This window comes from Acinetobacter sp. GXMZU3951, from assembly GCF_054457875.1.
Genome location: NZ_JBTLFO010000003.1, coordinates 228,989 through 344,331 on the forward strand (window position 1 = coordinate 228,989; position 115,343 = coordinate 344,331).

The window sequence follows — 115,343 nt, forward strand, 5'->3', positions numbered from 1 at the left end:
TAATTGTCCTCTTATCTCAACTTAACCGTGACCTAGAAAAGCGTCCAAATAAACGTCCTATGCTCTCTGATCTACGAGAATCAGGAGCAATTGAACAGGATGCAGATCAAATTGTCTTTCTTTATCGAGACGAGATCTATCACAAAGACTCGCCATATCGCGGCATTGCTGAAGCAATTGTCGGAAAGAACCGACACGGCGAACCTGGCACTGCCTATATGCATGCTCAGCTCAAATACTGCCAGTTCTCCAATTTAGACCCAGACGCATTACATCAAATTCAACAAGGAGCATCTTTATAATGTTTGTTGATAACCTTGCAATGGAAGAAATTAAAACGAATAAAGCTGTTCAGGCTAGATTCATTAATTTAAGAACGCAGAAAAAAGTCAAAGAATTCATTGTGAAACAGCGTGGTTATAAACGCCCTGATTTCAATCGTATCATCTTAGATCTATGTAATCGCTGTGGCTGGACACATGAAAAAATTGCCTTTGTTTTACCAGTTGCAGGAGCAAGTACAGTTTCAGAATGGGCACGCGGCGGTATTCCTAATTTTGAAAATGGCGAAGCCTTGATCGAGCTTTGGAAAAATGAAACTGGAGTTGAGCGCGTACCACGTGAGGGCGAATGGCAGACTTATAAATATGAAATTGGGCAATTAAACTTATTGTAAAAGCTATATTTTTATAAAAAATTTGTGGGATAACGTTAATTTTATTTGATGTTTGATCAAAGTTAAATTTTTGAGGCCATTGTAAAAGTAAGGTCTTTTGTTAAAATCTAGTCCAATTTTGGCATGGATGCTGAAATTAAGGAGACATATATATGCTTAATTTCGACAATTCTCTTGGTCCTATTGAAATCAGAGAGCAACTAAGTTCTTGGATTAAGAATAAACTTGAGCTCAAGCAGAATGATGTCTTGATAAATGAATTAGGTTTCTATAATAAAAATCCAAACTCCTCCGTAGAATCCACGTTTCGTGCAGACTTAGTTCTTGCTAACGGTAGATTAGTAGGATTTGAAATTAAGTCTAAGGCAGATAATCTCAAGAGATGGGATCGTCAGATGCATGCTTATAGTAATGTGTTTAATGAAATCTGGTTATGTTGCCATAGCTCTCACTTGAAAAAAGCTATAGAAACCACTGCACCACATATTGGTATTCTAATGATTGATGATCTGGGATCTATTGCAATATATAAGCCTGCATCTCCTAATAAATATATCGATGCCTTTGATCTAACTAGCTTTCTATGGAAAGATGAACTTCAAAAGTTTGCAAGAAATCATAATGTAACTATTCGCTCATCTGATAACAAAAAGGCAATTAGAGAACGAATAGCCACATTAATCGATATAAGCTTAATCAACAGTTACGTTTTACAATGCTTAAAAACTAGAGATCGTGCTTATTCTATTTCTAGTTAATCCTCTTCCTCTTTTGGCTTCAAAATATTTTCATATAATCCATTGTTTAAAAGTTGGTGCAGCAATGTAATATGCTGATTGATCCTAATCTTATTCCAAACAGAGTTAGTTTTCGGCTCTTCTGTTTGTCGGCTAATTGCATCAATTCTACGATTTCCCCAACAGAACTCTGCACCATGTGACTGGAATTCAGAGCTTTCTACAATTCTATTAGCTATTCCCACAAACTTTTCCCATTCGCCACTGTTTCCATATCTGTATTGATACCATCCTAGATCGTAGGCATATCCAGCAAATGGGATTGGTAAGCTCATAACAGCAGGATCATAATCATCAGAAATATCCTTCATAGGATTTGTAGAAGCATAATCCCCATATATACATTTAATATTTGGATCAATCTTATGAATTAACTGGCAAAAATAAGCCTGCCAAATTGGATCAATATTAGATACTGTTAATTCTTCATTTTTACCTGGACGATCGTTAGGCCAAGAAGTACTTAATGTTAAAATATGCTTGATATTGTAGTTGATAGCGGCTTTAGCACATCTCATTATTGTGCCATCTGGACCAAGATTTGGTATATTTTCAATTGAGCATATATCTATTATGACCAAGACTTTATTAATAGACTCATCAGGAATAGCATTCATAAGAGAAGAAAAAATAGCTAATTTTTTATCCAAATTAGAACTATCGATAGAGTCAATTTCTAGTCTTATTCCCAAATATCCAAAATCATTTAGAATCTTCAAACCAAATTGAGTCACAGATCGTGCATCATCTAATGCACCAAAACCAACTACTGGTTTTACTCGATTATTTATATTGAATAATCTGTGAAAAAACTCATATTTAAAGCTGTAATGATTTTCAGGATTATCCAATAATGGAGCAATACCAGAAACAGCATCTAATGTATATCGAGAATTATCAACCCATAAAGCTCCACCGTCCCACTCATTTAGGAACCGCTCAATATCCTTAATTGCTTCGGAATTACTTCTTAATAATAAAAATGGAGATATTTGATCTTTTACATTCTTATCAAGCTCAGTTAAAGCTGCTAACTCAAATCGACTTGTTCTAATAGCAGGTAAATATTTAATATCATTCAACAAGTTATTCATTTTTTCTCCATCCGATCTATATTTAGCCACTGTGTCGGATTCACAGTATTTTTAAAAATATTAAAAATTTTTTATTTATTTTATTTAATTATTATTTACTTTAAATTTCATTGGCTGAAAGTCATCAATATGGACTTTCTTAGCTTTCAATAAATCTTCTCGTTTGCCATCCACGACCAGAACGGCGCGCTTAACCTGAACTGTCCAGGTGCGATCTGCTCCGCACATTGTTTCAGATTCAAGAAAAACATTTCCAAATGCTTTACCTTGAAGGTTTTGTATATCGCCGTAGGTTATTACATTCTCAGAAGTCCCCTGCACTCTGCCGGATTTATCTTTTGCCACCAGGTCTAAATACAGTTTGTCATAGGTTCCAAGAAAATCATGGATCGTCACATCCACTACGGCGGAACAGATCCCAGAGTTCACATAGCTGGTCTTGGAATGCTGAAGTGTAATTGGGGTAGCCAAAGCCACTGAGCTTATAAGACTCATTAGAGAGAACGCTATTATCTTCTTCATGATGTGAAATTCCTTTTTCTACTAAAATTATGTATGCGGTGTTATCAGAGGCTGTATTTCAAGTGATTCAAGCAATCCACTGTTTCTTTCCCAGGCATCAACAGCTTTGATTCCGTAACGACTACTTGAACGTCCATGAGCCTTAATCACTGGCTCAGGGAAGTTCTTTTTATTACGCCAGCTGATCAGTGTTCCTTTAGTAATTCCATAACGTTTTAATAGCTCAGGTGTTGAGATATATAAGTTCATCAATTATTCCTCAAAGTGTAGTCATACTAATCAAGCTATTCAGCAATAACTGCAACTTTGAATTGTATTTCACATTCATTCTTCACATGTTCTTAGTGGGAATGTATAGCTGTAAAGTTCCATAAAATCACTATTAATCACTTTAAAAGAAAAATGAGTGCCATTTACCCTATAAACTTGAGAAGTGCCAATAGCTGAGGAACAAGCGTAATTTCTAATTAATTGACTAAACTTTTCCAAGTCTATTTTTTCCGATAAATCCTTTTTAGTTTCAATATCTCTTAGAGCATAAGTCTGAGAAATTAAAGGTCTGCTTAACACCATGGTTAATAGCTCTGTATCAGCATCAACCTTTCTAGGTAACGTCGAAACTACTTCATTGGTGATTTGACGAGTAAGATCGTTAAAGCTATCAATATCAATAATTTCATATTTCTCATTGATTATCTTGGCATTGATTAACGAGCGATCAAATCCTGTCTCTGCTAAAGCTACTGTTGAATACCCTAAAAGTAATATGGGTAAAACCCTACCAATCATATTCCCCCCCCTTAATTGTCTCATCACATCATTTGATGTTGAATTTTGGCTATTTATAAATATCAATACAACATAGTAATCTAAAAATTAAAAAAGGAGCCAAAGCTCCTAATTTTATTCTGATAAATCCCACCAGTAGCTATTGCCCAGGTTCTCTAATCGCTGTTGGGTGCGAGGTAAGTAGTCTGGATCAATCATATTCTGTAGCTTTGAATAGAGCATACGGTCCACAACGAGCTTGCTGTACCAAAGGTTTTGCAAAGGAATATTGCCTTTCAAAGTATTGGCCACCTCCATCATTCGCGTAGATTCCTTGCCTTCAATAAAGTTATTCCCCATACCGGTAAGCAGCATGCCTAGTTTCATACTCTGCCCTAACAATGGACCACTGATAAAATCAGAAGCACTACGACCCGTTGGATCTGAAAGAGCTGACATAAGATCACCCAAGAATGAAAGGCCACCGCCCTTAAGAATCGATTTACCAAAAAAGTCGATAGTGAAAACAGGTTCAGGATTCTTACCATTGGCCAAGTTCTGGGTCTGAACGATCAATGCACCTGCTAAAGTTTGATAAGCCAGTAGCGAAGCTAGGAACGTCACCCGGCTCTTAATATCTCCCTGGGCAAAGGCACGATGACCAATACGGAACATATAAGCCAATGGGAAGCCTTTGAACTGAAATAAGGTTCGGCCTAATTCCCCTTGGATGGTACCAGCTTCGCCCAAGTTAATGATGCTACGTTCACGGACACCTGCTTCAATAATAGCTACAGATTCCTCATTGAAGATATGAGTCTGATACTTCATTGCAGCCTTATAGCGGAAGTCAGCCAGTGCATTAGCATTGTCCTGTTTGTCCAGTGGCAAGAACTGCTTAATCACATCATCTGGTGCATTAAAGAAGTCATTCTGCGAAAGTACCGCCGTCCCATCTTCACGTTTACTTGGCTCCAGCTGCTGCCATAACTGCCAGTCACGTTCGGTAATACCGTTCCCCTGCAGAATCTTAAGATCATCTGCACCAAGATCCTTCCAATCCATTTTACGGGTCATTTCAGCCAGCTTATTCATATGCACCAGATTAAGCGCTCGTTTAGCACTGGCTGTCACGGCGTTTAATCCTGACACTTTCATAGTCATTGCAGCAAAGGCCTGCATACGCGCATTAAAGCGGCCTGATTTAGTGGCACTACTCACCACATCAGCATCTCCAAAGCGAGACATACCGCCTACCATCTCAGTGATACCAAGCCCAAAACGTAGGGCTTCATCACGTGTGGCACCCTGTTTCAGTTGCTTCATATATTCAGGGAGGATGGATTTGGTATAAGACAGACCCAGCATATTAGCGACCTTCTTCATACTGGCATGGTCGCCAAAGGTCGTCAGCGTGGTACTACCTAATTTAGATGCAACCATTAAGGCACGTAGGCCACCCATAACGTTACCTAAAGTTGAATCAATCGCCCGGGTATTGGCATCCAGAGTGTTATACATGGACATGGCCCGATGAGCCTGCTTATCAATTTCGCCATGTTTCAACCCATTCTGTGGATCGGCTTTCAGTTTGATCTTGGCCTCATCCAATAATGACTCAAATGTATTGCGAGGATTGGACCCAAGGTTCTGCATCATGGCCACTTCTGTACTCATGCGGTGAGTATGGTTTTTCAGGATCTCATGGAAGCCCGCCTCGTTATAGGTCCCGTACTTCTTCTGATATGCCAGCCATGCATCGCCATCTTTAAAGTGTAATGCTCGGGCTTCCTGGTGCCGATTCGCCATTTTTGAGCGACCACCTACAGGTGATGCACTTGCCTTTGCTTGTTTGGCCAATACTTGTAAATCCTTATTGGCACCATTTGTAGCAACAGTTTTATAGACTTCCTCAAGCATGGAGTTGATCTCTACATCATCCATCAACTCACCGGTGTCTTTAATATACTGGTTCCGATCCAAGCCTGATAAAGTATCCTTTATCCATTCAGCCTGATCAGTTAAAGCAACCTTCTTCTGATCATGCGAAGTCATAAAACCGTAGTTATCCAGCTTCTTAATATTGCCCCCCGCTCGGTTGAACGCCAAACGCATTTCTTCCAAAGTGGTACTTACTTCCTTCGCCATTGCGTTAATTTCAGGATTATCTGACTTACCACCAAACATAACTCTTATGATGTCATCGGTCATTTCCTTGTTTACAGACATTCCGAATCGCTCTTGTGATTTTGTAAACACATCGGCAAGTAAGGACATCCAGCGGCTATGCAGAGACTGGGCTTGCTTCTCGATAGATTGAATGCCGCTCTGATCAGAGAAATAAGCAATCTTACGCATTAAAGCTTGAACAGGATTCAATTTAGAATGATTGAAAATTTCATTCTGCAATTGGGCTTTGATTACTGCATCTCGCGCAATGTTTTGATTGTTTTTGGCAATTTGAATTGCAAGATCAGATGCCGTTTTCTGTGCAATCGCTTCCGCTCTTTCCGCAGGACTTTTAAATATCCAATCAGGATCAATTCTGGCTAAAGTGTTTTGTGCACGAATATAAAGTGATGAAATGCGATTGCTATCTGCTGCGCTTAATTTGCGTTTGCCTAGTGCTTTTGCTACTTGTTCTCGACATTCAGCTCTCATGCTGCTTCACTCCCAAATTTTAATGCGCAGCTTGCTAATGCTTTCACTGCTTGAATTTCGTCTTTTGCTATTTCTTCTTGCTCTTTGACATAGTCCAGTAAATCACTTGAGGACATCGTGACAGTCTCTTCATTGCCATTTTCATCTATCCGAGTAAAAGTCACTTCCATCTCAGGATTGGCTTCCATGGCAGTAATTGCTTCACGACCATCGGGAGTATCTGTAAACGACCCATACTCACCTTTACTGGATTTTGTCAGATCTGGAGCACCATTAACTTTTGATGTACTTGGTTTCCAAAATTCTCGTTCCAGTGCTTGAGCTGCTTTATTCTGCACGGCGCTGAGTTCAGGCTTATCTGCTCGGGCATGATTAGGTTTTGCAAATAGGTCTTCTCCATTACGCATAGCTTTAACAGACGCAATAGTTCCATCCTGATTCACTTGACGCTGGAATGTTGTATTCGATGTTTTGTGATGTAATTCTTGAAACACAGTACCATCGTCAGCAATATTTTCTCGCTTCAGATAATTCGGTGACCGGGTAGAAACCCAATTGTCTTGCCCCTCTGTAAAGGGTTGTTGATGAGGGTTTTTATTATCTACAGCATTAATTGGAATATCACCACCGGCTTGGATATTTTGATCGATCTCAGGCTGTAATTCATTTGGGAATTGATCAACATCCTGCTCCAAGGTATCTAGTGTTCTGATTGCACTGTTGCTTGGACCAGTTAAATCTACCTGCTGCTCAACATATGGCGTGCGATTTAAACTACCATCATATGGCTGATAATGTGCTGTAGCCTTTAAGTAATCTAAATCTTCCTTGGTTAACGGCGAAGACAACGAGTCAAATTCTTCTTTTAGCGATTTGACGTCACTTTCATCAGCGCTAAGAACAAATGGCATTGCTTCAACTTCAGCATCAGATTGAGATCGATAGCTGGGTGGCCTAGAAATGTCTGATTCAAACTCTGGAAACTCTGAATCACTCCCCCGTATTGCAGATGACCCTAAAGAGTTAGATCCAGTTCCTACCCCCTCATACTGCTTGGCTATTTCATTCCACTTTTTCTCATATTTAGCTTTAACCTGACCAATGGTCATGCCGTTAAACTGGTGTGATGCAGTTATACCTTCTGCAATTTGACGAGCTGTTTTCTTCTTGGAGTCCTTACTCCAGCGTGTTGCTACATCAACAAAAAGTTCATCGTCTTTGGCCTTCATAAAAACAGGACCACCGCCCTCACCAAAGAAATGCATATAGTAGAGTTCTAGACCACTCGGATCTCGGTTGAACTGGCGTTGAAAGACCTGAGCATTGTGCTCGTAGTAATTCAATCCTGCTTTAATCTGATCGTTGCCATCAAACTTATTTTTACCTCCCATACGCGCAAACGTGTCATCCAAAGTTTGGAAAAGTCCTGTAGCAGATGAAAGCACTTCACCTTTGGCATTCTTCGGCTGTATTGATGTACTGAACGATCCGCCAGTTTCAAGATGTGATATGACCAAAGCATCCAGAGGATTAATACCGCGTTTAGAAGCTTCTTGAGCGATTGTTTTAGCCCATGGCTTTTTATCAAATATTGGTAAAGACAAATTATCCGTATTAACAGACTTTTGATGTTCTTCAGTCTTCACAGTGGCTGGCTTAACAATCGATTTAGGTGTGCCTGTAACTGGCAGCTTTAAACTAACCAATTCATCATTCAATGCACTTTCTAGCGCGCTATCCAGAGCATCAAAATGTGAGTTAGCATCTTTTGGGGTACTCGGTGTAAATGGATTCATCCCTTCTGCATGTTCAACATTCGCTTGGATATGTGCAGCATCATTCATCCCATCAACAGTACTATGCTCTTTGACTTGATCAGGTCGTAACTTCCCCTTATTCGCCCAAAGGTTTAGTAACAAAGCCATACCGCCGTTTGCTGCCAAAGTGGATGGACTTAAGGCATTTTCTTTCAGCGATTCCCCATATTGAGCAACTGCCTTGTTTTGATGATCATCAATATATTTCCCTTCCAGATAATCACCTGCCGATCCTGCACCAGTGGCAATAGCGGTAGTAGCGACCGCATCTGCCAATGCTGACTTTGCAACGCCGTGAGTCGGAACTGCAAAACCTATCGCATCGGTTACCCCTTTTATAGCACCTGCCGCTTTAGCAGTCTGAACATCGGCGCCTTTGTTGATTAAGTCTGCCTTTTCAGCCTCATAAGTTTGGAATCCAAAGAGTCCTGAATTTAAAGCTAAACCAGGTACACCACCTGCTCCCAATGTTGCTACGGCGTTCCAACCTATACGGGTAAAGTCCTTGGTCAAACCATATGTGAACTCACCTGCACTCCCCAAATCATCAGGCTTAAAAATCTCAAGGTTTTGGGCTCTTAACGAAGCTGCTTTCTTATCCCCACGAATTAAAGCATCTGGTGCTGTGGCAGCCTCAATTGTGCCCATTGCTACGCCGGAGAGTGTTCCTAATGCACCATCAGCTATAGCACCACGTTGACTTCTAGGCTTAAATCTTGGGTCATCCTGATTTAATGTGAGTTCATCATCTGCTAAAAAATCCATAGATCACCTCATCGAACCGTAAAAGTTAATCGTGTTTTGCGTTGTTTGTCGTTCACATCCATGACGTACTTTGTCCCATTCTTAAAATAGTACTTGTACGGATTATTTGGATCCTGCTCTAAAGGTAAATCTAGAAAGAAGTCTTTGTCAGAACCACCGTAGGTACGAGAGTTTCTAGAGTTAAATGCTTGAAGCTGATCATCAAATGATTTTTCACCGACTGTATGTGGTCGCAGTACAACTGATTTGCTTCCGAAGAATCCCCCTGACGTATATTTCCCCCCTGTCACATTGAGGATTGCCTTATTGAACAAATCAGTATCAATGGTTTTATTGGCAATACTTCCCTTCGTATCTGAGACTTGACCAGACTTTTGCAACAAGTACGCATAATTGGCTTTGACTGACTCTAAATAAATCTCAAAATCAGGTTTTCCTGGGGTCGTAACGCCGTACAGATAATTAGCTGTTTGAAGCCTTAAGGCATTGTCATCTACTTTAACGAGATGCTTATCCAGTAGATCTTGCCCTGTGACAATTTGCCCTGCGATGTCATTTAGCCCTCTACGACCTAAGGATGCCGATAAGCGATAAGCACCACTATCTCCCGCAACGCTTTTGATCATGTCTCGCGCTGCATTGGCATTGCCTGCACTGGCATTGAACAAATTTGTGAGTAGAGACAATTTGTCACCCGGTTTAGCTTTATCCCAATAAGCTTTTAATTCTGATTGCTGTTGAGTCGTCAAAGGATTCAATGAGCCATTTACACCAGTACCAGAGTTATTCGTTTGTAGCATTTTGATATTTTGAGTCAGGCCGCTAATTGCTTGCTGATCCCCAGCAAGGATTGCATTTGTAGGAATGGCGGTAAGGTCTTGCCCTGTCTTAATTGAATACGCCAAAGCCGAATTATTCTTCTCATAATTCAACATATTCTCATGCGCACTGGTTAATAGCTTCAGATTCCAACTCGCATCTTGAGGATTATCTTGCGCCGTATTTTGGGCTGTAGAACGCTTCTTCGATAAATAGGCTTCACGTTGATCTGGGCCCAAGCGCATAAACTTTTGAACTTCCACCAAGGAATTACTGTATTGATAGAATTCAGGCTCATAGCTTGTGCCTTTGATTTTAGACAAACGTTCCTGCAGGACTGATTCGCTCGGAATGAAACCCGTTTCTATATCAGATCGCATCGCGCCGATTGCATCCTTGGCATCAGACTCAATTTTGCGTTGTTGTTGCTCCACCGCGCTTTGATTCTTGTCTATTTGGGTGGCAATCCGATTCCCCCAATAAACAGCTTGTTCCTGCGTCAGATTAGGATACTGCTTGATAATAGCTTCTGGATCGACCATCTGCTCAAGCTTAGAATTATCTGACTTATTCCCTAAGTAGAAGGTTGTGACATCATTAGAAGCACGTTGATTCTTGTACTCATTGAATTCACTCTGAACATGTGCAGCTGGTAAGCCTTTTGATTGGGCATATAGTGTTAGACCGTTAAACACATCCTTTTCTGTCGCATTACGATCTTTCAGATAATTACTGGTCATGCTCTTCATTTCAACCAGACCTTGTTGCTGGTCTGCTTTCTGAGCTATGGGTAAATACTTAGAAGCACTTTGATATGAATGCTGTTCAAAATAGTTATTAAAGCTTTGTTCGAATTGCTTTGGCACAACAGTTTTATACTGCCCCTTGATTGCTTCAAGACCTTCTTGTCTTTGCTTAACAGCAGCATCATAGGTAAGTTCGTTACTCTGCATTTTGATGAGCAGATCATTATCCAGCACACTAATGTCTGCACCAATCTTAGAAGACTGTAATGCAAATTCTGCCTTGTCTTTTTTGTCCTGCTCCTCTTTTAGCTTGTCATCCCGAGCTTGAATTGCTCCACCAATCGCATTTCCAATTGAAGAGAGACCAGTCATTGGCGTATGTTGTTGTAAAGTCGGCTGTGAGATAGTCCGACCCTGTGAACGAGGAATAATCATTCTTGTTGTCCTATAAATCTATTGAATAGATTTAATGTAAGACATACCAAATACTCAAAAAATGGGTGTGTATGCCCATAAAAAAAGAGTGATTAAGTCACTCTTTTTTTTATGCAATCACCCTTCTAAAAAATATGGGCAATACTTTTAACACCAGACTTCTTCCCCTTGTTGATAGATTGCAAAACGGGTTTTATAAATTGAATTTTCTTAAAAATTTGACGCATTTCAAAATCAAATGTGTTCCTATTTAGTAGCCGCTTAAACTCATGATTTGGATCTAGATAATACGCCGTGACAATTAATACATTTGGCGTAGAATTTAAACTTTTGATGATTGAAAACAAATGTTGGAAATAGAATGCCTTATTATTTTTGTCTGCTAAATATGTAAGTCGATGAATTAGCTCTTCCAAATTGTCTGCAATTTTTATCAAGTCTGATTGGTATTCTGACTGATATAGTTGATTCGGCTCCTTTGTATTTATTGCCCTACGGAAATCATCGATTAGATATTCTATTCCATTACACAACTGAATAGAGCGCTCCATGTCATCACAATCTACAGGTTGATAGGCTGGTGCAGTCGTCATTAATTAAACCCTCCAATAATTCACTCTCGGAATCTCCGAATCTTGTTTACCTGTTAAAGACTTCCACAATTCAATAAATGACTCACCCGCCTCAAAATTGGGTCTACCACCAAGAGTCCATTCACTCACCGTACTTGCACCTGATATAGGTAAAAGATAAGCAATTTTTTCATGAGTCAATTCATGATGATCTCTTAGCTCATCTATCATTTCTTTATAATTTGGTCCGCCGTAATGAATAGTGGTTTTTATATGAATGAGTCTTTGTGAAATTTCAAAATTATTAAGTTCGACAAAAGTTCCCATGCCTACTCCCAATTAAGTTTCAGCTTATTAAGGCGTAACGTAAGTAATTAAAAAATGGGTATATAGAATGCAATTTTCACCTTAGAAGTTTGGTAAACGCGTCGTAGTTGTTCAAATCAAGTAGCATCGATACAGCTATCATTTCCCAACAAAACGCGCGCGCGCGCGAGGGAGACTGTAAAACACTATTATTTCCACTATATCCAGCCATCAAAATTCATGTCTTGGCTGAAGTCTTCTACTCTATTTTCCCATCAAGGATTTCACTTGCACGGCGATTGCAGCTAAGGCTTATCAAATTAAAGTTGCCACATACTTATTAATCGTCCTGAATGCTCCTACAAGCTCGCTATTTTTTTTCATATACATTGATTCATTTATTCCGCTAAAGTCGCTCTGAGATTAAATGAGTTGAAATTAAGGTTATATTTCATTGTGCTTAATTCTTATTTTTTGAAATGGAGGATATAATCTTATTGTATATCCCCCTCCTACACAGCTTCACACCAGTCTATTCATCAAAAACCATCTTCAAATTTCTTTAAGAGAGATGATCGGTTCAATGGTCGGTTCATTGATAGATTCTGCATCCCGTTTTTGGGATCGTTCAAAATCCCGTTTTTGGGTACATTCAAAACCCCAGAATTGGGAATATTCCCGTTTGTGGAATCATTCCAATTTTGGGTACATTAGAATTCAATCTGAAAATTAACTCAGATGGGGATCAGAAGATCATATGCAGTAAAAAAAAAGCTCAAGTGCAGCAACAGAAAATCTTACATTCATAAGAATAGACTTTTTGATCATGTAACATCCACGTACCCCCTCATGTAACAGTACATAAAAATGCATCACTTTGATGTTGTAACATTACAAAACTCGCTTAAAATTAACAAAGTTAATCCTTTTTATATTTGTGATTGTTTTTTTGATTGATCCCCTCTAAAAAGTCGGTGAGAAATTATGTTTAAACAAAAATATATCATTACTGTAGAAAGCGAATCTCCACCTAGAATATGTCTTGGGGATACTATATACGGCGCTAAAGTCGTCTCGCTTGAAGTAGAACAATATCCGGATCTAGTTGATCTGGCATGGCTTACTAAACGCTTTCCTATGTCCAGACAAACTCTAGCAGCCAAACTTGAAATTCTTAATTTAGGTAGCCCGCGCAAGAAACTCTATGACCCCAATGTTGTTATCCCTTTTCTAAAAATGGATATGAAAAAGAAAACAGGACGACCAAGGAAGAATTAATTTCTGAATAAGTTAAAACTTTGAATACATGATATTTAATGTGTTGTAAGCAATTGAAAATCCTTTTAGCGGAATAATTTCCTCATAATCATCTGACCACTCATAAAAACGTGTGTATGCAGTATGCCCCTTTTTCATTTGTTCAATGATATTCAAAGTTGGCTGCCCTTTAAAAAAGGTCTTGGATTTTAAAGCTGGTAATTTGTCTATACGTATATATTGATATGCTCTGAGATCTAATTTTTTTGTTTCCTTACTAACAGAAAATATCCAGCCTGTTTTAGATGATCGGATAAATGCCATTTCATATTTACCCAAAATACAGACTTTTTCATCTGTAATACGATCTTTTGTACAATTGATATACCAGTGATCATTATCTGAAGCTGACTCATCATTTGCATCTTCCAGTAATGCAAACTTCTGATTCAAAAATTTAAAGAACCTAATGTTATTAGGGAAATATTTCTGTTCAACATATTCGTTAGATTCAGGTAAATACCAAATATCAGAGTCTATATAAATTTTATCAAGATTATTAATACCAAGATCTTTATAATCTTGAGGATTGATTAGAATTGGTTTTTTTTTAGAAGCTTCAGTCGAGTCAGTTATATCAATATCAGCTGCTTCTACAAACGAACCCTGAGCTAGTGTTTCTGTCAATTGACTAATTCTATCTGTAGAAGACTCATGACTTAACTCCACCAAATCAGCCTTAGCCAACTGATAGGATAAAGTCACTATGAATAGAAGCAAGAACTGATAAATACCTTTCATGATGAACCAATATTTTCGTACAAAAAAAGGTCTGTTCTAGGGTTAGAAACAGACCAAACTCTGGAACTACCAGCGCGAGAAATAAGTTGCAATTTTGCCAAAATATTAAAAAGCCATCAAGTTAAAATTCATTAAATATCAATACATAGCCAACAATAAATAAATTCTCAATTTGCACTTCTAATCCTGCTTTTATAATATCCAACCATACATTCTAAAACCTAAATCTAATGTCAGAACCTCAGTTATCCCTCAGCCAATACCTCTCTGCCGTTCAGGAAGTAATTCAGATTACTTTTAACGAGCCCGTATGGGTAAAAGCTGAGATTCGAAACTTAAGTATCAAAGGTGGACATTACTATTTAGAGCTTGCTGAAAAAGACGAACATACGGATAAGGTAATCGCCAGCTGTAGAGCAACCATTTGGAAGTTCTCTGCGGCTAAAATTGTTCTTAAGTTTGAGCGTGAAAGCAAAGTTGAGCTTTCTAAGGATCTCAACGTACTAATAAAGGTTAAAGCTCGCTTTGATCCTCAGTACGGATTTTCAGTCAATGTCGAAGATATTGATTCAAGTTACACATTAGGTGACATTGCACGGCGCTATCAGCAAATTCTTGAAAAGTTAACTACTGAAAGATTGGTCAATAAGAACAAGGGGCTTCCAACGCCCTTCGACATTCAAAATGTCCTGGTCATTGCCCCTGAGAATGCTGCAGGTCTAGGAGACTTCCGAAAGGATGCCGATGTGCTAGATCGCGCTGGTGTGTGTCACTTTGTCTATCACTCAGCAACATTCCAAGGTAATACAGCCCCTACAAGTATCATTGAGTCTTTAAGTACAGGTTTAAGGCAATGGGCAACTGATTTCGATTCCCCTCCTGATCTGATCGTTATTATCCGTGGTGGTGGTGCGGTCAATGATCTAGCCTATTTAAATGACTATGATTTGGCTGCCCTACTCTGTAAACGTTCAGTACCGATCTGGGTAGGTATTGGCCACGAAAAAGACCGTACAATTTTAGATGAAGTGGCTAACCGCTCTTTTGACACCCCGAGTAAAGTGATTGGCGGGATTCGAAATCTGATCCAGGAGCGAGTTCAGAATGTGCTTGAATCTCTACAGAAGATAAAGCTGCTCTCTCAACATCAAATCACGGCGTATCAAGGTCAGAATGATCAATACATCAAAGTAATTAAGATGCTTGCTCAAAACCAAATCAATGAAGCAAACAGAACGCTCGAGTTAATGAAGAGTGATACCCAATACTTTGCTCAATCTCAATTGAAGCTTGCCTCTACTCAAATTGAAGGCTTACTCCGCGAGACTCTTTTACAAAACCCTAGAAATGTAATGGCCAAAGGCTATGGGATTGTCCGTAGTGAAGGTAAGGCTATTCGTTCTATCCAACAAATATCAGATGAAGCCATTCAAGTAGAACTACAGGATGGTCTAATCGAAGCCAATGTGAGACAGGTGATTCAAAATGACTAAGAAAGAATTAACGTTCAAAGATGGATACGAAATCCTTAAGAAGAATGCTGAACTGCTTGAATCTCAGGAGCAGCCTGATATCGATAATTTAATGAAAATTGTTGAAGAGTCGATGAATGCTTACAAAGCCTGCAAGTCACGTATAGATGCTGTGCAACAGGCTTTGAATGAGACATTTGAGCAATAATTCTACAACTCGCTTTACTTCATCACACAGTTACTGTCTTTGCCATTTGGCGTTCCATTACTAACTCCGCAAAACAATACATTAAGTGCAGCAGCACTTCTTAAATATCCAGAATGAGCAATACCTGGATTCTTTAAACCAGAATAAAAACTCACTAGATTTGGCGCAAAATTCAAACGGACATCCACAGCATCAAAACCAAGCTCGTTCGAAAGATTTTTACGAATTGGATCAGACTTTGAATATGTTAGATTACATTTAATTGCATCATTTTCTCTCATGTAACACATTTGTTCAAAATAAGGCACGAGCTCATATGTTAATAAATCATTGATTTCAGAATATGCTACAAATTTAAGATTTTTCCCTTGAATCTTATACTTGGAGCGATTCGCTCCCATTCGACCAAGGCCAACTAAAGGTAATTGATTTGCAAGCATATGTAATTCGATAGTATTGTTGCTTGTACCAGCTTCAATTTGTTCTGAAAGTTCTTTAGATAGGTCTGTAGTTAGAGTATCAAATGCTAAACGACTTCCTAAACTATGAGACATTAACAATAATGGGGATTTAGAAGTAGGCTTTACAGAACACAATTCATTTGCTCTATGCTGTTTTACTTCTTTATTTGCCTTAGCGATATCAAATGAATTTGTTATCGCTACGCAAATTGCTCCTTGAACGCCTTCACGCAATGCAACTCCTACAGACCCCATATATAGTGAAGCATCAGAAAAACCATAAGTCACTATTGCATTTTTTAATTTAGCATTATATTTCGCTCTAAGTTTATCTAAATTATCGTTACCACTAAATGCTGTATTAGGAGGTAATTCATCATCATACCCCATTTGCCTCGACTCAAATCTATCCCACATCGCATTATCCCATAGGAATCGGTATACCGTTATTGTTTTTCCTTGATCTAATTTAATTAAAACTTTATCTAGACAGCCTAGCTTTCCTGATTTCGGTGAAAGTTTTGGGTCATCAGTTGAAAAATGCATTTCATTTGAGCTGTAAATTTCTAATCCATGCTTATTTTCTGGTGAAGCAGCGTCTAGTTTCGAACTTGGGCATCCTTCATTAACACTGGCCCTATTTGATTTTGGATATTTATGGAGGATAGCATTGATTAAATCTTCTCCAAATTCTTTCTCATCTGATGAGTCTTGAGTCCACCCCATTCCATGAATTAAAACAATATTTGTGTTAACGGCATTATTAGTTAATGCTTTCAATCCAATAACAGTCCCATCTTGCTCTGTTTCTATCGATGGATTAGTTAATGTTTCTACTGATCGTATTCTCAACACTTCATCTGAGGTTGAACATCCGCATAATAAAGTGCATAGTAATATATGTATTATTTTCATTACTTAACCTCTATTTAAAATCTTAATTTAAAAAATATCATCATTCTCCAAAATCAAGATTTACGTTTTTTTGTTATTAGAATTACTTTATAAATCATTCATATTCTTGAAGATCACTACTAAAGTACACCTTCCTCTTATAATTATAACCGTTAAATTAAATTTAAAAATCACTTAAAACAAGGATATACTTCACAACAACTAATTAATTTAAAATAATAAATGTGCTCAAATTACCTATTTCCAAGTAAAAGAAATTTGACACTCTTAGGTGTCGATTCAAGCCAGTCCGATCTTGAGCTTAAGGATCATGTGTTCCCTTCCTATCATGCTCCAATCATCTTAAATGGTTCTGATCACTTAGAGCTTGATATTGCAAAGTTTGGATTACTACCGAGCTGGGCGAAAGAATTGAAGTTCAGCAGTCATACTTATAACGCCAGAACTGAGTCTGTAGCAGATAAGCCTAGCTTTCGACATGCTTGGAAGTACAGCAAGTTCTGCCTAGTCCCAGTACAAGAATTTTATGAGCCGAAATACATCAATGGCAAGCCACACTGGTACACCATCAAGCGTAAAGATGATCAGCCTTTCACGGTTGCAGGGATCTATGATGATGCAGTGATTAATGGCAATAAGGTACGTTCCTTTTCAATGTTGACCATCAATTCGGACCATCACCCTTTTATGAAACAATTCCATGCACCGAAGGATGAGAAGCGATCCATCATCGTTATTCCAGAACAGTACAGAAAAGACTGGCTAACAGCCGATCATGAACATGCGCATGAATATTTCTTTCAAATGCCCGATGAATTCGTCACATTTCCACGCGATGAGCAGAAACAAAACGTCTTATTCTGACGCATCCTTGTTTATCCACAACTTTTTAAATTTGAATTTTAAACGCTGTTAGTAATATCCTATTTAAACAAATTCTACTTCCAAACACGCCACCGTAGCGTAGGAGTATCACATGTCTAAGAAGTTGCCTATCTACTTCTCTGACGACGCATGGTCATCTTTACAAGAGCTCATGGGTCCAGAGGGTAAGCCAAGCCCTACCATCAACACCGTGCTTGAACAAATCGCTGTTCAAAATGAACTGGTTGCGCAGTTAGGGCTTACTGCAGTCCTACCCAAATCCAAAGTCTCTATTCCTGTCTCTTTAGAGCGTATTCCTGCAGGTCCAGCCTTCAGCACCAAGGATGAGCAAGACAAAGCGCTCGATCTGAATGAGTTCCTGATCCACAACCCTATTTCTACGTTCATTGCTTATGTAGACAGTGAATCCATGCTTGATGCTGGCCTAGAGATTAATGATCCAATCATTATTGATCGCAGTATTGAAGCCAAGCATTACGATATCGTGGTTGCCCTGATTGATAACAATGCCTCGACAATTAAGCGGCTGATGATCACCAATAAGATGTCCAAGTCTGAAATTAAAGAGATATTTGGCGATGAGGATTATCCGCTTCCAGAACTTTGGTTGAAGGCTGAAAATCCTAATTATAATCACATCATTCCTGATGACAGTCAGACCATCTCAATCTGGGGTGTGGTGACTTTTAATTTAAAGCGTATTTATCACCGCTCATAAAAAGAAGAATAACCATGCAAAGTGAAAATGAAATATTCGCGTTAGTCGACGTGAATAATTGCTACGTCTCGTGTGAGCGTGTGTTTAATCCCGCCTTGAATGATCGCCCTACTATTGTGCTCAGTAACAATGACGGCTGTGCCGTGGCCAGAAGTCAGGAAGCGAAAGATCTCGGCATCAAGATGGGTGTTCCTGTATTCCAAATTAAAGAGCTAATCAAACAACATAACATTCAGGTGCTATCCAGTAATTTCTCCTTATATGGCGAAATGTCTAAGCGCTTTATGGAGCTGCTTGGGGACTATGTTGCACCAGGAGACCAAGAGGTCTATTCCATTGATGAATGCTTTCTGAAGCTCACAGCTTATGAGCATCTGTTTGACCTGACTGAATATGCGCAGGATATGAGGGCTAAAGCTTGGCGTTGGTTAGGACTACCCTGCTGCATTGGAATCGGTCGCTCTAAAACTGAAGCCAAGATTGCCAATCATCTCGCCAAGAAGAATAAGTTCTTCAATGGGGTGTGTAATTTGGTCCATATGGACCCATGCTCTACAGAAACGCTACTCGCACAAGTAGATGTATCCGAAGTTTGGGGCGTTGGCAGACAGAACTGTAAGAAGCTCAATGCCATGGGTGTTCAATCCGTTCTAGATTTGATCAATGCCAATCCTAAAGAAATCAAAAAACAGTTTAGCATCGTGATGGAAAAGACGGTGCTTGAGCTACAGGGCATCTCTTGTATTGACCTGAGTGATGATGCCGTAGCGAAGAAACAAATCATCAGCAGTCGTTCATATGGCAACCCGGTCTACGAAATGGATGACATCAAAGCTTCAGTCCGGCTTTATGTGGCCAGAGCCGTGAAGCGTATGCGGGAAGATGGCTCAATCTGCAAGATGATCGGTGTTTATATCCAAACCAGTCGCTTTGATAAGACTGAGCGCTACTCACCTTACATCGTGGTTCAGATGCATGAGCATACTGATGATTTATTGCTTATCACCAAGGCTGCGATGAAGGGTATCGATCAGATATTTAAAAAGGGTTTTAAGTATAAAAAGGCGGGAATCGTGCTGCTCGAAATTACAGATAAATCCAAGTTTGTGCCCGATCTATTTACGGACTATTCACATAAGCAAGAGCGAGAAAGGCTTTCAGATGCCATTGAAGCCATCAGTGAGCGGTTTGGGAAGAATCTTGTCACGTTGGGGATAGCCAACAATCGAGAAGCCTCATGGCACATGAATCAAAACCTTAGATCACCATCGTATTTAACAAAATGGTCTGACTTACCAAGAGTAGGATAAAACATGCACTTATTTAAACTAACTGACGAACAAATTACTCAACTCCTAATCCCGAAACGATTTGTACCACCTACTCCACCTGAATTTGAAGGCAAGAATATGGTTTATGTTTTTGATAGCGAAGATAAGTTTGAACTGACTTATGATGAGTTGGTGGAGATTATTAGTAAAGCAAGGATGGCTGGTCCGAAGTTGATACCAGTCTTAGGCACTGTGAATTAAATTGTGCAGTGTCCGTACGTTACTTGAAACATTACTTGATTGGAAGCGAATTTGGGCTGAGAAAAATTCAGCTCAAATTTAACCTGACGGGCACACTTAAAAATGGGTAACTCTCAGATCGGATACAAGCTAGTACACATGAGACTAAGATCATATATCCCGATTTTCCTTACCTAAAACTTTAAAATGCACAAATAGAATTTTTCAGTAAATATGGTTCCGAATAATCCTTGGAAAATACAAATGCTTCTCATGATCGATAAATAGCATTTACGGATTAGAATCCATGTTCATAAGGTACATCTAGAAATAGCTGCCCAATCATACTCCTTAATCTTTAATTCTAGCTCCACCCTGTTTATTCAAATAAATCTTCTGAGCATTTCGACAAGCTAATTCAAACTCTTTCATGTTTTGAGCCTTTTTAGCCGTGAACCGTACATAGTGGAGATTTTGAGGGAAATACATTTGATTTAGTTTCTTATGATTTGGATCCCTACTATTTAATTTTGATCTGGTCTTGGCCTGTAACTTTCCAATTTGGTGCCGGGTACCATGGAAATTACCATGTGCACTTAATCGATATGTAGCTTCTTTTAATCGATCTGCCTTACCTGTAGAGATTAAATCAATCTTCTTATCTAACTCCCTTTCAGCCGACTGCATAAAATCTTTTGATAGATACCAGGTGTAGCGGACTTTCTTCTGAGAATGACGCTGGAAAAACTCCAAGTGCTTTTTACGAACTCCACGTAATACCCTAGTCAGTTCTTTTAATCGATCGTTATAACTCACATTAGTATTAAACTTAATCCCAAACCGATTTAATAAAAACTGACTTACAGAGGTTTGATTCCAGCGAGTATGTTTATTTTCAAGGAAGGCAAAATCAAAATTTCTATTAATACCTGCAAGACGTTTTAATTCAAAATTGTCGAACGGTTTAAAAATTCGGTAAATTGAATTCTTATTACTATCAATTGTCTTTGTTCGGATTGTCTTGGTATTAAATATCACTCCAAATTGCTCCGGGTGATAATAAGTCTTAGCAAATTGAGGTTTAAGATCGCTGAACTCTATGTACTGTCCAAGTACATAATCTCCATAGCGAAGCAGCTTCTCTTTTTTGACAGTCAAAATACTGTTGAGCTTTTGCTTTTGCACCATGCTGGAATTCTTAGCGAGTATTTCTTTTAGCGTCAGCTTACTTCTTCGTGCCTCCCTGTAGCCTGTGGTAAACAACCAGAATTGGAATACATCATTCTTGGCCGGGTCATAATTGATAACTAAACTCCAGACTGGTTCCCCATAGTCTGATTTTCGCTTGCGTAAAGATTCATCCAGATTGAGACCATACTCCAGAATCAACTTTGGAATGACCGTATGGAACTTTGAAAAGCTCACAGAATCAGAGAACCAAAACTTTGCACTGCCGTTAGAAATGCACTGCATGAGGCTTAAAAGGCAGTCTGTTTTCGTTGTAGTGTAGTAGATCATTATTCATTCAAAAGTGTCTTTTTATGCGGAAAGCATAAAAGTTTATCTTTGATTCAAAAAGCATAAAAAACGCCATATTCATGAAGGTGGCTTTTTTTTATGCACTAATGGTCTTTCTATAAATAAGAGTTCCTGTGTATAACTAAAATACAGGTACACCAGCAATAGCCAAGGATCAGAGATCTACATCAAAACCACCTCTATTCTGTCCAGGAAGAGCCTCATTAAATTATTAATCTTGCAAGTCAGTGTTAATTTTGAAATTCGAATTATGTAGACTAAACTCAAGTTTATTTTTTCATTTAATAGGAACAACTAAATGCCCACAGAGCAGTCATTAACTCAATTGCAAAGTCTCTTACGTGAGTTATGCAGACTTCCTGCTGAAACTGACTGGGTTGAATTTAAAAATAGTAATAAAGATCCTGAAATGATAGGAGAATATATATCTGCTTTATCAAATTCAGCCGCTCTGATTGGTAAACAAACGGGATATCTAGTTTGGGGGGTAAAAGATGATGATCATCAGATCATTGGCACAACTTTTAAGCCAAGTGAGGTGCTGCATAAACAACAAGAATTGGAAAGCTGGCTTTTACAAAAGTGCAATCCAAAAATTTTTTTCCAATTTCATGAATTTTTATCCAGCGAGAATCTTCCGGTTGTTATCCTTGAAATTCAAGCAGCAACTAATACTCCAGTTCAATTCGATGGAACTGAATTTATTAGAATAGGCTCATATAAGAAAAAATTACGAGATTTTCCTGAACGTGAACGAGCATTGTGGAGAGTTTTTGATAAAACTCCATTTGAAAAACAAGCAGCAGCTGAGAACTGTCGTGATGAAGATGTGCTCCACAATTTAGACTATCCTCAATATTTTGAATTAACTAATCAACCCTTTCCCGAGGGAAGAGATGCAATTTTAAAAGCTTTGGAAGCAGATAAGCTTATTGTTAAATCGGCAAATGGTTTATGGAATATTACTAATCTTGGAGCAATACTTTTTGCTAAAAAATTAAAAAATTTTCAGCATTTGGGAAGAAAAGCAGTTCGTTTAATTCTTTATAAAGGTAATAGTAGGGTTATTACTATTAGAGAATTAGAGGGAAGTAAAGGATATGCCGTTGGCTTCGAAAATCTAATTGAATACATAAAAACTCTATTGCCTGAAAATGAAGAAATAGGCAAAGCATTTAGAAAACAAGTTCCAATGTTTCCTGACTTATCAATTCGAGAATTAGTAGCGAATGCTTTAATACATCAAGATTTTTCTATAACTGGAACAGGTCCAATGATAGAAATTTTTGATTCTAGGATGGAAATTACTAATCCTGGTGTACCTTTAGTTGCAACAGAAAGATTCTTAGATGCTCCACCTCAAAGTAGAAATGAAGCGTTAGCTTCATTTATGCGGAGAATTAATATATGTGAGGAGCGTGGTACTGGCATCGATAAAGTAATAACTGAATCAGAGCTATACCAATTGCCTGCACCAAGTTTTGAATTAAGTGACCAACATACGCGGGTAGTACTCTTTGGTTATCGATCATTCACAGAAATGGATAAAGAAGATCGGATAAGAGCCTGTTATCAGCACTGCTGTTTGAGGTATGTAAACCGAGAGCATATGAATAATACGTCATTACGAGATAGGCTGGGAATTGATTTAAAAAATAGCGCCATGGTTAGTAGGGTGATTAGGGATACTTTAACTGCTAATCTAATAAAACCGTATGATTCAGAGGCGGGTACGAGAGCAATGAGATATATACCTCATTGGGCCTAATTAAAATTGCTTGACCGTTGCTTGATTAAGAGTTGGCTTTTATTAAGATGTTAATCGCAACTTCATGATTTATAATGCTTAATAACCATTTATTTGCTTGATCGTTGCTTGATCAAGTACCATATTGAGTCTTAAATTGATTGTAATCAATCATAAAATTTCTCCTAATGCCATCTTATTCAAATACATTAGTCTTTAGTGATGCTGCTCTCTTCGATATCTAAAATTCATATCAAGAGAAGCAGCAAGCTACTTATATCTTTTTCTTCTATAAACCTTATTTGATATATCAAATTTCACGTATCGATTGTTAAGGAATCAAATTCACGATACGCGATCTGATATTTTTCCTTTTTTCACTTGTCGGTATATTTGTCGGTATATTTAATTTTATAAATTTTTATGATTATTTTTTTCAATAACTTATAACCATATTCAGACTTCCTCTCTCACCGCCAAGATTCATAATCATGTAGCCACATGATGAACAAAAAGGTTTAAATCCAAAGGGTTTAAGCCTTTTTTTTGTCTAAAATAGGACATGCCCTAATAAAAAATCCCCCAGAGACTGGGGGATTCAATCACTAGCTTGCTAAATAATAATGCACTGATTAAACCGACACGCTGATCTGCTTTTGCTGCCGAGAAGCCGGTAATAACTTTTCAAACATGTGCATCAGTTCAGGATTTTCAGTTTGCCATTTGGGCTGTTTGTCCTTATCAATCAGCAAGGCACGTACACCTTCTATCATGTCACCTTGTTCAAACCAAATATTCTGTAAATCCCGTTCAAGCTGCATACATTGCTCTAAAGATAAACCTCGCCCCACATGCTGTAGCTTCAAACTGATCTGCTTTGCCAGCAAGGAACGCTGCTGTAAAATAGCTAAGATCTTCTCGGCCCAAGCCATATTTTCACTATCAGTTGTATTCGCCAGACTATCTTCAATCTGCGCTAATTCGCTATGAGAAAAGTGCTGTCGAATGGCGTCTTCATACTGCCTGAGTTCACTCGGTGCAGGATCTACTAAATAGCGTGCAATATACTGCTCAATGAGCTGCTGATTTAACACAGGGGCCTGAGCCAATTCGGTTTGCAATTGTGCCAACTGCTCACTTGCCACCAAGTAATCAATTAAGTCCAAATGTAAGGCATCACTACTGCTGATCTGCTCACCGGTCACCGCCATGTACACCCCAATATCATCTAAGCGGGATAAGAAATGGGTTGCCCCAACATCGGGGAAAAAGCCGATGGCCGTTTCAGGCATGGCAAAACGTGATTTTTCACTGCTGACAATAATATGGCAGGCTTGTGCCAAACCGAATCCCCCACCCAAGACATAGCCATCCAAAAACACCAATACAGGTTTAGGATACTGGCGCAGACTGTTGAGCATGTGATATTCATCGGCAAAATAGTCTTGATAGTTGTGATTGCCATTGTGATAGCTGTCATACAAATAACGAATATCACCGCCTGCACAGAAGGCTTTCGGGCTATTGGAATTAATCAGAACCGCTTGAACCTGAGGATCCTCACGCCACAGTTCCAGTTGCTGAGTCATGCCGTGAATCATGGCCAAGGACAATGCATTGAGATGTGACGCTCGGTCGAGGGTAATCACCCCTAAATGTCCTTGGATGCTAATCTGTAAATTATTTTCCATACTCAGAATCCATGCTTATTGTTGGTTAAATTGTGCAGGGCGTTTTTCAATAAAGGCATGCATGCCTTCTTTCTGGTCAGCTGTTGCAAAGATGGAATGGAAAGTACGACGTTCAAAGCGTAATCCCTCACTCAAACTCACTTCAAAGGCACGATTAATGGTTTCTTTAATCATCATGGTGGCAGTGAGTGAGCGTTCAGCAATTTTTTCTGCCGCCTGCAAGGTATAGTCCAGCAGTTGTTCTTTTGGTAACACGCGTGCCACCAAACCACTTTGCTCTGCCTCCACGGCATCCATTTGACGTGCGGTTAAACACATTTCCATGGCTTTGGCTTTACCGATAGCCAGAGTTAAACGCTGGGTTCCACCAATGCCGGGGATCACGCCTAACGTCACCTCAGGCAAACCAAATTTGGCATTGTCGGCGCAGTAGATAAAATCGCACATCAAGGCCAACTCACAGCCTCCCCCGAGAGCATAACCACTGACTGCGGCAATCAAAGGTTTACGGCGCTGGGCAATCCGATCTGCCAAATGGAAAAAATCATCGAAATAAATGTTGGGGAAATTCAAATCTGCCATTTCTTTAATATCGGCACCCGCGGCAAAGGCTTTTTCCGAACCGGCCAACACCATACAACCCACTTCACGATCACGCTCAAACTGATCCAGAGCGTGGTTAATTTCAGCAATCAATTGGCTATTTAAGGCATTTAAGGCTTTCGGGCGATTTAAAGTAATCAGCCCCACCCCGTTACGCTTCTCTACCAAAATGGTTTCCCATGGTTGTTCTTCAATAAAGGTTTTTTCCCACTGCATGATTTTATCCTTTTATTCTGTCGATGCTCGGCACAGGCCAGCTACTGATTTCATATCCATCTGTTGAGCGTTGCCTGTGCAGCAGTCGATTTATCTTTATAAACTACGTGCGATGACTAAACGCTGAATGTCACTGGTACCTTCATAAATCTGGCAAATTCGGGCATCGCGATAAATGCGCTCGATTGGGAAATCTTTGAGATAGCCATAACCGCCAAAGATTTGTAAGGCGTTGGAACAGACCCGTTCCGTCATTTCCGAGGCAAACAATTTCGCCATCGAAGCTTCAGTTAAACAGGGCTGTCCTGCTTCTTTTAATCGTGCAGCGTGATGCACCAACTGGCGCGCCGCGGCAATTTCAGTGGCCATGCTGGCTAAGCGGAATGACACTGCCTGTTGTTCAAAAATCGGTTTGCCAAACGCCACGCGCTCCTTGGCGTAACGGGTTGCTTCTTCTAAAGCCGCTCTGGCTAAACCGACGGCTTGTGCGGCAATCCCGATGCGTCCGCCCTCTAAATTGGATAAGGCAATTTTTAAACCCTCTCCTTCCTTACCCAACAGCATACTTTTGTGTAAACGCACATCGGTCAGGGCAATTTGACAGGTGTCGGAGGCATGTAAACCCAGCTTTTCCTCGACTCGAATCACCTCATAACCCGGGGTATTGCGCGGCACCAAAAATGCACTCATGCCTTTTTTACCCGCAGCAGGGTCAGTCACAGCAAATACGATAATGACGCCCGCATTATGTCCCGAGGTAATAAACTGTTTGGCGCCATTAAGAATGTAATCGTCCCCATCTTTCACCGCGCGGGTTTTAATCGCTGCGGCATCGGAACCGGTATGCGGTTCGGTTAAGGCAAATGCACCGATCATTTCACCCTTGGCTAAAGGCACCAGAAATTGTTGCTTTTGCTCCTCGGTGCCAAATTTCAGAATCGGCACACAGCCGACAGAATTGTGTACACTCATAATGGCCGAGGTGGCACCGTCCGCGGCAGCAATTTCTTCCAGTGCAAGCACATAAGCCAAATTACCGGTGGCTGAACCACCCCACTCTTCTGGCACCAACATGCCCATAAAGCCTAACTGTCCCATTTGCTGTAAGGCATCTGCGGGAAAGATGCCATGTCGATCCCACTCAGCAGCATTCGGTTTAATCTGTTCTTGCGCAAAGCTTTTGGCCATATCCTGAATCAGGACTTGTTCTTCAAAAAACATCCCTTGTCGATCCCACTCACTGGCCTTTGCGGTCATCTGTTCTTGCTCAAAATTTTTCGCCATGTCCTGCATGCGGACTTGTTCTTCAGTAAATTGCATAATCCTTTCCTTACAATGTCTTAACTTGCGACTGCTGCGGTTTGCTGTTTGGCAATTTCCTGATTACGCAGTAAAAAACGTTGAATTTTTCCACTAGGGGTTTTTGGCAGTTCGTTCACGAACTCGATTAAACGGGGATAGGCATGCGCCGATAACCGCTTTTTCACAAACTGGCTCAGTTCATTTTCCAGTTCAGCACTGGCAGTACTTTCACCCGATAAAATCACAAAGGCTTTAATCACTTCAGTCCGCTCTGGATCAGGCACACCAATCACCGCAGCTTCAATCACTGCATCATGTTCTAGCAAGGCACTTTCCACATCGAATGGGCCGACGCGATAGCCTGAGGTGGTAATCACATCATCACTGCGTCCAACAAAGCTCATACTGCCATCCGCATGAATTTCCGCGGTATCGCCAGTTAAATAGTAATGCCCCAAAAACGGTGACTTGCGACTTTCTTCATAGCCAGCAAACCACATCATCGGCGACTGACTGATGTCAACGGCTAAAATTCCCGGGGTGTCAGCACCGAGTTCATTGCCTTGTTCATCCACCGCCACCACACGGTAGCCCGGGCTGGCAAAGCCTGCCGAACCTGCGCGCACAGGGTGCTCTAGTGCATGATGATTACACACCACCATCCCCACTTCGGTCTGACCATAATGGTCATAAATTGGAGCATCCAATACTTGCTTGAACCAGCGGAACACTTCTGGGTTCAATGGTTCACCCGCACTGCTGACTACGCGCAGCTTGCCCCGCAATTTCGCCATTTGCTTTTGATCGGCAGCCATCATCATGCGATAAGCGGTTGGTGCGCCTGCCAGATTATTCACCCCATAGTCCTGTACAATTTGGCATAGGCTGTCTGGAGTAAAGGCACCTTCGTAAAAAATGGTTGGGTGACCCAGCAATAAAGGCCCCGTAATGCCGTAATACAAGCCATACGCCCAACCCGGATCGGCAATATTCCAGAAAGAATCTTCCGCACGTAGACCAATCGCATCTTGCATATAGCCCCCAAAAGCAATCAAGGCTTTTAAGGCAACTTGTAGCGGTTTGGCAGGGCCTGTCGTGCCTGAAGTAAACATCAACAAGAACGGATCTTGGATGTTCATCATCACCAATTCACATTGATCCGACTGACGGTTGACTTCCGCCCAGAAACTATAATCGCCCTGATATAACCCTGTACCTTTTGCACCAGTCACGGTCACAATCGCGGGACAGTCTTCAACCTCATGCAATTTGTCGCGGTTGCCCACATCCGTCACCACCAATTTGCTTTGAGCCAGTTTTAATCGGTGCTCAATGGCTTTGGGACCAAATGCGGTAAATAACGGTTGATAGACCGCACCAATACGCCATGTGGCTAAAATGGTGATGATGAGTTCAGGGGTGCGTGGCAACAAACCCGAAACACGATCCCCTTTGCCCACCCCTTGAGCTTTCAAGAAATTGGCGAATTGGCTGGCACGTTGTTGTAACTCGCGAAAGGTGTATTGCTCCTTACGACCATCTTTACCCTGCCAAAACAAGGCAATTCGTCCAGGCAAGGCATGACGATCACAACATTCATAGCACGCATTTAGCGCTTCAGTTGAACCAGATAAAAACCGTTGCGCAGCCTGTTGTAAATCAAAGCCTTGCTGCGCTTGTTGATAATTTGAAGTCATCCTTTCACCTCAGTCTCAATTCTTCTTATTCACGACGAGTTTTTTATCGGTCGCAATCATTGCGACCCGTACTTACGTTTAATTTGCTTCGCGGGGTAAGTACTGCTGGATAATGCTGGAAAAGTCCAAATGTGCATTACCTTGCAAGCACAACTGTTGATACAGCTGTTGTGCCAACCCCCCGAGCAATACAGGTTGCTTGACTTGGCTCGCGGCTTCAATGGCCAAACCTAAATCTTTTAGCATCAGTTGCGAGGCAAAACCGTCGGTATACCCCCGGCTGGCGGGTGCATTCGGACTAATATCTGGCCACGGATTACAAATTTCTGAACTCCAGCAACGGCCGCTGGAGCTATTGATCACCCCGGCCAAGGCATGTGAGTCAATGCCTAGGCGGCTACCGAGTGCCATACCTTCGGCCACGGCGGCCATAGAAATACCCAGAATCATGTTGTTGCAGATTTTGGCAATTTGCCCAGCCCCAACAGCACCACAATGTACGGTGTTTTTACCCATAAAACTAAGAATAGGCTTCACTTGTTCATAGGTGGCCTCATCCGCACCCACCATAAAGGTCAGCGTGCCCGCTTTGGCCCCAATGGTTCCACCAGAAACTGGCGCATCACAGACCTGAACCTGATGCTTCAATCCCTCTGCCGCCACATCTTTAATGGTTTGCGGGTCAATGGTACTGGAGTCTATACACAAACTGCCTGCGCGCATGACCGCCAAAATACCGGTTTCCCCCAAATACACCTCACGCACATGTTTGGCGGCGGGCAGCATGCTGATCACCACATCGGCCTGCGCAGCGGCGGCTTGCGGGCTGTCGCACACCACGCCGCCACTTTCTGCAAACTGGTGTAAGACTTTTTCACTCAGGTCATAACCGAGAACCGTTTGTCCCGCTTTGAGCAGGTTCTGTGCCATCGAACCGCCCATGTTGCCTAAACCAATAAACGCTATCTTCATCTCGCTACTCCTTTAGCGCAAACTGATGGTGGTATTCACTTCCCCAGCCTCTTGGCTGTCTTCAAACCAGCGGCTGGTAATGGTCTTGGTTTGCGTATAGAACTGCACCGCCTGTTTGCCATACGGACCCAAGTCTCCTAACTTCGAGCCACGTGAACCGGTAAAGCTAAAGAACGGCACGGGTACAGGAATTGGAATATTGATCCCGACTTGACCGATATCGATACGGTTCTGGAAGGTACGCGCCACGGCACCACTTTGGGTAAATAAGCCCACGCCATTGCCAAATGGGTTGGCATTGACCAGTTCAATGGCTTCATCCAAAGTATCCACGCAAAGAATGACCAGTACGGGACCAAAGATTTCTTCTTTATAAATGCGCATATCAGTGCGGACTTGGCTAAAAATGGTCGCCCCGACAAAATTACCCTGCTCATAACCTTTGACTTGAATATCACGACCATCCAGCAGCAATTCAGCGCCTTGTTCTACCCCGCTGTTGATCAGCTCAATTACGCGTGCTTTGGCTCGCGGTGAAATCACAGGCCCAATATCGGTATTCGGTTCATGCCCGGCATTCACGCTCAAGGTTTTGGCTTTAGCCACCAAGTCCTTGATCCAATGTTGGCTGTCCCCCACCATCACCGCGACTGAAAGTGCCATACAACGCTGCCCTGCTGCACCGAATGCTGCACCGACCATGGCATTTAAAGTCTGTTCTTTATTGGCATCTGGCATCACCACCACATGGTTTTTCGCACCCATCATCGATTGCACGCGTTTGCCATGCTGACCCGCCAAGTTGTAGACATGCGTACCCACCGCAGTCGAACCAACAAAGGAAATGGCTTTGATGTCTTGATGAGTACATAGCGCATCGACCACGTCTTTGCCCCCATGCACCACGTTCAGTACGCCTGCTGGAATGCCAGCTTCAATCGCCAACTCCACCAGCATCATAGTGGATAGCGGATCCTGTTCTGACGGTTTCAATACAAAGGTGTTGCCGCAGACAATTGCCATCGGGAACATCCACAAAGGAATCATGGCTGGGAAATTAAATGGGGTAATTCCCGCACAAACGCCCAAAGGCTGCTGTAAGGTATAGGTATCGACGCCACGTGCCACCCCTTCGGTATACTCACCCATTTGCAAAGTGCCGATTGAGCACGCATGCTCCACCACTTCCAAACCACGCTGAATATCACCTTCGGCATCGGCGAGGGTTTTGCCTTGTTCAGCCGTCAACACCTGTGCAATTTTCTTGGCATTGTCGCGAATCAATTGCTGTAATTTCAGCATAATGCGCATACGTGCCTGAATCGGGGTTTCTCTCCAGCTGGCAAATGCTGCTTTAGCCGAAGCAATGGCAGCCTGTACTTCTTCAGGGGTAGCCAAAGGCACTAAACCAATGACTTCTTGGGTTGCAGGATTGACAATATCCAGCCACTGCTGAGTTTTAGACTCAACAAATTCACCGTTAATCAATAATTTAGCTGTAGATAACTGGATTTTTGGAACCGTATTCATAACCTCTCCATAGGCTTTCATTTTTATTGTGTTGCAACTGAACCCTACGACTTAAACCGTATGTTCAAATTCTGATTTTCAAATCAGACTAGCAAAGAAAACTTTGACCACCAATCGAGATTGGTGCACGATAGTTGTGCAATTTTGCACAGGATGTGGAAAATAAAAAATGAAAGTGGATTGGGATCATCTACAGTTTTTTTTGGTTTTGGCACGCGCCAAAACACTGACCAATGCTGCGCGGATTATTGGAGTCGAACACAGTACTGTGGCGCGGCGAATTCAGGCGCTAGAACTGGCTTTGGGCACACCGCTATTTAAGCGCGAAGCCACGGGCTATGAACTGACGCTTGAGGGCTTGGCTTTGGTGCCTCGGGTCGAGCAAATGGAACAAGCCTTTTTGCAAATTGAAAAACCGCAGCAACCGCTCGAAGGGCGGGTGCGGATTGGCGCACCCGAAGGCTTTGGTACTGCCTTTTTGACCCAGCTTTTAGCTGAACTGTCGCAACAGTTTCCCCTGCTGACCATCGACCTGATTCCTGTGCCGAAGATGATTAAACTGTCACATCGTGAAGCGGATATTGTAATTTCGATTGATCGTCCCAAATCGGGTCCCTACATCATTACCCGACTCACGGATTACTGTCTGAAAATTTACGGCAGTCAAAAATATCTGGCGCAGCATGCCCCGATACAACACATGCAAGACCTCGCCCAGCATCGTTTTGTCAATTATATTGATGACCTGATTTATAGCGCGGAGCTGTATTGCTTGGAACGCTTGCCCATTCCACTCACCGCCAATTTCCGTAGCAGCAGTATTTTGGCACAACAGATTGCAGTCAATGCAGGCGCAGGCTTGGCGATTCTGCCACAGTTTTTGGCTTATGATCAGCCCGAATTAGCGCAAGTGTTGGCTGAAGAGGTACGCTTCACCCATACTTTTTGGATGCTGACCTTTGTGGATTTACAGCACGAACCCCGAATCAAACTGGTCTGGGATTATTTACGTAAACAGGCCGATTTAAAACAAAGTATCTTGATGGATTAGCAGAAACTTGCAGGCCACTTTGAGCCTAATAATGACCCATGGCAATGCGACGGGTCAATTGCTCCAATCGATCCGCTTTTTGACTTTGCGGTAACACCCGACACACCATTTCCGCAGTAAAATCGACCGCTGTATTCGGGATAATGGGGCGTAACTGGGTGTTGGCATAATTCTGGCTGCTCATCAGCGAGCCTGTTTTCTTAAAATTTGCCGATGAACGGATACTGTATAAGTCACTGTCACAGCCGACCCGATACAAAGCCAGAGAATAATCCCCCTGCTCTAAACCATCTTTTTCTTTATCATTTTTAATCAGATATTTGACCCAATATTCCACTTCATTGGTGGTGACATCGGTAACTTTGACCCGATTAAAATCGACATAAATATATTGTGAACGGTCATAATTGGCATTCACAAAACTCCACTCTGCACAGGCAGAAGCTGCCACCAACAGACTGCATAAACCGAAAACAAGACGATACACCAGCACGACTATCCCCCCAGATAGAGAAGGCAATTATAGCAATTTTCGTTTGTAAAACACAGAAAAAATGCAACTAAGATACTGAAATAATTAAATTAATTTAAATAATTATTTATCACCTAGCACACAATTTCGAACAGAATAATTGACTGGTCGGCACTCTTGCGCTGACTCTGCGGCTTAGGTAGCAGCTTGGTGACAGACCATTTGCAGCGTGCTGGCAAAATTAATCGCCAACTGGGTCGCCAGACGCTGCTTATAAATCACTGCCAGTCCAACTGTCGGCACAGGCTCGGCAAAAGTGCGATATTTCACCCCCTGAATTTGCAGTTGCTGCGAGGATTCGGGCACTAAAGACACCCCCAGATTGGCTGCCACCAAAGACAAGATCGACACAATTTGTGGCGCACTCTGACCCATCTTGGGTTCAAAACCCGCTTTCTGGCAGGCATCGCTAATCGCATCATATAAACCGGCACTAACATTGCGCGGTGACATAATCATTTCATGCTCGCGCAGGCAGGCCACATTAAATGGCTGCATCTCATGGGCGAAATCTCGACGTAACGGTAGTGCCGCAATCAAAGCCTCATCCAGCAAATGCTGCATGGCCAAACTGCTGTGAATCTGGCGTGGGGGGCGAATAATGGCGATATCTAGGCGATCTTCCAGCACATAGTCAATCAACTTGAGCGAGTTGGCTTCTTCCAGTTTTAGGCCCACTTTGGGGTACTGCTGCTGATAGCGACGAATACTTTCAGGGATTAAAGGATTGAGCATGGACGTGCCGGTAAATCCCAAACGTAACTGCCCCACTTCACCATTGGCGACATGACGCGCCAATTGAATTGCATCATCCAACTGATGCTGTAAAGGGCTGACGGCGGTGAGAAATGCCTGCCCGACTTCGGTCAATGTGACCCCTTGAGCAGTGCGTAGAAATAATTCTGCGCCAATACTGTCTTCCAAATCGCGGATTTGCATACTGAGTGGCGGCTGGCTCATGCACAAGCGTTGTGCCGCTCGGGTAAAGTTTTTTTCTTCGGCCACAGTCAGAAAATAACGGATATGACGCAGTTCAATGTTCATATATAAAACATATATTGCTATAGAGTTAAATATATTAGAAAGATACCAACACCCTTGCTAGGCTTATTCTGTAATTTAATCATCAGGCCAACAGGTTTGGCTGTCGAGAATCCACATGCAGAGCTCTTCTTCATCTAGCGATCCATTCCATTCGGTTGCAACGTCTGATCAAACATGGATTCAATCCGGTACTGCAACCTATTATCGAGCAGGTTTGGCACTTTTTTTAGTCGGCTTTGCCAGTTTCTCCTTAATCTATTGTGTACAACCTTTACTGCCTGCGTTTACCCAAAGTTTTGCCATTAGTCCAGCCAATAGTGCCTTGGCCTTGTCTTTAACCACGGTGTTTTTAGCCATTTCGATTGTCTTATCCAGTGCCTTTTCACAAGCCCTAGGGCGGCGCAATGTGATTTTCACCTCCATGGCGTGTGCTGCGATCCTCAACATTTTGGCCATATTTATCCCGCACTGGCAGACTTTCTTAATCACCCGTGCGCTTGAAGGTTTGGTTCTCGGTGGCGTACCCGCGGTCACTATGGCGTGGATTGCCGAAGAGATGGACCCGAAAGCCTTGGCGCAAACCATGGGGCTGTATATTGCGGGTACGGCTTTTGGCGGCATGATGGGACGGGTCGGCATGGGGATGCTGATTGAATGGGTCAACTGGCAAACGGCCATGGGCATCTTAGGTGTGCTGTGCTTGCTCTGTGCATTCGGCTTTTTATCCTTGCTGCCTCCATCTCGGCATTTTGTGCAAAAAAAAGGCATCAATCTCGGGTTTCATTTACAGGCTTGGCGCGCACATCTTGAAAATCGGCAATTATTAAGGCTGTATGCGATGGGTTTTTTGCTCACCAGTATTTTTGTGACCCTGTTTAATTACATTACCTTCCGCCTAGATGCTGCCCCGTATTTACTGAGTCAAACCCAAATCAGTCTGATTTTTCTCTCCTATAGTTTGGGCATGCTGTCCTCATCGCTGGCAGGTGGTTTGGCTCAGCGTTTTGGTCGGCAAAGCATGCTCATCCTCGGCTTGATCTGTATGGGTATTGGCATCGTCTGCACCTTGGCACCCAGTTTATGGAGCATTATTTTCGGGATCGCCCTGATCACCACAGGGTTCTTTATTGCACATGCTTTATGTAGTGGTCTGGTGGGTGCCGCAGCCCAAGAGCATAAAGGACATGCCACCTCTTTATATTTACTGTTTTACTACCTCGGTTCGAGCATTATCGGTTCGGCTGGAGGATGGTTCTGGTTACACGCTGGATGGGGCGGCATCGTACTACTGGCACTGACTTTGCTACTGGCAGCGATTGGACTCTGCCTGATTCCAGTTCGCCCACAACCTTCCACTTAAGTTGGTTTCACTCATCGCGAAAGGTAGAACTAATTATTATGTTAAGTTTATTTGTTTATGGCACACTCGGGCCGAATCGTCCCAATGCGCATATTTTAGAAAATATGGGCGGTACATGGGCAGAAGCTTATGTACATGGTGAATTACTTGCCCAAGGCTGGGGTGCAGAACTCGGCTATCCAGGCATTGTCCTGAAAGAAGATGCCCCTGCCGTACAAGGCTTTGTGTTTTTCTCAGACAATTTAGCCCCGCACTGGTCTGTGCTGGATGAATTTGAAGGAGAAGGCTATGTCCGTAGCCCTGTACAAGCCACTTTAACGGTGACGGGTGAACAGATTCAGACTTGGGTGTACTGCCTAAAATAGCTTGATTTCGATTCGAATAAGCATGATGCATCATGGCTTGAATTCAATTCATGATCTGGCACATTCGATCGTTCATTTTTTGGCTTGCATTCAAAATCACTTAATGTAAAATGCACAGCACAAGATGCCGGCATAGCTCAGTTGGTAGAGCAACTGACTTGTAATCAGTAGGTCCACAGTTCGAATCCGTGTGCCGGCACCATCTACTTAAGCTCACTATTTATAGTGGGCTTTTGTCGTTTTTCAGCCTGCATTTTTATTTCTTCTGTGCGCTTACCTGCACATACTGCACCACCCCCTGCGCCGCTAATTTTTGGCACAATTTTGCAGTCAATCGAATTTTCATGACATCAAAAGCCGTAGCCTGCTCGACTGGCTGTTGGGCTGTAGTCTGCTGCTGGATATAGTGGGCAAAACCACCCAATACCGCTTCAGAGATATCCTGAATCTGAATGTGTTCAAATCCTGCTTGTGCTAATTGTTGTTGTAGTTCAGCTTGATTAGGCAACATTTTTAAATTCACATCAGCCGCTTTGAGCAACAGCGCCAGTTGTATTTTTTCCACGGCATTTAAATTCAAAAATTTCGGACTTAAAATTAAGTAATGAAAAGCCAAACGCCCTTTTGAATTCAAAACTGGAGACACGGCGCTTAGAAATGAATTCAAAACACTGTGATAGGCCGCATCAATGCAAAACACCACATCAAAGCTGTTAGCAAACGGAATGAGTTTTAAATTTAAAAAAGATTGGCAATGAATCTGCTGTGGTTCGGGGAATCTGGCTTGCATGCGCTGTATACATTCGGCTTGCAGTTCGACGGCTTGTATATGTTTAACCTGATAGTGCTGCTGCCAATGCAGCACGCTTGCCCCCTGCCCGCAACCCAAATCCAGCACACGATCTGATGTGCTTAATTGCACGCTGTGTGCCAGATGATCGGCCAAGGCACGGCAAGCTTCGGGATAGGTCTGCGCTGTAGCAGACCAATACCCTAAATTGCTCCAAGCCAGTTCGCTGCTGTCCCCTAATAATTTTGCATTGATGGCATATTTATGCTGGGAAACTTCTGCGCGAAGCTGTTGGAGCCATTTCATAAGTGCTTAGTAGCCGAGTTGCGGAGCAACCTCTACTTTAGGCTTTAAGCCCACAAACGGCAATGGCGCGCCAAAAATCTCAGCAATATTCATGGCTGACGTCACTGCTGATTCTAAAATTGGTAAACCATCACACGACCAAGAACCGCAATAGAAGACTTTACGGTCCGCTTGCTTATGACGTTCTTGTAACTGTTTATTCAAGGCCACAGTTTCAGAGTTCACCACCGCACGGGTTAAGGTCACACTAGAAATGATCTTTTTCGGATCAATTTCAGTCACAGGACGCCAAGTCTGGAACACTGGATTTTTACCGACCAAGCTAGGCTCTACTGCGTTTAACCACACAGTAAATTGCTGACGGGTAAATTTACGGTCCATCATATAGCTCAACACCGCCCAGTCTTTGCGCTTTGGTGGCATCACGCTGGTGTCGGTATGAATGACCAATTGACCTTGTTCAAATTTGAATTGCTTCAACAAATCAATATCATCTTTAAATTGATTTTGATCGAGGAACTCATCAATTTTGTTGGTTGGGGTCGCAATCACCGCACGGTCAAACTGGTAGGTTTCACCCGCCGCATTTTCGACCTGGACTTTATCACCTTGCTGTTTCACATGGGTGATAGCAGAACCACTACGAATTTCAATGCCTTGAATCAACTTGTCTACCAAGGCTGGCGTACCGCCCTGCATCCGTAACAGCGCATCGCCATCGGTCAATTGACGCAAGAAGGTCAATAACGGTTTTGCCGGCCAGTCACCAATGGTTTTCGGGTTACAGGTACAGATGGTATACAGCACTGGCATCACTGCACCGTGCCAAAACACTTCTTCAATATCATTCTGGTTAATGAATTCAGACAAGGTAATGTCTTGATTGTCTGATTTAAAGAATTGTGAAATGGCCGTTTTCAATTGCAACATGCCTTTGACCAAACGCCAACCGTATTGCTTAATGCCTTTACGGTTATTGATGATTGGGAAGTTGCCAATACGGGTACGGGTTGTGGTCAGCCAAGTTTCCGTTTTATCTTCAAACAACCAGCTACATGCCATATAGGTACGTACAGGGAAAGTCTGAATGCCTAAATAGGTCGCCAAACTTAAAGTGTTTTTCCACAAATGCGGATTCATGACACGTAAAGGCGCATCAATGAGTCCACCCTCGAACTCGGTACTGTGACTATCCATTCCACGGCCTGATAAGGCTTCAAAAATTGTAATGTTATGTCCAGCATCTTTAAGTATTCTCGCGGTAGCCAGCCCAGCCATGCCACTACCAATAACTGCAATATCCAAAGTTATTATCCGTCAGTTACACATTAAGGAAATTATGTACCAAGGGGCAACAAAACAGACTATTAAAAAGTGCCAGATTCCGTGCTTTTAAAATTCGCTAACAAAATAATTTTACCGACTTATTTTTATTTTATTTTTATGAATATTTTTTAAACAAATTCACTTTTTAAATTATTAATATTTTATTTTTTGTTTAAAATTAGTTAATTAAATTAACCAATATTTTACCAGTTATTTTACAAGCAATAAAAAAGCAGGTATCATACGCCCCATAAAAACGATAACCTCATCACACTATATAAAGTTGGGCACTGTGCAAATCTAATTCACAACATGGGTGTCACCCAGAACAAAACTTAGAGCGCAAAAAGCCCCGATCTTGATCAGGGCTTCTTCTTTTTCGCGAGGGCAATCCCTATTTAGCTTGGCTGAATTGCTTATGAATGCTGCTCGGTAACCGCAATCTCGCCAAACTTGCCTTGATTGAAATCTTCAAAAGCTTGAATAATTTCCTGTTTGGTGTTCATCACAAACGGCCCATAGCCCTGAATCGGCTCATTTAAAGGCTTACCGGTTAAAATCAGGAACTTGGCATCGCTAATGGCTTCTAACTGAATTTGCGCTTCGGCATCCTGTGCAAAAAGTACAATTGAATGATCCAGAACCTTTTGCTGACCGTTCAATTGCATTTCACCTTGCAAAACCACCACCAAAGTATTGTGATCGACAGGCACAAACACATGCTGCTGATGCCCTGCTTTTAACTCGCCGTCCCAGACATTGACTGGACTAAAGGTCGATGCTGCACCCACCTGTCCTGCGTATTCACCCGCAATCACCCGCAAATGCCCGGCATCTTGCTCAAATTGAATCACTGGGATTTGTTCGGCTTGAATCGCCTGATATTTAGGTGCTGTCATTTTATCGGCTGCAGGTAAATTCACCCACAACTGCACCATTTCAAACAACCCGCCTTGGGCAGCAAATTCAGTCGAATGAAACTCTTCATGCACCAAGCCCGACCCTGCCGTCATCCACTGCACATCACCCGTTTGGATGGTACCGCCACCGCCACTGGAGTCTTTATGCGTCACTGCCCCATGGTAGGCCAGCGTCACGGTTTCAAAGCCACGGTGTGGATGCGAACCCACGCCAAGCTGCGCTGTGGTGGCTTTGAATGCATACGGTGCAGCATAATCCAACAATAAGAATGGGCTAATCGCCTGACCAAGCCGATCATATGAAAATAGGTTGCGCACAGGGAAACCATCTCCGACCCAATGCATATTTTGGTTACGGTACACACCTGTAATTTTTTTCATTTCAAACCTCCTATTACTAGGATTTAACATACAGTCATGTTAAGGGTTTTAAAGTGCGACACCTAGCCAGCCCATGCGATACACCATTCTATTTTTAATACAATCTAATAGGGCTGCCGTGGTTGTCTTAAAATTGCTGAATATAACAAAACTTGCTCAAGAACAAGACAATCCTTAACATCTTTACAGCTTAAGCTCAAAGGGCTGTTCTCACCAAAACAACAACGATGTAGCAATAATGCTGGCTTAGACCACACATAATACCGACAAGGAATCAAGGACATGGGCACTCCCTATATTCGTTTAGAAAAAGACAATGCAGCCGTACTCCTCGTAGATCATCAGACTGGGTTACTCTCACTGGTTCGAGACATAGACCCAGACAAATTTAATAACAATGTTATGGCGCTGGCTGATGCTGCCAAATATTTTAATTTACCCACAATTCTCACAACCAGTTTTGAAAATGGTCCTAACGGTCCGCTGCTTCCAGAATTAAAAGCCATGTTCCCTGATGCGCCTTATATTGCCCGACCAGGACAAATCAATGCTTGGGACAATGCAGATTTTGTTCAAGCAGTTAAAGCGACGGGTAAAAAGCAACTGATTATTGCTGGTGTGGTGACCGAGGTCTGTGTGGCTTTTCCAGCCCTGTCAGCACTTGAAGAGGATTTTGAAGTTTTTGTCATTACCGATGCATCTGGTACTTTTAATGCCCTTACACGTGATGCTGCTTGGGATCGTATGTCTCAAGCCGGCGCACAACTCATGACCTGGTTCGGTATGGCTTGCGAACTGCATCGTGACTGGCGTAATGATATTGAAGGTTTAGGTACCTTATTCTCGAATCATATTCCTGATTATCGTAATTTAATGATCAGTTATGCTCAAAATAACGCACAAAAATAATGCTCAGGATCAGCAAATTCACCCTATGAAAGTTTCACTCAAAAAAATCCAGAACCGAGGTTCTGGATTTTTTGAATTCAAACGGCTTTTGACTTAGATTTTACCAATCAGGTCAATCGACGGTGCTAAGGTCGCATCGCCTTCTTTCCATTTTGCTGGGCACACTTCACCTGGGTGGGCATGCACATACTGAGCCGCTTTGACCTTACGCAATAACTCTTGCGCATCACGTCCTACACCGCCGGCATTAATTTCGATAATCTGGATTTTACCTTCAGGATCAATCACAAATGTACCACGATCTGCCAAACCTTCAGACTCAATCAGGACTTCAAAGTTTTTCGCTAAAATCCAAGTCGGGTCGCCAATCATGCTGTACTGAATTTTCTTGATTTCTTCAGAGCTGTCATGCCAAGCCTTATGGGTGAAATGGGTGTCAGTCGAAACTGAGTAAATCTCTACACCCATGTTTTGGAATTCAGCATAATGATCAGCTAAATCGCCTAATTCGGTTGGACACACAAAGGTAAAATCGGCAGGATAGAAAAATACAACCGACCATTGACCATAAAAATTCTGTTCAGACACTTGAACAAATTCACCATTTTGATAAGCCGTTGCGTTGAAGGGTTTGATTTCAGTATTGATTAAACTCATGTGTGATTCCTCAGGTTCAGTGACTGTATTTGCTTAACTTGAAACCAAGGATAAGAAATTTTATTAAATAGGTAAAACCGTAGTTTTTTATCATTTCAATCGGATTTATAGATTTATATTTCAGATTAACTTTAATTTTTAAATTGCTTTATTCGATGCCAATAAAAATGCTGGTGACAACCTAAGCCATCACCAGCATTTTGAATCATCAGCAAAAATTATGCTGTAGTGTCGGTCACATCGATACACATGTACTTCATTTCTAAGTACTCTTCGATGCCCCATTGTGAACCTTCACGGCCAAGGCCTGACTGTTTCACCCCACCAAATGGTGCAACTTCATTGGAAATGGCACCCGTGTTGACACCCACCATGCCGTATTCCAAGGCTTCACCCACACGCCATTGACGTGCTGCGTTTTGGGTAAAGATATAGCTGGCCAAGCCAAACTCCGTGTCATTTGCCATCGCAATAGCTTCAGCTTCTGTTTCAAAGCGGAACAAGGCGGCCAATGGACCAAAAGTTTCTTCCTTCGCCACACGCATTTGTTGTGTTACATCACGCAATACTGTCGGTTCAAAGAAAGTTTTGCCTAAAGCGTGTAACTGACCACCAATCAACACGGTCGCACCGTTGGCTTGCGCATCATCAATATGCGATTGCACTTTAGCCACAGCATCGGCATCAATTAATGGACCTTGGGTCGAACCTTCGGTACGACCATCACCCACTTGCAATTTTGCCACTTCAGCCACTAAACGCTCGCACAGTGCATCATAAATGCCAGCTTGCACATAGATACGGTTAGCACAGACGCAAGTTTGACCGCTGTTACGGAATTTGCTCATCATGATGCCTTGTACGGCTTGATCAAGATTCGCATCATCAAATACCAATACTGGTGCATTGCCACCCAACTCTAAAGAGAGCTTTTTAATGGTTGGCGCGCATTGCTGCATCAGAATACGACCCACTTGGGTGGAACCCGTGAAGCTGAGTTTACGTACCACATCGCTATTGCACAGGGTTTGTCCAACTTCAATCGCATCACCGCTAATGTTCAACAACACATCTTGTGGTAAGCCCGCTTGCAACGCTAAAACTTCTAAAGCATAGGCTGTTAACGGTGTCTGTTCTGCTGGTTTCACCAACATTGAACAACCCGCTGCAATCGCAGGTGCTGCTTTACGGGTAATCATTGCAGCAGGGAAGTTCCACGGCGTAATCGCTGCAGTGACTCCAATTGCTTGCTTGATCACCACCAAACGCTGATGCGCTTGGGTTGGAGAAAGCACTGCACCATCAATACGACGAGCCTGCTCTGCAAACCAACGGATAAATGATGCGGCATAGGCAATTTCACCACGCGCTTCAAGCAAGGGTTTGCCCTGTTCAGCGGTGAGTAGCTGGGCCAAGTTTTCCTTATGTTCAAGCATCAACTCATACCACGCCCACAACACATCGGCACGCTGTAAAGCCGTTTGCTTTTTCCATTGTGCTTGTGCTTGTTCAGAACGAGTGATGGCAGCTTCGACACCAGCACGGTCATAGGTTTTCACCCATGCCAGGCTTTCGCCCGTCGCTGCATCTTGAACTTCAATAAAGTCACTTGAAGCAGGCGCTTCAAGTGCAATATCAGGATGTGCTAATAAATATTGCAATCCTTGTTGAATCATGCTGATTGCTCCGCAGTTTGCGCCCCAACAGTTTCTGGTAGTGCTAGTGAATCAAAGCCTTGTTTTAAGATGTCTAAAGCTTGACGGAATTGTTCTGTTGGAATCGTTAATGGATATAAGAAACGAATCACGTTACCATTTTTACCACAAGTCAATAACAACAAACCTTTCTGCATTGCAAATGTTTGTACAGCTTTTGCGATGTCTGCATTTTCCACTTCAACAGCCACCATTGAACCTAAAGCACGAATATCATTCACGATCGTTGTTCCAGCTTGAATTTGCTTTAATGCAGCAACCAATTCTTCACCTAAAACATTGGCACGCTCGCATAAGTTTTCTTCTTCAATCGCATCAATCACTGCATGAGCTGCGGCAACCGCAATTGGGTTACCTGCATAAGTACCACCTAAACCGCCTGGGTTTGGTGCATCCATGACGTCTACACGGCCTACAACACCTGAAATTGGGAAACCACCGCCTAGGCTTTTCGCCATCGTGATTAAGTCCGCTTTAGTTTCGTAGTGATCCATAGCGTACAATTTACCAGTACGCGCAAAACCAGTTTGCACTTCGTCTGCAATCAATAAAATGCCGTGTTGGTCGCAAAGCGCACGTAAACGTTTTAAGAATTCCGCAGGAACAACGTTAAAACCGCCTTCACCTTGTACTGGCTCAAGCACAATTGCTGCAACGTCATGTGCTGCAACATCTTCACTAAAAATGTTTTCTACGCTTTCAATCGCTGCATCAACTGTAATTCCTTTAGACGCTACAGGGTAACGTGCATGGAATACGCCTGCTGGCATCACACCAAAATCGCGTTTGTACGGTGCAGTTTTACCTGTCATTGCCATGGTCATGAATGAACGACCGTGGAAACCGTTACCAAACGTAATAATGCCGTGACGACCTGTGTATGAACGTGCGATTTTTACCGCATTCTCAACGGCTTCAGCACCTGTGGTGAAGAATGTTGTTTTTGCTGGACCATCAATTGGCGCGCGTTCATTGATACGCTCAGCCAAAGCCACATAGCTTTCGTATGGCGTAACTTGGTAAGCCGTGTGCGTAAATTTCGTTAACTGTTCAGTCACGGCTGCAATCACTTTAGGGTGGCGGTGACCGGTGTTTAATACCGCAATACCACCCGCGAAATCGATGTATTGGTTACCTTCCTTGTCCCAAATCGTGGCATTTTCAGCTTTTTCTGCATACCACTGACACATCACGCCTACACCGCGTGGAGTTGCTTGCTGTTTACGTGCGTTGAGTGCAGAATGTTGAGTATCCATTATTTTTCCTCATTTTTTCATCGTCAATTGCAGCTTTGCTTTATGCATTCCATCGCCTTATTTCAGGATGCATTACAATGACTGCCTATGACTGTAATTTCGCGCTTCTTGTGTCAACTGACGAGAGCCACTTTTTAACTGTAGGAGAGAGCCAATTGCGTAGTTTGTTAGGCGATCATTTATTACAACGTCTCCAGCAGGATACTGAGGGTAAACTCCATCAGCGTTTATTTCGCTGCTTAAGAGGTGCGATTACCGAAGGCGTGATTCAGCCCAAAACACGCTTACCGGCCTCTCGTGATTTGGCCAGTGAAATTAAAGTCTCACGCAATACCGTGCTGTCTGCCTATGAACAGCTGCAAGCTGAAGGCTATCTAGAAGCACGAACTGGACATGGCACCTGGGTGGCGGAACATTTGCCCGAAGTGTTTTTAAATAGCATTCATGGCAAAAAAACCGAAGGCATTGCCAAAGCCAGACAAAATGCATCCTTATCACAACGGGGCGCGCTGGTGTTTGGTCATGCCGCCGCGTCTCCGCATCAATGGGGCGCATTTGTACCGGGTGCGCCAGATGTCACCGAATTTCCGCATCAGGTGTTTAGCCGAATTCAGGCACGCCTGAATCGCGAGCCGGACATTGCCCAGTTAATTTACAGCAATGCAGGCGGCTGTATGGAACTGCGCAGTGCCTTGGCCGATTACCTCAGGGTTGCACGTTCGGTGCAATGCGATACCGACCAAATTATTATTACCGAAGGCATCCACCAAGCGATTGATCTGGTCTCGCGCGCGCTGTGTGACATTGGCGATCAGGTTTGGATTGAAGATCCAGCTTACTGGGGCATGCGCAATACCTTACGTATCAACGGTCTGGATATCCACCCGATGCCGGTAGATGGCGATGGCATTATTCCCGAACAAAATCCAGAAAAACCGCCGAAACTGATCTTTGTTACTCCTTCGCATCAGTACCCATTAGGTTCCCATCTAAGTTTAGAACGCCGAAAACAACTATTAAGCATTGCTAAACAAAATGGCAGCTGGATTGTGGAAGATGACTATGACAGTGAATTTCGCTTCTCGGGTCAGCCCTATCCATCCCTGCAAGGATTGGAGCCAGACTCGCCTGTGATTTATATGGGGACCTTCAGTAAAACCATTTACCCTGCGCTACGAATTGGTTACTTGGTGGTGCCACGTGCACTGTTTTCTCCTTTACGCGTCTTAGCCGCAGAGCTGTATCGTGGCGGGCATTTGCTGGAACAGCGCGCCTTGGCAGAGTTTATTCGTGAAGGGCATTATGAAGCACATATTCGACGTATGCGCCTGCTGTATGGCAAACGTCGTGCTTATTTGGTGGATTTAATTAGCCGCTATTTAGGTCCCGAGTTTATCCATGAATACAATGATGCTTCGGGACTCCATTTGGTGATGAAACTGCCTGAACACTGTGATGATGTCGCTATCGCTTCTTCAGCCTTGGAGCGCGGCATTAAAGTCCGTCCATTGTCACAATACTATATGCATTCACATGCCCGTGCGCAGCGCGGACTGCTGATGGGCTTTGCTTGTGTGAATGAACGCGATATGGTGATGTCCTTTGGCGTGTTGCTGCAGTGCTTACGTGAAGCCGGTGTGCCAACACTGAATTGATCCTGTGTCTTACAGATAAAAAGAGTCTCCACATGGAGACTCTTTTTATCTTGAGAGTGCGGAAGCTTTTAAACCAGCTCTTCTTTATGCGTATGTGCGAGATGAGTCGCTCTACGCTCCTTCCCCCAGCCGAATTTTTCCGACAACAAGCCAAAGAACACAATGGTGCCAAACAAGGCTGTGGTATAGATCACTTCTTTAAAATAAGTGCCTTCAATCAACATAGTCAGAATCGCGCCAATAATCGCAATGATCACGGCATAGGTCACATAAGGGAACAACCACATTTTAAAGTCGATTTGTACGCCTTGTGCTTCCAGCTTTTTACGCATACGCAGTTGCGAATAGGCAATGGTCAAGTACACATACAAGGTTGCTGCACCTGTGGTCAGCATGAAGAAGTCATAGACATCCATACTCTTGGTGGCTGTTAAAACCACTGCAATCACCGAGAAAATGCATGACACGATCACACCTACAGATGGACTACCATGACGGTTGATTTTGCCAAAGCTCTTCGGTGCATCACCACGTTTCGACAAGGAGAAAATCATTCGTGAGCAGGTATACAATGCCGAGTTAAAGCAGCTACATACCGAAGTCAGTACCACAAAGTTCACAATATGACGTGCGCCAGGAATGCCCAGTGCAGACAAGGTGACGCTATAGGTCCCCCAAGTTGAATCTTTTAACAGTTCATTATCGTGAGGAATCAAACAGACCGCCACAAACATAGAACCCACATAGAACAAGACAATTCGCCACACCACAGAGTTCGAAGCCTTACGAATTTCTTTCGATGGATTTTCTGATTCAGCCGCAGCGACTGTCACAATTTCAGCACCAATATAGGCAAACATCACACCCAGCAAGGCGGTAATGACCGAGGATGCGCCATTGGGCATAAAACCATGTGAGGTCAAATTGCTGATCCCCGAAGCAGTAGGGTCACCCCAAGGCCACAAATGCATGATGGCCAAGCTACCAATCACCAAGAAAATCACAATCGCAATCACTTTGACCAGTGCAAACCAGAACTCGAATTCACCGTAATTTTTCACGTTCTGAAGATTGACCGCCACCAATGCCACGATCACCACCACCATATAGGTCCAGATCGGGATAAAGGGAAACCAATTATTTAAAATTTTACCTGCAACATAGGCTTCCCAGCCCATGAGCATCGCCAAAGTACACCAGTATAACCAGCCAATTGAAAAACCAGCCCAACGACCAATCGCACGGTCAGCATAGGTTGAAAAAGAGCCACTGTCCGGGTTTAAAACGGCCATCTCACCAAGCATCCGCATGATGAACCAAACCAATAAACCGCCGAGTGCATAAGTAAGAAACACAACCGGCCCAGTGTTGTAAATAATACTTCCTGAACCAACAAAGAGAGAACCGCCAATCACACCGGCAATTGAGATCATGGTCAAGTGACGTGACTTAAGTCCATTATTTAAGCCTTGGGAGCCTTTGGACTCAGACGTATTTTGATGTCCAGCCATAGAATTTTCCTTAACATGATAGGAATATCGGTGTCACAGAGTGAGGTCACCCTAGGTCATCACGATTCCTAAATATTTGGTGAATTTGCCCAACCACTGAGGGAGAGGATTATTTGGGCAAATCCGACGTTTCCGTATGCATACTTCTAATAGGCTTAATTTGTCGTTTTGGCACTCAAGAAACGAGAGCCATTTTTCTATAGAAAGAAAGAGCCAATTGCTTTTTTAATGCACTGTTTTTGTGCATATCTCTCATTCAATGGCATGCTCTATGGCTGTGGCATGCTCAGCACCTCAGATTAAATTCATTTAAAATAAATAACTTAATCGAAACTATTTGTTCGGCTTACGCTCCATTTACAGGAGCCAATTCTTAGAGTGCGCGTCCTGCGCATACTCTAGAACTTTAGTATAGCGCGCAATTATTAAGCTGAACTAAATAAAAAACCTTCCTAGCTGGGCTAAGAAGGTTTTGGTTGTTTTGATCAATGGGATGGAAGTACTTGTATCCGATTAGAACGGTAAGTCGTCATCTAAGTCTGCTGGAGCAGGCGCAGATGGCGCTGCTTTCGGTGCAAAACCGCTTGGGTTATTGTTGCCATAACCTGCTGCTGGATTAGCAGCAGCTTGGTTATTGTTAAAACCACCCGCGTTGCCATAACCTTGGTTGTTATTGTTGTTATAACCCGTGTTATTGCCATAACCACTGTTCTGGTTATTGTTAAAGCGAGGTTGGTTAAAACCGGCATTATCGCCCGGTACAGCTTCACCTTGCTGACGGTTCGAATCGAGCATTTGCATTTGCTCACCACGAATTTCAGTGGTGTAACGCTCTTGCCCATTCTGGTCTGTCCACTGACGGGTACGCAATGAACCTTCGATATAAACCTTTGAACCTTTACGTAAATATTGCTGTGCAATTTCACCTAAACGATTGTGCAATACAATACGGTGCCATTCAGTTTGTTCTTTACGTTCACCTGTGCTTTTGTCAGTCCAAGAATCGCTGGTTGCGATTGAAAACTGAGTAAGCGAGCCCCCATTTGGAAAAGTTTTCGTTTCAGGATCACGACCTAAAGTTCCAACTAAAATAACCTTATTTACACCACGCATTTGCTGACTTCATCCTATTTGTTTCTATATTTTACTTTATAAGAGTTATGCTTAAATGGCTACCTCTTTCCCTAACAAGTGCGTTAAATGTTGTCGCGCAGCTTCATCAATACGCTGCTTATCTACTTTTACATACGCCACTTGCTGGTCCGACATCACCACGACTTCTTCAATACCACGAATTGCTAAAAGCTGAGAAGTCCATTCATCTGTTTGTTTGCTTTCAGGTAAACGCAAAACAATCGATGAAAGATAACGCGGTTGAGCTAGCCCAAAACTAATGAGCAGCCAAATTATAGCAATTGCACTCAGGATACTCCAACCCATTGCCGTGTTATTCAGCATCAATAACTGACCGCCTAGCGTTCCGCCAAAAAATGCCCCTAAAAACTGGCTACTGGCATTCACCCCCATCGCGGTCGCTTTAGACTGAATTGGCGCTGCTTTGGACAACCAAGAGGGCAATAACGCTTCCATGACATTAAAGGCAATGAAGAATAAACCTAGCCCAGTCAACAAGATATATTTAGATTCATAACCAAAAATCAGGATGATTAAACCGAGAATAATCCCTGCAATCGCGGTGAGGAAAATACTGCGCATTTTGCGATATTTTTCCGCCACAATAATGCTCGGAAAAGCAAAAAATAAGCTAATCAGCAACAGGGGTAAATAAATTAAACCATGTTTCGCCAGAGGAATTTGCGCAAATTCAATCAACTGCGAAGGCACATAAATAAACATCGCTGTCAGCAATAAATGCAGGGTAAATACCGAAACATGCAAACGATTCAGATCTGGCATTTTTAGGACTTGTTTGAGCTGCGCCAGATAACCTTGCTGAAAGTTTTTATGATGTCGGGTGACTTTCGGCACCAACAGCAACATGGAAATTGCGGCTAAACCCATAATGGTGGTGACCCAAAACAGCCCTGAAATACCGACCAGACTGGTCAACCACGGCCCTAAGCTAAATGCCACCACAAAGGACAAACCAATACTCATACCCATGGCTGCCATGGCTTTGGTACGTTGCTCTTCCCGAGTCACATCGGCCAGCAAGGCCATCACCACCGCAGACACTGCACCTGCACCCGCAATGGCTCGTCCTATAATCACCCCATAAATAGTGTCGGACATTGCGGCAATGGCCCCCCCAAAAGCAAACAATAACAGCCCCAACACCACCAAAGGTTTACGGCTAAAACGGTCGGCAATCAGGCTGAACGGAATTTGCAAAATGGCTTGAGTTAAGCCATACACCCCAACGGCTAATCCAATTAACGCAGGCGTCGCATATTGATAGGACTGACCAGCCACGGAAAAGACCGGAATAATCATGAACAAACCCAACATGCGCAAGGCAAAAATACTGCTTAAGGCAAAGGTCGAGCGGCGTTCGAGGGAATTCATCATATCAATAGACTTAAATGCGTTGAATTTGGAAGCTATGCTACAGCATTCGGGTAAGAATGCGTTGCCATTCTAGAATTATCTCAAGAAAAAAGGGCGCAATACAATGCACCCTTGATTCTACTCTGTGGACATTTCGTGCAGATTCACGGTTTAACCATGTTGTCCTTGGCGTTTGCGGTATTGAATCGAGGCGATGATTGCCCAAACAATAAATGCCACCCCAATCAGACCTGTCACCACTTCTGGAATATGTACACCTGTTCCGCTTGCCAACATAATGAAGGCTAAGGCACCAATCGCATAATGCGCACCATGCTCAAGGAAGATATAGGCATCTAAAGTCCCTTTTTCAACCAAGTAAATGGTCATAGAACGTACGAACATCGCACCAATCGCCAAGCCGAGCATAATGATGACCACGTCCGAGGTAATCGCAAAGGCACCAATCACGCCATCAAAACTGAATGAAGCATCCAGCACTTCCAGGTAAATAAAGCCACCTAAACCGGCTTTAATCACGCCAGTCGAAGCACCGCTGGCATCATGTGCTACAGCATTACCGTCTTCATCAATTTCTGGCTCACCGCCCAATAAATGACTCAATACTTGTACACCGATATAAATCACAATGCCCCAAATACCGGCCATGGTCACCACCAGACGTTCTGAATCGGCAACATTGGCTGCCATAATTAACAACGCAATCAGTGAAATAAAAACTGACATGGCTGGCACATTGGCTAAATTGGATAAACGGTGCTCTAACCATTTGAACCAATGCGTGTCTTTCCCTTCGTCAAAGAAGAAATTCAAAAACACCAACAATAAGAAAGCACCACCAAACGCTGCAATTTCAGCATGATGGGCCATCAATTTTTCAGAGTATTGCTGTGGCTCATTTAATGCCATTTGCACCACTTCCAACATGCCCATATCCGCTGTGACGGCAACAATCACGATTGGGAAAACCAAACGCATGCCGAAAACGGCAATCACAATTCCGAGGGTTAAGAAGATCATTTTCCAGAAATGATCCCAACCTCTCAGTACCGAAGCATTCACAACGGCATTATCAAACGATAATGACACCTCCATCACCGCCAAAATAGCGGTAATGGTCAAGGCGGTAAACATGGTCTTTAAGCCCGCTTCTGGACCGTGGGTGAAACCCCAGTAAGCAGAAATGGCAAGACACACAATCGTAAAAAAGATAGAGAAACCAAAATGTTTCATCATAACGAGGTGACCTTTGGATAATAAGACGGCTGTAAGTTCTACAGCTTAAAAATTTATGCGGATTATTATGCCGCTTTTATGGCTTAAACCAAAACTGTTCTACTCTTTTTTGTGCAGTAGCCGATGTCTGTATGAAATCAGGGTCGTGTATTGCTGCTGCTTGGGTTAGTCTAGTCCACATGAGTTTGAATTTGGATCAAGGAAACTGTAATGCTTTTTTCTGAGCAATTGTGGCAGCGTAATCTCGACTTATATCAAAAAACTTTAGCCTTGCCGTTTAATCAGGAGCTGGCGCAGGGGACGCTCAGCCCAGAAGCGTTTGGACATTATGTAATTCAGGACGCGCATTATTTATTGGCTTATGGACGTGCCTTAGCGGTCTGTGCCGCAAAAGCCTATGAAGCCGATGATGTGATGCAGTTTTCCGAAGCAGCGAAAATTGCAATTGTGGTGGAACGCAGCTTGCATGACAGTTTTATGCAGCAGTTTGATATTTCCAAACAGGAATTTGAAAGCACACCTCTGACCCTCGCCTGTCACCATTACACCTCATTTTTAACCGCGACAGCATGGTCTGAAAGTTATCCTGTGGTGCTTGCGGCTTTACTGCCATGCTTCTGGATTTATGCCGAAGTCGGTAAAGATATTGTCGATAATTCAATTGCCAACAATCCGTATCAAGCCTGGATTGATACCTATTCGGGTGAGGAATTTCATACTGCCGTACGTAACGTCATTGCCACGGTGAATAAAGTCGCGGCACGTTGTGATGCCGACACCTTAGAAAAAATGCATGCGGCTTACCGCATGGGTGCCAAACTGGAATGGTTATTCTGGGACAGCGCCTATCAACAACGTCAGTGGCATGGACTCGATCACGCTTAATTTTTTAGCACGCTTTAGCCAGCAACCGGCTGGCTAAAGCAGCCAGCACTTTAAAACAGGTTCACTGCCAGTAACGCCAACAGTGCAGGAACGGCTTGAATATAAATAATCTTTTTACTGGCGGTCATGCCCCCATAAATACCCGCCACCAGCACGCAGCCCAAAAAGAAATTCGCTAAGGCACTGGCATAACTTTCCGGTGCAAACAAAGACCAGAATAGCCCCGCTGCCAAAAAGCCATTATAAAGCCCCTGATTCTGTGCCATGACTTTGGTCAATTGCGCTTTTGCAGGCGTATTGCCAAAGGCTTTTAAACCATAAGGCTTGTCCCACAAAAACATTTCCAGCACTAAAATATAGACGTGTAAAACTGCAATCAGCCCCACTAAAATTGCGCCCAACATTTTTATTTTCCTTTTTTGTTGTATCGAATACGGCAAAAGTGAGCCTTTCGGCTCACTTCAGTGGATTTAATCTTAAGCTTTGAACAAGACTTTACCTTGGCGTGCACTTTGTGTGGCTTTTTCTGCGGCTGCCTTTAACTCAGAGAATTCAAAAACGCCTTCTACAGGCAACGTGAGTTTTTGCTGCGCCGCGAGCGTTAATAGCTCAACCACAAGCGCTTTTTTACGCTCCGCAGGCATTTGCTGATTGACCACGCTGGCCCAGAAGCCCTTGATGGACGCTTGTTTAAAGATTAAATCACCCGATTCAATCTGCATGGTTTCGCCCGTCATGCTGCCGAATGAGACCAACAGCGAATTTTCACCTAATACGCTTAACAGCTCACCACTGGCTTTGCCACCAATCGAATCGACTCCGACCATGAGCGGCTGATCCTCCTGAATGGCTTTGACTTGGGCTTTCCAGTCGGCTTGGTCGGTGGCCACCACATTCTGAATCCCCAAGGCCGTCATTTCTGCGACGGCTTCTTGGCGACGCACCAAGTTAATCACATGAATGCCACGCGCTTGCGCAATCATGGCAACGGTTTTACCGACAGCACCATTGGCCGTATTTTGAATCATCCACTGACCAGGCTGTAACTGAGCAAAATCCAGTAACATTAACGCACTGAGTGGCATGGCAATCAGCTGTGCCGCCAATTCATCTGGAATGACTTCAGGTAAAGGAACCACGGCGGCGGCTGGTGCCAGACAATATTCTGCCCAACTGCCATGAATGCCTGCGGCAGAGACACGTTGTCCCACTTGCAAACCTGTGACCCCTTCACCCAATGCATCAATAATACCCACGGCTTCACTACCACCAATCGCCGGCAATTCAGGTTTATAGCCATAGCTGCCAACTACCGTCAATACATCGTGGTTATGAATTGGTGACAAAATGACTTTTAAACGGACTTGACCCGCTTTCGGTTCAGGTTGCGGCATCTCGGCTTGTTCGAGTACATCGGCAAATTCGCCAAAACTACGATGAATAATACTACGCATGGCTTAATCCTTCATGGGTTGTAAGAGGTTGTGTGTGGTTTCCAGTGCTAACTGCAAAGGGGCTTTGTCTTGCGCCAATTTGGCCAGCAAGGCTGCGCCTAACCACAGTTGATACATCACTTGTGCCATTTTGAGCGGTTGAATATGGCTGGGAATAGAACCCTCTTGCTGCCCTTCTTCAAGTAATCGGGCGACCCGCTCAATCAATTTACTCACACCAAAATTCAAAATCTGGCGCATATCTTCAGACAAGTCAGACACTTCTGCTGCCAATTTCACAATCAGACAGTTTTCTGCCCAACCGCCCTGAATGGGATCTTCAATCCATGCTTGCCATAACGCGATTAAACGCGCATAGGCACTGCCATCGGTGAGCGTCCAAAGCTGTTCCACCTGTGTGCTGTAATCCGCAATGTATTGCTCTAACAGCGCACAACCAAAAGCTTCTTTAGAGGCAAAATAATGGTAGAACGAGCCTTTCGGCACGTCACAGGCTTTTAAGATTTCTTGTAGCCCTACTCCGACAAAGCCTTTCTGTAAGACCAGTGGAAAACTGGTGTCCAGAATATGCTGACGGGTGGCTTCCGTTTTGATTGATCGTTTCATGTGCTCACTATATTTTACTATTAGACCAGTCGTCTAGTAATTTTATGTAACTGAGATTAGATTACGTTCTAGAGTAGCCACTACGGCAAATGAATGTTAATAATAGCGGCCTATACTATGCCCGATTGTTCAGGCTTAATCTCTCCGTCATGATTTGTCGTTTAAAAATCAACACAACAGACTTGAACAATTTTAAAGCGCTATCATATAAGTTTCTATTTGCACAATAATTGAGATGTTTTCATGAGCCAAAGTCATATCCGTATTCGAGGTGCACGTACCCACAATTTAAAAAATGTGAGCCTCGATATTCCCCGCGACAAGTTTGTGGTGATTACGGGACTCTCAGGTTCAGGTAAATCCTCTCTCGCTTTCGATACCCTGTATGCCGAAGGTCAGCGCCGCTATGTCGAATCGCTGTCGGCCTATGCGCGGCAGTTTTTATCGCAAATGGAAAAACCTGAAGTTGATTCGATTGAAGGTTTAAGCCCTGCGATTGCCATTGAGCAGAAGTCGACCAGCCATAACCCGCGCTCGACTGTCGGGACCATTACCGAAATTTACGATTATTTGCGTTTGCTCTATGCCCGTGTCGGGACGCCTTTTTGCCCTGAACATGACCTGCCGATGGTGGCACAAACCATTTCGGAAATGGTCGATGCTGTGAAAGCGCTCGAAGAAGGCACAGCGCTAATGCTGCTTGCCCCTGTGGTACGAGAACGCAAAGGCGAATACAGCAATCTGTTTGAACAATTACAAAGCCAAGGTTTTGTCCGTGCCCGTGTCGATGGTGAGATTATTGATATTGACTCGCCGCCTGAGCTGGACAAAAAGAAAAAACACACCATTGAAGTGGTGGTGGACCGCTTTAAAGTTCGGGATGACTTGGGCAACCGAATTGCGGAAAGTTTTGAAACTGCACTGCGTTTAGGCGGTGATATTGCCGTGCTGTCATGGATGAAAGGCGAACATCCTGACCGTGTGTTTTCGGCCAAACACTCCTGCCCTGAATGTGACCGTGCCGTGGCTGAACTGGAACCGCGCCTGTTTTCATTTAACAATCCCTTTGGTGCCTGTCCGGTTTGTGATGGTTTAGGTACACGCAGCCATTTTAGTGCTGATAAACTCATTCCAAATTCCGAGCTATCGATTAGTCAGGGCGCGATTCGTGGTTGGGACCGACAACGTCCGTATTATTACAGTATGATTCAAAAAGTTGCGGATCATTTTGAATTTTCCTTAGAGACCCCATGGAACGAACTGGATAAAGATACCCAGAAAAAGTTTTTATACGGTACGGGCAAAGAAAAAGTTGATCTCAGTTATATTGACGAACGTGGGCGTAAACACAATCGCGTGCAACCCTTTGAAGGGATTTTGCCACACTTAGAACGTCGCTATCGTGAAACCGAAAGTAACTATGTGCGCGATGACTTGGCGCAGTATTTGTCTAATGCGGCCTGTGATGCCTGTGGCGGCTCACGTTTAAACGAAATTTCGCGCAATGTCCGCGTCAAAGACAAAACCATTGCCGAGATCACCAAAATGTCGATTGGCGATGCCGAAGCCTATTACCAAACCCTCAACTTGACCGGTGCCAAAGGTGAAATTGCCGACAAGATTTTTAAAGAGATCCGTGAGCGTCTGCACTTCCTCGTTTCGGTGGGTTTGAACTATCTCAGTCTGTCACGTTCGGCTGAAACTTTGTCGGGCGGTGAAGCACAGCGTATTCGTCTGGCTTCGCAAATTGGCGCAGGCTTAATGGGCGTGATGTACGTATTGGATGAACCCTCAATTGGTCTGCATCAGCGTGACAATGACCGTCTACTGGAAACTTTGGTGCGTTTGCGTGACCTCGGCAATACCGTGTTGGTGGTCGAACATGATGAAGATGCCATTCGCGCAGCGGATCATATTATTGATATTGGTCCGGGTGCAGGCGTGCATGGTGGTGCGATTATTGCCGAAGGTACGGCAGATGAGTTGGCACGTCATGAAGATTCCCTCACCGGGCAATATCTGTCGGGCAAGCTCAAAATTGCCGTCCCTGCGCAGCGTACCCAGCCACCACGTCCCGATGAGCAAATTAAACTGATGGGTGCTGCGGGGCACAACCTGAAAAATGTCGATTTGACCATTCCACTGGGTGTCATGACCTGTGTCACAGGTGTGTCGGGTTCAGGTAAATCTACGCTGATTAACCGTACCTTATTGCCACTGGCGGCGACTCAACTCAATGGGGCAACCACGCTCACAGCCGAGAAGTTCGACTCGATTGATGGCTTGCAATTCCTTGATAAAGTCGTGGATATTGACCAAAGCCCGATTGGACGAACCCCACGTTCCAACCCTGCCACCTATACGGGTTTATTTACCCCTATTCGTGAGTTGTTTGCGCAAACCCCAGAAGCCAAAGCCCGTGGTTATGCCGCTGGTCGTTTCTCCTTTAACGTGAAAGGTGGACGCTGTGAGGCCTGTGAAGGCGATGGCATGATTAAAGTGGCCATGCACTTCTTACCCGATATGTATGTACCCTGCGATAACTGTCATGGTAAACGCTATAACCGTGAAACCTTGGAAGTCGGCTATAAAGGCAAAAACATTTCCGATGTGCTGGATATGACGGTTGAAGATGCCATGCATTTCTTCGATGCCATTCCAGTCATTCACCGTCGTTTAGAAACCTTAAACCAAGTTGGCTTGGGGTATATCCGTCTCGGTCAGTCTGCAACAACCCTTTCTGGTGGTGAAGCACAGCGTGTGAAACTGGCACGTGAATTGGCAAAACGCGATACAGGTAAAACTTTGTATGTACTGGATGAACCGACCACAGGTCTGCACTTCCATGACATTGCCAAGTTACTCGACATCCTGCATGAGCTGCGTAACAAAGGAAATACGATTGTGGTGATTGAGCATAATTTGGATGTGGTGAAAACCGCAGACTGGATTATTGACTTAGGCCCTGAAGGCGGTGCAGGTGGTGGTCAAATTATTGCCGAAGGTACACCTGAAGAAGTGGTGAAAAGTAAAGTTTCGCATACAGCAAGGTTCTTAAAACCGTTGTTGAAGTGATTTTAGAATCTCCCCTAACCCCTCTTTAAAAAGAGGGGGATTCCCGCCTTTTCCAAAGGAGGGTTACTCTCTTTTTCTTGTACTAAATATTATTCAAGATTAAAAAAGTTAATTAATCTTATAAAACCACAACATACTTACTAAATAAGAAGCTCTTAGGATTAAATAAATGGCTAGTAAATCTAATCTAGTAAATTTAGATGCGATGATTAAGCGTGAAGACTTTGCAGAGGAAAGTCCTGATAATACTTCTTTTGAAAATTTCCATAGTATTCCTGCACGCGAATTAGAAACTGGTAAACCTATTATTAGTTTACTAAGGAAGCCTGATTTTCAACGTGAAACAAATCATTGGTCTCCCGAACAATTAGTTTCATTATTAGAGTGCTATTTAGATGGTGATTTAATTCCTTCAGTCATCTTATGGAAATCAAACTCTTATATGTTCGTAATTGATGGAGGCCATAGATTAAGTGCATTGCGGTCTTGGGTTGAAGATGATTATGGTGATGGTCATTTATCATTCAAATATTTTGGCTCTGACAATATATCTTTAGAGCAGAAGAAGGCTGCTACGAAAGTACGCAAACTGATTAATGATAAAATAGGGAGCTGGGCAAGTTACCAATCTCTTTCAAAATTAGATGATCACTCACAACTAGATCCTCAAAAAAAGAAAAGATTGAATACTCTTACTGCTAGAGGGTTATCAGTACAATGGGTTACTGGTGATGTAAAAAAAGCCGAAACATCTTTCTTTAATATCAACATGAAAGGCACTCCTCTTGATGAGTTAGAGGAAAAATTACTAAGAAATAGATTCAAGCCAATTCCTATTTCAGCTCGAGCAATTATTCGTGCTGGACAAGGTCACAAATACTGGTCAAACTTTGACCATGAAATGCAATCAAAAATTGAATCCGCAGCAGCATCATTACATGCAACTTTATTTAGTCCAGAAGCCTCACAACCAATTAAAACATTAGACTTACCCTTAAGTGGATCTAAAGGTGTAAGAAATGCTCTTCAAATATTAATAGAATTACTTGCAATGGCTTCATCTAAGCAAGCTAGTATCAAAAAACTTGAAGATGATGAAAATGATGATACTGGATCTCTGACTCTTACCTGTCTAAATAAACTATTAAAATTAGCATCACGGATTACTGGTGATGAGAACGGTAGCTTAGGACTACATCCTGCTGTCTACTTCTATGGTCCTAGTGGAAGACATTCAAGTTCAATGTTCTTAGGCACATTTTCATTAATTAACGAGAAACTCTCTAATAATGACCAAACCTTTTTTCAAAACTTTATTAAAATAAGAGAGCAACTTGAACGTCTCTTAATCGAACACAAAGATCTTATTGCGGGCATTCTTCAACGCTCTTTAAGTAATAAACGTAATAATACTTATAAAGAAATCTTGTCCGAAACAATAAAAAAACTGTTATTAACTAAAGATGTAACTGAACAAGATTTTATCAATTTTGCAGGCTTTCAAGGAAAAATCTTAGTTGGCGAATATCAAAGTTCGTCTACCAAGTTTACCGATGATCAAAAAAGTCAGATCTTTATTTATTCAGCATTAAAGACCGCACTTAAATGTCCAATATGTAATGGTTATTTAGATGCTCCTAAATCTATTTCTTACGATCATATTATTCGTGTCGAAGATGGCGGTAAAGCTGGCTATAACAATGGACAATTAAGTCACCCTTATTGTAATCAATCTATAAAGAATTAATATTTTATAAAGTATTCTTATAAAACAGGTGACATGGATGTCACCTGTTTGACTGTACTTCACACATGGGTTTTGTCACTTTTTCCCAGTCAAAAGTGAGGCAACGCCTACACAACAAAAATTTAAACCACTACATAAATATGCGGACGTGATAAGGAATCAAACCGATATTCAAATCACCAAACAGCAAAATCTAAATTCTATTACTCAATTTAAATTCAAATCACGTAAAATCCGACTCGGCTTTCATCAAAACAGAAGCCCTATGACTTTTCAATAACACAACGACATAATCAAAACCATGAAAGCACTCCTTCTCAGCATGTCTTTGGGACTTGTGTCCCTACACACCTACGCCAATGGCTATATCAATGAAAACATGATTGTTTTCACCTCAGCATCCGATGGCAGCGACAACCCGTGGCAAGAGCATCCCAAATGTACACCCCGTATTCAAACGGGCAACACATCCAAATCATGGCTGGTGCAATATTTTTATGCCGGCCAAAGCCCGCTGACCTCGTCATTTATCACCACACAAAAGCCTTCGAGCAAAGCCAGCGAATGCGAACATCTGGTGCATTTTCCAGATCAAATACAAGGCTCAGGAATCTTTGAAAGCTATTATCCGAATGGCAAAATACGTAGCCAGATTGAATATGAAGATGGGATCTACCGTGGCAAACTCATCTTCTGGCATGCCAACGGCTTAAAACAACAAGAATCGACCATGAATGATGGCGGTCCTGATGGGGAATATCGCATTTGGCACCCGAATGGCCAACTGGCGCTGTCCATGAAATACAAAGATGAGATGCAAGATGGCATGAAACAGCGCTGGTATGCCGACGGTAAACCCTGGACCTATGTGCGTTTCGAACATGGCATCATGCGTGGTGAACTGAAACAATGGTTTAGTAATGGCAAACTGGAACGTCGTGGAGAATACCGCAACGGCTTAAGACAAAACCGCTATGAAATTTGGTATGAAGATGGCACCCCCGAAGCGGTGTTAAACTACGATGCCGGCAGTATTATCCAAGCGCAATGCTGGAATGCCATGGGCAAACTGCGTAATGCCAAGCATTGTCTCTCTGACTATCAGAATGAAGAATAAGCTAAAATAATCATGCCCATGCGGTCACAAGCCTAGCCTTGTACCGCATTTTTGCCATTCGCTTTGGCCTTAAATAAAGACTGATCGGCTTTATGAAAAAGCTCTAACCAACTGGCCGCCCCCACCGCATAACCCGCACTGATCGAAACGCGCAATTCTTGGGCTAGACCGACCTGCAAGGTTGCAAGATTGACCTCACGTCGGATTTGATCGGCAATCATTAAGGCTTCCACTTCCGTGATTTGCTCCAACAGCAGCAAAAATTCATCGCCCCCATAACGCACTATTAAATCTGTAGCGCGGACATTGGATTTTAAAATTTCGGCAACCATCTGAATAACCTTGTCCCCAAGCATATGCCCATATTGATCATTGACCTGTTTGAAATCATCAATATCGATCACCAGCAGCCCCAACTTTTCTAACTTTTTTGGTTGCTGTTCTAGGTGCTGAATACAACTTTCTAATGCTAAACGATTGGCCACGCCTGTTAAGGCGTCTGAGTTGGCAATATTTTTCAGTTGAAATTCCAAGGCGTCGCGTTGTTGTAACATGCCTTCTAGCTTGCGTATCGCGGTAAATAAAGAATCTACCCGACGATCTTGTAAGCTGCTGTCTTCCAGCGCTGAACTGACCTTACCCTGTGATAAATTTAAAATGGTTTCACGCGCTTGAATTAAAGGTCCAAATACATTGCGACGCGCATAAATCATGGTAAACAACGCTGCCAATAAGGACACGGAAGTCATGAACAGCGTCAGAAAAAACTGGCGTTTGGCCTGCGACTTGTCTTGCTCCGCAACCATCAGGCTGTAGTCCAAAATATAACTCTGCAAGTTCACCACTGAACTAAATTTATCAACGATTTGCTTGGTCAGTTCAGTGCCTGATAAAGCATAGGGTTGCCCTGCAAGGCTGTCTTGAATCAGCATCTGCACGGTATCAATCCCTTGATCAAGAAAGTCTGTTTTCACTTTTTGATGCAATTGAATAAATTCAGGGGTTTTATCTTGTTCGGGCATGATGGTGTAAACCAAATCCCATAAATAATGCGCTTGATGCTGAGTTTGCAGAGAACGCGCCAGATTGGTATCGGGCATTTTTTCCTGAAAGGTCACAGGAGCAATAATATTGGATGCCACACGGCCTGCCTGATCACGCAAATCGGCCAAAATCAGAATTAAGGTGTAATAATTCGAGGTGTATTCATCTTGGCTTTGTGAATGAATCACCATATGTTTTAACACGGTATGGCTTTCATCCCATGCAGCAAACATCTGTAAAATTGCAGCATCCAGTTGCCCCATAGTACGCTGGGCACGAGGCAAAGCAGCATAGGCATCTACCGCAGCCCGCCCTTGCTGTAATTGTGGTTGCAGTTGGGTGGTTAATTCCCTAGCTTCGGCATGAAAACCTGTGCTATTCAGCAGCACTATCGTATTTTCAAGCTGTTGATCAACCCCACGTCGATAGTCCCTCAACTCTTGCTGATTCTGAGCCAGCTCTTCGGAGGTGCTCGACATGACTTTATTGGCCGGGGCACGTTCCCGTGAAATTTTATTGGAGAGTTCAGCGACAGCTCTAAGACTCTGAATCTCAGACAAGGAAATACGCGCTTGTTGGTAGTGCTGATAGCTTTTAAAAATCAGCGGTACAGAAATAAACAGCAATGACAGAACAATGATCAACATCGCTCCCAGCAATCGTTTACTAATGTTTTCTGCACGTAATTTGGACATAGATGCTGAGAGGTTTCCTTCGCGGATTTCGCTATGATTTAAATCATAACACTACGGAAATGTACAACACTGAAGCGTCATTGTCTGTACCGTAACAGAATCAGTGTTGTGTACAAATAACGTACTCTGTTTATTTTAGCTGAATTTGCAGCATTATAAATAAGGGAAAATACCCAGTTTATCTAAGGCATCGAGAGTTAACTCTTTTCTTAACGCCAGTTGCTGCTCATGGTCGGTTTGCATATTAAGCGCAAAAGCCACAATCTGACCGTTGGCTTGCTCAACCCAGCCCACATACCATCCGACCCGAGGTTGTACATCCATGCCCCAGCCACTTTTGGCATACAGCTTGGCTGCCCCACGGCGCTCTACATACAACATGTCTTTCACTGCCTGTTGCACCTCTGTATCGAAGGCTAGAGTTTTAGTCGCCAGTCGATAGGCAAATTCAGCTTGTTGTTGCGGGGTAATGGTTAAGGGGCCATCGAGCCAAAAACGGTCCACCTGAGATCCTATCTGCATATTGCCATAGCCCACACGCTTCAACTCATGTTGCATTAGGCTTAAACCAATGCGTCGAGCCAGCGTTTGGTAAACTGGTACGGCTGAAGCTTGCATCGCCTCTGCCAGAGTCATATCCTTTTCCCAACTTTTAAAGCTGCGTGCTTGTCCATCCCATGGAAAAACTTCTGTGGTGGTGGCTTTATGCTGTTGTAAACCAATCAGTGCATTCAACATTTTAAAAGTCGAAGCCGGAATATAGGCTGTATCTGCCCGCTGTAAGTCATTACCCAAACGTCGCATGTGCTGCCCATCATATGTCACCAATACCGCGGGCTGCTGAATAGACTGAAACATCTGATTCACCTTATTGTCAGCCATCTGTTGTGACATGACAGGATTGTTCGCAGTCTGAGCATTCGGTTTGATCTGTGAATTACACCCCACCAAAACTCCCGCACCCAACAGCAAACAACCCAATGTGCGCATTACCACTGGCATGGTTACTTCCTCAAGATTTGAATCATATTGCTGCTCATGATAGCCAGTTTTTGAGCAAGTAGAAGAATTTCAAGGTGTTTTATTTTACTTATGATCTATTATGGTGCATAATGCACAACATTAGGGCGTTTTTAATTTCATCCTCAGCAGATATTTTTAAATTTCCCTGTTTTTTGGCAAAAAAATCCCAGTTTATTTATTTAATCTGGGATTTTTTCTGCCTTTAAGATTTATTATCAATATTAAATTCAATTTAAAAATTAATAATCGCACCTTATTGGTGCAATACAGTGATCCGATAGTGCAGACTCTACAGCCAATCAGCACCCGCGTTGTATTTGGGTGCAGACCCAGCGCTTCTTCCTTTCTACAGCTCTGTAGCACAACATCTGCTGCCACAAAAACAGCGCTCATTGATCGAATACTGATACTGATTCAAGAAAAACGCATAAAAAAAAGCCCAACCTTGGGGAAAGCTGGGCGATAAAACAAAAACCTTTTGTGGAGAATCAGTCAGATATCACACTATTGCCATGAAACATGATCTGATTACCCTATTATTATGTTCTGCTTTTGCTTAGAAGTAAAGCCGATTAAATTGCTTTGTTTTATAGAAAAACACATAAAATCCCCAATAAGACAAATTCATCACATTTACCCCCTAAAAAAAGCGCAATTAATGTGCACTTTTTACAATTTTTGTAGGTTTTAATTATTTTTTAATCAACTTTCTAGCAGTGCATCACTAAAGAATGTGTCATTTGTGTGAAACTTATAATTGTTTTTAGGAATTAAAATTTGATTTTAAATCTATTTTTACAATTTAATTCACATCAGATTATTCCAAAATTTTTCACCCAGTTTTATGAATTGTGAACCTTAGTCTATTGTTATCTCTATATTTTTTATCAGGTTGACAAGATTTTAGCCATTTGCATATTTTTTAAACAAGAAAATTAGTGCAATTGCTCAGCTACAAGCCGTAACATGCGCTTGATTGACTTAATAAATTGTTACAATACAATGCCACTTGCTTAATCCATTTTAACAAACTGGTAATACTTATGAAAAAACTCGGTTTAGCCACTGCTTTATTATTAGCCATGACCGGTGCTCAAGCATACCAATTCGAAGTACAAGGTCAATCTGAGTACATCGATAATACTGCTAATGACAAAAACTTCACTGGCGCAGCTCAAGGTACTTTCTACTTTAAAGATGTGGATACTTCTAAAGGTCCTTTAGCTGAAGCAGCGTTCTTAAACCAAGCATCTAATGTTTCTGTTGCTTACAACTATACTAAATATAATGAAGAAAATGGTTTCAATACTGAAACTCATACTTATGGTGCAAAAGCAGAAGCTTATATCCCAACTAAATTCGTTCCTGCTTATGCAAGTGCGTCTTACAACCACACGAAAACAGATGCTAAAAATGCTATCTCTGCTGAAGCAGAAGATAATGGTGACCGTTACGCGCTTGAATTGGGTGCTCTAGTTGCCCCAAACTTCTTGGTTGCAGTGGGTTATACTAGCGTTGCAGACGAATATTCTCTTGATGCATTCAATATTTTATCAAATGGTGTTGTGAGTGCTGGCTTAGAGTCAGATACCATTCGTGATGACCAAGATGCAATCACTGCACGTACTAAATACGTTGGTAACATCGATGGCACCAACATGGCTGTAGGCTTTGAGTCTGGTCTTGTTTATGGTGAAGACACAGCTTACCAATTGAAAACTGATTTATATGTAACACCTAAACTCAGCGTAGGTGCTTCTTATGTGAAATCAAGCTTTGCAGATACTCCTGATTCAGCTTGGGGCGCAAACGTTAACTACTTCATCACTCCAGCAGTTGCTGTAGGTGCTAGCTATGTAAATGCTAACGATGATGTTGCTAATGAAGATACACAAACTGTAGGCTTAAATGCTAAATTCCGCTTCTAATTTTATTTAGAATCAGAATACAAAAAAGGACGCTTAAAGCGTCCTTTTTTCATATTAAGCATTTAATTTGGGCTGCGCACCAAACTTAAGAAATGTAAATGACGCTCATATTGGTCAATAATGTCTTGCAACAGGTCTTCCACCGTCCAGTCCATGACATCATAGTTTTGCCCACCTTCACGTAAAAACACTTCGGCCTGATAAAACGGCTGATCTTGCGCCACGGTATCGGCCATAAAACTCGGCGGCTGAGTTTCTCGAGAAACCACCTGATAAATGAAGTTAATTTCATTATGATGATCGACCCGTAACTGCAACCCATGTTCGATCGACTGAATCGTGACATCCAATTCCCGGCGTTGAAACTCTTTTTGTACCTGACTAAATGCCTGCTGTACCTGCTGTTGAATATAAGTATCCACTTCTTGCTGGGTATGCGGATAGTGCATGATCAAGCCTAAACGCTGCTGCCAACTACGCGGATTTTGAATGGCACGTGGTGTGATCCGGGCCGCTTGTAGCGCCTGCATTTTAGTGACATCAATGGTGAGGGCTTTCATTAGCCCCCAACAGACCAGCAGCATAATCAGGGTAAAGGGCAATGCACTCATAATGGTGGCCGATTGCAAAGCGGCTAAACCACCGGCCATCAGTAGAATAATCGACAACACCGCAATTAATACCGTCCAAAACAGACGCTGCCATAAAGGTGAGTTTTCAGTTTCAGCGGTGAGATAATCAATGACTAGAGATCCCGAATCGGCAGAGGTCACAAAGAACAACACCACTAAAATGGTCGCTATTAAACTGGAAATCTGGGCAAATGGTAAATGGGTCAGAAACTCGAATAAGGCCACGGAAGAATCTTGCTGCACGGCACTAATCAAGGAACTGTGGCCATCGTGAATAATGCTGAACAAGGCCGCATTACCCATAAAGCCCATCCAAATAAGGGTAAATCCAGTCGGAATGAACAAGACCCCGACAATGAACTCTCGTATGGTGCGTCCGCGTGACACACGTGCAATAAACATTCCGACAAAAGGTGACCATGAAATCCACCAGGCCCAATACATAATGGTCCATCCGCCAATCCAGCCATTCGGTTGGTAGGCATATAGATTAAAAGTCATGGTAAACAGGTTAGAAACATACTGCCCTGCATTCTGGATCGTGGTTTGTAAAATATAGATGGATGAACTACAGAGAAAAACAAATAACAGCAGAGCTAAGACCAATATTAAGTTGAGTTCAGACAGTCGCTTAATACCTTTATCCAAACCAAACCCCACCGATAAAGAGGCTAAAAAGGTCACAAACACAATCAGCCCAACTTGAATGCCAATGCTTTGCTGAATTCCAAATAAATAATTCAAACCAGAATTAATTTGGGTCACACCAAAACCCAATGTGGTGGCAACCCCAAAAATAGTCCCTAAGGTGGCAAAGGTATCTACCGCATCTCCAACAGGTCCATAAATTTTTTTGCCAACTAGCGGATATAACGCGGAACGCACTTTAAGCGGTAAATTATGCCGAAAGGAAAAATACGCTAGCGACAAACCCACCAAGGCATAAATCGCCCAAGCATGCAGTCCCCAGTGGAAAAAAGTAATCCGCATGGCTTGCTGCGCGGCCAGTACGGTTTCGCCTTCTCCAGTTGGCGGACTCACATAATGCATAACCGGTTCGGCAATACCGAAGAACATCAAACCAATCCCCATACCTGCCGTAAACAGCATCGCAAACCAGGAGCTTTTACTATATTCAGGGAGACTATGGTCCAGACCGAGTTTGATTTTCCCCATATCCGAGAGGGCAATAAAGATCAGTAAAATAAGGAAGAAGGCTACCGCTAATACATAAAACCAGCTAAACGAGTCGATAATCCATTGATTTAAATGCTTGGTCAGTGCTTCAAAGCCACTTGGATCAAACAAAATTAACGCCAGAAACAGTGCAATAATGATGACTGTACTTAAAAATACATTCCGTTTGACATTGGCAAACGGAGACGACTTTATGGAAGGCATAAGTTCCCCCAGAAGATTTTTTATTAATGTAAAGATGCAACCAATCAGGTTTATTGCGCGAGTCTTATAAAAAGTAAGAAATGAATGTTTAAAATTTAACAATTCTTGATCATGATAATTTATGTCGCACAGTAAGGCAGTGCAATTCCTGTAACAATTTCGCTTAAGACCCAAGAGCAGTACAGAATAACCCGCTCTATAGGCTCAAAAGCATGCCACATAAAAAAAGCCCCTTACGGGGCTTTTTTTAAATCTTGGAGATCTGAATTAGTGATCAGATGCACCTGAGATACCAACACCAGTCATAGAACGTACATACTGTGCATCGAATGCTTTACGTTCCGCTTGCGCACGAGCTGAGTTATCCGTTACAGAGAACAACCAGCAGCAGAAGAATGCAAGTGGCATAGAGAACAAGGTTGGGCTGTTGAAACCAAATACAGGCGTATCAGAAATGTGTAGTGTGTCTACCCATACTGCTTTTGATAATACAATCAAAGTTACCGCACTGATCAAACCAGCTAAACCACCGATCACCGCACCACGCGTTGTTAAGCCTTTCCAGAACATTGAAAGAACAAGTACTGGGAAGTTTGCACAACATGCAACTGCGAACGCCAAGCCCACCATGAATGCTACGTTTTGTTTTTCGAACAAAATACCAAGCACCATTGCGAAGATCGCTAAAACTAAAGTGGCAATCTTAGACATACGAAGTTCAGATTCAGGCGTTGTTTGACCTTTCTTGAATACGTTTGCATACAAGTCATGAGAAATTGCTGAAGCACCTGACAATGTCAAACCAGCGACAACCGCTAAGATTGTTGCGAATGCTACTGCCGAGATGAAGCCCATGAACAAGTCACCGCCCAATGCATCAGACAAGTGAACCGCAGCCATGTTGTTACCACCAACAAGCTCAAGCTTGCCAGTTACCGCCATTTTCGCAACATCAATGAATTGTGGGTTGTTTGAAACAAACAGGATCGCACCAAAACCAATGATGAAAGTTAATAGGTAGAAGTAACCAATGAAACCCGTTGCTACCACTACAGATTTACGTGCTTCTTTCGCATCTTTTACTGTGAAGAAACGCATTAAGATGTGTGGGAGACCCGCTGTACCGAACATTAAGCCTAAACCAAGTGAAACTGCATCAATCGGGTTGGCTGCAAGTTTACCAGGTCCCATAATATGAGCCGCATCTTCAAGGCTCATGTCATGCACTTTACTGAAGACTGCAATGGATTGCTCGAACATGCTGGCAAAGCTGAAGCCGACATTTTTCATTACCATGAAGGCCATGAAAGACGCACCGCTCAGTAACAACACCGCTTTAATGATCTGTACCCAAGTCGTTGCCAACATACCACCGAAGATTACGTAAGCCATCATCAAGAGACCTACAACAATTACCGCGATGTTATAGTTCAAACCGAACAGAAGTTTGATGAGCTGACCCGCACCTACCATTTGTGCAATCAGGTAGAACGCTACAACCACCAATGAACTGAATGCCGCCAAGGTACGTACTGGTTTTTCATCCAAACGGAATGACACCACGTCTGATAAGTTGTATTTACCCAAGTTACGTAAGCGTTCTGCAATCAAGAACAACACGATTGGCCAGCCCACCATGAAACCCAACGAGTAGAGTAAGCCGTCAAAACCTGAGCTGAATACCAATGCGGAAATACCCAGGAACGATGCTGCTGACATATAGTCACCCGCAATCGCCAAACCATTCTGGAAGCCCGAAATACCGCCACCCGCTGTATAGAAGTCTTGTGCGCTAGTGGTTTGCTTCGCAGCCCATTTAGTAATGAACAGGGTAAAACCAACAAAAATCACGAACATGACAATTGCGTGCCAGTTGGTGGCTTGTTGCTGTGCTTCGCCCAAATCTGGACCCGCAAAAGCCATGCTAGAGAGCATGAGTGACGATGCAGCGACTGCTTTCGCCTTCATTGAATTCCATTTCATCTTAGTGTTGTCCTTTCTCATGAGCGATCGCTTCTACTTCACGTAGTGCTTCTTCAGTCAAACCATCCAATTTGTTATTGGCAACGTAGGAATACACACCACACAGTATGAATGACAAGACAATAATGCCGAGACCCAATGGAATACCAATTGTGGTCACACCACCGCCGAACGAACTTAATAAAAACTCTTTGTTGTAGCCCACCAAAAGCATGAAGCCTACATACACAAATAACATCACTGCTGTCAGCGACCAGCTCAATGAACTTTTTCTACTGACCATTTCCTTGAATTTGGGATTTTCTAGAATCTGGTTTACCTGAACCTCATCCATAATCTTGCTCCTGTGAAGCGCCCAGCCATAGACGCATTTTTTAATTGGAATTATTTCGTATACAAACTTAACAATGTTGTAGGGTTCTTGTAATTTAGACTTTGGTCGTTAAATTTTAATCAAATCAATCTTACAGAAGTATGAATAGGCTATGATAAGCCCGTAACTCGGGACAATTCGGCATTATGAACAGTTGGCTTATTATTGGCGTACTCGCCCTATACATCGTAATCCTTTTTATTTGTGCTTTCTATGGGGAGAAGCATGCCAGTCGTCTGAGTACACGCGGACGCATGTTACTGTTTAGTTTAACTTTAGGCGTATATTGTTCATCGTGGACCTTTTATGGGGCTACGGGTGCTGCAGTCCGTGAAGGGATTATCTTTCTTCCGATCTACCTCGGTCCCTTACTGTTCGTTGCCTTAGGTTATGACATTTGGCGTCGCCTAGGACGGGTGCGTCAGCACCATGCCATTTCCTCGATTGCCGACTTTGTGGCAGCTCGTTATGGTAAAAGTGGTCCACTGGCCTCGCTGGTGACAATTTTGGCGGTCATCGCGATTATTCCGTATTTGGCGCTGCAATTACGGGCAATTGCTCTTAGTGCCACGGTCATCTTGCAGCAAAATTCAGGGCTGGAAAGCACCACCAATAGTGTGCTGTTCTTGACAGGCATTCTGGCGATATTGGCAATGATGTTTGGTACCCGCCAAATTGCCAATACTGAGCAGCACGGCGGTTTAATGCTGGCCGTCGCTTTTGAATCTTTTGTCAAACTGTTCGCACTCCTGTGCGTGGCAATTTTCTTTGTTTTTGAAGCCCCTGAAAATTTGGGGCAAATCACGCATGATGTCGCCAAGACTTTCCACGATGTGCAGTTGTTTGGTGTTCCAGAAACCTTTTGGGTGCAAACCCTGCTTGCGGCCTTAGCCATTATCTGCCTGCCGCGTCAATTTCACGTTGCGGTGGTCGAACTGCGCGATGAAAAACATATCCGTGGTGCGCGGCGCTGGTTTGCCATTTATCTGATTTTGACCACTTTGGCGATTATTCCGATTGCCAGCTGGGCACTGCATGCCGCACCTGAATATTTAGCCATCCCCGATGTTGCGGTCTTGTCCTTACCAATCAGCTATCAACAAGACTGGCTTACCATTTTGGCATTCTTAGGTGGCTTCTCAGCATCGACTGGCATGCTGTTGGTCTCTTCTGTGGCCTTGTCAATTATGCTAAGTAATGACCTGATTATGCCTGCCTTATGGCGTTTTAATTTTCTGTCCCGACATGACAAACGCATGCCCTTGGTGCTGAAGTTTACCCGTCGGATCTGTATTTTAGCCGTAATGCTGCTGGGCTTTTTATTCTTCCATTTCTTTAACGATATTGACCAACTTTCGGTCTTTGGTCTGCTGGCCTTTAGTGCGGTGGCACAATTTGCCCCAGCATTGATTGGCGGTTTGTATTGGCGCGGTGGCAGTAAACAAGGGGTATATGCTGGTCTAATTGTCGGTTTTCTCATGTGGGCTTATACCCTGCTGTTGCCGACCATCTTACGCAGCTTGCCCGATGAATTTGCCCTACTCAGTATGCAATTTTTATTGCATGGTCCTTTGGGCATGAGTTGGTTACGACCTGAAGCCTTGCTGGGCTTTGAATCTTTTGCTCCCTTAACCCATGGGGTGATCTGGGCACTGGGCTTAAATACCCTGTTGTATATTTGGATTTCCCGGATTTTCCGCCCAAGTATTGCAGAACAAATTCAGGCCGAAAGTTTTTTCTATTACGAAACCAAACCGTTACCTGCGCAAAATACATCATCCGAGATTCATTATTTACACCATGATGTAGCACGACTCAAAGTTGCCGATCTGATTACCCTCGCCAAACGAATTACAGGCGAAGGTCCCACTCAACGGGCCTTTGAACAATTCTGCCAACAGAACAATGTGGTATTAAATGCCAACAGCAGTGCCAACGGCATGTGGTGGCGCTTTACCGAGCAATATTTGGCAGGCACCATCGGTGCCGCGTCAGCACGAACCCTACTCACCACGGCCATGGTCAATAACGGTCTGGCTTTAGGACAAGTGGCGAATATTCTCGACCAAGCTTCACAATGGCAACGCTTTAATCAAAACTTAATCATGACCATGATTGACCATATGACCCAAGGGGTCAGCGTAGTCGATGAGAACATGTGTCTGGTGGCTTGGAATAATCAATATTTGGTGCTGTTTGATTATCCTAAAGATTTGGTTTATGTCGGCTGCCCGATTGCCGATCTGATTCGTTACAATGCCGAGCGTGGAGAATGTGGTCCTGGCTCCGTTGAAGAGCATGTCCGCAAACGCATTCATTGGATGAAAGTCGGCAGTGCCCATGAATTTGAACGGATTCGTAAAGATGGTCGGGTCATTCAAATGCGTGGTAACCCAATTGAAGGTGGTGGTTTTGTCACTACTTTTGCCGACATTACCGCATTCCGTGAAAATGAAGCGGTACTGGAAGCTCGGGTTCAAGACCGCACACAACAGTTGGCCGATGCTTTAACTGAACAACAGTTGGCACGTGAACAAGCGGATAAAGCCAACATGTCGAAAAGCCGCTTTATTGCCGCTGCCAGCCATGATTTGCTGCAACCGATGCACGCTGCACGTCTGTTCAGTACAGCCTTGGAACAAAGTGTCCAGTCGGATGAAGATCGTAAAACCCTACAGCAGCTTGATCGAGCTTTGCATGGGGCAGAAAGTATGCTGTCTGCCCTGCTGGATATTGCCCGTTTAGAAGGCGGTACCATTCAACCCAAACGTCAAGCCTATCCATTACATGACTTGCTCAGCGATTTGGAACTGCAATTTAAATCGATTGCCGCACAGCGTGGCATCCAGTTCCATGTGCATGATGCACAGTTCTGGATTGATACCGATCCGCAATGGATTCGCCGCATTATTCAGAATTTTGTCAGTAATGCCCTGCGCTATACGGCCAAAGGCCGTGTGGTGGTTGGGGTGCTCCGCGCCTCAGAGCGTCCGCAACATATTCGAATTGGAGTATGGGACACCGGACCTGGCATTGCGGAAGCGCAACGCATCAAACTGTTTCAGGAATTTGAACGCTGTGGACACACCTCTCCTTGGGGGGAACAAGGCCTCGGCCTCGGGCTCGCGATTGTGCAACGTATGACTGGACTGTTAGATTATCCTGTGCATGTCTATTCGGAGTTGGGCAAAGGTTCGTGCTTTATGATTGAAGTGCCTGTGGTCGAAGCACCCAAAGTCATTGCCACCCCGGTACAAGCCGTGCCCCTGAAAACCAAAGCCTATAAGATTTTGTGTCTCGATAATGATGAAACCATTTTAGAGGGCATGAGTACCTTACTCACCAAATGGGGCTATCAGGTGTTTAAAGCCACCGAGCCTGAACAGGCACTTGCCCTGATTCAGCAGGAAAACATTCAAGTCTGGCTGGTCGATCAGCATTTGAACGAGCATAAAATGGGCTTAGAGTTCATTCAACAAAACCGTCAGGATAAAGTGCCTGTGGCATTAATTACCGCAGACTCCGACCCTGAATTACCGCAGACCTTGAAAGAACTCAATATTGTGTTGTTAAGAAAACCGTTAAAACCTGCGTCATTAAGATCGTGGTTATCTGGTCTGAAGATTTCAACCGACTAATCCATGCTGCCCACAATGCTGTGCGCTCAGGCGTAAAAGAGCGCACAGTTTTTACACAAAATGCGGGCTTGATCTCCCGCATATTGCCGCATCTTCAAGCTGTTGCCAGCCTGCACGGCAAGCAAGTAATCATAAACCTTTGATCATTCTTGATTTATAAAAAATTAGGGATTCGTTCTCCCGTTTTCGCCTTTTGACTATGGCAAATTCAGTCAGGTTACATTAATGCACACTTGTACAGTTAGTTACAAAATCTCAAGTTAATCATTTCATTGATCTTTATTCGTCAATCAGCAACATCTACGACTTTAGTCGTATACATTTCCCCAAGCAGAGCTTCCATAAATGAGATCATCACTCGAGCAAAAATGATTTACAAGACCAACTGCTCTTATTGTCAATGATTTGCCCCATTGCACAAGTTTTCAGGAGACCCTCATGAATATTACAGAAATGGTTCCGCACGATTTACATCAAGCCCAACAATTTCACCGACTTTACGGTGTCAATGCTTTACTGCCTGATATTGACTGGAATCATCTATTTGAACAAAGCAAAATTTCAGCGACTCATGTGCAAGCCCTCGAAACACTCTATCAAAGTGCAGTACCCCTCGCCTTGCAAGTGTTTGATGAACTGAATTTTGACGTCTTTACCCCAGCCGAATATAAACCGCAAGGACTCGGCTTATTTGAAAAACTCACCCAGCAAGAAGAAAAGTTACTGCAACTCTTGCAAGCCGAAACGCGGAGTTTAGCCCCTGCTGTTCGACATCAAATTTGGAGCATGTTGTTGCGGGGAGGTGCCGTCTTGGTATTTAAGGCCTGGTTGGGTAAAGTCAAAACCAACCAAGATCAGTTAGACACCACTCAATTCGATGAACTTTCCGATCTACTCTTTATTAAGACGTCACCAATCGAACTGGCGAATTGGCTCATGGTCGATGTGAAAGACGAATACGATCATATCTTCCTGATGTATGACAATCAGATTTATCTCGATCGTTTCAACAGTTTGGAAACCGCGGCCCTGTTTGTAGATTTGGGTGTATATGATGCAGCATTCTTGAGCCTGCGCGATGACCGCGTGGCAGAATATTTAAAATCCAAAGGTTACATTAGCCAAGAACAGATTGATGAATTGGAATGTGCGTTAAACCCACTGTATTGTGATAACACCATGCACAAACAGGATTGTTTGGCTTAAACCGCTTGCACAAGATAAAAATAAAGACCTCAACGAGGTCTTTATTTTTATCAGCTCAGCATTACATTTTCTTTTCGTCGATATTGAGCGCTTTAATGGCCAATACCGCTTGAGTACGGTTTTGTACCCCAAGCTTACGGAAAATGGCCGTAACATGTGCTTTAATGGTCGCTTCGGACACATCCAGCTCATAAGCAATCTGTTTATTCAATAAGCCTTCTGCCACCATCATCAATACTCGGAATTGCTGTGGTGTCAAAGATTGGATACGTTCTGCCAGTTCAGTTTCATCGGCTGCACGCGGATCAAAGCCGACATTCGTCGGTAAGTTTGGCGGTAACCAGATTTCACCTTCCAACACCTGACGAATAGCTTCGCCAATGTGGCTTGGATGCGCTGACTTAGGAATATACCCCATGGCACCATGTGCAATGGCACGTTGAATAATTGAAACTTCTTCGTGTGCTGAAACCACAATAATTGGCAGCGATGGATATTGTGCACGTACATGAACCAATGCGGAAAAACCTGAAGCGCCTGGCAAGTTGAGATCCAACAACACCAAATCTGGCTCTGGTCCCTTTTCCAAACGTTCATAAAATTCATTTACTGCGGCGGTCTCATGGATTTGAGCTTGCGGTAAGCTATAGCGAACGGCCTGAATCAAAGCATGACGAAACAACGGATGATCATCAACGATTAAAATATTCATAAGCAGCGTAAGAGATCTAGTGCACAGTAATTCGTATTCTAACCATACATGTGCCATTAAGGATATGCAAATATTAACTATTTTTTTAATGACCAAAAAAAATAGTTACAAGCATAAGCGTTAATTTTTGCAAAAAGATGAAACTCAAATCATATTTTTTTATAAGTTCGCTTGTGCGGTGTGCAATCCTTATTCTTTAATTTAATAACTTGATATTTCAATCAATTACTGAGGCTTTTTAGCACTCCACTCTGGAAGTTTGACCATATCTCAAAATCAGATAACCAATCTGTTTTTCCTTATTTTACAGTTTGATCCTGCCTGTTGATAAATAGCCGTTATTCCCAAACTGCATTTAGGTTAATTCTTATGTCTCTTGCCCATCAACACAAACCCTTAAATATTGTCGCGGTATCTGGCGGTTTAAACACCCCTTCTAAAACCGAAGCCTTGATTCAGGCGATTTTACAGGAATTGGCGGAAGCTACGCCCATTCAAGTCCATTTCATTCAATTCAGTGAAATCGGACAGCTTTTGGGTGGTGCAATTTACCGGCACCAGTTACCGCAACGGATTCAGGATGACTTGGCCGCAGTTGAAGCCGCGGATGCCTTAATTGTCGGCACCCCCGTGTATCGCGCTTCATTTACAGGACTTTTCAAGCATTTTTTTGACTTTGTTGAACAAACGGCCTTGGTGGATGTGCCAGTGCTATTGGCTGCCTCTGGCGGTAGCGACCGCCATGCTTTAGTCCTGGAACATCAACTGCGTCCACTTTTTAGCTTTTTCCAAGCCCAGACTTTACCAATTGGCGTATATGCAACAGACCGTGATTTCACGCCTGAATACACCATTCACAGTGCATTATTGCGGGAACGTATTACCCTTGCGGTTGCCCGTGCCCTACCGATTCTGGAATGGGCGCCAGCCAAAGGACAGCGTGCCGATGTGGTGAAAGCCAAATCTCAGCAGGCCAATCAAAGTCTGGGAATTAACAAACAAATTGAGCAGGCAGAAGTACTACCTTCAGCTGCCGTCCCTAATTTAGATGCAGCTGAAACACGTTTGCATGCTAAAAAGCAGCCTAAATCACAGGTTGCTTAAACACTGAAAACTAGCCCTAGACAACAAAAATAAAGTGCAATAATAACTATAAAGGCAACTCCACATTCCCCTAAGGCTCGGCTTAGGGGATTTTTTTGCTGTCTAAACCTGCAACAGATGAAGCCATGGTGAATGCTGTAGCGCAATGAACCTACTGAAAATACACGCGAACTTTGTAAATCGTCCGCGCTGAGCGGATTAAAACCATCGAGCATATTGGAAGCTGGGTTTGAAGTGCTGCATCTCACAGTGACAGAGATGTGAATAGCTGCTGTTTAACTGCCTGCGCAAACTCAGAGGTGAGCACTTGATCTGCATAGCGTAAAAGATATTTTGGTAGAACCATCCATGGACAATAAGGCCGCTTGTTCTGAAAAGTCGCGGATACGGGAATATTGTGCGCTCAGGCTATTTCAATTGTTTAAAGCCATCGATGGCGAAAGAGAGTGCTTAGCATTACATCAAAGTCGATTGAAAAATCATTTAAAAATATCCTGACAAAAAAAGTCTACAGAATTCATTGATGAGCCAATAAGATATTTTTTCTTTTGTGTCTTTTCTCATAGTGTTACAAATCAGTATATTTAACCAAATGTTAAACTATTACATTACACTAGGATTAAGACAGTAAGCATTTCAACCTACTGCCTTTATGCCAAATATCCTCTCCGCTATTCAAGTTCAGCCTATAGCAGTTCCTACACTAAGTTTTCGGATAGACATTGCCAATTAATACCTCCACCACCTGCGGGTCGGCTAAGGTCGAGGTATCGCCCAAACTATCTAGCTCATTGGCAGCAATTTTTCTTAAAATACGCCGCATGATTTTACCCGAACGGGTTTTCGGCAATGCAGGCGCCCAATGCAGTGCATCAGGAGTAGCAACGGGTCCAAGCACTTTACGAACCCAAGCCACCAATTCAGCTCGGAGTTCTTCAGATTCAGGCACATTGGCTTGCAAGGTCACAAAAGTACAAATGCCCTGTCCCTTAATGTCATGCGGCATGCCCACCACTGCGGCTTCGGCAACTGCTTCATGTGCGACCAAAGCACTTTCAATTTCCGCCGTGCCTAAACGATGTCCAGCCACATTCAAGACATCATCCACACGTCCAGTTATCCAGTAATAGCCATCTTTATCTCGTCGTGCCCCATCGCCCGTAAAATAACTCCCCGGATATGTGGAAAAATAGGCTTCAATAAAGCGTGCAGGATCGCCCCAAATGGTGCGCATTTGCCCAGGCCATGAATCTTTAATAATCAGATTACCTTCGGCTTCGCCTTCCAGCTCCTGACCCTCGGCATCCACCAAAGCGGGTTGAATTCCGAATAATGGACGTGTCGCTGAACCTGGTTTTAAGTCGGTTGCCCCCGGTAATGGAGAAATGAGAATCCCGCCGGTTTCGGTTTGCCACCATGTATCGACAATTGGACAACGACCTTCTCCGACCACGGTGTAATACCAGTTCCAAGCCTCAGGGTTAATTGGCTCACCCACCGAACCCAGTAAGCGTAAGCTACTGCGGTCGCTTTCACGAACAAAGGCATCACCCTCGCGCATCATGGAACGGATGGCCGTAGGTGCGGTATATAAAATAGTGACATTGTGCTTATCGACAATATGTCCTGTTCTTGCCCAGCTTGGATATTGCGGTACACCTTCAAACATCACTGTAGTCGCACCATTGGACATAGGGCCATAAATGACATAGGAATGTCCGGTAATCCAGCCCACATCAGCGGTACACCAAAAAATATCATCTTGTTTTAGGTCAAACACTTCTCGAAAGGTACTATTCACATAGGTCAGATAACCCCCAGTAGTATGTAACACGCCTTTCGGTTTTCCTGTCGAGCCCGAGGTATATAAAATAAAGAGCGGATCTTCGGCATTCATTGGCTCAGGGGGGCAAATGTCATTTACAGACATAATTTCCATGTGATACCACAAATCGCGTTGCGGCTGCATTTGTATCGGATTGCCGGTTCGATGTACCACAATCACATGTTGTACAGAGTCTGTGCCGGGGAGGCTCAAGGCGGCATCGACATTTTCTTTCAGCAAAATCGGTTTCCCACCGCGCATACCTGAGTCTGCCGTAATCACCACTTTGGCCTGACTGTCTTCAATCCGACTGGCCAAAGAATCCGGTGAAAAACCGCCAAACACCACACAATGTACCGCCCCAATCCGCGCACAAGCCAACATGGAAATCGCGGCCTCTGAGACCATTGGCATATACAGCACCACCCGATCGCCTTTTTTCACCCCATTTTTCTTCAAGACATTGGCAAAACGGCAGACTTCATCATGCAACTCCACATAGGAAATAATTTTATGCCGTGAAGGATGGTCGCCCTCCCAAATAATCGCAGGTTTGTAAGGATGTTCTTTTAAATGCCGATCTAGACAATTGGCACAGACGTTCAGTTGCCCATCCGCAAACCATTCAATTTTAAAATTGTCTTTGTCAAAACTGGTATTTTTGACTTGGGTAAATGGCGTAATCCAATCCAATTTCTGCGCTTGCTCAGCCCAATACTCTTCAGGATGCTCAATGGACTGTCGATAACGTTCGAAATACTCGGCTTCATTGGTTCGTGCAGTTTTTTTAAATTCTTCTGGAACAGGATAGACTTCTTTCATATTCATACTTCCTTGATCTTATTCATCTCATCACGAGATGTTATGCCACGTTATTGATTTATTATTGCTGCATTTGGGCAGTATTACGGCTATTTTCCAGCCACTACAATCATGCTTTGGTCGTATGATATTTATACAATGTAAAATCGTGAGATGAAATCCACTTACGACAAAAACTTTCGATGAATCAGTATCTGCTTTGCAGGTTTCATCTTATAATTTTCCTGAAATTTTGCTGGTTTACTTTGCAAATCGCAACATTTCATTACTGAATTCACACTGGGCTAAGCTATGAGCACACCACAGACCTCCCCCTTTTTCTCTCGCAATGCAGCACCGCAAAATGACAATCCCTTATCCACACAAGGGCGTTTTGGCAGGCTCAGCCTGATTGCATGGAGTGGTTTCCTCAATCTGATTACGGTGTTTGCCACATTAGCACTCAGTATGTTTTTGGGAATTTTTAACTTCAGTAGCGCATCTCTGGACAGCAATCTGTTACAGACCTTCTTGAGTGTGGCTGGACTCGGTTTTTGGATTATTTTTCTGCTGTATTTGTATTTCAGCTTCGTGATTGTGATCCGCCGCCTACACGATGTGAACAAATCCGCTTGGTTATTGCTGTTGCTGTTAATCCCATTCATCAATTTCGTGATGGCGCTATATATTGTATTGGCTTCAGGTACGGCTGGCGTTAACCATTATGGTGCACCGCGTGCCACGCCAGTGTGGGAAAAAATTCTGGCTTGGCTGATGATTATTCTTTTTGTGCTCAGTTTCATCGCATCAGGCAGTGTAATTTCCTACATGATGGGCGCAGGTGAATTAGAAACCCCTCAAGAGGTCATTCAGAAAGGCACTGAATATTTTTAACACGGCATCACCAACAGTAAGCTGTATAACTTCGGTTGCATTTGGTTATCTTTTACAGGCTTTTCAGGCAAAATAGCGACAAATTTAAATTGTTTCGGATCTCCTGTGGCAGAGCAACAACATAACCTGAGCGAAGTTGCTCAGGGTACCTCGCAAATCATACAAGAGGCAGGGGCGAAAACGGCAGAAACCGTGATCGCACATACGGCTAAATATAATGATGCCTATACCACCATCGATAAAATCATGGACAGTTTTTGGGAACGTGTCCCCTATTTCTGTATCGCGCTGATTGTTCTGGTGATTTTTTGGTTATTGTCGAAAGTTTTTAAATTATTTGTTCGCAAGACTTTAGAAAATCGCTCCTATACTCGTCAAAATCTGGTCTTGGTGCTGAACCGTGTGGGCACCACCATCATCATTTTCTTTGGCTTCCTAATTGCCATGGTGATTGCCATTCCGGGCTTCACCCCTGGTCAGCTCATGAGTGCGCTGGGTATTGGTTCGGTGGCGATCGGTTTTGCCTTCAAAGATATTTTCCAAAATATGCTGTCCGGCATCCTGATTTTACTGGGCGAACCATTCCGTATTGGCGATGACATTATTGTCAATAATATGGAAGGCACCGTGGAAGATATTCAAATCCGCGCCACCTTCCTGCGCTCTTATGATGGACGTCGCATCGTGATTCCAAATGCGACGGTGTATACCAGTCCGGTCACGGTCAATACGGCCTATCAACGTCGTCGCTGCGAATTTATTGTCGGCATTGGTTATGATGATGATGAGCAAAAAGCCAAAAATATCATTACCGCGATTTTAGATAAGAACCGCAATGTTCTCAGTCAGCCTGGTTTTTCGGTGAATGTCAGTGCCTTGGCTGATTTCTCAGTGAACTTAACTGTGCGTTGGTGGATTGATACTACGGAAACCAATATTGCAGCATCGGTCAGTGAAATTCAGGCCGAAGTTAAACAAGCCTTTAGCCAACAAGACATTAACATTCCATACCCAGTGCAAGAAGTAAAAGTGCATCGTGACCAGAATGTGCCATACTTAATGCCTGAAAATTCAGGTAAACAAACGCCCTAAGACATAGGAAATTGCGGTTTCCGTTCTTAGAATACGGTTGCCTAAGCTCACGGCTTGGCAGCCGTTTTTTTCAAGTAAATCGACCTCATACGGAATAAAACCGCCCTCTGGGCCAATAACAATGCTACAAGGATGTTGGATTGCGTATGGCATTTTTATTTCACTATAGGGATGCGCCACATAGGCCGGGCATTCTGCTGAAATCATGTTGGGGAGCACATCTTCTACAAAGGGTTTAAAACGCTTGTAGATTTCAATCTGGGGAGCAATGGTATCGCCAGCCTGTTCTAAACCCAAGGTGACATATTGATCCAGCTGTTGCAAAAATGGGGTTTGCCAATAGCTTTTATCCACCCGATAACTATGCAGCAAGATAATTTTTTCCACCCCCATGGTCACACTGTCCATGATTAAACGCCGTAATACTTTGGGACGCGGCATTGCTACAATTAACGTCACGGGTAATTTGGCCGGAACCACTTCTTCCTGAATCGGACGTAGCTGGATGGCACGTTCGCTAACCATCAAGACTTCGGTTAAATAGCGTTTGCCCTCTCTGATGCCGACTTTTAAACGATCTCCCACCTGTACATTGACATGAGTTTGCAAATGTTCAAGCTGGCGACTAGCGGTGATCGACCAAACTTCGGATTCAGTTTGGCGTGGGTCTAAGAGCACGATATTCATAAGATAATGCAGCTAAATTAAATGGAAATAACTCGTGATATTCAACAACTGCATTCATAGCCGCAAATCACTCTATCAATTTAAAGCCATTGAGTGGGCCTTACCCTACTTTTGAAAGAGCAAAAGTAGGCAAAACTCTTTGTTAGGCTCATGGTATGTCCCTATACCACAGCCTAACGGTGGCATGCATGCCACCTCCACTTTTCAGATTTTAGGGACTTATAAATAACCATCAATGGCTTGAATATGCTTTTGCAAAGAGCCTTTATTCAGCTGCATAATCTGCTGCGCGGCCTGATTCAATTGTTGTGCGTGTTCAGCATTTTGCAGTAACTGTAACAACACGGCTGCTGCCTGTTCGGCAGTATCAACCACTTTCACGGCATCGGCTTGGACAAATTCATCGACAATGGTTTGAAAGTTAAAATAATTTTTTCCCAATACCGTCGGTACATTTAAAGCAATCGGCTCTAAAATATTATGTCCACCGCCAGGTTCATTGAGTGAGCCTCCCACAAAACACGCTTGACTCAGGGCATACCACAACCACAATTCCCCCATACTATCAGCTAAATAGACTTGGGTATCGGACTGAATGGCTTCTGCCTGACTGCGCCTGTGGGTCTTTAAATTCAAAGCCTGTGCCAGTTGATAGACTTCATGAAACCGCTCAGGATGACGCGGCACCACAATACACAGCAGGTCTGGATTTTGTTGCAGAGAGGACTGTAACGCACTGAGTAGCTTCTGTTCTTCAGGCGCATGGGTGCTGGCAATGGTGATAATTTTCCGACCGGCCAACTGCCAGTCTAGTTTCAATTGTGCTGCCTGCTCGACAAAATGTGCCGGGGCATAAATATCAAACTTAATACTGCCGACCACCTGTGTCACCGCTGGAGCCGCACCCAACTGGATAAAACGCTCCGCAGTTGCCGTATCCTGTGCCAATAACTGATTAAGCCGCTGTAACATCGCTTGAGTTAAACCCGACACTTTGGCATAACCTTGAGCGGATTTCTCTGAAAGTCGGGCATTCACTAGAATGCACGGCACTTGAAATGACTGGGCCTGATCAATTAAGTTGGGCCATAATTCAGTTTCCACCAAGATCAGCAATTTAGGTTGATATTTCTGATAGAACGCCTGCACCAAACTGCATTGATCTGCAGGTAAATACACTGCTTGAAACAAGTCTTTAAAAGCAGCTCGCGCAAATAACGACTTGGCTCGTGCCTGCCCCGTTTTGGTGGTATTGGTCACCAATACTGGATGACCCTGTTTTAAATAATGCTCGATCAGCGGTTGTGCCGCATTGGTCTCACCGACAGACACGGCATGAAACCAAATCGCCTTGCGATTCTTCGGCATCTGAAATGGACCAAAGCGTTCCAGACACTCTTGTTGGTAAGCTTGCACATCTTGCGCGCGTTTTTTGATTCGCCATTGATACAGCGGTTTAATGATCGCGAGTGCTGCGTTATACCAAAAAGGAGTAGCCAAATACGTGCTCCAAAAAACGATTTAAAATAAAACAGCGCAATTTATCATAGAAGATAAATCGCGCCGTTATCTTGTCGTGAATTTAACGGAAAAGCAATTTAAACTGCCGCTGTTTCCGTTTCAGTTAAGCTTGGGTAATCAATATACCCTGCCGCAACATCGGTCCCAATCATGGTTTCCAGTTGCAGCTCATTCAAAGGGGCATCTTGCAATAAACGTTCATACAAATCTGGATTGGCAATATAGGCTTTACCAAACGAGACTGCATCCGCCTGACCTGTGGCCAATAAATCGATGGCATCTTCGCGACTTAAACGCATATTGGCAATATATGGCACACCGCCCGAGCGCTGTTTCATATACGCGCTGATGCTGTCATCCGCCAAATACTCACGGGTAAAGAAAAAGGCAATTTCACGTTTACCCAGTTCTTCTAATACATAACCAAATGTTTCACGTGGATTCGCATCCCCCATGTCATGTTCATCACCACGCGGCGCTAAATGTACACCAACACGACCAGCACCCCACACTTCAATTAAGGCATCCACCACTTCCAGCAACAAACGGGTGCGGTTTTCCACGCTGCCACCATATTGGTCATCCCGTAAATTGGTGGAACTTTGCAAGAACTGGTCAATTAAATAACCATTGGCCGCATGCAGTTCAACCCCATCAAAACCGGCCTGTTTGGCACGAATTGCTGCTTGCTTGTACTGCTCAATAATAGTTTGAATTTCTGCAATGGCTAATGGACGTGGCACCACATATTCACGCTTTGGACGCAATAAGCTGACATAGCCTTTTTGTTGCACATTACTTGCCGAAACAGGCGTTTCACCATTGAGCAAGTCTGGATGCGAAACCCGACCAACATGCCACAATTGCGCCACAATTAAACCATCTTTGGCATGCACCGCAGCAGTCACCTGCTTCCAGCCTTCAACCTGCGCATCATTAAACAACCCTGGGGTATTCAGATAACCATTGGCTTCTTCAGCAATCACCGTGGCTTCAGAAATAATTAAACCACTGCTGGCACGCTGTGCATAATACTCTGCCATCATCGCAGTCGGGACACGGTCATCGGTCGCTCGACTACGGGTTAACGGTGCCATAATGACACGATTTTTTAATTGCAAATCGCCCAAACGCAAAGGGGTGCTTAACTCAGCCATAGTCGCCTCAATATTCACGATAAACTTAGAGTGAATGTTTTAAATGATCGATATATTGCTGAATCAAAGCTTCGTTACGAGAAAAATACGACCACTGTCCATATTTTTCCACTTGAATTAAACCGGCTTGCTGGAGCACTGATAGGTGATTCGACATGGTCGATTGCGAGACTTTGCCCAAGCGTTCAATGTGCCCCGCACATACGCCACGCTTGAAGCCACCGCATTCTTCAGCCGATAAAAACTGTTCAGGATGTTTTAACCATTCCAGAATTTGACGGCGGGTCGGATTCGCCAATGCTTTAAAAATTAAATCAATATCCATAGTCCAGACATGTTCAATCACGCACAAGCTTGATTCAGCTCCCCATTAATATATCGTATTTTTTCGATTTTTATATCGAATATTTTAGATATATTGTAAAGAACTGCATCAAACTTGGCTAAGTTACTGATGATGCTTCACTTATAAGCCTTGCTTTAAGCTCGCCTCAATAAATTTATCCAGATCACCATCCAATACCGCACCCGTATTCGAGTTTTCCACACCGGTACGTAAGTCTTTAATGCGTGAGTCATCCAATACGTAAGAACGAATCTGACTGCCCCAGCCAATATCAGACTTGGAGTCTTCAAGGGCTTGCGCCGCTTCGTTACGCTTGCTCATTTCCAGCTCATACAACTTGGCACGTAACTGTTTCCAAGCATGGTCACGGTTGGCATGTTGTGAACGCTGGTTCTGACACGCCACCACAATGCCTGTTGGCGCGTGGGTTAAACGGACCGCAGAATCGGTTTTGTTAATGTGCTGACCACCCGCACCCGAAGCACGGTAAGTATCGGTACGCACATCAGCAGGATTGATGTCAATTTCAATGTTATCATCGACTTCTGGCGAAACAAACACCGCAGAGAATGATGTGTGACGACGGTTACCCGAGTCAAATGGCGATTTACGCACTAAACGATGTACGCCCGATTCAGTTCGTAACCAACCGTAGGCATATTCACCTTCTACACGAATCGTGGCGGACTTAATCCCAGCCACATCACCGTCTGATTCTTCCATCAGTTCAGCTTTAAAGCCATGACGTTCAATCCAGCGCATATACATACGCAGTAACATCGATGCCCAATCTTGCGCTTCAGTCCCGCCTGAACCTGCCTGAATTTCTACATAACAAGGATTCGGGTCCATGGGATTACTAAACATACGGCGGAATTCAAGTTTTGCCAGTTCTTCTTCTGCTGAACTTAATTCAGATTGCACATCGGCCAATAAACTTTCATCATCGGCTTCTACCGCCAAATCCAGCATGGCTTGTGCATCTTCTAGTTGGGTGGCTAAACCATCTAACACGTTTAAAACGTTTTCCAGTTCGCCTTTTTCTTTGGCCATTGCCTGTGCACGGCTTTGGTCATTCCAAATCGCAGGATCTTCTAATTCACGTAGAACTTCTTCTAAACGCTCTTTCTTTAGATCGTAGTCAAAGATACCCCCGTAGTGTTTGACCACGGTCGTTTAAATCTTTTAATTGGTTTAAATAAGGATTAATTTCCACGGGAGCTACTCTCAAATCAATTATTAGCTTAAATAGCCCTCAATTATAGCACAGAGCTTTTCGAGAGTTTTAGCCTGTTGTTATCACCGCTTGGCACATCTCCTGAATTTCATGCTGATCTTAAAAAGTCCTGTTTCACCCAACGATTGATGTCGTTTCCCCTTACAATTTCGTCGTTTTTTTCACCAAATTCTATGTTATTCATAGAAAATCCACAGTTTTAATAAATAACTACATAAATTTAAATTATTATTTATCAATATTTTATAATTAAAAATTTACACAACATTACGCTTTAAACAATTCCGTAACCGTTGCACGGTTGAAGAAAACCCAATTTCACTTAGACTGAACTTGTAACAAAAAATTTAATTTATTCTTTTAGCCAAATTTCAGAGGGGTCATTTCCATGAAAAAATTAGCAATTGCTTCAGCGTTGTTTTCTGTCGTTGCAATGACTGGAACAGCACATGCATATCAAGCCGAAGTCGGTGCTTCAGCTGGACTAATCGATCCGGATAACGGCAGCTCAAGTGGCTCTTTTGGTGTTGATGGCACATATTATTTCAACCCTGTTCAAAGCCGTAATGCTCCTTTAGCAGAAGCTGCATTCTTAGACCGTGCAAGCAATATCAATGCTCACTATGGCTACAATGAAGTCGGTGATGACGAAGTGAATAACTACGGTGCTGGTGTTGAATACTTTGTTCCAAATTCAGATTTCTACGTCAGTGGTAACATTGGTCGCCAGGATGTAGAGCATAAATATGGTCCTGATTTTGACACAACACTGTATGGTGCTGAAGTCGGTTACTTACCTGCACCAGGTTTCTTAGTTGCGTTAGGTCTGAAAGGCTATGACAATGACTACGATGATGGCGTAGATCCAACGGTACGTGCCAAATATGTAACTCAGCTCAGCAATGGTAAAGACATTAACCTTGAAGCAGGCGCTTCGTTCGGTGACCTCGATGAATACAACCTTGCTGCCGACTACTTCATTGATAAAAGCTTCAGTGTCGGTGCAGACTACTACAGCAACGACTTGAGCGATGTCAACGAATTTGGCGTGAATGCACGTAAATTCTTTACCCCACAAGTCAGCCTTGAAGGTCGTGTCGGTTTTGGTGAAGTCGGCAATAACGACTACAACAAATTTGGGGTAGCAGCGAAATACCGCTTCTAATTTTCCCAAGCAATCTCCATAAAAAAACCGCTGTTTTCAGCGGTTTTTTTTATTGGGATAATTTTACTGCAAATGTAAAATTCTGAGTTGTAGACTGACCTGTCCGTTAAAACTATTTTGCTCTAACTCATAGACCAAATGCACCGAGGATTGCATCGGATCAAACTGAAATTTGTCCGCAGCGTTAAAAGCGATTGCATCGACGATCTGACCATTGTCTAAAGCTAGGCGTAGTTTCAGATGTAATTCCTTTAACCAACGATAATCCAAGACCTTAAACTGCCCTTCAAAAATCGGAGCTGGAAATTTTTGCCCCCAAGGGGTCAAATGCTGTAACAGATGTACCGTTTCTAAATTCAAAGCCTCAGCCGGCAATTCACCATCCGTCCACAAAGTCGCTTGAAACAAGGCTTCATCCATGCTTTGGATCAACTGTACAAATTGCTGTTTGAATTCATCAAAATGCTGTTTCTGAATGGTCAAGCCTGCTGCTGCAGCATGTCCACCAAAATGACTGACCAAGTGCGGCGATTGTTCGGCAATGGTTTCTATGGCATCACGAATATGAATACCCTCGATGGAACGGGCCGAGCCTTTAATATGTTCGCCATCTTCATCTGCGGCAAACACAATCGCAGGGCGATGAAATTGTTCTTTTAAGCGACCCGCGACAATGCCTATCACCCCTTGATGCCAATGTGGTTCAAATAAAATCAATGCCGCAGGGGGTTCTGTCGCATCCAATTTAAATTGTGCCAAAGCAGTGAGCGCATCCTGCTTCATTTGCGTTTCTACTTGGCGACGTTCGACATTGAGCTGATTCAATTGCTGAGCCAAAGCATAGGCTGTGCTGTAATCCTCTGCCAATAAGCATTCAATGCCAATATCCATGGTTTCCATGCGTCCCGCGGCATTAATCCGTGGACCCAAGACAAATCCTAAATCTTGCGCTTTGAGTTGTGCAGCATCACGTCCGGCTATTTCTAATAAAGCTGAAATTCCAACCCGACACTGATGTTGCTGAATGCGCTTGATTCCGGCATCCACCAAAATACGGTTGTTATAATCGAGTGCTGCGACATCGGCATAGGTGCCTAAAGCGACCAAATCCAGATATTGTGCAATTTTGGCACTGGATTTACCTTGCTGGGCACGGGCACTACTTAGGTTTGCCAACAAATAGAAGGCAACACCCACCCCTGCCAGCGCCTTACTCGGGAATTCGCATCCCAATTGATTGGGATTCACGACAGCTTCGGCAGCAGGCGTTTCCTTGCTGGTCAGGTGGTGGTCAGTAATCACCACCTGTATGCCGTGTGCTTGCGCTTGCGCTACACCAGCATGACTGGAAATACCATTGTCGACAGTCACCAAGACTTCGGGCTGAAACTTGCTAAATGCCAAATCTGCAATTGCGGGCGTCAGACCATAACCATATTTAAAACGATCCGGCACCAGATAGTTCACCTGCGCGCCCATCTCTTTTAAAGCCAAGATCATTAAGGCTGTGCTGGTCGCGCCATCGGCATCATAGTCCCCGACAATCACCATTTTTTTTTGCTGATCAATCGCCTGATCGAGCAGTTCAACTGCCTGAGCCAATCCTTTTAAGCTTGGAGCCAACAGATGTTTTAGCTTGAGTTCAAGCTCTTGTTCCGATTCTACGCCTCGGCGCGCCAAAATTTGTGCAATAAAAGCTGGCACGCCCTGAAAATTTTCAGGGCGTGTTAAATAGGGTCGTTGCTTAATCTGTATTTGTGTCATTTACGGCATGAGTCGTTGTAATTTCCATATACCGTCGATTTTTTCATAACTGAGACGGTCATGTAAACGATTTGGTCGTCCTTGCCAGAATTCATAATAGTCTGGTTGCAAACGATAGCCTCCCCAGAAAGCTGGTTTGTTCAGTTCAGCGTGCTCTGCCACCTGATCTTGCAAATTCTGGAAACGTTGCTGCAGTTCATCACGACTGGCAATTACACCACTTTGCGGAGTACTGATATGTGCCGCAATTTGACTGTCACGCGGACGCTTACGGTAATAGGCTGTCGCTTCATCTTCCGAGATTTTTTCAACCCGACCACTGACACGGACTTGGCGTTCCAGTTCAGGCCAGTAAAACAACAACTCTGCATACGGATTATCAATCAGATCCAAGCCTTTTTGACTATCATAATTGGTATAGAAGTCATAACCAGCTTCAGTCGCCCCACGCAACAGCACGGTCCGCACATGCGGACGGCCTTGGCGATTTGCTGTGGCCAAATACATCGCATAGGGTTCGTGTAAACGTGCCTCAAGCGCAAGATTGAACCAATTCAGAAATTGCTCATGTGGATGCTGCTCCACTTCTGACTCAAGCAATTCCCCTTTTTGGTAACTTAAACGCAATTCACTGAGATCTTTAATTAAATCGCTCATGGCATATTCCTTAAGCAGCTTGGGTACGGACCACATCCGCGAGATGATTCGCCAATGCAGTCACTTCTTCCAGTTGATCACCTTCAACCATGACACGAATCACAGGCTCAGTTCCTGATTTACGAATCAACAGTCGTCCACGACCCGCCAGTTGGGCTTCGGCTTTGTCAAATTCGGCCACCATCGCTGGGTTTGCATACGGGTCAATCATCTGTTCTAGACGCACGTTGACCAACACTTGCGGGAACAGTTTAAAATCTGCAACCAGTTCATGCAGGGCCTTTTTCTGCTCCACCATTACCGTTAGCACCTGTAATGCTGCAATAATGGCATCTCCTGTCGTGCTCTTATCGAGCGTTAAGATATGACCTGATGGCTCGCCACCGATCACCCACTGATGTTCTTCAAGCGCTTGAAGGACATAGCGGTCACCCACTTTGGCACGCACAAAGGGTACTTCAGCCTGCTTGAGTGCCAGTTCCAGCGCCATATTGCTCATGACTGTCCCGACAATGCCTGCAGGTTTTTTGCTGGCTTGGGTCGCCAAAATATACAAAATATGGTCGCCAGTAATTTGTTCACCATGACGGTCCACCATAATCACTCGGTCGGCATCACCATCAAAGGCAATCCCCACATCCGCAGCATGCTCAACCACTGCTTTTTGCAAACGTTCAGGATGCGTCGAACCACAGTCCTGATTAATATTCAGACCATCAGGTTCATTATAGAGAGCCACCACTTTGGCACCCAATTCTATAAACACGGCTGGTCCCACGTTATAGGCTGCACCATTGGCACAGTCCACCACAATTTTTAAATCCGACAAATCAAAATGGTAAGGGAAGGTCGATTTACAGAATTCGATATAACGACCATTGGCATCTTTGACGCGAACACTTTTACCCAAATTGGCCGTGTCCTCAATCAATAGCTCTTTTTCCAGTTCTTGATTAATGGCTTCTTGCAGCTCATCTGGCAATTTTTTCCCTTCACCTGAAAAGAATTTAATGCCGTTATCAAAATATGGGTTATGCGAAGCAGAAATCACAATACCCAAGCTGGCGTGTAAAGCACGAGTTAGGTGAGCAATCGCTGGCGTTGGCAATGGACCCAATAAATGCACATAAACACCCGCTGCATTTAAACCTGCCTGTAATGCCGCCTCTAAAATATAGCCCGACAAACGCGTATCTTTACCCAAAACGACAATCGGTTTATTTTTTTGCGTAATTCTTTTAAGAACTTTACCTGCAGCAAATCCTAGCTTTAGTGCAAATTCAGGCGTAATGGGTAGTTCGCCAAATTTCCCTCGAATACCATCTGTGCCGAAATAACTCATGTTTTACTCACTTCTTATATCTAGGTGTTGTGATCCACCTTTTGTCATAGTGAAATACTTTACACCAAAATAAAAAAGACCGTCATAGTGTTGACGGTCTCTTTGAATCTAATTTACTAAAAATCAACCAACGCGATAGTTTGGCGCTTCTTTGGTAATGGTGACATCATGCACGTGTGATTCAGACATACCTGCTGAGGTAATCTTCACAAACTTAGCATTTTGACGTAGGTCCTCAATCGTAGAAGAACCGGTATAACCCATCGAAGAACGCAAGCCGCCCATCATTTGATGTACGATGTTACCCATTGGTCCTTTGTATGGTACACGACCTTCAATGCCTTCTGGAACCAGCTTCTCAGCACCCGCTTTCGAGTCTTGGAAGTAACGGTCCGCAGAACCTGTCGCACCCGCCATAGCACCCAATGACCCCATGCCACGGTATGCTTTGTAGTAACGACCTTGGAAGAATTCAACCTCACCTGGGGCTTCTTCAGTCCCTGCAAGGAGTGAACCGACCATAATCGTGCTCGCACCAGCACCAATCGCTTTTGCCATGTCGCCAGAGAAGCGAATACCACCGTCAGCAATTAAAGGAATTTGGTCTTTTAATGCATTGGCAACGCTATCAATCGCAGAGATTTGCGGCATACCAATACCCGCTACAATACGCGTAGTACAGATTGAACCAGGACCAATACCCACTTTCACTGCATCCGCACCTGCATCTAATAATGCTAATGCAGCATCACCAGTTGCAATGTTACCACCGATCACTTGAACTTGAGGGTAGTTCTGTTTCACCCAGCGTACACGCTCAATCACGCCTGCAGAGTGACCGTGTGCAGTATCCACCACAATCACGTCAACACCCGCATCCACTAAAGCTTCTACGCGGCTCGGTGTTTCTACACCTGTACCGACTGCCGCACCCACGCGCAAACGACCAAGGTCATCTTTGCAGCTGTTTGGATAGAGTTCCGCTTTACGGAAATCAGTAACCGTAATTAAACCTTTCAGTTCATTGTTTTCGCCAACCACCAATACTTTTTCAATACGGTGTTTTTGCAATAATGCCTGAATCTGTTCTTTAGATTCACCTTCACGCACAGTCACTAAACGGTCTTGACCCGTCATAATGCTGCTTACAGGCTGTTCTAGATTGGTTTCAAAACGTGTATCACGTCCTGTCACAATACCAACCACTTTCCCATCTTTCACTACAGGCACACCACTAATGTTGTTGGCTTGCGTAATCGCAATCAACTCACGTACTGTGGTTTCTGGTGTTACTGTAATTGGGTCTTTGACCATACCTGCTTCAAATTTTTTCACACGGCGTACTTCTGCAGCTTGCGCAGCAATATCCATGTTTTTATGCAAAATACCAATACCACCGTTTTGTGACATCGCAATTGCCATACGTGATTCAGTCACGGTATCCATTGCTGCTGAAACGAGAGGGATATTTAAGTTAATGCCACGAGTCAGGCGTGTCTTTAGAGAGACATCTTTTGGGAGGACAGTAGAATAGGCAGGGAGTAATAAGACATCATCGAAGGTTAACGCTTCTTGAACGATGGTCAACATAACAGTCTCACTGGTAATTTCCGTGCGCTATTATAAACAAATTTAGCTTTAAATTTCATTTTTTATTAAAAAAATATCATTTAAAAATGCAAGTACCCTGGGAAATGCCTTGCGACCCCAGTTTCAAGGGTCGAGACTGACTCGAATCAACCAGTCAATCTCTGCTGATCGGCTTAATGCAAACTGGCTTTAGGTTGGGCAGGTAAAAATACTTTCATCCATTAAGTCAATGCCACATTCTAAAGTTTCAATCCAATCCAAGAATTGGTTAATCATCTCTTTGCCGATAAACGGCGTACCATGTTGTGGCACAATCATTTCAACATCCATGCTGCGCACCATGTTTACCCAAAGGCGAATCACTTTGTTGGAACACATATAACGTTGATGGAAACCTTTCATTTTTGGGATATGCGCAGCAAAATTTTCCAAGGGCTTATTGGCATCATCCACCATAGATGCGCCCATATCACCTGAAAACAAAATTTTTGCGATTGGGTCGTAAAATTGAAAATTCCCAACTGAATGTAGAAAATGAGCAGGGACAACAATAATACTGGATTCACCCAAAGGAATGATCCCTCCGTGGTCCGGCAATTCGATCAAACGTTCTAACCAACCACCTTTCATTCGGTCACTCATAAAAGCCGAGTTTAAATGCGGCAAGAAGCGCGCCCATAATTTAGATGCGACCACTTTGGCATCGGTATAGACCAACCAACGTGGCATAGAAGTAATAATGTCAGGATCTTGATGCGATGCCATCACATAATCGAGATTGGTTAAACGGGTGTATTTATTTAGCTCCATGGTTAAAGGAACATAGGTTAAATCGCCCCCTGGATCTAAAACTGCAGCGCGCTCATGATCTACTATCAGAAACTGGTTTGCCTGTACGCCTTCACCTTTGACTAAACTGGTAAAACTGATGCACTTATGTGTGCCATTATCAAACAACACTTGCGATGTGGTGCGATCAAAAGCCATAGCAAAACCCCAATATTTGTATTGTATAAGTTCAATTTTTAATTCCTTATAACATAAAGGGAAATAGCGTAACTTACAATAAATATACAGATTTAGTTTTGAGTTTTTTATGCTTATTTATCTGATTTACATAATAAAAAACCCAACTAATTCGCTGGGTTTTCCATAATCATACTTCGGCTTAGAAGAAATAATGCTGTACCAAGGTGGAGACCCCGATAATCAGGAAGATGGCTGCGCCAATTTTATGGATTAACGCAATTGGCAGTTTGTCTGCGAGCTTATTCCCGACAAAGACTGCTGGTGCATTCGCCAACATCATACCCACAGTAGTACCCGCCATGACCCAAAAAATACTGTCATAACGTGCAGCCAAGGCGACGGTTGCGATCTGGGTTTTATCACCAATTTCAGCTAAAAAGAACAACACAAATGTTGCACCAAAGACGCCAAATTTTTGCCATTTGTTAATGCTATCGGTTTCATCATCCAGCTCATCTGGAATCAGCATCCACGCAGCCATGCCAATAAAGCCAAGTGATAACACCCAGATTAACACTTCAGGACTTAAAACCGTGGTAATCCATTGACCCAATACCGCAGACAAACCGTGGTTAATCAAAGTTGCGGCCAAAATGGCAATCAAAATAGGAACAGGTTTACGGAAACGTGCAGCCAGTAATAAGGCAAGAAGCTGGGTTTTATCACCCATTTCAGCGAGAGCGACAATTGCTGTCGAAATGAGGAACTCATGCATAAGGTCTTTTCTCTGGCTAGCAAAATTTGCCTATGACTTACCCCTCCTGCTAGCCAAAATCAAATAGATTGATGCAGAGTGGTAAATCAAAGGTCTTGCCAACAAAAAAAGCTGCTTGATGAGCTTATTTGGTTCTTTGCTATGATGACCATGTTCTGTGGAACAATTATGTTGATCATCACCTTTTTACATGACGTAAAAAGCGGCTACTCCCCAATGAATCATCGCTATTATATAAAATTCACTCAATTTTTCAAATCTTTCATGCAGTTTTTAATAGCCCACGATGAAATTTAGGGCTTTAAAAGTGAAAGCCGACGCGTTGTACCAACCAGAGCGCTGCACGCAACAGCCCCAAGAGCAAGGCCAAACCGAGGTTAAACCCGAGCCAACCAAAACTCCCCCAACCACTGGCACCCCCGATGTTTTGTGCTTGAAACTCCATAGAGAACACAATGGTCGCAGTGAAGATTTCCAACCCCATGACCAAATAGGTGACCCAGCCCCATGGAAAATGCAACACACTCAACCAAAAGCCCATTAAGACCAAAACCAACAAGACGATTGGTAGCATGAATTTAAAAAATGGCCACATCTGCATGCTTCTCCCTGCATTGAATTTGTTGCTGTTCTATCTCGCTTCATTTTAACCAAATCCTTGAATCGCACGAGACTTCTCAACAGAGTCTTACAATTTACTGTTTATGATTCATAAAAAAACCCCGCCAAGGCGAGGTTTTATGCGCTGATTTAAACTGAATTAGAGCAATAAGCTGCGAATGTCTGCCAATAACTTGGTTAATTTATTGGTGAAACGTGCTGCATCCGCGCCATTAATCACACGGTGGTCATAAGATAACGACAATGGCAACATCAATTTAGGATCAAAACCTTGACCATTCCAGACAGGCTGCATCGTCGCAGGTGAAATACCTAAAATTGCCACTTGTGGCCAGTTCACCAACGGTGTGAAGGCTGTACCACCAATCGCACCTAAGCTTGAAATGGTGAAGTTGGCCCCTTGCAAGTCTTTCGGTGAAAGTTTCTTGTCACGGGCTTTCTGACCTATTACACCCAATTCAACTGCGATTTGTTTAATAGTTTTCTGGTCTGGATTACGTAATACAGGAACCGTTAAACCATCTGGTGTTGCTACAGCAATACCCATATGGATTTCGTTACGCAACAGCACTGATTTACCATCATCTGCTAAGTGACCTGCAAACTCACGTTCTTCTTTCAACAAGTGCGCAACCGCTTTGATGATGAACGCCATAATCGTCAGGCTAATGCCTTCTTTCTTAAAGTTGCCTTTAAGATCATTACGCCATGCTTCCAGCTCAGTAATATCCGCCAAATCAAACTGTGTCACTTGTGGAATAAAGTTATTTAATGACAATTGCGGAATCGACACTTGCTGCAAACGTGTCAGCACTTTTTCTTCCACACCACCAAAAGCGCTAAAGTCAGGAAGTTTTGGCAAGCCTGAAACTGCTGGCGCAGCCGGAGCAACTGGGGCTGCTTGTGGTGCAGTTAAACGTGCTTTCACATAGGCAAACACATCTTCTTTCATTAAGCGACCATGTGGACCCGAGCTTTGTACTTGGCCAAGGATCACACCGAGTTCACGCGCTAATTTACGTACCGCAGGACCGGCATAAACTTTGGCATTTTCTGCACTTTGCTCTTTGGTCAGCTTATCTACACCTGTTGCTTGAACAGGTACCGTTTCAACTTTAGCAGCGGCAGCAACAGGCGCTGCGGCTTGGGGTTGAGCTTTTGCAGGAGCTACAGGTGCTTGTGCCGCAGGCGCTGCCGACTCAGCTTCAATAGTCACCAAAGGCATGCCTTGTGCAACACTTTGCCCAGCAGCAACATGAATCGCTTTAATCACACCCGTTGTGGTGCTTGGCACTTCAACTGTGGCTTTGTCCGATTCAACCACAATAATGCTTTGATCGTTCTCAACACGATCACCCACACTCACCAAAATTTCAGCCACTGCGGCTTTGTCGACCCCTAAATCAGGCACGGTGATTTCAACTGCACCAGTCGCCACTGGCGCAGCTGCAGCCACAGGAGCCTGAGCAGGTTCAACGGCAACGGATGCAGACTGGGTTTCGCTAGCCGTTGTTGCAGGTGTTGGAGCCGTAGCAGCGCCCGCGACTTTCACTTTGAGCAGCACAACGCCTTCTTTGACGGTATCACCCGCTTGAATCTCAACACTTTCAACCGTACCGGCAACCGTGCTTGGCACTTCAACCGTGGCTTTGTCAGATTCAACCACCACGATACTTTGATCCACTTCAATGCTGTCACCAGCTTTGACCAGTAACTCACCGACGACTGCTTTTTCCACACCAATGTCTGGAACCTGTACATCAACAATCGTACTTGCACTTGAGCTAGCCGATGTAGCTGCTGTTGTAACTTCTGGAGCAGCAACCACTGGTGCTGGCTCAGCCGCTTTTTCTTCAGCTTTCGCTGCAACAGGCGTTGCAGCCGCTTCAGATTCGAGTTCAATCAGTACAGCGCCTTCAGCGACTTCATCGCCCACTGCAACACTGATACTTTTCACCACACCTGCCGAAGTGCTAGGCACTTCAACAGAGGCTTTGTCGGACTCAAGCAAGACCAGACTGTCATCAACGGCAATCTGATCGCCCACTTTCACTAAAATTTCTGCAACCGTGGCTTTATCTACGCCAATATCAGGTGTTTTGATTTGCATACTTAGTTCTCCTCACCTGATTGTTCTTTGTAGTCTGCTACGGCTTGAACTTCAGGATGTGCCTGAGGAGCCCATGCCACTGGACGGTCTGTATCGAGTTCAAATGAAGAAATGGCATCTTTCACTAAACGCGCATCAACTTCACCTTCATCCGCCAATTTTTTCAACGTTGCTACCACAATATGCGCAGCATCTACACCGAAGTAGCTACGTAAGTTAGCACGTGTATCTGAACGACCATAACCATCTGTACCTAAAGCCACGAATGGACGGTTGTCTGGTAGATAAGCACGGATTTGTTCGCTATAAGCACGCATATGGTCAGTTGCAGACACGACGATACCATCAGTAGGACGAAGTAACTCAGATACCCACGCTTCTTTCGCTTGTTCAGCTAAAGGGTGTAAGCGGTTGTATTCTTCACATGCCATACCATCACGCGCCAACTCGTTAAAGCTGGTCACACTCCAGACATTCGAATGGATTTGGTATTCATCACGCAAAATTTTCGCTGCTTTGATCACTTCACGCAGAATCACACCCGAACCTAACAATTGAACAGTGGCTTTGTCATCTTGTTGGAACAAGTACATACCACGTTTGATGCCTTCCTCAGCGCCAACTGGCATTTCAGGATGTTCGTAGTTTTCGTTCATCACGGTTAAATAATAGAAAATACGCTCTTGGTTCACATACATACGTTGTAAACCATCATGTACGATCACCGCCAATTCATAACCGAAACATGGGTCATAAGACACACAGTTTGGAATCGTGTTCGCAAGGATATGTGAGTGACCGTCTTGGTGTTGTAGGCCTTCACCGTTCAGTGTGGTACGACCAGCCGTTGCACCCAACAAGAAGCCTTGAGCCTGCGCATCACCTGCCGCCCATGCAATATCACCAATACGTTGGAAACCAAACATTGAGTAGTACATGTACATTGGAATCATTGGCAAGTTATTGGTTGAATAACTGGTTGCCAACGCCGCCCATGCACTCATCGCACCCGCTTCGTTAATGCCTTCTTGAAGCATGTGACCGTCACTTGCTTCACGGTAATGCATCAATTGTTCTTGGTCTTCAGGGGTATATTTCTGACCATGTGCAGCATAGATCCCCAATTGACGGAACATACCTTCTAAACCGAAAGTACGTGCTTCGTCAGGTACAATTGGCACCACGCGATCTTTAATCGCTTTTTCTTTCAAGAGTGAAGAAATTAAACGCACCATCACCATCGTAGTCGATTGTTCTTTACCTGCAGAACCTTTTAATACCGCATCAAAGACGGATAATTCAGGAATGGCTAATTGCTCACTTTCTTTACGACGTGCAGGTAAGTAACCACCCAATGCTTCACGACGCGCCTTCATGTATTTCAATTCAGGTGAATTTTCGCTTGGACGGTAGAATGGAACTTCTTCAAGTTGCGCATCGGTAAATGGCAAGTTAAAACGGTTACGCACATACTTTAATGAGTCAATCTGCATCTTCTTGATTTGGTGCGTTTTGTTGACCGCTTCAATTTCTTCAGATAAACCATAACCTTTGACAGTTTTCGCAAGAATTACCGTCGGTTGACCTTTGGCTTTCATTGCTTCCGCATAAGCTGCAAATACTTTGTACGGGTCATGACCACCACGGTTTAGATTATCAATGTCTTCATCGCTTAAATCTTTTACAAGTTCCGCAGCTTCTGGGTACTTGCCAAAGAATTTCTCACGCGTATAGGCACCACCTTTCACTTGATAGCGTTGGTACTCACCATCAACTGTTTCTTCCATGACCGCTTTTAAAGCGCCTGTGCTGTCTTTTGCAAGTAGTGGATCCCAATGACGACCCCATACCACCTTAATCACGCGCCAGCCCGCACCACGGAATAAAGATTCTAATTCTTGAATGATTTTACCGTTACCACGGACCGGACCATCTAGACGCTGTAAGTTACAGTTCACCACCCAAATGAGGTTGTCGAGCTTTTCACGACCGGCAAGTGAAATTGCACCAGTACTTTCTGGTTCATCCATCTCACCATCGCCAAGATAAGCCCAGACTTTACGATCTTCTTCTTTGATCAAGCCACGGTTCATCAAATATTTTTGAATGTGTGCTTGATAAATCGACATGATTGGACCGAGACCCATCGATACCGTTGGGAATTGCCAATAGTCCGGCATCAAATATGGATGCGGATAGCTTGGTAAACCATTGCCACCGACTTCACGGCGGAAGTTGTTCAATTGATCTTCAGTCAAACGACCTTCGAGGAATGAACGTGCATAAATACCTGGCGCACAGTGACCTTGGTAATAGATCATGTCACCACCGAAGTGGTCGTTGCCTGCACGGAAGAAGTGGTTAAAACCAACATCATATAATGTTGCAGAAGATGCAAAACTTGCCAAGTGACCACCTAAGTCATCACCAGTTTTATTCGCACGAAGTACCATTGCTAAGGCATTCCAACGAATCAATGCACGAATACGGCGTTCCATATCTTGGTCGCCTGGCATTGCAGGTTGTTCTTCAACAGAAACCGTATTTAAATAAGGAGTGTTTAAGCGCTGAATAGGAACATGTTTCGCGATTGCACGTTGATATAATTTTTCTAATAAAAATGCAGCACGCTCTGTTCCCATGTGTTTTAGAACCGAATCGAAAGCATCTTGCCATTCTTGGGTTTCTTGCGCATCTGTATCGCCATAAAACGCCATAATCCACCTATTCCTTAAGCTTAATCTATTCTATATATGTACCATACTTTGGTATTAGAAGTTATCGCTGCAGCTGAATACGGATATGCACCACTATTTATAAAATAAATAATTGATGACGATTTAACACTCAAATTAACAAAAAATCGCCAATAATGTAGATTTTTTATACAAATAAAATTCTTTTGCCTGATAGTATGAAAAAAAGATGAAGGAAACCTCCCTATTATGGTGCAAATAACACAAAAGCAAAAAGGCAGTGCATTGGATAGAGGTTAAACCCAATGCACTGCCTTTGAAATCACTTAACAATTAATCAGCGTTAAGATTATGGCAACATCGCTAAGTAGGTAGATGGATTTTTACGCTGACCATCTTTAACAACTTCGTAGTGTAAATGTGGACCTGTACAACGCCCTGTACAACCGACATTAGCAATATGTTCACCCGCGTCTACGCGGTCACCTACACGTGCAATAAGACGAGAGGCATGGGCATAACGGGTGATATAGCCATTCCCATGATTAATTTCAACATACTGGCCATAGCCTGTGCCCCAACCCGATTTGGTCACAACTCCTGGACCGGTTGCATAGATTGGAGTGCCACTTGGGGCAGACAAATCTAAACCAGAATGATGTTCCGCACGACCACCCATGGTACGACCACCATAATTTGAACTTACGCGCTTCATATCAGGTAAAGGGTGTGCAACCAACCAAGAATAAGGATTTGTTGAAGATGCTGAATACGTAGATGTATTGCCATATTTTTTAGCAATCGACGCATTATTTAGTTCGACGGTTTTTTCACGTAACTTCACAGATATCTGTGTCGTTGCTGGAATATCAATATCTTCCGGTTCAGCATAAGAACCCTGAGCCAAGGTTTGAGTCAGCTGTTCAATACGATCTGGTGAAGCGGTAGTATTTGAATTCAATTGAACTAAATCAGCGAAAGCAACCGAAGCGGTCGACGCGGCTAAAGAAAATGCCAATAAAATACGTCTCGTGTGCATAAATAACCTCTTTAAACTGTTCTTACAAAAGTTCCTTGCGTGATCTCTTCCTTGATATCTACTGAAAGGAACGCATAAGATTAAGACACAAATATGAAGGTAATATGTATGTCTGAACCAGAGAATCTCTTTCAACAAACAAGAAAACGCATAAAAACAGGAAACTTGTCGTTTCTCTCAACCCAAGTTGCTGCGTGGCAGAAACTTAGCAAACGTATTCAACCTTTATTGCCTCAACCAGAGCAATGGCAGGTTGCTTGTTATCAATATGGCGTTTTGACCATAACAGGTGAAAATCAAGCGATGGTGAGTCAACTTGGTTACTTACAAAAACACTATATTGTTCAATTATCACAACTTGAAGAGCTGAAAGATTTACAAAAACTACAGGTTCGTTTAAGAGTTTCTCCCAAAAACCACAGTTCGAGTGAACAACCTTCAAGATCTCTTAGTCCAGAAACCCAAGACTTATTGCAAGGGGCTGCCGACTTTGTGAGCGACCCTAAGCTTAGCCAAGCCATGCGACGTTTGGCAAGCAATAAAAAGTAACTGAGCAGACTTCAGATGCAAACCCTATTCGCAACAATGTGATTTATTTCTCATTTTTAATTTGTTATATTATAACGTAATCCCTATAAGACAATGACTTATGTCACACTTACATAGGGAATTGGACATTGTTCCATGTCATCAAATGTTACAATTTCGTAGCTACTCGGATCACTTTGGACATTGCGTAATAATTGATTATTTAAAGCATGTCCTGACTTATATCCATCAAATTTCGCAATAATTTGATGACCCAATAAGTATAAATCCCCTACAGCATCTAATATTTTGTGACGAACAAATTCATCGGAAAAGCGTAAGCCCTCTTCATTCACCACTCCAGTATCATCAACCCCAATCGCATTATCCAGACTGGCGCCCAAAGCCAGGTTATTGGCTTTCAGATAATCGAGGTCCTTCATAAAGCCAAAAGTCCGTGCTTCACTGACTTCATAGACAAAAGTTTCCGTCGAAAAATCAATGGTGGCAGACTGATATTCTTTTTTAAATGCGGGATGATCAAAATCAATGGTGAAATTCAGCTGAAAACCTGAATGTGGGGTAAAGATGGCACGTTTGTCATCAATCAGGGCTTCGACAGGTTTTAGAATTTTGATGAACTTTTTCGGTGCATTCTGCTCAACCAAACCGCCCTGCATTAACAAATAGATAAAGGGACCTGCACTGCCATCCATAATTGGCACTTCAGATGCAGACACTTCAATAATTAAGTTATCAATGCCCAAGCCCGCTATCGCACTCATCACATGTTCAATGGTACCAACTTTGGCATTTTCTTGAACCAAATTAGAGCACATGAAAGCTTCTTGGATCAGCGTAGCATCGGCAGGAATATCGACAGGTGGCTCTAAATCGATACGACGAAACACGATTCCCCCATCCACATGGTGCGGCACAAAGTTCATTAATACCTTTTGCCCACTATGAAGACCAATACCGCTCGCTTTCACGACACGTTGCAGGGTACGCTGTTTCAACATGCTTTTTCTATCATCTGCCCATAAATCCGCTATACGTTAGCATATTTAGCCATTGATAAAAAACAAAAAGGTAGCGTTTCCGCTACCTTTTTGTCATATCTTGAGAAAAAGATATTGATAAATAATCACTTACGTTGCTGATTTTTCAAATAATCTTGAATACTCATTGGCGTTGGGCGTGAAGCACCCGCAGATGAAGCTGCATTAATTGCAGGCGCATCGCTTTGCTGACGCTGAATTGCAGGTACATCATCTTCTTCAACCACTTGAGTCGTCGTGCTTGAACGTGAAACTTGTGTGTTTGGACGTTTGGTCGGCTCAATAGCATCCGCAGAATTGCGGGTTAAGCCAGTTGCAATCACAGTCACACTGATTTCATCACGCGCATCTGGATCAAATACCGTACCGTAGAAAACTTGACCTTCATCCAAGTCGACGATTTGATTGACTACATCAGTAATTTCTTCAATTTCACCGAAGGTTACGTCATCACCACCCGTGACATTAATCAGAATCCCTTTGGCATTCATAATAGTGACATTATCGAGTAATGGACTGCGAATCGCCTGTTCTGCCGCTTGACGCGCACGATGTTCACCACGACCAGAGCCTGCACCCATCATGGCATAGCCACGTGTACTCATGGCAGTTTTCAAGTCAGCAAAGTCAAGGTTAATATGACCAGGACGCACCACCAAATCAAAGATACTACGGACGGCATTCAGCAATACATCATCCGCTTTTTTGTAGGCATCTTTCATGGAGATGTCGCGGAACACTTTTAATAAGCGTTGGTTTGGAATAATAATCAGGGAATCTACATGCGCTTCTAAGGCTTCAATACCTTTTTCTGCAGATTGTTGACGGCGCTTACCTTCAAAGTTAAACGGCGTTGTGACCACACCAACCGTCAAAATGCCCATTTCTTTGGCAATTTCCGCAACTACGGGTGCAGCACCTGTACCCGTGCCACCACCCATACCAGCGGTCACGAACACCATATCGGTGCCTTCAAGATGTTGACGAATCAACTCGCGACTTTCTTCCGCAGCGGTTTGACCCACTTGTGGATTGGCACCAGCGCCTAAGCCACGAGTACTTTGTTCACCCAACTGGATTTTAAATTGCGCATTCATGCGATCTAAAGCTTGTTTGTCCGTGTTGGCACAAACAAATTTCACACCCTGAATGTCAGATTCCAACATGTGTTGGACCGCATTACCGCCTGCACCACCTACACCAAATACAGTGAAACGGGCTTGACCGTTGCTATCGTTTTGATCATCTTCTAAAAATTCAAATGAGGCCATGACCTTTAAATTTCCTAATTCGTAATTGGCAGTCACTTAAGCCCGTATACTGCCTTGATCTGCATAAATAAAAATTGGTTTTAGGATGCTGCCCTATCTCTAGCTTGTCAAGTCTTGACTGCTTAGCGTACAACTTCCAAACAATATTCCCAAAAAATACAACTAAAAAATAGATTTCAACTTATCATTTAATCCTGACCATGCCCGCCCAGTGCGTTTCCAGAAAGACAATTTTTCAGGATCAACGGTTTCCACTAACGTTTCTTGTGGATCACCCTGACTATACATCAGCAAGCCTGCGGCAGTCGCATATTGTGAACGACGCAAAGCGGCTAAATACGGTTCATCCGCATACACCTGTACTGGAGGATTACCTAAATGTGCAGAAATACCCAACATGCGACGTACTAAACTTACCATGCCTTCAATCTGGCAGGCATCGCCCGTTAGAACCACCCCATGATATAAGCCGTGAATGGCGCCACTGCGCTCCAAGACTTCACGCACTTGGGTTAGTATTTCTTCGTAGCGAGCAATCATAATTTCAGACAATTCAATTCGGCTAATGGTTTGTGGACCATCAATCCCCTGAATTTGAATCATGTGATCAGGCTTCACCACTTTTAAATCAACACAACCATAAAGTAGTTTAATTCTTTCTGCTTCTTCCGTCGTGGTTTGCAAGACTGCGGCAATATCCCGGGTCACATGCTCACCGCCACGCTGCAAAGTCTCTGCCATGGCGAGTCGGCCATCTAAATAGACGGCAAGATTGGTGGTTCCCGCTCCAATATCGAGTAAGCAGACTCCATATTCTTTTTCATCTTTCAGCAAACTGGCTTCAGCGGTAGCCAAACATGAGACCACCATTTTTTCTACAGTGATGTTGGCACCCTTCATGGCCCGATCCAAATTCTGCATGGTACTGATCGGCAACATCATCAATTGATAATGGCCTTTCATACTGTGTGCAGACATTCGGATTGGATTTTGCACCCACTCTGGTGAATCATCCAATTCAAAGCCCAAAGGCACGGCACTCACCAAGTAGTGATCCGAAGTAATATGGCTGGCTTTAGCCAACTCTAATGCTCTTACCACTTCATTGGTGGTAATACTGTGTTCTGCATTTTCAATGGGGGTACGACCCGAAGCATAAAAACTTTTTAATTCTGCACTTGGAATAGACACCCAAGCGGAATGCACACGACACTCTGCCATATCTTCCGCTTCTTGAACGGCATTTTTTATCGCCGTGATGACTTTATCCAAGCTCACGATTTTGCCTTTGTTCATTCCACGGTTTCGCGCAGTCGCCATCCCGATAACTTGAATCTTATCTGGGGCGTGCACCTTACCAATCAAAACTGAAACTTTATGTGTCCCAATGTCAATCGCAACAACTGAGGGAACAGCTTCACTCATTATTTACTACCATTACATGTTTGTTTAATTTATGGCTTTACGCCTCTATTTATAAAGCCAGTCATTATGGCTTTGCATTTATCCCATCCGCAATGCTTGTGTCATTAATCGTTACAACAAAATGACCATTTACAATCTTGGGTGGGGCTGCACTCTTCCACTGGATGGCTAAACCGTTCCTATATCGTAAATCGATGGCCGAAATTTGAGACCATACAGGCTTCAAATCGCTTTGTGCAAGATGACTCAAGCGTTGTAGCTTACTCATCATTTGATCTTGATCCACAATAACACGTAATCCAGAATCAAACTGCATAAACCAAGTCATACGCTCCGTTAAATATAGTTCTTTGAGGCGAAGGTTGACTGGAAGGAATAACTGATTAATTTCATTATAGCGACGCATCATGGTTTTAGATTGGCTGATCGGCCCATGAAGCAATGGCAATTGTTGATAGTTGCGTGGCGTGACTTCAGCAAAGACATCACCACTATCACTGAGTAAACGACCCGTTCCCCAACGTGCAATCGCATGGCGTGGCATCACTCGAACGCGAATGGCATTCGGCCAAGCACGCGACACCACCACACGATCAACCCAAGAAAGTTCTAAGGCACGATCACGGATTTGCTCTAAATCTGAAGTAAAATAATTATTTTGTACTGAAGGTGCGACATGTAGCATGACCTGACGCTGTTCGGCATCGGAACGCGTTCCAACCACATCCAGATCTGCTACACGCGCATCGGTCATGACTTTGTATAAACCAAAAATTCCAGCCGCCAAAACCACAAATGCAATAATCAAGAGCAGCCAACCACCCACGTTGGTCAGCTGTTCTTTACGCGTGGGTGGTTTGTCATGAATCGAGGTAATTGCCGCACGTTTGCGACGCATCGAAGCTGGAAGTTGAGCCATAACTTAGTGTGCTGCACCTGTAAGTGTTTGTTCTAAAATAGCGACACATAACGCATCAAAGCTATAACCTACTGCATTGGCAGCTTTAGGCACCAAAGAGTGGCTCGTCATCCCCGGTACAGTGTTCACTTCCAGCAACCAGAAATTGCCTTGTTCATCCTGCATGGCATCAATTCGTCCCCAACCACTTGCACCAACGGCTTGGAAAGCACGCAAACACAAGGCCTGCAAACGCTGCTCTTCAGCTTCACTTAGGCCACAAGGAATGCCATATTGCACATCATTACGCTGGTATTTGGCTTCATAGTCGTAAAAGGCCACATCCGCAGGCGGTTGTAAACGAATTACAGGCAAAGGCTGTCCATTTAAGAACGAAATGGTAAATTCACGTCCTGTAATCCATTTTTCGGCCATCACCACGGCATCATGCTGGGTGGCTTTACTAATTGCTGCAGCAAGGTCTTCGGCCTTTTCCACCTTACTCATGCCCACACTCGAACCTTCATGCACAGGCTTAATAATTAATGGCAAGCCTAAGCTTTCAACCACTTCATTCAAATCACTGTCTTTATCAATAATGCGGTACGGTGCAGTCGGCAGGTCTGAACCCTGCCAGATTTGCTTGGTTTTCACCTTGTCCATGCCAATCGCAGAACCTTGCACGCCAGTGCCAGTATAGGGAATATTGAGCCACTCCAAGACACCTTGGATCTGACCATCTTCCCCACCACGGCCATGCAAAACAATGAAGGCACGGTCATAGTTCACCAGTTCGGTGACACTACGGCTTTGAGGATCAAAAGCCTCTGCATTTACCCCAGAACGAATCAATGCTTCAAGTACAGCCTGACCACTATCGAGAGAAACCTCACGCTCAGCTGATTTACCACCAAGCAACACGGCAACTTTGCCGAACTTTGAAGCATTTGACACGTTTTTATCCTTAAACTGTTATAACTTTTTACTTACATGAAAATTTGGGACAAGTATTAGTCCACATACAATTGATGTTGAACCAACTCAATCGAGATAGCCCCCACATTACCTGCGCCCTGTGTTAATAACAAGTCATTCGCTTGTAACACTTTACGCATGACATTCGGCAAATTCCCCTCAACAGGATCGATTAAAATCGGTTCAACCTCACCGCGTAAACGAATGCTACGCGCTAAAGCACGACTATCTGCACCGACAATCGGTTTTTCTCCAGCAGGATACACTTCAAGCAACAGCAATTGATCCACTTGCGACAATACATCGACAAAGTCATCAAAACAGTCACGGGTACGGCTAAAGCGATGTGGCTGGAACATCATCACCAAACGACGGTCTGGATGGCTAGCACGAGCAGCTTTAATGGTCGCTTCAACTTCTTTCGGATGATGACCATAATCATCCACCAATTTCACATTACCTTCACCCAGTTCAAATTCACCCTGAACTTGGAAACGACGACCCACACCGCTAAAGCCTTCCAAGGCGCGTGCAATTGCCGCATCTGAAACACCCTCATCCGTCGCAATACCAATGGCAGCAAGCGCATTTAAAATATTATGCAAGCCTGGCAAGTTAATGGTGAGACGGAGAGGTTCACGGTCTTTGCGTAGTACGGTAAAGTGCGACTGCATGCCTTCTTGTACAATATCAACAGCACGAATGTCGTTGTCTTCGTTAAATCCGTAGGTAATTAGCGGACGACCAATACGCGGCATAATTTCACGGATATTGGCATCATCACCACAGACCACGGCTAAACCATAGAATGGAAGTTTTTGCAGGAATTGTACAAAGGTATCCTTCAGGACATCAAAACTACCGCCATAAGTATCCATATGATCGGCATCGATATTGGTCACAATGGTGGCCATAGGTTGCAAATGCAAGAATGATGCATCCGACTCATCCGCTTCCGCCACGATAAAACGGCTGGCACCCAATGCAGCATTAACACCCGTACGATTCAGCAAACCACCAATCACATAAGTTGGGTCAAGGTTTTCTTCTGCCAGCATACAGGTCACGAGACTGGTGGTGGTGGTTTTACCGTGGGTCCCCGCAACAGCGATACCATGACGGTAACGCATCAATTCACCGAGCATTTCTGCACGACGAACCACTGGAATACGGTGTTCAATCGCAGATTTAATTTCTGGGTTTTCTGGGTCAATCGCGGTGGATACCACCAATACATTGGCACCTTGAATATTTTGTTCGGCATGCCCGATATAAACCTTGATGCCATTTTCTTCAAGCTGAGCGGTGGTTTTAGAGGCTTTAATATCTGAGCCTGACACCTTGTAGCCTTGGTTTTTCAGAACTTCAGCAATGCCGCACATCCCAGCACCACCAATACCCACGAAATGGATATGCTTAATACGGCGCATTTCAGGGATTTTAATTAATTTCTTTGCTTGTTCAGCAGGTGTAGATGGAGACATAGCTTACTCTGATCACAATTCTTGAATTAACTCAACGACATGTTGGGTTGCATCGGGTTGAGCCTGTTGACGCGCTTTGACTGCCATTTCAGACAACAATTGACGATTCATTAACGGCACTAACAATTCTTTTAAACTTTCAGGCGTCATATTGGCTTGCGGACAAATTTTCGCTGCCCCAATGTTCGCTAAAAACTTGGCATTTGCGGTCTGATGATCATCCACAGCGCTTGGCAGCGGCACAAAAACCGCCGCCACACCCGCTGTGGCAATTTCCGTTACGGTTAAGGCACCGGCACGGCAAATAATCAAATCTGCTTCGGAATAGGCTTGAGCCATATCTTCAATAAACGGATGAACTTCAACTTCAAGCGTTGCCGGCAGATTGGCATAACGTGCCTGTGTTGCTTCAGCATGGTTTTGACCACATTGGTGATACACACGCATGGGAACATTCAATAATTTTAAGGCTTCAGGGACACATTCATTCAGTGCCTTCGCCCCCAAAGACCCCCCGACAATTAAAATGCGCAGCGGTTGATTGGCTTTTTCACGCTCTTGATAGCGCCACGATGGATTTAAAATTTCGGTAATTTCTTGACGTACAGGATTGCCTGTGGTCACAATTTTTTCTTGTGTGGCAAAAGTATTCGGAAAAGCCTGACAAACCGTGCTTGCCACACGTGACAATTGCGTATTGGTAAATCCAGCAATCGCATTTTGCTCATGAATTAATACCGGAATGCCTAACACCCGCGCAGCCAGACCACCGGGGCCTGCCACATAACCCCCAAAGCCGGCAACCGCCTCAATATTCAACTGCTTCATATAACGCATGGCGCTGAGTGTGGCTTTTAAAATTTTAAAAGGCGCCAGTAATTTACGCACCACCCCATTGCCGCGCACGCCTTGAATATCAATCTGGTAAATTGGAATATTTTGATTTTTTAATAAGCGATTTTCCATGCCTGTTGGCGTTGCCAACCAAGACACTTGCGCCCCTTGTTGTTGCAATTGTTTCGCAACGGCAAGTGCTGGAAAAACGTGTCCACCGGTACCTGCGGCCATCATCATCACGCGTTTGGGCTTTATTTGCTGAGCATCAGTCACGGTTTAATTCTTCAATTCAAAAATAGAGGCAAAAATTCATTTTAAGCTAACAATTGTAATCACAAACGGAGGGGTGCGAAAGATGATTTACTTTTTTTCCCTCAGCGTTTCATTGTTTTTTTCTTCAGTTTTGTAAGTTTAAACAAGTTTTATTATTAATCTAGTAAAAAACACACCAATCTTTGTTAAAAACCTGAAATGTGATTCCTTTACCCTCTTTTTACTGCGTGATAAAAATCCCAGCATAACATTGCTTTCCCTTGGTCCTTTGCACTGGATTAAGGGAAAGCATCACAACTTGATTAGATGTTTGAACGTCCCGCTTCTAAGACATCAAACAAATCATCGGCAATTTTAGTCCCAAACTTATTGTCAATTTCACGGATACAGGTTGGACTGGTCACATTGATTTCAGTGACATAATTGCCAATTACATCCAGCCCCACAAAAATCAAGCCTTTTTCACGCAGGAAAGGACCTACTTTGGCGGCAATTTTGCGATCATTTTCTGTCAGTGGACGGGCTTCACCTAAGCCACCCGCAGCCAAATTACCGCGCACTTCGCCATTTTGTGGAATACGGGCCAAGCAATACGGAACAGGTTCACCATTGACCATCAAAATACGTTTATCCCCTTCCACAATTTCTGGAATATAGCGCTGTGCCATAATGGGTAGCGTGCCATGATTGGTCAGCATTTCAATGGTAGAGCCAATGTTCACGCCATCTTGATACAGGCGGAAAATCCCCATGCCGCCCATACCATCAAGCGGTTTTACAATCACATCGCCCTGTTCTTTAATAAAGTCACGAATCAAGTGTTGCTGTGAAGTCACCAAAGTCGGGACTTGTAGCTCAGGGAACTGTGTGGCAAACAGCTTTTCGTTGCAGTCGCGCAAGCTTTGCGGTTTGTTAATAATCCATGCGCCTTCACGCTCAGCTTGCTCGAGAATATAGGTGGTATAAACAAAGTTCATATCAAACGGCGGGTCTTTACGCATCAACACCACATCATAAGCTGCGATGGATTCTTTCTTCTTTTCGCCCAATTCATAATAATGATTGTAATCTTCAAACACCTTTAAAGGCGCAATCAGACCAAAAGCCTTGCCTTGCTCAATATATAAGTCTTGTTGTAGTGCATAACCTAGTTCGTGTCCACGACGGCTTGCCGCCCAAAGCATGGCTATGGTTGAGTCTTTTTTCAAATTGACACTTTCGATGGGATCCATCACAACAAGTACGCGCATAATCAAAGCTCTTTTTTCAAAAGTATAATCTACAAGGAGTATAACGGAGATTATGGGGTTCTATTTCCGAATTTCGATGATCTCTTATGGATAAATTTGTATAACGTATTGAGGATTGTGCATTGAAACAGGCAATTATTGGCTTTCATCAAGATGAAGAACAACATTGGGTTGCCGATTTGGCTTGTGGGCATACGCAACACGTGCGTCATACGCCACCTTGGCAAAATCGCCCTTGGGTGATGACTGAGCAAGGGCGTCAGGAGAAGTTGGGCATGATGCTGGAGTGTAAACAGTGTGATACAGAGAGTTGCCTATAGGTCATTTTAGGCTCAGCCCTGCGTTGTAAGGCCCATGCATCGGGCCTTTCGGATCGACTGTAATTGGTAAATTTTAGCAATGATTAAACCATGCAACGGATTGCGAATTGGATAATGCATCCAACCTGATTAAGCGGACTCATTACTAAATTCATGAAAGGCATCCAAGGCATGGGAAGAGTACATCAAGGATGGCCCTCCGCCCATCATAACAGCAACGCCTAATACTTCTTCGACTTCCTTTAGACTCGCCCCGAGTTTAACTAAAGCCTTGGTATGAAAGGCAATACAAGCATCACAGCGTTTTTCAACTGCGATGGCCAAGGCAATAAACTCTTTGGTTTTTGTATCTAAGATTGCATTTTCTAAAGCTGCTTGACTTAACTGCCCAAAACCTTGCATCAATTTAGGCGTATCTTGCTGCAAAGTTTTTAAATTTTTAGCAATTGTTTGCGTGATAGCTTGATAACTCATGTGAATCTCGAATCAATTTAATATATTTAATTATATATTATATAAAAATATATTGTTTTAAATAAAGTCTATTTTCATCTTGTTATTATTGAAGTCGTTAAACTTTTAGCCCCCCAAAGCCGTCTTTGGGATGCCCTACACGTCTAAACCAATATTATTTCTTTTTAGCCTTTATATAAGAACCGTGAGGTTAAGAGCCCTCGATTTTTCTATACGTATCCTGTTCTCGATACCCATTACAAATCTGAGATCATCATTCTTCTGCTATTATCAAGCCATTGCACTCAACAGAAGCCTCAATACAATTTGCCACACTTTTTTACTGAGCTTATCAATAAAAAAAGGAAGCCTTAGCCTCCTTTTTATTCTAGAAAATATCGATTTAAATGCCGTATTTCACACGATACGCTTCCATTTTCGCCAAAGCATCTTTCTCACCTTTGGCATCTAAATAGTTCATTAAATCTTTCATGGTAATTAACGCGTGCACAGGAATTTCCAACTCTTTTTGTACTTCCTGAATCGCAGATAATTCGCCTTGACCTTTTTCCTGACGATCTAATGCCACCAATACACCCGCAATGGTTGCACCTGCATTTTTAAGAATAGTCACCACTTCGCGAATGGCGGTACCGGCAGTAATTACATCATCAATAATCCAGACTTTTTTGCCTGCAACTGATGCGCCGACCAAGACACCACCTTCACCGTGATCTTTGGCTTCTTTACGGTTAAAACCCCAAGGTACGCTCACCCCGTGATTTTGTGATAATGCCACAGCAGTTGCCGCAACAAATGGAATGCCCTTGTATGCAGGGCCAAACACCACTTCCACATTGTCGCACTGGGTTAATTTATCTGCATAACCCGAAGCCAATAAAGATAGGGCTTCACCATCATTCAATAAACCGGCATTAAAAAAATAAGGACTCACACGACCTGATTTTAAAGTAAACTCACCAAATTTAAGCACACCACGTGATAAAGCGAGTTCGATAAATGCTTGTGGGTTAAATTGAGCTGGCGTTGACATGAGGTGCTCCGAAATTCATACATTGAGGTTATGACTGCGCATGATACCAAAGAGTAGCTACCCAAGTGATCAAAAAATTCTACGAGTGGTTTCAATTAACGTAAATGGCTTACGTTCATCGGTAACCAAAGGCTTACTTGAATGGTTAGAAAAGTCAGATGCAGATGTGGTCTGCATGCAAGAAAGCCGCATTACCCATGCACAATGGACCGATAAATTTAAACCAGAAGGCTGGTACACACATCTGTTCCCTGCAGAACGTGCAGGCTATGCTGGAACAGCGATTTATAGCCGTTTACCGTTTGTGTCGGTAACCGATGGTCTAGGTTTTGAACTGGCCGATTCTCAAGGCCGCTTTATTAGTGCCGAGTTTGATTTAGGACTTGAGCAACCTGTTTACATCTGTTCCCTGTATTTGCCTTCAGGTTCTTCAGGAGATGAAGCGCAAGCCCGTAAAGATCATTTCTTGGAAAACTACCAGCAAATTCTCAAGCAATGGCGTGCAGAAAATAAATCCGTCATTGTCTGTGGTGACTACAACATTGTGCATAAGCGCATTGATATTAAGAACTGGTCGGGCAATCAAAAGTCTTCAGGCTGTTTACCGCATGAACGCGCTTGGCTCGATCATATTTACGATGAACTGGGTTATGTTGATACTTTCCGTGAAGTCCGCAAAGAAGCAGAGCTTTATTCATGGTGGTCGAATCGTGGACAAGCCCGTGCCAAGAATGTGGGTTGGCGTATTGACTATCAAGCCTGTTCACCAGACTGGAAGGCCCGTACCGTCAATGCTTGGGTGTATAAAGAGGAATGGTTTAGTGACCATGCCCCTGTGATTATTGATTATCAAATTTAAACAATAAAACACATTGAGTGAACAAATGTTCACTCAATACTATCTTTTAGCGCACAACAGATGACGTATTTTCTGTCTATTTATCCTCGACCAGAAACGGCATTATAGCGGCACGGCACAGGGACATGTCAGGATGACAGCAAAAGGATAGGACGCCGTAGGATGAAGTAAAACATCACTTTTTAAGTGTGTTTTCAAGGATGTGACAATGGACGTTGTAATGAGACCCGCATAATCAGGATGATTGAATGCGGGTTTTCTCTTTTTTATATTTGTTATTTTTATTTAAGCGCTGATATTCTCATTCTTGATTCTTTGTTTTCGTTATAGGCATATCTTGCCCTGTTTAGATTGCAATACGATGACAATTTGACTCTAAATTGTGCGATTTGAGCCATTTCAACAAAACTGCTAGAGCACACCGATTTTTTTGTTTACCCTATCCACAGCAATCACAATTGAGAACCTCTGATCATGCTAAAAATTTATGGCATCAAAAACTGCAGCTCAATGAAAAAAGCCTTCGATATGCTGAGCGACTTGGGATTGGCGTATGAGTTTCATGACTATAAAAAGCAAGGCATAGATGCCGAAACCCTGAAAGTTTGGTTAGACCAAGTTGGACAGGATCTCATTTTAAATAAGAAAGGCACCACTTGGCGTAAATTGAGTGAAGCAGAACAACAACAGGCTTTGGCTTCACAAGCACAACTCATTGAAACCCTGATGGCTCAGCCAAGTTTAATCAAACGTCCTGTATTACATACCACACAGGGCTATATTGTCGGTTTTGATGAAGCAGCTTATCGTGGACTTGCAGGATAAACCTAAATTAAAAAAATAAAAAAGCCTGACTCGATGTCAGGCTTTTTCTATATCTGCATAACGTATTAGTTAACGCGAACCCAAGTTTGGTTACGTCCTAATGCTGCTACACCCAAATAACCACGAAGCTCAAGTTTTTTACCGCCCGAAGTCAATTCACCTTTCAGGCTATAGGTTTTACCATTTTTTGGATCAAGAATTGTGCCTTCATCATATTTTGTGCCACCTGCATTTTTCAACCCACGCACAATGGTCAGTCCTTTCAAGGATTTATTATGATATGGGCCTTCACACTTACTGCAGGCATTTTCCTCACCTGGAGTCAAAATATTTTGAATGCTCGCGGTTAAATCACCATTTTTTTGTTGCGTAAATTTCACAACCGCACGCGGTTGTTTGGTTTTGTCATCAATGGTTTTCCAAACTGTACCATTGAGCGGATCAGCCGCATTGGCGAGTGCTGCAAATCCAAGCAATCCTAATGCAAATGCAATTTTTTTCATTTTTCTTGATTTCCCTAGTCTGTCTGTAGACGTCTTTCAGTATTGTAAAGCCACAACAATTTTGCAATTCTTGAATGTGACTGTTTAGTGTACCCTTGTAATTATTGTGGGTAAATATGCCTTTTATAGGCAAAATTGATAACAAAATGGAATAACCATGAAGATTTCAGCGCCGTGGAAACAATTCATTACTGAAAATATTTTAAAAAGTACCATCCGTACCCCTAGCCAATACAATCTTCCGCCGAAAACCTTAAGAATAGCCTTAGAACAGTTGTGCCGAGTTTTTCCCACTCAACCCGATGTACAGATTCGCTCCTTACGTTTAGGGCAGTTAAATGCCGAAGAGTTGAAACCGCAACAGCAATCGACACAATTGATTTTCCATATTCATGGTGGGGTATTCTTTTTAGGCTCACTCAACACGCATCGGGCTTTTTTAAGCCAAATTGCAGCCCGCACACAAATGCAGGTGTTGCACGTGGATTACCCTCTGTCGCCCGAACATCCTTTTCCTGAAGCCATTGAGGCGTTATTCGAGGTTTATGTCAATCTACTCAATCAGGGCATTCAGGCCAAAGACATTATTCTGTCAGGCGATTCCTGTGGGGCAAACTTGGCCTTGGCCCTCGCCATTAAAATTCGTCAGGCACAGCTCGACCAAGTTAGCGGCTTGATTCTTCTCTCTCCTTTTCTAGATTTAACCCTGACCAGTGAGTCGCTCCGCTTTAACCAAAAGCATGACGCCTTACTGTCGATTGAAGCCTTAGAGACAGGAATTGATTACTACTTGCCAAAAGGTATCGATCGTGGCGATCCGCGCGTTTCGCCTTTATTTGATGACTTGAGTGGTTTACCACCAACATTGGTTCAGGTCGGCTCGAAGGAAATTTTGATGGATGATGGGCAACGCTTTCAGCAACAAGCTGAAGCCGCAGGTGTAGAGGTTGAATTTAAAATTTATACGGGCATGTGGCATAACTTTCACATGTTCAGTGCTTGGTTTGAAGAAGCGCAACTGGCTTTGGCCGATTTAGCCGAATTTGCTCATCGTTTAGACCAAGATTAAGACCCATAAAAAAGGTCAGCACCTGCTGACCTTTTTGATTTTCAATGGTCGAAGTTAGATTAATTTGACCTGAACTAAAGCAGCTGCAATGGCTTGAGTTTTCATGTCTTCACCCATATTAACGCCTTCAGCACGCACGATCTCGACCTGTTGCACACCCGTGAAGTTAAACACCGTTTTCAAAAAGCCTTCTTGGAAATCGGCTGGACTATTATCCCCGTAAACACCGCCACGGCTGCTGGCAATATAGACCTGTTTATCACCCGCTAGGCCAACCGGACCTTGCTCTGTGTATTTAAAG

99 protein-coding genes, 1 tRNA gene and 1 riboswitch (2 of these 101 running past the window's edge) are annotated in these 115,343 nt (G+C 43.4%); of the genes, 33 read left to right on the plus strand and 67 right to left on the minus strand.

Annotated elements, in window-relative coordinates:
* The 3 genes from dnaB to ACX17N_RS06940 all read left to right on the plus strand — a co-directional run.
* Positions 1-302, plus strand: partial view of a replicative DNA helicase gene (gene dnaB, locus ACX17N_RS06930; RefSeq protein ID WP_458891804.1) — the end only. The gene continues 1,075 nt to the left of window position 1, outside the view; 302 of the gene's 1,377 nt are visible here — the last part of the coding sequence; its start codon lies off the left edge, out of view; it ends in the stop codon at positions 300-302.
* The gene (locus ACX17N_RS06935; protein ID WP_246892194.1) at positions 302-676 is read left to right on the plus strand and encodes a hypothetical protein; all 375 of its coding nucleotides are present in this window, start codon (positions 302-304) and stop codon (positions 674-676) included. The genes dnaB and ACX17N_RS06935 overlap by 1 nt, the downstream gene beginning before the upstream one ends.
* 152 nt (positions 677-828) lie before the next feature.
* Positions 829-1,434, plus strand: a complete 606-nt coding sequence (locus ACX17N_RS06940; protein ID WP_246892195.1) for a sce7726 family protein — start codon at positions 829-831, stop codon at positions 1,432-1,434.
* On the opposite strand, the gene ACX17N_RS06945 is transcribed toward ACX17N_RS06940, so the two are convergent.
* The 9 genes from ACX17N_RS06945 to ACX17N_RS06985 form a co-directional block, all read right to left on the minus strand.
* Positions 1,431-2,567 (minus strand): beta family protein, encoded by a 1,137-nt coding sequence (locus ACX17N_RS06945; RefSeq protein ID WP_246892196.1) that lies wholly within the window; start codon positions 2,565-2,567, stop codon positions 1,431-1,433. The two genes, ACX17N_RS06940 and ACX17N_RS06945, sit on opposite strands and share 4 nt — an antisense overlap.
* A gap of 84 nt (positions 2,568-2,651) precedes the next feature.
* Positions 2,652-3,089 carry a hypothetical protein gene (locus ACX17N_RS06950; protein WP_246892197.1) on the minus strand — a complete coding sequence of 146 codons (438 nt, stop codon included), beginning with the start codon at positions 3,087-3,089 and terminating at the stop codon, positions 2,652-2,654.
* A gap of 27 nt (positions 3,090-3,116) precedes the next feature.
* Positions 3,117-3,338, minus strand: coding sequence for a hypothetical protein (locus ACX17N_RS06955; protein WP_148334689.1), 222 nt, complete (start codon positions 3,336-3,338; stop codon positions 3,117-3,119).
* Positions 3,339-3,413: 75 nt separating this feature from the next.
* Complete coding sequence (locus ACX17N_RS06960) at positions 3,414-3,878, minus strand: hypothetical protein (protein WP_458891805.1); 465 nt, start codon at positions 3,876-3,878, stop codon at positions 3,414-3,416.
* A gap of 114 nt (positions 3,879-3,992) precedes the next feature.
* Positions 3,993-6,518 (minus strand): hypothetical protein, encoded by a 2,526-nt coding sequence (locus tag ACX17N_RS06965; RefSeq protein ID WP_458891806.1) that lies wholly within the window; start codon positions 6,516-6,518, stop codon positions 3,993-3,995.
* The gene (locus ACX17N_RS06970; RefSeq protein WP_458891807.1) at positions 6,515-9,100 is read right to left on the minus strand and encodes a hypothetical protein; all 2,586 of its coding nucleotides are present in this window, start codon (positions 9,098-9,100) and stop codon (positions 6,515-6,517) included. The genes ACX17N_RS06965 and ACX17N_RS06970 overlap by 4 nt, the downstream gene beginning before the upstream one ends.
* Before the next feature lie 8 nt (positions 9,101-9,108).
* Complete coding sequence (locus ACX17N_RS06975) at positions 9,109-11,100, minus strand: hypothetical protein (protein WP_458891808.1); 1,992 nt, start codon at positions 11,098-11,100, stop codon at positions 9,109-9,111.
* Between the two features lie 125 nt (positions 11,101-11,225).
* A complete protein-coding gene (locus ACX17N_RS06980) occupies positions 11,226-11,693 on the minus strand; it encodes a hypothetical protein (RefSeq protein ID WP_458891809.1) in 468 nt (155 codons plus the stop codon).
* A 3-nt stretch (positions 11,694-11,696) separates the two neighbouring features.
* Positions 11,697-11,999 (minus strand): hypothetical protein, encoded by a 303-nt coding sequence (locus tag ACX17N_RS06985; RefSeq protein WP_458891810.1) that lies wholly within the window; start codon positions 11,997-11,999, stop codon positions 11,697-11,699.
* A 963-nt stretch (positions 12,000-12,962) separates the two neighbouring features.
* Between ACX17N_RS06985 and ACX17N_RS06990 the strand changes: the two genes are divergently transcribed.
* Positions 12,963-13,256, plus strand: coding sequence for a hypothetical protein (locus ACX17N_RS06990; RefSeq protein WP_458891811.1), 294 nt, complete (start codon positions 12,963-12,965; stop codon positions 13,254-13,256).
* A 12-nt stretch (positions 13,257-13,268) separates the two neighbouring features.
* Here ACX17N_RS06990 and ACX17N_RS06995 read toward each other — a convergent pair whose 3' ends face one another.
* Positions 13,269-14,036, minus strand: a complete 768-nt coding sequence (locus ACX17N_RS06995) for a hypothetical protein (protein ID WP_458891812.1) — start codon at positions 14,034-14,036, stop codon at positions 13,269-13,271.
* Between the two features lie 230 nt (positions 14,037-14,266).
* Between ACX17N_RS06995 and xseA the strand changes: the two genes are divergently transcribed.
* Together xseA and xseB are read left to right on the plus strand one after the other, a co-directional pair.
* Complete coding sequence (gene xseA / locus ACX17N_RS07000) at positions 14,267-15,529, plus strand: exodeoxyribonuclease VII large subunit (protein ID WP_458891813.1); 1,263 nt, start codon at positions 14,267-14,269, stop codon at positions 15,527-15,529.
* A complete protein-coding gene (xseB, locus tag ACX17N_RS07005) occupies positions 15,522-15,716 on the plus strand; it encodes an exodeoxyribonuclease VII small subunit (protein WP_458891814.1) in 195 nt (64 codons plus the stop codon). The genes xseA and xseB overlap by 8 nt, the downstream gene beginning before the upstream one ends.
* A 14-nt stretch (positions 15,717-15,730) precedes the next feature.
* Here the strand turns inward: xseB and ACX17N_RS07010 are convergent, their stop codons facing one another.
* Entirely contained in the window at positions 15,731-17,092 is a 1,362-nt protein-coding gene (locus tag ACX17N_RS07010) for a hypothetical protein (RefSeq protein ID WP_458891815.1), read from the minus strand.
* Between the two features lie 222 nt (positions 17,093-17,314).
* Here ACX17N_RS07010 and ACX17N_RS07015 point away from each other — a divergent pair, with 222 nt between their 5' ends.
* From ACX17N_RS07015 to ACX17N_RS07030, 4 genes are all read left to right on the plus strand, one after another.
* Positions 17,315-17,956 carry an SOS response-associated peptidase gene (locus tag ACX17N_RS07015; RefSeq protein WP_458891816.1) on the plus strand — a complete coding sequence of 214 codons (642 nt, stop codon included), beginning with the start codon at positions 17,315-17,317 and terminating at the stop codon, positions 17,954-17,956.
* A 112-nt stretch (positions 17,957-18,068) separates the two neighbouring features.
* On the plus strand, positions 18,069-18,695 hold the full coding sequence (locus ACX17N_RS07020) for a LexA family protein (RefSeq protein WP_411371192.1): 627 nt from the start codon (positions 18,069-18,071) through the stop codon (positions 18,693-18,695).
* Between the two features lie 14 nt (positions 18,696-18,709).
* Entirely contained in the window at positions 18,710-20,005 is a 1,296-nt protein-coding gene (locus ACX17N_RS07025) for a Y-family DNA polymerase (RefSeq protein ID WP_458891817.1), read from the plus strand.
* A gap of 3 nt (positions 20,006-20,008) precedes the next feature.
* The gene (locus ACX17N_RS07030; protein ID WP_458891818.1) at positions 20,009-20,227 is read left to right on the plus strand and encodes a hypothetical protein; all 219 of its coding nucleotides are present in this window, start codon (positions 20,009-20,011) and stop codon (positions 20,225-20,227) included.
* A 330-nt stretch (positions 20,228-20,557) separates the two neighbouring features.
* Here ACX17N_RS07030 and ACX17N_RS07035 read toward each other — a convergent pair whose 3' ends face one another.
* Positions 20,558-21,679 (minus strand): hypothetical protein, encoded by a 1,122-nt coding sequence (locus ACX17N_RS07035; RefSeq protein WP_458891969.1) that lies wholly within the window; start codon positions 21,677-21,679, stop codon positions 20,558-20,560.
* 364 nt (positions 21,680-22,043) lie between these two features.
* On the opposite strand from ACX17N_RS07035, the gene ACX17N_RS07040 reads away from it, so the two are divergent.
* Positions 22,044-23,513 carry an ATP-binding protein gene (locus ACX17N_RS07040; RefSeq protein WP_458891819.1) on the plus strand — a complete coding sequence of 490 codons (1,470 nt, stop codon included), beginning with the start codon at positions 22,044-22,046 and terminating at the stop codon, positions 23,511-23,513.
* 611 nt (positions 23,514-24,124) lie between these two features.
* Here ACX17N_RS07040 and ACX17N_RS07045 read toward each other — a convergent pair.
* The 6 genes from ACX17N_RS07045 to ACX17N_RS07070 all read right to left on the minus strand — a co-directional run bounded on the left by ACX17N_RS07045 (position 24,125) and on the right by ACX17N_RS07070 (position 31,503).
* Positions 24,125-25,189 carry an enoyl-CoA hydratase/isomerase family protein gene (locus ACX17N_RS07045; RefSeq protein ID WP_458891970.1) on the minus strand — a complete coding sequence of 355 codons (1,065 nt, stop codon included), beginning with the start codon at positions 25,187-25,189 and terminating at the stop codon, positions 24,125-24,127.
* A gap of 9 nt (positions 25,190-25,198) precedes the next feature.
* Positions 25,199-26,002, minus strand: coding sequence for an enoyl-CoA hydratase (locus ACX17N_RS07050; protein WP_458891820.1), 804 nt, complete (start codon positions 26,000-26,002; stop codon positions 25,199-25,201).
* Between the two features lie 96 nt (positions 26,003-26,098).
* Positions 26,099-27,223: an acyl-CoA dehydrogenase family protein gene (locus ACX17N_RS07055; protein WP_458891971.1), complete on the minus strand. Its 1,125-nt coding sequence runs from the start codon at positions 27,221-27,223 to the stop codon at positions 26,099-26,101.
* Positions 27,224-27,342: 119 nt separating this feature from the next.
* On the minus strand, positions 27,343-29,001 hold the full coding sequence (locus ACX17N_RS07060; protein ID WP_458891821.1) for an AMP-binding protein: 1,659 nt from the start codon (positions 28,999-29,001) through the stop codon (positions 27,343-27,345).
* A 78-nt stretch (positions 29,002-29,079) separates the two neighbouring features.
* A complete protein-coding gene (mmsB, locus tag ACX17N_RS07065) occupies positions 29,080-29,973 on the minus strand; it encodes a 3-hydroxyisobutyrate dehydrogenase (protein WP_458891822.1) in 894 nt (297 codons plus the stop codon).
* Between the two features lie 12 nt (positions 29,974-29,985).
* The gene (locus ACX17N_RS07070) at positions 29,986-31,503 is read right to left on the minus strand and encodes a CoA-acylating methylmalonate-semialdehyde dehydrogenase (protein ID WP_458891823.1); all 1,518 of its coding nucleotides are present in this window, start codon (positions 31,501-31,503) and stop codon (positions 29,986-29,988) included.
* A 169-nt stretch (positions 31,504-31,672) separates the two neighbouring features.
* Between ACX17N_RS07070 and ACX17N_RS07075 the strand changes: the two genes are divergently transcribed.
* A complete protein-coding gene (locus tag ACX17N_RS07075) occupies positions 31,673-32,554 on the plus strand; it encodes a LysR family transcriptional regulator (RefSeq protein ID WP_458891824.1) in 882 nt (293 codons plus the stop codon).
* Between the two features lie 25 nt (positions 32,555-32,579).
* Here the strand turns inward: ACX17N_RS07075 and ACX17N_RS07080 are convergent, their stop codons facing one another.
* Both ACX17N_RS07080 and ACX17N_RS07085 read right to left on the minus strand, forming a co-directional pair.
* Positions 32,580-33,047 (minus strand): surface-adhesin E family protein, encoded by a 468-nt coding sequence (locus ACX17N_RS07080; protein ID WP_458891825.1) that lies wholly within the window; start codon positions 33,045-33,047, stop codon positions 32,580-32,582.
* Between the two features lie 174 nt (positions 33,048-33,221).
* Positions 33,222-34,124, minus strand: a complete 903-nt coding sequence (locus ACX17N_RS07085; RefSeq protein WP_458891972.1) for a LysR family transcriptional regulator — start codon at positions 34,122-34,124, stop codon at positions 33,222-33,224.
* Positions 34,125-34,245: 121 nt separating this feature from the next.
* Here ACX17N_RS07085 and ACX17N_RS07090 point away from each other — a divergent pair, with 121 nt between their 5' ends.
* The 3 genes from ACX17N_RS07090 (at position 34,246) to ACX17N_RS07100 (ending at position 36,057) form a co-directional block, all read left to right on the plus strand.
* Complete coding sequence (locus tag ACX17N_RS07090) at positions 34,246-35,490, plus strand: MFS transporter (protein ID WP_458891826.1); 1,245 nt, start codon at positions 34,246-34,248, stop codon at positions 35,488-35,490.
* Between the two features lie 38 nt (positions 35,491-35,528).
* Complete coding sequence (locus ACX17N_RS07095) at positions 35,529-35,855, plus strand: gamma-glutamylcyclotransferase family protein (protein ID WP_458891827.1); 327 nt, start codon at positions 35,529-35,531, stop codon at positions 35,853-35,855.
* 126 nt (positions 35,856-35,981) lie between these two features.
* A tRNA-Thr gene (locus ACX17N_RS07100) sits at positions 35,982-36,057 on the plus strand.
* A gap of 54 nt (positions 36,058-36,111) precedes the next feature.
* Here ACX17N_RS07100 and ACX17N_RS07105 read toward each other — a convergent pair.
* The 3 genes from ACX17N_RS07105 to ACX17N_RS07115 all read right to left on the minus strand — a co-directional run bounded on the left by ACX17N_RS07105 (position 36,112) and on the right by ACX17N_RS07115 (position 39,578).
* On the minus strand, positions 36,112-36,951 hold the full coding sequence (locus tag ACX17N_RS07105; RefSeq protein ID WP_458891828.1) for an SAM-dependent methyltransferase: 840 nt from the start codon (positions 36,949-36,951) through the stop codon (positions 36,112-36,114).
* Between the two features lie 6 nt (positions 36,952-36,957).
* On the minus strand, positions 36,958-38,256 hold the full coding sequence (locus ACX17N_RS07110; protein WP_458891829.1) for an FAD-dependent oxidoreductase: 1,299 nt from the start codon (positions 38,254-38,256) through the stop codon (positions 36,958-36,960).
* A 437-nt stretch (positions 38,257-38,693) separates the two neighbouring features.
* Positions 38,694-39,578: a pirin family protein gene (locus ACX17N_RS07115; protein ID WP_458891830.1), complete on the minus strand. Its 885-nt coding sequence runs from the start codon at positions 39,576-39,578 to the stop codon at positions 38,694-38,696.
* Between the two features lie 282 nt (positions 39,579-39,860).
* Between ACX17N_RS07115 and ycaC the strand changes: the two genes are divergently transcribed.
* A complete protein-coding gene (ycaC, locus tag ACX17N_RS07120) occupies positions 39,861-40,487 on the plus strand; it encodes an isochorismate family cysteine hydrolase YcaC (RefSeq protein ID WP_458891831.1) in 627 nt (208 codons plus the stop codon).
* Between the two features lie 93 nt (positions 40,488-40,580).
* Here ycaC and ahpC read toward each other — a convergent pair whose 3' ends face one another.
* From ahpC to gabT, 3 genes are all read right to left on the minus strand, one after another.
* A complete protein-coding gene (gene ahpC / locus ACX17N_RS07125) occupies positions 40,581-41,144 on the minus strand; it encodes an alkyl hydroperoxide reductase subunit C (RefSeq protein ID WP_458891832.1) in 564 nt (187 codons plus the stop codon).
* A 218-nt stretch (positions 41,145-41,362) separates the two neighbouring features.
* The gene (locus tag ACX17N_RS07130; RefSeq protein ID WP_458891833.1) at positions 41,363-42,820 is read right to left on the minus strand and encodes an NAD-dependent succinate-semialdehyde dehydrogenase; all 1,458 of its coding nucleotides are present in this window, start codon (positions 42,818-42,820) and stop codon (positions 41,363-41,365) included.
* Positions 42,817-44,115, minus strand: coding sequence for a 4-aminobutyrate--2-oxoglutarate transaminase (gabT, locus tag ACX17N_RS07135; RefSeq protein ID WP_458891834.1), 1,299 nt, complete (start codon positions 44,113-44,115; stop codon positions 42,817-42,819). Before gabT ends, ACX17N_RS07130 begins: the two co-directional genes overlap by 4 nt.
* A gap of 155 nt (positions 44,116-44,270) precedes the next feature.
* Between gabT and pdxR the strand changes: the two genes are divergently transcribed.
* The gene (gene pdxR, locus ACX17N_RS07140) at positions 44,271-45,770 is read left to right on the plus strand and encodes a MocR-like pyridoxine biosynthesis transcription factor PdxR (protein WP_458891973.1); all 1,500 of its coding nucleotides are present in this window, start codon (positions 44,271-44,273) and stop codon (positions 45,768-45,770) included.
* Between the two features lie 68 nt (positions 45,771-45,838).
* On the opposite strand, the gene ACX17N_RS07145 is transcribed toward pdxR, so the two are convergent.
* From ACX17N_RS07145 to ACX17N_RS07160, 4 genes are all read right to left on the minus strand, one after another.
* Positions 45,839-47,281, minus strand: a complete 1,443-nt coding sequence (locus tag ACX17N_RS07145) for an amino acid permease (protein WP_458891835.1) — start codon at positions 47,279-47,281, stop codon at positions 45,839-45,841.
* A 513-nt stretch (positions 47,282-47,794) separates the two neighbouring features.
* Positions 47,795-48,394, minus strand: coding sequence for a single-stranded DNA-binding protein (ssb, locus tag ACX17N_RS07150; RefSeq protein WP_458891836.1), 600 nt, complete (start codon positions 48,392-48,394; stop codon positions 47,795-47,797).
* Between the two features lie 51 nt (positions 48,395-48,445).
* The gene (locus ACX17N_RS07155) at positions 48,446-49,810 is read right to left on the minus strand and encodes an MFS transporter (RefSeq protein WP_458891837.1); all 1,365 of its coding nucleotides are present in this window, start codon (positions 49,808-49,810) and stop codon (positions 48,446-48,448) included.
* Between the two features lie 150 nt (positions 49,811-49,960).
* The gene (locus ACX17N_RS07160; protein ID WP_458891838.1) at positions 49,961-51,046 is read right to left on the minus strand and encodes a DUF475 domain-containing protein; all 1,086 of its coding nucleotides are present in this window, start codon (positions 51,044-51,046) and stop codon (positions 49,961-49,963) included.
* 210 nt (positions 51,047-51,256) lie between these two features.
* Between ACX17N_RS07160 and tenA the strand changes: the two genes are divergently transcribed.
* Positions 51,257-51,931, plus strand: coding sequence for a thiaminase II (gene tenA, locus ACX17N_RS07165; RefSeq protein ID WP_458891839.1), 675 nt, complete (start codon positions 51,257-51,259; stop codon positions 51,929-51,931).
* Between the two features lie 50 nt (positions 51,932-51,981).
* Here the strand turns inward: tenA and ACX17N_RS07170 are convergent, their stop codons facing one another.
* From ACX17N_RS07170 to ACX17N_RS07180, 3 genes are all read right to left on the minus strand, one after another.
* The gene (locus ACX17N_RS07170) at positions 51,982-52,335 is read right to left on the minus strand and encodes a DUF1304 domain-containing protein (protein ID WP_458891840.1); all 354 of its coding nucleotides are present in this window, start codon (positions 52,333-52,335) and stop codon (positions 51,982-51,984) included.
* Between the two features lie 72 nt (positions 52,336-52,407).
* Positions 52,408-53,385, minus strand: coding sequence for a zinc-binding dehydrogenase (locus tag ACX17N_RS07175; RefSeq protein WP_458891841.1), 978 nt, complete (start codon positions 53,383-53,385; stop codon positions 52,408-52,410).
* 3 nt (positions 53,386-53,388) lie between these two features.
* Positions 53,389-53,991: a TetR/AcrR family transcriptional regulator gene (locus ACX17N_RS07180; RefSeq protein ID WP_458891842.1), complete on the minus strand. Its 603-nt coding sequence runs from the start codon at positions 53,989-53,991 to the stop codon at positions 53,389-53,391.
* A 243-nt stretch (positions 53,992-54,234) separates the two neighbouring features.
* Between ACX17N_RS07180 and uvrA the strand changes: the two genes are divergently transcribed.
* The 3 genes from uvrA to ACX17N_RS07195 all read left to right on the plus strand — a co-directional run bounded on the left by uvrA (position 54,235) and on the right by ACX17N_RS07195 (position 59,930).
* Positions 54,235-57,066, plus strand: a complete 2,832-nt coding sequence (gene uvrA, locus ACX17N_RS07185) for an excinuclease ABC subunit UvrA (RefSeq protein ID WP_458891843.1) — start codon at positions 54,235-54,237, stop codon at positions 57,064-57,066.
* Between the two features lie 169 nt (positions 57,067-57,235).
* Complete coding sequence (locus tag ACX17N_RS07190; RefSeq protein ID WP_458891844.1) at positions 57,236-58,813, plus strand: GmrSD restriction endonuclease domain-containing protein; 1,578 nt, start codon at positions 57,236-57,238, stop codon at positions 58,811-58,813.
* Positions 58,814-59,114: 301 nt separating this feature from the next.
* The gene (locus ACX17N_RS07195) at positions 59,115-59,930 is read left to right on the plus strand and encodes a toxin-antitoxin system YwqK family antitoxin (RefSeq protein WP_458891845.1); all 816 of its coding nucleotides are present in this window, start codon (positions 59,115-59,117) and stop codon (positions 59,928-59,930) included.
* Between the two features lie 32 nt (positions 59,931-59,962).
* On the opposite strand, the gene ACX17N_RS07200 is transcribed toward ACX17N_RS07195, so the two are convergent.
* A complete protein-coding gene (locus tag ACX17N_RS07200; RefSeq protein WP_458891846.1) occupies positions 59,963-61,669 on the minus strand; it encodes a GGDEF domain-containing protein in 1,707 nt (568 codons plus the stop codon).
* Between the two features lie 153 nt (positions 61,670-61,822).
* On the minus strand, positions 61,823-62,671 hold the full coding sequence (blaOXA, locus tag ACX17N_RS07205) for a class D beta-lactamase (RefSeq protein ID WP_458891847.1): 849 nt from the start codon (positions 62,669-62,671) through the stop codon (positions 61,823-61,825).
* A gap of 1,052 nt (positions 62,672-63,723) precedes the next feature.
* Between blaOXA and omp33-36 the strand changes: the two genes are divergently transcribed.
* A complete protein-coding gene (omp33-36, locus tag ACX17N_RS07210; protein ID WP_458891974.1) occupies positions 63,724-64,620 on the plus strand; it encodes a porin Omp33-36 in 897 nt (298 codons plus the stop codon).
* 62 nt (positions 64,621-64,682) lie between these two features.
* On the opposite strand, the gene ACX17N_RS07215 is transcribed toward omp33-36, so the two are convergent.
* The 3 genes from ACX17N_RS07215 to ACX17N_RS07225 all read right to left on the minus strand — a co-directional run bounded on the left by ACX17N_RS07215 (position 64,683) and on the right by ACX17N_RS07225 (position 68,970).
* Complete coding sequence (locus tag ACX17N_RS07215) at positions 64,683-66,653, minus strand: BCCT family transporter (RefSeq protein WP_458891848.1); 1,971 nt, start codon at positions 66,651-66,653, stop codon at positions 64,683-64,685.
* 267 nt (positions 66,654-66,920) lie between these two features.
* On the minus strand, positions 66,921-68,636 hold the full coding sequence (locus ACX17N_RS07220) for a cation acetate symporter (protein ID WP_458891849.1): 1,716 nt from the start codon (positions 68,634-68,636) through the stop codon (positions 66,921-66,923).
* A gap of 1 nt (position 68,637) precedes the next feature.
* Positions 68,638-68,970, minus strand: a complete 333-nt coding sequence (locus tag ACX17N_RS07225; RefSeq protein WP_458891850.1) for a DUF485 domain-containing protein — start codon at positions 68,968-68,970, stop codon at positions 68,638-68,640.
* A gap of 185 nt (positions 68,971-69,155) precedes the next feature.
* On the opposite strand from ACX17N_RS07225, the gene ACX17N_RS07230 reads away from it, so the two are divergent.
* Positions 69,156-72,647, plus strand: a complete 3,492-nt coding sequence (locus ACX17N_RS07230; RefSeq protein ID WP_458891851.1) for a hybrid sensor histidine kinase/response regulator — start codon at positions 69,156-69,158, stop codon at positions 72,645-72,647.
* 438 nt (positions 72,648-73,085) lie between these two features.
* Positions 73,086-73,853, plus strand: a complete 768-nt coding sequence (locus ACX17N_RS07235) for a hypothetical protein (protein ID WP_458891852.1) — start codon at positions 73,086-73,088, stop codon at positions 73,851-73,853.
* 61 nt (positions 73,854-73,914) lie between these two features.
* Here the strand turns inward: ACX17N_RS07235 and ACX17N_RS07240 are convergent, their stop codons facing one another.
* Positions 73,915-74,565 carry a response regulator gene (locus tag ACX17N_RS07240; protein ID WP_458891853.1) on the minus strand — a complete coding sequence of 217 codons (651 nt, stop codon included), beginning with the start codon at positions 74,563-74,565 and terminating at the stop codon, positions 73,915-73,917.
* Between the two features lie 369 nt (positions 74,566-74,934).
* Here ACX17N_RS07240 and msuE point away from each other — a divergent pair, with 369 nt between their 5' ends.
* A complete protein-coding gene (gene msuE / locus ACX17N_RS07245; protein WP_458891854.1) occupies positions 74,935-75,669 on the plus strand; it encodes an FMN reductase in 735 nt (244 codons plus the stop codon).
* Between the two features lie 703 nt (positions 75,670-76,372).
* Here the strand turns inward: msuE and acs are convergent.
* Entirely contained in the window at positions 76,373-78,316 is a 1,944-nt protein-coding gene (acs, locus tag ACX17N_RS07250) for an acetate--CoA ligase (RefSeq protein ID WP_458891855.1), read from the minus strand.
* 291 nt (positions 78,317-78,607) lie between these two features.
* Between acs and ACX17N_RS07255 the strand changes: the two genes are divergently transcribed.
* The gene (locus tag ACX17N_RS07255) at positions 78,608-79,189 is read left to right on the plus strand and encodes a DUF805 domain-containing protein (protein ID WP_458891856.1); all 582 of its coding nucleotides are present in this window, start codon (positions 78,608-78,610) and stop codon (positions 79,187-79,189) included.
* A gap of 105 nt (positions 79,190-79,294) precedes the next feature.
* Positions 79,295-80,281 (plus strand): mechanosensitive ion channel family protein, encoded by a 987-nt coding sequence (locus ACX17N_RS07260; RefSeq protein WP_458891857.1) that lies wholly within the window; start codon positions 79,295-79,297, stop codon positions 80,279-80,281.
* Here ACX17N_RS07260 and ACX17N_RS07265 read toward each other — a convergent pair.
* The 5 genes from ACX17N_RS07265 to prfB all read right to left on the minus strand — a co-directional run bounded on the left by ACX17N_RS07265 (position 80,261) and on the right by prfB (position 85,208).
* Entirely contained in the window at positions 80,261-80,968 is a 708-nt protein-coding gene (locus ACX17N_RS07265; RefSeq protein ID WP_458891858.1) for a 16S rRNA (uracil(1498)-N(3))-methyltransferase, read from the minus strand. The genes ACX17N_RS07260 and ACX17N_RS07265 overlap by 21 nt on opposite strands.
* Positions 80,969-81,187: 219 nt before the next feature.
* A complete protein-coding gene (locus tag ACX17N_RS07270) occupies positions 81,188-82,468 on the minus strand; it encodes a 3-deoxy-D-manno-octulosonic acid transferase (protein ID WP_458891859.1) in 1,281 nt (426 codons plus the stop codon).
* A gap of 98 nt (positions 82,469-82,566) precedes the next feature.
* On the minus strand, positions 82,567-83,646 hold the full coding sequence (locus tag ACX17N_RS07275) for an alkene reductase (RefSeq protein ID WP_458891860.1): 1,080 nt from the start codon (positions 83,644-83,646) through the stop codon (positions 82,567-82,569).
* Between the two features lie 25 nt (positions 83,647-83,671).
* The gene (locus tag ACX17N_RS07280; protein WP_458891861.1) at positions 83,672-83,971 is read right to left on the minus strand and encodes an ArsR/SmtB family transcription factor; all 300 of its coding nucleotides are present in this window, start codon (positions 83,969-83,971) and stop codon (positions 83,672-83,674) included.
* Positions 83,972-84,112: 141 nt separating this feature from the next.
* Positions 84,113-85,208, minus strand: a protein-coding gene (gene prfB, locus ACX17N_RS07285; RefSeq protein ID WP_458891862.1) for a peptide chain release factor 2 whose coding sequence is annotated in 2 segments (ribosomal slippage) — positions 84,113-85,135 and positions 85,137-85,208 — 1,095 coding nt in all. Because the reading frame shifts where the segments join, the coding sequence is not laid out codon by codon here.
* Between the two features lie 409 nt (positions 85,209-85,617).
* Here prfB and ACX17N_RS07290 point away from each other — a divergent pair.
* A complete protein-coding gene (locus tag ACX17N_RS07290) occupies positions 85,618-86,394 on the plus strand; it encodes a putative porin (protein WP_458891863.1) in 777 nt (258 codons plus the stop codon).
* Between the two features lie 63 nt (positions 86,395-86,457).
* Here the strand turns inward: ACX17N_RS07290 and recJ are convergent, their stop codons facing one another.
* The 10 genes from recJ to ACX17N_RS07340 all read right to left on the minus strand — a co-directional run bounded on the left by recJ (position 86,458) and on the right by ACX17N_RS07340 (position 99,957).
* On the minus strand, positions 86,458-88,158 hold the full coding sequence (gene recJ / locus ACX17N_RS07295) for a single-stranded-DNA-specific exonuclease RecJ (protein ID WP_458891864.1): 1,701 nt from the start codon (positions 88,156-88,158) through the stop codon (positions 86,458-86,460).
* Complete coding sequence (gene pdxH / locus ACX17N_RS07300) at positions 88,159-88,815, minus strand: pyridoxamine 5'-phosphate oxidase (RefSeq protein WP_458891865.1); 657 nt, start codon at positions 88,813-88,815, stop codon at positions 88,159-88,161.
* A gap of 10 nt (positions 88,816-88,825) precedes the next feature.
* Positions 88,826-90,157, minus strand: coding sequence for a phosphoglucosamine mutase (gene glmM / locus ACX17N_RS07305; RefSeq protein ID WP_458891866.1), 1,332 nt, complete (start codon positions 90,155-90,157; stop codon positions 88,826-88,828).
* 123 nt (positions 90,158-90,280) lie between these two features.
* On the minus strand, positions 90,281-91,747 hold the full coding sequence (gene guaB / locus ACX17N_RS07310; protein WP_241625463.1) for an IMP dehydrogenase: 1,467 nt from the start codon (positions 91,745-91,747) through the stop codon (positions 90,281-90,283).
* Positions 91,748-91,936: 189 nt separating this feature from the next.
* Positions 91,937-92,734, minus strand: a complete 798-nt coding sequence (locus ACX17N_RS07315; RefSeq protein ID WP_458891867.1) for an oxygen-binding di-iron domain-containing protein — start codon at positions 92,732-92,734, stop codon at positions 91,937-91,939.
* 181 nt (positions 92,735-92,915) lie between these two features.
* A complete protein-coding gene (locus tag ACX17N_RS07320) occupies positions 92,916-93,491 on the minus strand; it encodes a TMEM165/GDT1 family protein (protein WP_458891868.1) in 576 nt (191 codons plus the stop codon).
* Positions 93,492-93,575: 84 nt separating this feature from the next.
* Positions 93,576-93,718, minus strand: a riboswitch (yybP-ykoY riboswitch).
* A gap of 74 nt (positions 93,719-93,792) precedes the next feature.
* Positions 93,793-94,086, minus strand: coding sequence for a hypothetical protein (locus tag ACX17N_RS07325; RefSeq protein ID WP_458891869.1), 294 nt, complete (start codon positions 94,084-94,086; stop codon positions 93,793-93,795).
* 165 nt (positions 94,087-94,251) lie between these two features.
* Positions 94,252-96,222 (minus strand): 2-oxo acid dehydrogenase subunit E2, encoded by a 1,971-nt coding sequence (locus ACX17N_RS07330; RefSeq protein ID WP_458891870.1) that lies wholly within the window; start codon positions 96,220-96,222, stop codon positions 94,252-94,254.
* A 2-nt stretch (positions 96,223-96,224) separates the two neighbouring features.
* Complete coding sequence (aceE, locus tag ACX17N_RS07335; RefSeq protein WP_458891871.1) at positions 96,225-98,939, minus strand: pyruvate dehydrogenase (acetyl-transferring), homodimeric type; 2,715 nt, start codon at positions 98,937-98,939, stop codon at positions 96,225-96,227.
* A 328-nt stretch (positions 98,940-99,267) separates the two neighbouring features.
* Positions 99,268-99,957, minus strand: coding sequence for a M23 family metallopeptidase (locus tag ACX17N_RS07340; protein ID WP_458891872.1), 690 nt, complete (start codon positions 99,955-99,957; stop codon positions 99,268-99,270).
* A gap of 108 nt (positions 99,958-100,065) precedes the next feature.
* Between ACX17N_RS07340 and ACX17N_RS07345 the strand changes: the two genes are divergently transcribed.
* Positions 100,066-100,506 carry a DUF721 domain-containing protein gene (locus tag ACX17N_RS07345; protein ID WP_458891873.1) on the plus strand — a complete coding sequence of 147 codons (441 nt, stop codon included), beginning with the start codon at positions 100,066-100,068 and terminating at the stop codon, positions 100,504-100,506.
* A gap of 98 nt (positions 100,507-100,604) precedes the next feature.
* Here the strand turns inward: ACX17N_RS07345 and lpxC are convergent, their stop codons facing one another.
* From lpxC to gshB, 8 genes are all read right to left on the minus strand, one after another.
* Complete coding sequence (lpxC, locus tag ACX17N_RS07350) at positions 100,605-101,507, minus strand: UDP-3-O-acyl-N-acetylglucosamine deacetylase (protein WP_458891874.1); 903 nt, start codon at positions 101,505-101,507, stop codon at positions 100,605-100,607.
* 125 nt (positions 101,508-101,632) lie between these two features.
* On the minus strand, positions 101,633-102,817 hold the full coding sequence (ftsZ, locus tag ACX17N_RS07355; RefSeq protein WP_458891875.1) for a cell division protein FtsZ: 1,185 nt from the start codon (positions 102,815-102,817) through the stop codon (positions 101,633-101,635).
* A 162-nt stretch (positions 102,818-102,979) separates the two neighbouring features.
* Positions 102,980-104,242: a cell division protein FtsA gene (gene ftsA, locus ACX17N_RS07360; RefSeq protein WP_458891876.1), complete on the minus strand. Its 1,263-nt coding sequence runs from the start codon at positions 104,240-104,242 to the stop codon at positions 102,980-102,982.
* A 64-nt stretch (positions 104,243-104,306) separates the two neighbouring features.
* Positions 104,307-105,161, minus strand: a complete 855-nt coding sequence (locus ACX17N_RS07365) for a cell division protein FtsQ/DivIB (protein ID WP_458891877.1) — start codon at positions 105,159-105,161, stop codon at positions 104,307-104,309.
* A gap of 3 nt (positions 105,162-105,164) precedes the next feature.
* On the minus strand, positions 105,165-106,094 hold the full coding sequence (locus tag ACX17N_RS07370; protein ID WP_458891878.1) for a D-alanine--D-alanine ligase: 930 nt from the start codon (positions 106,092-106,094) through the stop codon (positions 105,165-105,167).
* Between the two features lie 56 nt (positions 106,095-106,150).
* On the minus strand, positions 106,151-107,599 hold the full coding sequence (gene murC / locus ACX17N_RS07375; protein WP_458891879.1) for a UDP-N-acetylmuramate--L-alanine ligase: 1,449 nt from the start codon (positions 107,597-107,599) through the stop codon (positions 106,151-106,153).
* A gap of 12 nt (positions 107,600-107,611) precedes the next feature.
* Positions 107,612-108,709 (minus strand): undecaprenyldiphospho-muramoylpentapeptide beta-N-acetylglucosaminyltransferase, encoded by a 1,098-nt coding sequence (gene murG / locus ACX17N_RS07380; protein ID WP_458891880.1) that lies wholly within the window; start codon positions 108,707-108,709, stop codon positions 107,612-107,614.
* 302 nt (positions 108,710-109,011) lie between these two features.
* Positions 109,012-109,959, minus strand: coding sequence for a glutathione synthase (gene gshB / locus ACX17N_RS07385; RefSeq protein ID WP_458891881.1), 948 nt, complete (start codon positions 109,957-109,959; stop codon positions 109,012-109,014).
* 122 nt (positions 109,960-110,081) lie between these two features.
* Between gshB and ACX17N_RS07390 the strand changes: the two genes are divergently transcribed.
* Entirely contained in the window at positions 110,082-110,279 is a 198-nt protein-coding gene (locus tag ACX17N_RS07390) for a DUF3565 domain-containing protein (protein WP_458891882.1), read from the plus strand.
* 129 nt (positions 110,280-110,408) lie between these two features.
* Here ACX17N_RS07390 and ACX17N_RS07395 read toward each other — a convergent pair whose 3' ends face one another.
* On the minus strand, positions 110,409-110,753 hold the full coding sequence (locus ACX17N_RS07395; RefSeq protein ID WP_458891883.1) for a carboxymuconolactone decarboxylase family protein: 345 nt from the start codon (positions 110,751-110,753) through the stop codon (positions 110,409-110,411).
* A gap of 382 nt (positions 110,754-111,135) precedes the next feature.
* Complete coding sequence (gene pyrE, locus ACX17N_RS07400) at positions 111,136-111,786, minus strand: orotate phosphoribosyltransferase (RefSeq protein ID WP_458891884.1); 651 nt, start codon at positions 111,784-111,786, stop codon at positions 111,136-111,138.
* A 40-nt stretch (positions 111,787-111,826) separates the two neighbouring features.
* Here pyrE and ACX17N_RS07405 point away from each other — a divergent pair, with 40 nt between their 5' ends.
* Together ACX17N_RS07405 and ACX17N_RS07410 are read left to right on the plus strand one after the other, a co-directional pair.
* Positions 111,827-112,645, plus strand: a complete 819-nt coding sequence (locus tag ACX17N_RS07405; RefSeq protein WP_458891885.1) for an exodeoxyribonuclease III — start codon at positions 111,827-111,829, stop codon at positions 112,643-112,645.
* Positions 112,646-113,119: 474 nt separating this feature from the next.
* Positions 113,120-113,470 carry a Spx/MgsR family RNA polymerase-binding regulatory protein gene (locus ACX17N_RS07410; RefSeq protein WP_458891886.1) on the plus strand — a complete coding sequence of 117 codons (351 nt, stop codon included), beginning with the start codon at positions 113,120-113,122 and terminating at the stop codon, positions 113,468-113,470.
* 65 nt (positions 113,471-113,535) lie between these two features.
* Here the strand turns inward: ACX17N_RS07410 and ACX17N_RS07415 are convergent, their stop codons facing one another.
* Positions 113,536-113,973 carry a DUF2147 domain-containing protein gene (locus ACX17N_RS07415; protein ID WP_458891887.1) on the minus strand — a complete coding sequence of 146 codons (438 nt, stop codon included), beginning with the start codon at positions 113,971-113,973 and terminating at the stop codon, positions 113,536-113,538.
* 157 nt (positions 113,974-114,130) lie between these two features.
* Here ACX17N_RS07415 and ACX17N_RS07420 point away from each other — a divergent pair, with 157 nt between their 5' ends.
* A complete protein-coding gene (locus ACX17N_RS07420; protein WP_458891888.1) occupies positions 114,131-115,042 on the plus strand; it encodes an alpha/beta hydrolase in 912 nt (303 codons plus the stop codon).
* A 54-nt stretch (positions 115,043-115,096) separates the two neighbouring features.
* Here ACX17N_RS07420 and ACX17N_RS07425 read toward each other — a convergent pair whose 3' ends face one another.
* On the minus strand, positions 115,097-115,343 hold the 3' end of the coding sequence (locus ACX17N_RS07425; RefSeq protein ID WP_458891889.1) for an FMN-dependent NADH-azoreductase. 320 nt of this gene lie beyond the right edge of the window; only the last 247 of its 567 coding nucleotides appear in the window; its start codon lies beyond the right edge, outside the window — the gene reads right to left on this strand; its stop codon occupies positions 115,097-115,099.

Coding starts and splice junctions, on each gene's coding strand:
- ACX17N_RS06935 (WP_246892194.1), top strand. CDS start 302: ATGTTTGTTGATAACCTTGCAATGGAAGAAATTAAAACGAATAAAGCT.
- ACX17N_RS06940 (WP_246892195.1), top strand. CDS start 829: ATGCTTAATTTCGACAATTCTCTTGGTCCTATTGAAATCAGAGAGCAA.
- ACX17N_RS06945 (WP_246892196.1), bottom strand. CDS start 2,567: ATGAATAACTTGTTGAATGATATTAAATATTTACCTGCTATTAGAACA.
- ACX17N_RS06950 (WP_246892197.1), bottom strand. CDS start 3,089: ATGAAGAAGATAATAGCGTTCTCTCTAATGAGTCTTATAAGCTCAGTG.
- ACX17N_RS06955 (WP_148334689.1), bottom strand. CDS start 3,338: ATGAACTTATATATCTCAACACCTGAGCTATTAAAACGTTATGGAATT.
- ACX17N_RS06960 (WP_458891805.1), bottom strand. CDS start 3,878: ATGATTGGTAGGGTTTTACCCATATTACTTTTAGGGTATTCAACAGTA.
- ACX17N_RS06965 (WP_458891806.1), bottom strand. CDS start 6,518: ATGAGAGCTGAATGTCGAGAACAAGTAGCAAAAGCACTAGGCAAACGC.
- ACX17N_RS06970 (WP_458891807.1), bottom strand. CDS start 9,100: ATGGATTTTTTAGCAGATGATGAACTCACATTAAATCAGGATGACCCA.
- ACX17N_RS06975 (WP_458891808.1), bottom strand. CDS start 11,100: ATGATTATTCCTCGTTCACAGGGTCGGACTATCTCACAGCCGACTTTA.
- ACX17N_RS06980 (WP_458891809.1), bottom strand. CDS start 11,693: ATGACGACTGCACCAGCCTATCAACCTGTAGATTGTGATGACATGGAG.
- ACX17N_RS06985 (WP_458891810.1), bottom strand. CDS start 11,999: ATGGGAACTTTTGTCGAACTTAATAATTTTGAAATTTCACAAAGACTC.
- ACX17N_RS06990 (WP_458891811.1), top strand. CDS start 12,963: ATGTTTAAACAAAAATATATCATTACTGTAGAAAGCGAATCTCCACCT.
- ACX17N_RS06995 (WP_458891812.1), bottom strand. CDS start 14,036: ATGAAAGGTATTTATCAGTTCTTGCTTCTATTCATAGTGACTTTATCC.
- xseA (WP_458891813.1), top strand. CDS start 14,267: ATGTCAGAACCTCAGTTATCCCTCAGCCAATACCTCTCTGCCGTTCAG.
- xseB (WP_458891814.1), top strand. CDS start 15,522: ATGACTAAGAAAGAATTAACGTTCAAAGATGGATACGAAATCCTTAAG.
- ACX17N_RS07010 (WP_458891815.1), bottom strand. CDS start 17,092: ATGAAAATAATACATATATTACTATGCACTTTATTATGCGGATGTTCA.
- ACX17N_RS07015 (WP_458891816.1), top strand. CDS start 17,315: ATGTGCTCAAATTACCTATTTCCAAGTAAAAGAAATTTGACACTCTTA.
- ACX17N_RS07020 (WP_411371192.1), top strand. CDS start 18,069: ATGTCTAAGAAGTTGCCTATCTACTTCTCTGACGACGCATGGTCATCT.
- ACX17N_RS07025 (WP_458891817.1), top strand. CDS start 18,710: ATGCAAAGTGAAAATGAAATATTCGCGTTAGTCGACGTGAATAATTGC.
- ACX17N_RS07030 (WP_458891818.1), top strand. CDS start 20,009: ATGCACTTATTTAAACTAACTGACGAACAAATTACTCAACTCCTAATC.
- ACX17N_RS07035 (WP_458891969.1), bottom strand. CDS start 21,679: ATGCAGTGCATTTCTAACGGCAGTGCAAAGTTTTGGTTCTCTGATTCT.
- ACX17N_RS07040 (WP_458891819.1), top strand. CDS start 22,044: ATGCCCACAGAGCAGTCATTAACTCAATTGCAAAGTCTCTTACGTGAG.
- ACX17N_RS07050 (WP_458891820.1), bottom strand. CDS start 26,002: ATGCAGTGGGAAAAAACCTTTATTGAAGAACAACCATGGGAAACCATT.
- ACX17N_RS07055 (WP_458891971.1), bottom strand. CDS start 27,223: ATGTTTTTTGAAGAACAAGTCCTGATTCAGGATATGGCCAAAAGCTTT.
- ACX17N_RS07060 (WP_458891821.1), bottom strand. CDS start 29,001: ATGACTTCAAATTATCAACAAGCGCAGCAAGGCTTTGATTTACAACAG.
- mmsB (WP_458891822.1), bottom strand. CDS start 29,973: ATGAAGATAGCGTTTATTGGTTTAGGCAACATGGGCGGTTCGATGGCA.
- ACX17N_RS07070 (WP_458891823.1), bottom strand. CDS start 31,503: ATGAATACGGTTCCAAAAATCCAGTTATCTACAGCTAAATTATTGATT.
- ACX17N_RS07075 (WP_458891824.1), top strand. CDS start 31,673: ATGAAAGTGGATTGGGATCATCTACAGTTTTTTTTGGTTTTGGCACGC.
- ACX17N_RS07090 (WP_458891826.1), top strand. CDS start 34,246: ATGCAGAGCTCTTCTTCATCTAGCGATCCATTCCATTCGGTTGCAACG.
- ACX17N_RS07095 (WP_458891827.1), top strand. CDS start 35,529: ATGTTAAGTTTATTTGTTTATGGCACACTCGGGCCGAATCGTCCCAAT.
- ACX17N_RS07105 (WP_458891828.1), bottom strand. CDS start 36,951: ATGAAATGGCTCCAACAGCTTCGCGCAGAAGTTTCCCAGCATAAATAT.
- ACX17N_RS07115 (WP_458891830.1), bottom strand. CDS start 39,578: ATGAAAAAAATTACAGGTGTGTACCGTAACCAAAATATGCATTGGGTC.
- ycaC (WP_458891831.1), top strand. CDS start 39,861: ATGGGCACTCCCTATATTCGTTTAGAAAAAGACAATGCAGCCGTACTC.
- ahpC (WP_458891832.1), bottom strand. CDS start 41,144: ATGAGTTTAATCAATACTGAAATCAAACCCTTCAACGCAACGGCTTAT.
- ACX17N_RS07130 (WP_458891833.1), bottom strand. CDS start 42,820: ATGATTCAACAAGGATTGCAATATTTATTAGCACATCCTGATATTGCA.
- gabT (WP_458891834.1), bottom strand. CDS start 44,115: ATGGATACTCAACATTCTGCACTCAACGCACGTAAACAGCAAGCAACT.
- ACX17N_RS07145 (WP_458891835.1), bottom strand. CDS start 47,281: ATGGCTGGACATCAAAATACGTCTGAGTCCAAAGGCTCCCAAGGCTTA.
- ssb (WP_458891836.1), bottom strand. CDS start 48,394: ATGCGTGGTGTAAATAAGGTTATTTTAGTTGGAACTTTAGGTCGTGAT.
- ACX17N_RS07155 (WP_458891837.1), bottom strand. CDS start 49,810: ATGATGAATTCCCTCGAACGCCGCTCGACCTTTGCCTTAAGCAGTATT.
- ACX17N_RS07160 (WP_458891838.1), bottom strand. CDS start 51,046: ATGATGAAACATTTTGGTTTCTCTATCTTTTTTACGATTGTGTGTCTT.
- tenA (WP_458891839.1), top strand. CDS start 51,257: ATGCTTTTTTCTGAGCAATTGTGGCAGCGTAATCTCGACTTATATCAA.
- ACX17N_RS07170 (WP_458891840.1), bottom strand. CDS start 52,335: ATGTTGGGCGCAATTTTAGTGGGGCTGATTGCAGTTTTACACGTCTAT.
- ACX17N_RS07175 (WP_458891841.1), bottom strand. CDS start 53,385: ATGCGTAGTATTATTCATCGTAGTTTTGGCGAATTTGCCGATGTACTC.
- ACX17N_RS07180 (WP_458891842.1), bottom strand. CDS start 53,991: ATGAAACGATCAATCAAAACGGAAGCCACCCGTCAGCATATTCTGGAC.
- uvrA (WP_458891843.1), top strand. CDS start 54,235: ATGAGCCAAAGTCATATCCGTATTCGAGGTGCACGTACCCACAATTTA.
- ACX17N_RS07190 (WP_458891844.1), top strand. CDS start 57,236: ATGGCTAGTAAATCTAATCTAGTAAATTTAGATGCGATGATTAAGCGT.
- ACX17N_RS07195 (WP_458891845.1), top strand. CDS start 59,115: ATGAAAGCACTCCTTCTCAGCATGTCTTTGGGACTTGTGTCCCTACAC.
- ACX17N_RS07200 (WP_458891846.1), bottom strand. CDS start 61,669: ATGTCCAAATTACGTGCAGAAAACATTAGTAAACGATTGCTGGGAGCG.
- blaOXA (WP_458891847.1), bottom strand. CDS start 62,671: ATGCCAGTGGTAATGCGCACATTGGGTTGTTTGCTGTTGGGTGCGGGA.
- ACX17N_RS07215 (WP_458891848.1), bottom strand. CDS start 66,653: ATGCCTTCCATAAAGTCGTCTCCGTTTGCCAATGTCAAACGGAATGTA.
- ACX17N_RS07220 (WP_458891849.1), bottom strand. CDS start 68,636: ATGAAATGGAATTCAATGAAGGCGAAAGCAGTCGCTGCATCGTCACTC.
- ACX17N_RS07225 (WP_458891850.1), bottom strand. CDS start 68,970: ATGGATGAGGTTCAGGTAAACCAGATTCTAGAAAATCCCAAATTCAAG.
- ACX17N_RS07230 (WP_458891851.1), top strand. CDS start 69,156: ATGAACAGTTGGCTTATTATTGGCGTACTCGCCCTATACATCGTAATC.
- ACX17N_RS07235 (WP_458891852.1), top strand. CDS start 73,086: ATGAATATTACAGAAATGGTTCCGCACGATTTACATCAAGCCCAACAA.
- ACX17N_RS07240 (WP_458891853.1), bottom strand. CDS start 74,565: ATGAATATTTTAATCGTTGATGATCATCCGTTGTTTCGTCATGCTTTG.
- msuE (WP_458891854.1), top strand. CDS start 74,935: ATGTCTCTTGCCCATCAACACAAACCCTTAAATATTGTCGCGGTATCT.
- acs (WP_458891855.1), bottom strand. CDS start 78,316: ATGAAAGAAGTCTATCCTGTTCCAGAAGAATTTAAAAAAACTGCACGA.
- ACX17N_RS07255 (WP_458891856.1), top strand. CDS start 78,608: ATGAGCACACCACAGACCTCCCCCTTTTTCTCTCGCAATGCAGCACCG.
- ACX17N_RS07265 (WP_458891858.1), bottom strand. CDS start 80,968: ATGAATATCGTGCTCTTAGACCCACGCCAAACTGAATCCGAAGTTTGG.
- ACX17N_RS07275 (WP_458891860.1), bottom strand. CDS start 83,646: ATGGCTGAGTTAAGCACCCCTTTGCGTTTGGGCGATTTGCAATTAAAA.
- ACX17N_RS07280 (WP_458891861.1), bottom strand. CDS start 83,971: ATGGATATTGATTTAATTTTTAAAGCATTGGCGAATCCGACCCGCCGT.
- ACX17N_RS07290 (WP_458891863.1), top strand. CDS start 85,618: ATGAAAAAATTAGCAATTGCTTCAGCGTTGTTTTCTGTCGTTGCAATG.
- recJ (WP_458891864.1), bottom strand. CDS start 88,158: ATGACACAAATACAGATTAAGCAACGACCCTATTTAACACGCCCTGAA.
- pdxH (WP_458891865.1), bottom strand. CDS start 88,815: ATGAGCGATTTAATTAAAGATCTCAGTGAATTGCGTTTAAGTTACCAA.
- glmM (WP_458891866.1), bottom strand. CDS start 90,157: ATGAGTTATTTCGGCACAGATGGTATTCGAGGGAAATTTGGCGAACTA.
- guaB (WP_241625463.1), bottom strand. CDS start 91,747: ATGTTGACCATCGTTCAAGAAGCGTTAACCTTCGATGATGTCTTATTA.
- ACX17N_RS07315 (WP_458891867.1), bottom strand. CDS start 92,734: ATGGCTTTTGATCGCACCACATCGCAAGTGTTGTTTGATAATGGCACA.
- ACX17N_RS07320 (WP_458891868.1), bottom strand. CDS start 93,491: ATGCATGAGTTCCTCATTTCGACAGCAATTGTCGCTCTCGCTGAAATG.
- ACX17N_RS07325 (WP_458891869.1), bottom strand. CDS start 94,086: ATGTGGCCATTTTTTAAATTCATGCTACCAATCGTCTTGTTGGTTTTG.
- ACX17N_RS07330 (WP_458891870.1), bottom strand. CDS start 96,222: ATGCAAATCAAAACACCTGATATTGGCGTAGATAAAGCCACGGTTGCA.
- aceE (WP_458891871.1), bottom strand. CDS start 98,939: ATGGCGTTTTATGGCGATACAGATGCGCAAGAAACCCAAGAATGGCAA.
- ACX17N_RS07340 (WP_458891872.1), bottom strand. CDS start 99,957: ATGCACACGAGACGTATTTTATTGGCATTTTCTTTAGCCGCGTCGACC.
- ACX17N_RS07345 (WP_458891873.1), top strand. CDS start 100,066: ATGTCTGAACCAGAGAATCTCTTTCAACAAACAAGAAAACGCATAAAA.
- lpxC (WP_458891874.1), bottom strand. CDS start 101,507: ATGTTGAAACAGCGTACCCTGCAACGTGTCGTGAAAGCGAGCGGTATT.
- ftsZ (WP_458891875.1), bottom strand. CDS start 102,817: ATGGCCTCATTTGAATTTTTAGAAGATGATCAAAACGATAGCAACGGT.
- ftsA (WP_458891876.1), bottom strand. CDS start 104,242: ATGAGTGAAGCTGTTCCCTCAGTTGTTGCGATTGACATTGGGACACAT.
- ACX17N_RS07365 (WP_458891877.1), bottom strand. CDS start 105,161: ATGGCTCAACTTCCAGCTTCGATGCGTCGCAAACGTGCGGCAATTACC.
- murC (WP_458891879.1), bottom strand. CDS start 107,599: ATGTCTCCATCTACACCTGCTGAACAAGCAAAGAAATTAATTAAAATC.
- gshB (WP_458891881.1), bottom strand. CDS start 109,959: ATGCGCGTACTTGTTGTGATGGATCCCATCGAAAGTGTCAATTTGAAA.
- ACX17N_RS07395 (WP_458891883.1), bottom strand. CDS start 110,753: ATGAGTTATCAAGCTATCACGCAAACAATTGCTAAAAATTTAAAAACT.
- pyrE (WP_458891884.1), bottom strand. CDS start 111,786: ATGTCAACGCCAGCTCAATTTAACCCACAAGCATTTATCGAACTCGCT.
- ACX17N_RS07405 (WP_458891885.1), top strand. CDS start 111,827: ATGATACCAAAGAGTAGCTACCCAAGTGATCAAAAAATTCTACGAGTG.
- ACX17N_RS07410 (WP_458891886.1), top strand. CDS start 113,120: ATGCTAAAAATTTATGGCATCAAAAACTGCAGCTCAATGAAAAAAGCC.
- ACX17N_RS07415 (WP_458891887.1), bottom strand. CDS start 113,973: ATGAAAAAAATTGCATTTGCATTAGGATTGCTTGGATTTGCAGCACTC.
- ACX17N_RS07420 (WP_458891888.1), top strand. CDS start 114,131: ATGAAGATTTCAGCGCCGTGGAAACAATTCATTACTGAAAATATTTTA.